This window comes from Embleya sp. NPDC005575 (assembly GCF_040605455.1).
Lineage (GTDB): Bacteria > Actinomycetota > Actinomycetes > Streptomycetales > Streptomycetaceae > Embleya.
Map to the genome: position 1 here is coordinate 56,808 of NZ_JBEXCV010000002.1, position 89,694 is coordinate 146,501.

General features: G+C 70.5%; 77 protein-coding genes, 1 tRNA gene and 2 pseudogenes (1 of these 80 cut by a window edge). 30 read left to right on the forward strand and 50 right to left on the reverse strand.

Annotation, left to right across the window (positions count from 1 at the left end; translation table 11 throughout):
• Positions 1-569, forward strand: the 3' portion of a protein-coding gene (locus tag ABZS54_RS00895) for a tetratricopeptide repeat protein (protein WP_355529126.1). Its footprint begins 1,585 nt before the window's first position; 569 of the gene's 2,154 nt are visible here — the last part of the coding sequence; the start codon falls outside the window, past its left edge; the stop codon is at positions 567-569.
• An 8-nt stretch (positions 570-577) separates the two neighbouring features.
• Here the strand turns inward: ABZS54_RS00895 and ABZS54_RS00900 are convergent, their stop codons facing one another.
• Both ABZS54_RS00900 and ABZS54_RS00905 read right to left on the reverse strand, forming a co-directional pair.
• Positions 578-946 (reverse strand): hypothetical protein, encoded by a 369-nt coding sequence (locus ABZS54_RS00900; protein ID WP_355529129.1) that lies wholly within the window; start codon positions 944-946, stop codon positions 578-580.
• 221 nt (positions 947-1,167) lie between these two features.
• Complete coding sequence (locus ABZS54_RS00905; RefSeq protein WP_355529132.1) at positions 1,168-2,499, reverse strand: hypothetical protein; 1,332 nt, start codon at positions 2,497-2,499, stop codon at positions 1,168-1,170.
• Between the two features lie 239 nt (positions 2,500-2,738).
• Between ABZS54_RS00905 and ABZS54_RS00910 the strand changes: the two genes are divergently transcribed.
• Positions 2,739-5,900, forward strand: a complete 3,162-nt coding sequence (locus ABZS54_RS00910) for a BTAD domain-containing putative transcriptional regulator (RefSeq protein ID WP_355529135.1) — start codon at positions 2,739-2,741, stop codon at positions 5,898-5,900.
• 264 nt (positions 5,901-6,164) lie between these two features.
• Here the strand turns inward: ABZS54_RS00910 and ABZS54_RS00915 are convergent, their stop codons facing one another.
• The 3 genes from ABZS54_RS00915 to ABZS54_RS00925 all read right to left on the reverse strand — a co-directional run bounded on the left by ABZS54_RS00915 (position 6,165) and on the right by ABZS54_RS00925 (position 9,205).
• On the reverse strand, positions 6,165-7,019 hold the full coding sequence (locus ABZS54_RS00915) for an alpha-L-glutamate ligase (RefSeq protein ID WP_355529138.1): 855 nt from the start codon (positions 7,017-7,019) through the stop codon (positions 6,165-6,167).
• Positions 7,020-7,035: 16 nt separating this feature from the next.
• On the reverse strand, positions 7,036-8,007 hold the full coding sequence (locus ABZS54_RS00920; RefSeq protein WP_355529355.1) for a hypothetical protein: 972 nt from the start codon (positions 8,005-8,007) through the stop codon (positions 7,036-7,038).
• Positions 8,008-9,049: 1,042 nt separating this feature from the next.
• Positions 9,050-9,205 carry a hypothetical protein gene (locus ABZS54_RS00925; RefSeq protein WP_355529141.1) on the reverse strand — a complete coding sequence of 52 codons (156 nt, stop codon included), beginning with the start codon at positions 9,203-9,205 and terminating at the stop codon, positions 9,050-9,052.
• 356 nt (positions 9,206-9,561) lie between these two features.
• Between ABZS54_RS00925 and ABZS54_RS00930 the strand changes: the two genes are divergently transcribed.
• A complete protein-coding gene (locus tag ABZS54_RS00930; protein WP_355529144.1) occupies positions 9,562-9,756 on the forward strand; it encodes a hypothetical protein in 195 nt (64 codons plus the stop codon).
• 425 nt (positions 9,757-10,181) lie between these two features.
• Here ABZS54_RS00930 and ABZS54_RS00935 read toward each other — a convergent pair whose 3' ends face one another.
• The gene (locus ABZS54_RS00935; protein ID WP_355529147.1) at positions 10,182-10,796 is read right to left on the reverse strand and encodes a zinc ribbon domain-containing protein; all 615 of its coding nucleotides are present in this window, start codon (positions 10,794-10,796) and stop codon (positions 10,182-10,184) included.
• Positions 10,797-11,021: 225 nt separating this feature from the next.
• Positions 11,022-11,105 (reverse strand) — tRNA-Leu (locus ABZS54_RS00940).
• 189 nt (positions 11,106-11,294) lie between these two features.
• Here ABZS54_RS00940 and ABZS54_RS00945 point away from each other — a divergent pair.
• From ABZS54_RS00945 to ABZS54_RS00965, 5 genes are all read left to right on the forward strand, one after another.
• A complete protein-coding gene (locus ABZS54_RS00945) occupies positions 11,295-11,468 on the forward strand; it encodes a hypothetical protein (RefSeq protein ID WP_355529150.1) in 174 nt (57 codons plus the stop codon).
• Positions 11,465-12,121 carry a hypothetical protein gene (locus ABZS54_RS00950; protein WP_355529153.1) on the forward strand — a complete coding sequence of 219 codons (657 nt, stop codon included), beginning with the start codon at positions 11,465-11,467 and terminating at the stop codon, positions 12,119-12,121. The genes ABZS54_RS00945 and ABZS54_RS00950 overlap by 4 nt, the downstream gene beginning before the upstream one ends.
• A 106-nt stretch (positions 12,122-12,227) precedes the next feature.
• Positions 12,228-12,581 carry a hypothetical protein gene (locus ABZS54_RS00955; RefSeq protein ID WP_355529156.1) on the forward strand — a complete coding sequence of 118 codons (354 nt, stop codon included), beginning with the start codon at positions 12,228-12,230 and terminating at the stop codon, positions 12,579-12,581.
• Between the two features lie 170 nt (positions 12,582-12,751).
• The gene (locus ABZS54_RS00960; RefSeq protein ID WP_355529159.1) at positions 12,752-13,903 is read left to right on the forward strand and encodes an FAD-dependent oxidoreductase; all 1,152 of its coding nucleotides are present in this window, start codon (positions 12,752-12,754) and stop codon (positions 13,901-13,903) included.
• 210 nt (positions 13,904-14,113) lie between these two features.
• The gene (locus ABZS54_RS00965) at positions 14,114-15,247 is read left to right on the forward strand and encodes a terpene cyclase (protein ID WP_355529162.1); all 1,134 of its coding nucleotides are present in this window, start codon (positions 14,114-14,116) and stop codon (positions 15,245-15,247) included.
• Between the two features lie 98 nt (positions 15,248-15,345).
• Here the strand turns inward: ABZS54_RS00965 and ABZS54_RS00970 are convergent, their stop codons facing one another.
• The 5 genes from ABZS54_RS00970 to ABZS54_RS00990 are packed head-to-tail and all read right to left on the reverse strand — an operon-like array spanning position 15,346 to position 22,460.
• Entirely contained in the window at positions 15,346-16,251 is a 906-nt protein-coding gene (locus ABZS54_RS00970) for a DUF4231 domain-containing protein (RefSeq protein ID WP_355529165.1), read from the reverse strand.
• Positions 16,248-17,585, reverse strand: coding sequence for a toll/interleukin-1 receptor domain-containing protein (locus tag ABZS54_RS00975; protein ID WP_355529168.1), 1,338 nt, complete (start codon positions 17,583-17,585; stop codon positions 16,248-16,250). The genes ABZS54_RS00970 and ABZS54_RS00975 overlap by 4 nt, the downstream gene beginning before the upstream one ends.
• On the reverse strand, positions 17,582-20,476 hold the full coding sequence (locus tag ABZS54_RS00980; protein ID WP_355529170.1) for a hypothetical protein: 2,895 nt from the start codon (positions 20,474-20,476) through the stop codon (positions 17,582-17,584). Before ABZS54_RS00980 ends, ABZS54_RS00975 begins: the two co-directional genes overlap by 4 nt.
• Positions 20,473-21,522: a hypothetical protein gene (locus ABZS54_RS00985; RefSeq protein ID WP_355529173.1), complete on the reverse strand. Its 1,050-nt coding sequence runs from the start codon at positions 21,520-21,522 to the stop codon at positions 20,473-20,475. Before ABZS54_RS00985 ends, ABZS54_RS00980 begins: the two co-directional genes overlap by 4 nt.
• Positions 21,519-22,460: a MoxR family ATPase gene (locus tag ABZS54_RS00990; protein WP_355529175.1), complete on the reverse strand. Its 942-nt coding sequence runs from the start codon at positions 22,458-22,460 to the stop codon at positions 21,519-21,521. Before ABZS54_RS00990 ends, ABZS54_RS00985 begins: the two co-directional genes overlap by 4 nt.
• A 279-nt stretch (positions 22,461-22,739) precedes the next feature.
• Between ABZS54_RS00990 and ABZS54_RS00995 the strand changes: the two genes are divergently transcribed.
• The gene (locus tag ABZS54_RS00995; RefSeq protein ID WP_355529178.1) at positions 22,740-23,306 is read left to right on the forward strand and encodes an A24 family peptidase; all 567 of its coding nucleotides are present in this window, start codon (positions 22,740-22,742) and stop codon (positions 23,304-23,306) included.
• 81 nt (positions 23,307-23,387) lie between these two features.
• Here the strand turns inward: ABZS54_RS00995 and ABZS54_RS01000 are convergent, their stop codons facing one another.
• The 12 genes from ABZS54_RS01000 to ABZS54_RS01055 form a co-directional block, all read right to left on the reverse strand.
• Positions 23,388-28,046, reverse strand: a complete 4,659-nt coding sequence (locus tag ABZS54_RS01000; protein WP_355529181.1) for a LysM peptidoglycan-binding domain-containing protein — start codon at positions 28,044-28,046, stop codon at positions 23,388-23,390.
• Positions 28,043-28,624, reverse strand: coding sequence for a pilus assembly protein TadG-related protein (locus ABZS54_RS01005; RefSeq protein WP_355529184.1), 582 nt, complete (start codon positions 28,622-28,624; stop codon positions 28,043-28,045). Before ABZS54_RS01005 ends, ABZS54_RS01000 begins: the two co-directional genes overlap by 4 nt.
• Positions 28,516-28,989 carry a TadE family protein gene (locus tag ABZS54_RS01010; RefSeq protein ID WP_355529187.1) on the reverse strand — a complete coding sequence of 158 codons (474 nt, stop codon included), beginning with the start codon at positions 28,987-28,989 and terminating at the stop codon, positions 28,516-28,518. The genes ABZS54_RS01005 and ABZS54_RS01010 overlap by 109 nt, the downstream gene beginning before the upstream one ends.
• The gene (locus ABZS54_RS01015) at positions 28,968-29,426 is read right to left on the reverse strand and encodes a TadE family protein (RefSeq protein ID WP_355529190.1); all 459 of its coding nucleotides are present in this window, start codon (positions 29,424-29,426) and stop codon (positions 28,968-28,970) included. The genes ABZS54_RS01010 and ABZS54_RS01015 overlap by 22 nt, the downstream gene beginning before the upstream one ends.
• A 32-nt stretch (positions 29,427-29,458) precedes the next feature.
• Positions 29,459-29,758, reverse strand: coding sequence for a FeoB-associated Cys-rich membrane protein (locus ABZS54_RS01020; protein WP_355529193.1), 300 nt, complete (start codon positions 29,756-29,758; stop codon positions 29,459-29,461).
• Positions 29,759-29,802: 44 nt separating this feature from the next.
• Positions 29,803-30,678 carry a hypothetical protein gene (locus ABZS54_RS01025; RefSeq protein ID WP_355529196.1) on the reverse strand — a complete coding sequence of 292 codons (876 nt, stop codon included), beginning with the start codon at positions 30,676-30,678 and terminating at the stop codon, positions 29,803-29,805.
• Positions 30,675-31,646, reverse strand: coding sequence for a type II secretion system F family protein (locus ABZS54_RS01030; protein ID WP_355529199.1), 972 nt, complete (start codon positions 31,644-31,646; stop codon positions 30,675-30,677). The genes ABZS54_RS01025 and ABZS54_RS01030 overlap by 4 nt, the downstream gene beginning before the upstream one ends.
• A 5-nt stretch (positions 31,647-31,651) precedes the next feature.
• A complete protein-coding gene (locus tag ABZS54_RS01035; protein WP_355529202.1) occupies positions 31,652-33,508 on the reverse strand; it encodes an ATPase, T2SS/T4P/T4SS family in 1,857 nt (618 codons plus the stop codon).
• The gene (locus tag ABZS54_RS01040) at positions 33,498-34,451 is read right to left on the reverse strand and encodes a hypothetical protein (RefSeq protein ID WP_355529205.1); all 954 of its coding nucleotides are present in this window, start codon (positions 34,449-34,451) and stop codon (positions 33,498-33,500) included. Before ABZS54_RS01040 ends, ABZS54_RS01035 begins: the two co-directional genes overlap by 11 nt.
• Positions 34,448-35,191: an SAF domain-containing protein gene (locus tag ABZS54_RS01045; protein WP_355529208.1), complete on the reverse strand. Its 744-nt coding sequence runs from the start codon at positions 35,189-35,191 to the stop codon at positions 34,448-34,450. Before ABZS54_RS01045 ends, ABZS54_RS01040 begins: the two co-directional genes overlap by 4 nt.
• Before the next feature lie 603 nt (positions 35,192-35,794).
• A complete protein-coding gene (locus tag ABZS54_RS01050) occupies positions 35,795-37,084 on the reverse strand; it encodes a cytochrome P450 (protein WP_355529211.1) in 1,290 nt (429 codons plus the stop codon).
• A gap of 208 nt (positions 37,085-37,292) precedes the next feature.
• On the reverse strand, positions 37,293-37,661 hold the full coding sequence (locus ABZS54_RS01055) for a hypothetical protein (protein ID WP_355529214.1): 369 nt from the start codon (positions 37,659-37,661) through the stop codon (positions 37,293-37,295).
• Between the two features lie 314 nt (positions 37,662-37,975).
• Here ABZS54_RS01055 and ABZS54_RS01060 point away from each other — a divergent pair, with 314 nt between their 5' ends.
• The 6 genes from ABZS54_RS01060 to ABZS54_RS01085 all read left to right on the forward strand — a co-directional run bounded on the left by ABZS54_RS01060 (position 37,976) and on the right by ABZS54_RS01085 (position 42,874).
• Positions 37,976-38,485, forward strand: a complete 510-nt coding sequence (locus ABZS54_RS01060; RefSeq protein ID WP_355529217.1) for a SigE family RNA polymerase sigma factor — start codon at positions 37,976-37,978, stop codon at positions 38,483-38,485.
• Positions 38,486-38,493: 8 nt separating this feature from the next.
• Positions 38,494-38,958 (forward strand): hypothetical protein, encoded by a 465-nt coding sequence (locus ABZS54_RS01065; protein WP_355529220.1) that lies wholly within the window; start codon positions 38,494-38,496, stop codon positions 38,956-38,958.
• Between the two features lie 120 nt (positions 38,959-39,078).
• On the forward strand, positions 39,079-39,369 hold the full coding sequence (locus tag ABZS54_RS01070) for a hypothetical protein (RefSeq protein ID WP_355529223.1): 291 nt from the start codon (positions 39,079-39,081) through the stop codon (positions 39,367-39,369).
• Entirely contained in the window at positions 39,366-39,611 is a 246-nt protein-coding gene (locus ABZS54_RS01075) for a hypothetical protein (protein ID WP_020555267.1), read from the forward strand. Before ABZS54_RS01070 ends, ABZS54_RS01075 begins: the two co-directional genes overlap by 4 nt.
• A 1,380-nt stretch (positions 39,612-40,991) precedes the next feature.
• Positions 40,992-41,552: a restriction endonuclease gene (locus tag ABZS54_RS01080; RefSeq protein WP_355529227.1), complete on the forward strand. Its 561-nt coding sequence runs from the start codon at positions 40,992-40,994 to the stop codon at positions 41,550-41,552.
• A gap of 227 nt (positions 41,553-41,779) precedes the next feature.
• The gene (locus ABZS54_RS01085; protein ID WP_355529230.1) at positions 41,780-42,874 is read left to right on the forward strand and encodes a hypothetical protein; all 1,095 of its coding nucleotides are present in this window, start codon (positions 41,780-41,782) and stop codon (positions 42,872-42,874) included.
• 969 nt (positions 42,875-43,843) lie between these two features.
• On the opposite strand, the pseudogene ABZS54_RS01090 reads toward ABZS54_RS01085, so the two are convergent.
• Positions 43,844-44,253: pseudogene (locus tag ABZS54_RS01090) on the reverse strand (transposase); the annotation flags it as partial.
• 473 nt (positions 44,254-44,726) lie between these two features.
• Between ABZS54_RS01090 and ABZS54_RS01095 the strand changes: the two are divergent.
• The gene (locus ABZS54_RS01095; RefSeq protein ID WP_355529233.1) at positions 44,727-45,167 is read left to right on the forward strand and encodes a hypothetical protein; all 441 of its coding nucleotides are present in this window, start codon (positions 44,727-44,729) and stop codon (positions 45,165-45,167) included.
• A 101-nt stretch (positions 45,168-45,268) separates the two neighbouring features.
• On the opposite strand, the gene ABZS54_RS01100 is transcribed toward ABZS54_RS01095, so the two are convergent.
• Positions 45,269-45,913 (reverse strand): pentapeptide repeat-containing protein, encoded by a 645-nt coding sequence (locus ABZS54_RS01100; protein ID WP_355529235.1) that lies wholly within the window; start codon positions 45,911-45,913, stop codon positions 45,269-45,271.
• A gap of 181 nt (positions 45,914-46,094) precedes the next feature.
• Positions 46,095-46,577, reverse strand: a complete 483-nt coding sequence (locus ABZS54_RS01105) for a hypothetical protein (RefSeq protein WP_355529238.1) — start codon at positions 46,575-46,577, stop codon at positions 46,095-46,097.
• A 98-nt stretch (positions 46,578-46,675) separates the two neighbouring features.
• Between ABZS54_RS01105 and ABZS54_RS01110 the strand changes: the two genes are divergently transcribed.
• Complete coding sequence (locus ABZS54_RS01110; protein ID WP_355529241.1) at positions 46,676-47,419, forward strand: maleylpyruvate isomerase family mycothiol-dependent enzyme; 744 nt, start codon at positions 46,676-46,678, stop codon at positions 47,417-47,419.
• Between the two features lie 411 nt (positions 47,420-47,830).
• Here the strand turns inward: ABZS54_RS01110 and ABZS54_RS01115 are convergent, their stop codons facing one another.
• The gene (locus ABZS54_RS01115; RefSeq protein WP_355529244.1) at positions 47,831-48,577 is read right to left on the reverse strand and encodes a hypothetical protein; all 747 of its coding nucleotides are present in this window, start codon (positions 48,575-48,577) and stop codon (positions 47,831-47,833) included.
• Between the two features lie 120 nt (positions 48,578-48,697).
• Entirely contained in the window at positions 48,698-49,018 is a 321-nt protein-coding gene (locus ABZS54_RS01120) for a hypothetical protein (protein WP_355529247.1), read from the reverse strand.
• A 476-nt stretch (positions 49,019-49,494) separates the two neighbouring features.
• Here ABZS54_RS01120 and ABZS54_RS01125 point away from each other — a divergent pair, with 476 nt between their 5' ends.
• Positions 49,495-49,857, forward strand: a complete 363-nt coding sequence (locus ABZS54_RS01125; RefSeq protein WP_355529250.1) for a YbjQ family protein — start codon at positions 49,495-49,497, stop codon at positions 49,855-49,857.
• Positions 49,858-50,031: 174 nt separating this feature from the next.
• Here the strand turns inward: ABZS54_RS01125 and ABZS54_RS01130 are convergent, their stop codons facing one another.
• Positions 50,032-50,622 (reverse strand): TetR/AcrR family transcriptional regulator C-terminal domain-containing protein, encoded by a 591-nt coding sequence (locus tag ABZS54_RS01130; RefSeq protein WP_355529253.1) that lies wholly within the window; start codon positions 50,620-50,622, stop codon positions 50,032-50,034.
• 5 nt (positions 50,623-50,627) lie between these two features.
• The gene (locus ABZS54_RS01135; RefSeq protein WP_355529256.1) at positions 50,628-51,326 is read right to left on the reverse strand and encodes a TetR/AcrR family transcriptional regulator; all 699 of its coding nucleotides are present in this window, start codon (positions 51,324-51,326) and stop codon (positions 50,628-50,630) included.
• Between the two features lie 654 nt (positions 51,327-51,980).
• Here ABZS54_RS01135 and ABZS54_RS01140 point away from each other — a divergent pair.
• On the forward strand, positions 51,981-54,116 hold the full coding sequence (locus tag ABZS54_RS01140) for a hypothetical protein (RefSeq protein ID WP_355529259.1): 2,136 nt from the start codon (positions 51,981-51,983) through the stop codon (positions 54,114-54,116).
• Between the two features lie 745 nt (positions 54,117-54,861).
• Positions 54,862-56,613 carry an MFS transporter gene (locus ABZS54_RS01145; protein WP_355529262.1) on the forward strand — a complete coding sequence of 584 codons (1,752 nt, stop codon included), beginning with the start codon at positions 54,862-54,864 and terminating at the stop codon, positions 56,611-56,613.
• Positions 56,614-56,885: 272 nt separating this feature from the next.
• Here the strand turns inward: ABZS54_RS01145 and ABZS54_RS01150 are convergent, their stop codons facing one another.
• The gene (locus tag ABZS54_RS01150) at positions 56,886-57,089 is read right to left on the reverse strand and encodes a cold-shock protein (protein WP_020555278.1); all 204 of its coding nucleotides are present in this window, start codon (positions 57,087-57,089) and stop codon (positions 56,886-56,888) included.
• Positions 57,090-57,855: 766 nt separating this feature from the next.
• On the opposite strand from ABZS54_RS01150, the gene ABZS54_RS01155 reads away from it, so the two are divergent.
• Together ABZS54_RS01155 and ABZS54_RS01160 are read left to right on the forward strand one after the other, a co-directional pair.
• Positions 57,856-58,542, forward strand: a complete 687-nt coding sequence (locus ABZS54_RS01155) for a hypothetical protein (RefSeq protein WP_355529265.1) — start codon at positions 57,856-57,858, stop codon at positions 58,540-58,542.
• A 180-nt stretch (positions 58,543-58,722) separates the two neighbouring features.
• The gene (locus tag ABZS54_RS01160) at positions 58,723-60,105 is read left to right on the forward strand and encodes a VWA domain-containing protein (protein ID WP_355529268.1); all 1,383 of its coding nucleotides are present in this window, start codon (positions 58,723-58,725) and stop codon (positions 60,103-60,105) included.
• A gap of 122 nt (positions 60,106-60,227) precedes the next feature.
• On the opposite strand, the gene ABZS54_RS01165 is transcribed toward ABZS54_RS01160, so the two are convergent.
• Positions 60,228-61,508 carry a DUF418 domain-containing protein gene (locus tag ABZS54_RS01165; RefSeq protein ID WP_355529271.1) on the reverse strand — a complete coding sequence of 427 codons (1,281 nt, stop codon included), beginning with the start codon at positions 61,506-61,508 and terminating at the stop codon, positions 60,228-60,230.
• A gap of 190 nt (positions 61,509-61,698) precedes the next feature.
• Complete coding sequence (locus tag ABZS54_RS01170) at positions 61,699-62,523, reverse strand: TVP38/TMEM64 family protein (RefSeq protein ID WP_355529274.1); 825 nt, start codon at positions 62,521-62,523, stop codon at positions 61,699-61,701.
• Between ABZS54_RS01170 and ABZS54_RS01175 the strand changes: the two genes are divergently transcribed.
• Complete coding sequence (locus ABZS54_RS01175; RefSeq protein ID WP_355529277.1) at positions 62,416-63,615, forward strand: glycoside hydrolase family 3 C-terminal domain-containing protein; 1,200 nt, start codon at positions 62,416-62,418, stop codon at positions 63,613-63,615. The two genes, ABZS54_RS01170 and ABZS54_RS01175, sit on opposite strands and share 108 nt — an antisense overlap.
• A gap of 158 nt (positions 63,616-63,773) precedes the next feature.
• A complete protein-coding gene (locus ABZS54_RS01180) occupies positions 63,774-64,349 on the forward strand; it encodes a hypothetical protein (RefSeq protein ID WP_355529279.1) in 576 nt (191 codons plus the stop codon).
• A gap of 39 nt (positions 64,350-64,388) precedes the next feature.
• On the opposite strand, the gene ABZS54_RS01185 is transcribed toward ABZS54_RS01180, so the two are convergent.
• Complete coding sequence (locus ABZS54_RS01185; protein WP_355529282.1) at positions 64,389-65,033, reverse strand: DUF1707 and DUF4870 domain-containing protein; 645 nt, start codon at positions 65,031-65,033, stop codon at positions 64,389-64,391.
• Between the two features lie 179 nt (positions 65,034-65,212).
• Positions 65,213-67,321 (reverse strand): glycogen debranching protein GlgX, encoded by a 2,109-nt coding sequence (glgX, locus tag ABZS54_RS01190; protein ID WP_355529285.1) that lies wholly within the window; start codon positions 67,319-67,321, stop codon positions 65,213-65,215.
• 89 nt (positions 67,322-67,410) lie between these two features.
• Between glgX and ABZS54_RS01195 the strand changes: the two genes are divergently transcribed.
• Together ABZS54_RS01195 and ABZS54_RS01200 are read left to right on the forward strand one after the other, a co-directional pair.
• The gene (locus ABZS54_RS01195) at positions 67,411-69,642 is read left to right on the forward strand and encodes a beta-propeller domain-containing protein (protein ID WP_355529287.1); all 2,232 of its coding nucleotides are present in this window, start codon (positions 67,411-67,413) and stop codon (positions 69,640-69,642) included.
• A gap of 86 nt (positions 69,643-69,728) precedes the next feature.
• Positions 69,729-70,187 carry a MaoC family dehydratase gene (locus ABZS54_RS01200; RefSeq protein ID WP_355529290.1) on the forward strand — a complete coding sequence of 153 codons (459 nt, stop codon included), beginning with the start codon at positions 69,729-69,731 and terminating at the stop codon, positions 70,185-70,187.
• A gap of 98 nt (positions 70,188-70,285) precedes the next feature.
• Here the strand turns inward: ABZS54_RS01200 and ABZS54_RS01205 are convergent, their stop codons facing one another.
• From ABZS54_RS01205 to ABZS54_RS01220, 4 genes are all read right to left on the reverse strand, one after another.
• Positions 70,286-71,458, reverse strand: coding sequence for an NADH:flavin oxidoreductase (locus ABZS54_RS01205; protein WP_355529292.1), 1,173 nt, complete (start codon positions 71,456-71,458; stop codon positions 70,286-70,288).
• Positions 71,455-72,108 carry a helix-turn-helix domain-containing protein gene (locus ABZS54_RS01210; RefSeq protein ID WP_355529295.1) on the reverse strand — a complete coding sequence of 218 codons (654 nt, stop codon included), beginning with the start codon at positions 72,106-72,108 and terminating at the stop codon, positions 71,455-71,457. Before ABZS54_RS01210 ends, ABZS54_RS01205 begins: the two co-directional genes overlap by 4 nt.
• Before the next feature lie 124 nt (positions 72,109-72,232).
• Positions 72,233-73,117: a universal stress protein gene (locus ABZS54_RS01215; protein WP_355529298.1), complete on the reverse strand. Its 885-nt coding sequence runs from the start codon at positions 73,115-73,117 to the stop codon at positions 72,233-72,235.
• A gap of 83 nt (positions 73,118-73,200) precedes the next feature.
• Positions 73,201-73,395, reverse strand: a complete 195-nt coding sequence (locus ABZS54_RS01220; RefSeq protein WP_355529301.1) for a DUF2304 domain-containing protein — start codon at positions 73,393-73,395, stop codon at positions 73,201-73,203.
• Between the two features lie 374 nt (positions 73,396-73,769).
• Here ABZS54_RS01220 and ABZS54_RS01225 point away from each other — a divergent pair, with 374 nt between their 5' ends.
• Positions 73,770-75,011, forward strand: coding sequence for a cytochrome P450 (locus ABZS54_RS01225; protein WP_355529304.1), 1,242 nt, complete (start codon positions 73,770-73,772; stop codon positions 75,009-75,011).
• A 76-nt stretch (positions 75,012-75,087) separates the two neighbouring features.
• On the opposite strand, the gene fxsT is transcribed toward ABZS54_RS01225, so the two are convergent.
• From fxsT to fxsA, 5 genes are all read right to left on the reverse strand, one after another.
• Complete coding sequence (gene fxsT, locus ABZS54_RS01230) at positions 75,088-78,969, reverse strand: FxSxx-COOH system tetratricopeptide repeat protein (RefSeq protein WP_355529307.1); 3,882 nt, start codon at positions 78,967-78,969, stop codon at positions 75,088-75,090.
• 4 nt (positions 78,970-78,973) lie between these two features.
• Positions 78,974-79,726, reverse strand: coding sequence for a hypothetical protein (locus ABZS54_RS01235; protein WP_355529310.1), 753 nt, complete (start codon positions 79,724-79,726; stop codon positions 78,974-78,976).
• Between the two features lie 114 nt (positions 79,727-79,840).
• A complete protein-coding gene (locus tag ABZS54_RS01240) occupies positions 79,841-81,211 on the reverse strand; it encodes an HEXXH motif domain-containing protein (RefSeq protein WP_355529313.1) in 1,371 nt (456 codons plus the stop codon).
• Positions 81,208-82,362, reverse strand: a complete 1,155-nt coding sequence (locus tag ABZS54_RS01245; RefSeq protein WP_355529316.1) for an FxsB family cyclophane-forming radical SAM/SPASM peptide maturase — start codon at positions 82,360-82,362, stop codon at positions 81,208-81,210. Before ABZS54_RS01245 ends, ABZS54_RS01240 begins: the two co-directional genes overlap by 4 nt.
• Positions 82,363-82,376: 14 nt before the next feature.
• Complete coding sequence (fxsA, locus tag ABZS54_RS01250) at positions 82,377-82,619, reverse strand: FxSxx-COOH cyclophane-containing RiPP peptide (protein WP_355529318.1); 243 nt, start codon at positions 82,617-82,619, stop codon at positions 82,377-82,379.
• A gap of 297 nt (positions 82,620-82,916) precedes the next feature.
• Between fxsA and ABZS54_RS01255 the strand changes: the two genes are divergently transcribed.
• The 3 genes from ABZS54_RS01255 to ABZS54_RS01265 all read left to right on the forward strand — a co-directional run bounded on the left by ABZS54_RS01255 (position 82,917) and on the right by ABZS54_RS01265 (position 86,036).
• Entirely contained in the window at positions 82,917-83,996 is a 1,080-nt protein-coding gene (locus tag ABZS54_RS01255) for a toll/interleukin-1 receptor domain-containing protein (RefSeq protein WP_355529321.1), read from the forward strand.
• 104 nt (positions 83,997-84,100) lie between these two features.
• The gene (locus tag ABZS54_RS01260; protein ID WP_355529324.1) at positions 84,101-85,066 is read left to right on the forward strand and encodes a hypothetical protein; all 966 of its coding nucleotides are present in this window, start codon (positions 84,101-84,103) and stop codon (positions 85,064-85,066) included.
• Positions 85,067-85,136: 70 nt separating this feature from the next.
• Positions 85,137-86,036: a TIR domain-containing protein gene (locus tag ABZS54_RS01265; protein ID WP_355529326.1), complete on the forward strand. Its 900-nt coding sequence runs from the start codon at positions 85,137-85,139 to the stop codon at positions 86,034-86,036.
• Positions 86,037-86,058: 22 nt separating this feature from the next.
• On the opposite strand, the gene ABZS54_RS01270 is transcribed toward ABZS54_RS01265, so the two are convergent.
• The 5 genes and pseudogenes from ABZS54_RS01270 to ABZS54_RS01290 form a co-directional block, all read right to left on the reverse strand.
• Positions 86,059-86,712 carry a hemerythrin domain-containing protein gene (locus ABZS54_RS01270; RefSeq protein WP_355529328.1) on the reverse strand — a complete coding sequence of 218 codons (654 nt, stop codon included), beginning with the start codon at positions 86,710-86,712 and terminating at the stop codon, positions 86,059-86,061.
• A 184-nt stretch (positions 86,713-86,896) separates the two neighbouring features.
• Entirely contained in the window at positions 86,897-87,574 is a 678-nt protein-coding gene (locus ABZS54_RS01275) for a uracil-DNA glycosylase (protein ID WP_355529331.1), read from the reverse strand.
• A gap of 221 nt (positions 87,575-87,795) precedes the next feature.
• Positions 87,796-88,353 carry a DoxX family protein gene (locus ABZS54_RS01280; protein ID WP_355529334.1) on the reverse strand — a complete coding sequence of 186 codons (558 nt, stop codon included), beginning with the start codon at positions 88,351-88,353 and terminating at the stop codon, positions 87,796-87,798.
• Between the two features lie 85 nt (positions 88,354-88,438).
• Positions 88,439-89,329 carry an ABC transporter ATP-binding protein gene (locus ABZS54_RS01285; protein ID WP_355529337.1) on the reverse strand — a complete coding sequence of 297 codons (891 nt, stop codon included), beginning with the start codon at positions 89,327-89,329 and terminating at the stop codon, positions 88,439-88,441.
• A 109-nt stretch (positions 89,330-89,438) separates the two neighbouring features.
• Positions 89,439-89,694, reverse strand: a pseudogene (locus ABZS54_RS01290) (hypothetical protein); the annotation flags it as partial.

Here is an 89,694-nt window from a genome sequence, read left to right on the forward strand (position 1 = left end):
CCGAGGCGAGCCGGGTGTGCGTGGATTCCGGGGACGCGGTCGGGGCCGCTCGCACGCGTAACTACACCGGTCTGGCGCTGCTTCGCCTGGGTCGGCTGGACGAGGCGGCCGAGGCGTTCCGCGAGGCCGAGGCCCGGTGTCTGGCGTTGGGCGACGACCGCCCGGCCGCACTGGCCCGGTTCAATCGGGCGGACGTCGCGCTGCGCTCGGGGCTGCCGGACCGGGCCGTCGAGTACGCGGAGGCGGCCCGGGTCGAACTGGACCGGGTGGGCGACGAGTACAACGCCGCTCGGGCGCAGGCGCTGATCGGCCGCGCGCTGTCGGCTTGGGCCCGGCACGACGAGGCGGACGCACAGCTGACCGCCGCCCTGGAGGTGCTTCGCGGGCACCGGGCGCCGGTGGAGGCGGCCCACGTGTTGTCCGCGCTCGCCGAATCGGCCGAGCGGCGTAAGCGCCCCGACCACGCACGGGAGCTGTACGCCGAGGCCCTGGAGTTGTACGGGGCGGTGCGGACGCCGGCGGCCGAGGTCGTCCGCGCACGGCTGCGCGACCTCGGTCCGCCGGGGTGAGCCGCGACTCAGCGAGGGGCGACCTCCCATACGGTCAACGCGTGCAGGATCGAAGCGTAGACCGGCCATACCGCGGCGGTGTTCGTGCGGCGAGCCGAGCCCGGCGCCGAGGAGCCGAGCCGAACCAGGGCCAAATCCGGTCCACAGGCGATCACCGTGACCAGGGCGCCGGGATGCGCCGAGGCCAACTCGCGGTCTCGATCGACCAATCGCGCCCAGCACGGCGCAGTGTCCTCGGCGACGACCACCACGTCGGCCGACGCCAACCCGCTGCCGGGTAGTTCGGTTCGGGTGTGCTCGTCCACGGTGACCCGGCCGTCGCCCGAGCGGATCAGCACGGTGACCGAGAGCACGTCACGTCGGGCCGATCCGCCCACCGGCCGGAGTCCGGGGTCCCGCGGGCATCCGGCTTCCTGCGGGCATCGGGCGCCCTTCGGGCGTCCCGCTTCTGCCGGGTATCCCGCTCCCCTCAGGCTTCCCGTCCTTCCCAGACCTTCCGCCTTTCCCAGGCCTACCCTCTTTCCCGGGCTTCCCGTTTCTCCCGGGCTTCCCGTTTCTCCCGGGCATTCCGCTTCCCCCGGGCATCCCGAGAGCCCCGTCATCGGAGCGGTCCCGGCAGGTCGGCGACGCGGGCGAAGGGTCGACTCGAAGGCGCCTTCAGCTTGAGGTGGCGGTACATCAGGCCGCGCGTGTTCCGCGCGAAGGCGCCCGGCTGGGAGGTGATCCTGGTGGCCACCCGGTCGTAGTCCGCCCGGCGAAACTCCTCAGGAATCCTGGACAGTTGCGCGAGCATCGACCGGCGATGCCGGATCCGCGGCGCGAATTCGGCCAACTCGCCCAGCGGCGAGGCCGGATCGATGTCCGCCTCCGGGTAGGTCGCCAGCGCCACCGGCGCCCCGGTGGCCGTTGCGTACAGACTCAGCGAGCCGTGGTCACCGACCACGCAGTCCGCCGAGACCAGCACGCCCCGCCAGTCGTCCTCCGGTGGGATCAGCGTCAGGCCCTCGCGCAACGACTCGGCGAGCCAGGAACGCACCTGCCAGGCGCCGTGCCCGCTCCACACGTTCGGATGCATCAGCGCCGTCACCCGGTAGGCGTCGCGCGGCAGTTCCACGGTCATCCGATGCAGCAGTTCGGGGGTGCGGCCGAGCAGCGAGTTGCCGCCCCAGGTCGAGGTGACCACGACGTGTCGCTGCCGGGCGCCGATCCGCAGTGCGTCGCGATAGCGCGCCCGGTCGGGGCGACTCGCCACCAGGCAGTCGTAGTTGGGATCACCGGCGACCACTGCCACGGCCACCGCCTCCGGGCAGGTGGTGCCGAGCCGGGTCAACTCCTCGGTGTGCGCGAGCAGGATGGTGGCCGGCACCAACTGCCCGTCCCGGATCAGCCATTGCGCCGACAGTCCGTACGTTCCACGGGCGGCGACCGCACGCCCACCGTGCGGGGCGGAGACCAGCTTGTTGTGCCCCGCACCGTGCGCCATCACCACCACCGGCGCGTCGAGTTCGTGCAGCCCGCCGTGCCCGGCGGCCAACGCGAGGTCGAACCGCATGTCCACCGCGCGCTGCCACGGCAATGTGGTGGCCCCGAGCCGGTCCAGGAACTCCGCGACGCCCGAGGAGAAGACCGTGGGCGCCATGGTGAAGAACACCTCCACCCGCAAATCCCCTTCCAGGAGCCGGACGGCTTCGATCAGGCGCTGGCCCGACGTGACGTTGTGCACCACGACGAGCACCCCTCGCACCGCCGATCGAGTCGTCCACCGTGCCGCGTCCGGTCGGACGGGTACGGGTCTCCTGTCGCCTGCCATGATCGTCATCCATGCCTCCATGAGCGTCGTCACCACCGGACGGGCCCGTTCCCCCGTGACCGGGCGGTCGGTTCGGTCGATCCCCTCGATCGGGTCGATCCCGTCGATACGGTGAATCACCGTCGACAACATGGACATCCCCGACTCACCGGATGAATTCCTTGCAGGTCGCCTGCAATGGACCTGCAATGGGTTCGCACAAGTACGGCAACCGGAATGAGCCGTCACGCATAGGCGATTTCCGGTCGGATTGCGGGTGTCGCTTCTGGTGGCGCTGTGGCTGAACGTGCCACAGTGGTTGGACGACACCTCGGCACCGGGCGCATCGGCCAGGAGAACTGGGGCGGGGGGATGACGCGGTGCTATCGATCCGTGTGCTGGGCCCGATGGAGCTGTGGGTGGACGGCACGCAGCACTCCTTGGGCTCGGTCAAGGAGCGGTGTGTGCTGGCCGTCCTGTTGGGCGCCGAGGGCACCGCGGTCTCCACTGATTCGATGATCAGTCGGGTATGGGACGACGAGCCGCCGGTCACCTCGGTCGAGACCTTGCGCAGCTACGTCTCCCGATTACGCAACCGACTGCGCGTCGCGGGCGACGGCGTGCGATTGTCCTCGGATTCGCGGACCTATCGGCTGCTGGTGGACGCCGAGGCGGTCGACTTCCGCCGGTTTCGCCGGTTGCACGAACAGGCCGGCGCCACCGAGGATCCGGAGGCGGCCGCCGACCTGCTGCGCGTGGCCGAACGACTCTGGCGCGGGCAGCCGTTCGCGGGACTCCCGGGCCTGTGGGTGCAGTCCATGCGGGAGAAGCTCAAGGAGCAGCGCAGACAGATCCGCGAGCGGCGCATCCACCTCGAACTCGGCCTGGGTCGCCACGCCGAAGTCGTGGGCGAGTTACGGGACCTGGCGGCGCGGCACCCCGTTGCCGAGCCGGTGGTGGCCGATTTGATGCTCGCTTTGTATCGGTGCGGGCGCTACAGCGAGGCGCTGGAGACCTATCGGCGAACCCGGGCCCGGTTGAGCACCGAATTGGGCGCGGATCCGGGGCCGGATCTGGAGCGCCTGCACACCCGATTGCTGCACCGGGACCCGGCCTTGTCGGCGCCCGCCCGGTCGCGCAAGGAACCGCGGATCCGGGCGCCGGCGGCGGCACCGCCCGCGACGGCACCCGACACACTGCTGCGGGACACCCGGCATTTCATCGGCCGTACCGCCGAACTGGCCCGGCTGTTGCGCGAGGACGACATCGGCACCGCGCTGCCGATCACGGTGATCTCGGGTCTGGCCGGAGTGGGCAAGACCTGCCTGGCGATCCACGCCGCGCACCTGATGCGGGCGAGCTATCCCGACGGCCGGTTGTATCTGAACCTGCATGCACACGATCCGCACGAGTCGCCGATCGAACCGACCGAGGCACTCGGGTCACTGCTGATCTCGATGGGCATGCCGGCGCAGCACCTGGCGCTGACCCCGGACCTGCGGGCGGCGCAATGGCGGCGGGAGATGGCCGATCGACGGGCGTTGATCGTGCTCGACGACGTCCGGGACGCCGCGCAGGTGCGACTGCTGCTTCCGGGCAGCCCCAGTTGCCGGGTCCTGGTGACCAGTCGGCGCCGACTCACCGACCTCGAAGGCGCCGGCCCGCTGTCCCTGGAGGTACCCGACACCGCGGACGCGGCGGCGCTGTTCACCCTGATCGCGGAGGAGTCCCGGAGGCTGGACGACGCGGACCGCGCACTGGTCGACGAGATCGTGAACCGGTGCGGAAATCACCCGTTGGCGGTGCAGCTCACCGCGAATCGCTTTCGGCATCGCGCCTGGCGGGTACGCGATCTGGCCACACGCCTGGCCGAGGCGGCCCGACGCCTGGACGTGATCGACGCGCCGCCCGGTATCTCGATGGCGTTCGACCTGTCCTACGCGGAGTTGGGACCGGCCGCGCAATCGGTCTTCCGCCGACTCGCACTGCATCCCGGCCCCAACCCGTCCTGGCTCGCCGCGGTGGCGGTGTGCGGCCTCGAAGCGGACGAGACCCGGCGCGGCATGGACGAGTTGGTGGAGGCGCACCTCGTGGACGAACCCGCCCACGACCGCTACCGCTTCCACGACCTGGTGCACGACTTCGCGATGCACACGGCACACCGCGAGGAGCCGGATGGCGAACGCGCCGACGCGGTACGGCGCGTGCTCGACCTGTATCTGGACCTGGCGGACCGGGCGGACCGGCTCGCCTATCCGCACGGGCGACGCTCGGGCCTGGTACCGGTGCCCGCGCAGCGGGCAAAGGCGCCGTTCGCCACGGCCGAGGAGGCGGAGGAGTGGCTCGGCCGCGAGCGGTCGAACCTGGTGGCCGCCACGCGACTGGCCGGCACCGAGTCACCCGAGCACATTCGGTTCCTGCCCGAGGTGTTGACCCGGTCGCTCTTGAAATGGGGCTCGTGGGAACTCGCCCGCGACCTGTACACCGCCTCGCTCACAGCGTGGCGCCGGGCCGGTACGCGCGAGCCCAGGGCGGAAACGCATCTGCTGATCGAGCGCGCGTCGATCCAGTGGCGTCTGGGCGCGCACGAGGCCGCCTTCGCGGACGCAGCCGAGGCTCTCGCGCTGGCCGAGGACGCGAAGGATCCGCACGGCCAGGCCGAGGCGCTCGCCGAGCTCGGCGCCACGCACGTGCGCGCGGGCCGTTTCACGGCCGCGCTCGATCATCTGGATCGCGCGCTCACCGTGCACCGCGACATCGACAATCCACACGGCCGGGCCGGAATCCTGCTGCATCTCGCGGTGGCCCTCGGGCACCTGCGGAGATACGAACAGGCCACCAGCCGGTTGTTCACCGCACGCGATGTCTACGAATCTCTGGGCGAGCGGCGCGAGCTGGCGAAAATCCTCAACAACATCGGCGAGCTGTATTTTCTCCAAAACGACTTCGACAATGCGGAACGGTACTACCTGGAATCACTCGAAGTGGCCCGCCGCAGCAATGGCCGCGCCGAATTCGCGGTGCTCATGAACAATCTCGGCCAGGTCGCACTCGCACGTGGGAATCCCACCGGCGCGCTGGAGCGCTACGCACAGGCGCTGCATGTCTACCGACAAATCAGCGATCTGCGCTGCGAGGCCGACACGCGGATCAACGTCGGCCTGGCCCATCTGGCGATGGGCGCGCCGGGTGAGGCGCTCACGCACTTCGCCCAGGGGCGGGCGATCGCCGATCGCATCGGCGACGTCCTGCACCGGCAACGGGCCGCCGCCGGTTTCGCCCGGGCCCACTTCGACCTGGACAACCCGGTCGCCGCCCGGGCCGAGTACCACACGAGCGCCGAGCTGGCCCACGAGATGGGCACCGAGCTGGAGGAAGCCCACGCCCTCGCCGGCCTGGCGCGGACGACCGAGACACTCGACGGCGAACTCGCCGCCCGCCCGCTGTGGTCATCCGCGCTGGCCGTCTACGAACGACTGGGCGCCACCGAGGCCGACGAGGCACGCAACGCGCTCGGCGACCTCGACGACTCCGCATCGTGACTCACACGAGGCCGGGGAAGAACCACGGACCGACCGTCGACCAGAAATCGCCGACGCCCATCATGAAGGTTGTGGGCAGGTAAAACAGAGCAGTCATCAGCAGATGCCTTTCCAACCTGTTACGAATTACGCGGCAACAGGGAACGTTTCCGTATCCGAGTTCCGCAGCAGGAACGGTAACAGTGCAGGCGGGGGTCAGGCGACGTTTTGGCACTGCGGAGACAACATATATATCTGAGGGTCCGTCAGTGAATTTGTTTCGCCCTATTGACTCGCTTTGCACCCGGCATCCGGCACCCGAAAGGCGGAAAAGCGTGCTTCGATCCTCTTTTCCGTCCTGTCCGAATTTCCATCCCGTGCGGCCAATGCCGCCAGCGCCTCGGGCGCTCCGCTCATCCCCCGCATGCCGGGGAACGCGTTGACGTCGATGATCGACGGAATGCCATCCACCTCCAGGATGTCCACCCCGTACACATCCAGGCCGAAGGCGATGCCGACCCGGCGCGCGAGGGTGGACCAGCCGGTGGGGAGATCCTCCGGCGCTATCGGCTTGGTCTCCGCTGGGCCGTCGAGCGCGGTGCGGCGCAAGCCCGCGAAGACGTGACCGTCGACCACCCACAGCTTGTGATCCCAGCCGCCGTTGTCGACGAACTCCTGGGCCACGATCGGCTCGTCCGGCCAGTCCCGGGCCATCGTGCGCAGCGCGTCGAGGTCGTCGACCCGGGCAACCAGGTCGTGCCGGCGGCTGTGTCGGCTCTTGACCATCAGCGGGAAAACCGGGGCGGTCGCGAGCAACCGGGCGGGCGAGGCGAAGGCCGTGGTGGCCGGGAACGGCAGCCGGGCCGCCCAGGCGAGTTCGGCCATGCGTACCCGGTCCTGGCACGCCCGGGTGGCGGCCGCGGAGTTGAGCACCCGGGCGCCGTGTCGCTCGGCCCGCTCGGCGAACGCGAGCGCCTTGGCCGTGCGCGCCTTGAGCAGGTAGACGTCGGCGTTGATCGGGTGTCCGTCGGTGACGGTGTCGGGGTCGAGGGCGATCACCTCATGACGGAGCGTCAACAAGGCGTGCGCGTCCGCCAGAAGCGGGTGGTCGGGGCGATCGGTGACGAGGCAGATCCGCACGTGTGCACGCGCCCCGTCAGCCGACGTACGCGGGCGACGCGGCGTCGACGATCGCAGTCGTACCGGCGTGGGCGGGCGTGACCCCGGCCCTGGAGCGCAGCGACGTGCGGGCGACAGCGGTCGGCATCGTGGCCACGTTCTTGGCCACGGCCGTACCGACTCCCCTATCGACTCCGGCGTCGGCGGCCGCGAGGTCGAGCACCGCGCGGGCCACCCGGGCCACCCCGTCGGGCACACAGCGGAAACTCGGGAAGTCGTTGATGTCCACGACCATCGGTCCGTCCGGCCCCTCGATGATGTCCACGCCGAACAGGTCGAGCCCGAAGGCCTCACCGATCCGGTGCATCAGCGCGGCCGTACCGCTCGGCAACGGCACCCGGCTCTCCCGGACCGAATGCCCTGGATGCAGCGGCGATCGCCGCACGGTCGCGTGTAGTTCGCCGGAGACGCTGTACACCTTCAGGTCTCGACCCGCGTTCGGGACGTACACCTGGGCCAACAGCGGACCCTCACCATCGAGTTCCGAGCCCAATCGGGCCAGTTCCTCGGGCGTGGACACCAGATGCACGGCCCGCCCGGAGCTGCCGTCGGCCGGCTTGACCACGAGCGGATAGGCGTCGGCGGGAATCGAGGACAGCAACTCCGGCACCGCGGCGAAGTAGGTGACCGGCATCGGCAGCCCGTGGGCACGCGCGATCACCGCGGCCACCGCCTTGTCACGGACCGATCGGATCGCCCGCGCGTCGTTGATCGTGGTGAGCCCGAGCGCCGCCGCGGCTTCCAGCATGCTCAGTCCCGGACCGCCGGAGACCGTCTTGAGCACCCACGCGTCGTGCGAGCCGGCCCGGATCAGGTCGGACAACTCGATCAACGAGCTGCCGGGACGCACGATGTCGACGTGGTGCCCCCACGCATCGAGCTGGCGGACCACATCGAGCGGCATGCCATCGTGGCGGTAATGCTCCTCTACGAGGAACGCCAAGGCCATTTTCATCCGATATCCCCCCGGGACGGCCGCCGTTCCCCCATCCGGCAGAACATTGACGGCACAGCATGCCACGCGCACCGTGGACGACCGGCACACACCCCACCAAACTCCACGGGTGACCACCATCATGGGCCATTTGGGGGGTGATTCGTCATCAGGTCAAGAGTAGAGAGGAATCGGGTGCTCCGCTCGGGCGCCCGGCATAGAGCAGGTCAAGGCGTACGCCGGCCCAGGAGGGCCGAGGATGGGGCGGGGCGGGGCACGGTGGGGCGCAACGATCGGGCGGCGAGCGGGACCGAGTCGAGGCGTACGAGCAGTGCGGAGTGCGCCCCGGGTGGGTGGGGGCACACCGCGCCTGGTCGCCGGATCGGGCGCCGACGATGGCCGGGCGCACCGCGAAGGGCGGCCGGCGGGGGTCGCCGGCGACGGTGGGGCGCCTCGCTACGGCGGACCGATCACGCCGTGCGCGGGTCCGGGAATCGGCCCGGGATCGGTTCGGCACAGCCGCCGGAGCCACCGGTGATGCCGGCAGTACGAGAGTGGCCTTCGGGGCGTGGACGAGCGGCCACGCGGCGAGGCTCGCGCGGCCGGGCGGCCTGATCTGCAACCCTGCCTGATTGCACCCGATTTTGCCCGGTTCAACTGGGTCGGCCGGCCCACCAGGTGGTGCCCCTCGCACGCAACGCAGCCAGCCGCAACGTCACCGCGGGCGATGGCACCCGCGGACGAGGGCCTGCGCGCTTCCTGTCGTGGGCGGACGCCCGTCACACGAACAGGGGGTCGCCTACGGGCCGTTCGTGATGAACACGACGGCACGGATGCAACAGCCGTTCAGCACGGACGTTCAGCGCCGAGGACGCCCGGATGTTCGGGCCGGTCCCTCGCGCGGCCGAACACCCGGCGTACACCCCGCGCCTGGATCGGCCCGACCACCCGAGCGTGCCGTCCATACGGCACGGGCGCCCCGCCCATCACTGCGGCGACACGCGGACCGCCGACCGCAACCCACGGTCCGGCGGTCCACGCCAAGTCTCCATCGACGTCAGTAGGGCAGCGGACGCCCGGACGGTGTGCGCAAATCCGCCGGCGGCTGCGGCCGCGGGGAAACGGGGCGTTTGACGATCCTGATCCGCGTCATGGCCACGTCCTCCTGGTCGTCCCGGTATCCGGCGCAGTCGCCGTGGTGCGCGACGCGCACTACCTGCTCCTTCGATACCCACCCGGAGCACTCGAACCCTCACCCGAAGACGAACAACCCCTACATTCCTCTTCACCCACCCCCGATTTCCCCCATCAACCACCCGAATCGGCCCCGGACGACCCGAAAATCGAACGCTTCGGCGACCCCCGAAGGCATCGGATTCCTCGTCCCGGCACATTCCGACAGCGCCAACTCAGCCACGAACAACCGCACTTCCGACACCGCACTCGACGCCGGCTTCGGGGCTGCACCGGCGTCACAACCACCCGAACCCCGGCTGCGACCCGGGCGCAGGGGCATCGCCGCCGGCAGACTCGACGCCGGCGCCGGTCAACGCAGCCGTGGAGGCAACCATGAACGAGGTGCAGGCCCGCTGGGCCATCCAACGTTGGCAGGACACCGTCGGCGACCACTTGCACGTACACCTGATCCCGGCCCCGGCCGACCCTTCCGCTCCCGACAGCGAGTGGCGCATCTACCTTCCGGGCGACCCCACGGCCCGTACGGACGTCACGGACGACGTCGTCAAAGCGATCACGCCCGGCTGACGGTCAGGCGCGGCCCCCAAGCCCCCGTCGGCTCTCCGGAGCCGGTTTCGTGCACCTGCCCCCGACGGTCACCCGCGAGCCTCGCTCGGCAGCCGCCCGCAGCCCGATCCAGGCCGCGCCCGCAGCTCCGCCGGCGCCCCGCCACGCGCCGGCCACAACCGATCCGCCTGCGACCTCGACACCAGCACCCACCCACCGCTTGGCGCGCACCCGCCCCGACCCGCCCATTCCCGCATCCTGCCGCCGTACCCGATCCAGGGCGCCCTCACCGCCCCGCTCGACCTCGGCCGCCGCATCCGGGCGCTGTGAAGCGCAGACCCGCGCCCGGCCCCATCCCCGCCCGTTCCGGCCGTCCTTTCCGCCGCGAGGCGGCAACGCAAAGATCCCGCCCACCCTTTCGGGCAGGCGGGATCTCGGCACCCTCGTCAGCCGCGCGGCACGCTGCGCTGAGCCGTCTCGACAACTCCCGTGACATGGGCCGGAGTCATCTGCAGCAGCCCGCCGACCCGATCGAGCAACTCCCGCTCGGCCGAGCCGACCCCGCCCTCCGCCGCGGCGATCAGCGTCGCCCGGGTGAGCAGCCATTCCCGCCCCTGCGGCTGGAGTTGGTCGCCGAGCGGCACCAGCACGGGAGGCAACTCGAAGCCGGCACCCGCGAGATCCGCATCCAACTGCGACACCGTGTAGTTCTGCACCCCGGCCTCGACAACCGCGGCGGCGGCCACCGTTCGCGCCGCCGTGGACGGCGTACCCGAAACCCGCAGCATGCTCACCGCGAGCGCCCGCATTCCCTGTCCCAACAACTCGGACATCTGAGCACTCGTCGCACTCTGCAACACCGTGTCGTGGAAGGTCCCGCCACAGGTCGTGCACTCGACGTGCGTGCCCTGCTGCTTGAACGGAAAGATCGGAATGAAGAACAACGTGAACCAGCGCCGCGCCAACTTCAGGTGATACTGCCGGTCACCCCCACAGCGCGGGCAATGAAAGACGCCCTCGGAAAGCGTCTTGAATATGGTCTTGAAACCCCAAATAAGCATGTCCCCGACTCCCCGTCGTCACAGCAGCGGCCCCGATGCTCCCACACCCCGCATCCCCGCCCCCGCCCGGCACCCACTCCATCCGCGCACGTGGCGCGACCAGCTCATCACCCTCGGTCGTTCCGAATTCCAACCCACCGGGAAACCGAACACGGCCGAAAAGGCAAGCACCACCGAAAAAACAAAAGAACCCCTGTCGGACAGGGGTTCTCGCTTTCTTGCCGGTGTCCGAGGGGGGACTTGAACCCCCAAGCCCTTTCGGGCACTAGCACCTCAAGCTAGCGCGTCTGCCAATTCCGCCACCCGGACGAGTGGGCGCAGGGGTGGAGCCCTGCGTGCATCGCAAGGATAGCAAGGTTCGAGAGGGCTTTGCGACACGGTTACCTGTTGGTTGGTTTGACCGAGTCTCATGGGTGTTTTGTCGGGATCAGATGGTGGGTGTGGGTGGAGGTGTGGCGGGTGAACATCCTGGGAGGAGTCGATTCGGGAGGGGTTCCCATGCAGCTCGGCAGGCCGGTGGCGACGGGTGTGGTCGTGGAGCAGGCGACGCGGGTCGAGGAGGCGCGGGAGCGCGACGTGGCGGCGCCCGAGGTGAAGCAGGGTCAAGGAGACGATGCGCGGGCCTCGGGGGCGACTGCGGTGGAGGTGTCGTCGGGGGTCGCCGGGCGATGATCGGCCGGCGGCGGCTGCCCGAGGAGCGGCCGGGCGTCGCGCCCGTGGGGTTCAAGGTCGCGTCGCTGTTGTTGTCGGTGGACGGTGATCGGGCAAGCTTCGCCGGGGTGTCGATCGGGCGTGGCTCGCCGTACGACGTCGAGGCCGAGGCGCGTTGTGCGTACGGCCGCAGGCATCGGTCGCCCGCCGCCCGCTGCGACTGCGGGTTCTACTGTCTGACGGCCGAGGCGGACGCGCGCGGGCTGATGTGCGTCACCGAGTATCGGCACGCGGCGCTTCTGCGGGTGGACGTACTGGGCAGCTATATCCGCTTCGCACGCGGGTTCCGGTACAGCAGGCAGCGGGTCACCTCGGTGTGGGTCGGGGCCTGCGGGTGTGGCAATCCGGCCGAGTTGCTGGTCGACGCGGGTACGGGGATCGTGGGCCGGCGCGGCCTGGTCGGCGGCTGTACCGGGTGTGCGGCCGGGCGCGTGGGCTTGTCGTTCGGGTCGTACGCCCGCCTGGCCGGGGTGCCGGTCGCCGCCGACGCCAATCCGTATGTACGCGGCGAATACGAGCTCGTACCGCAGCTGGTCGCCGAGATCACCCTGCTCCAGGCCCGGCTCGATCGCTGTCAGGAGCAGCTCGGCCGGCTCCTCGGGTCGGATTCCTGAGGGCGCGGCCGAGCGTGGGCGTCGAGGACGAGTGGGTCCGAAGTGGTCTCGGCGGAGGTGGTCGGGCCGGCGGAAGTGCTCGGACCGGCGGAAAGGGCCGGCGCGGGTGAGCGGGCACGACGAGGCGTCCGGGTCCCGGGTCCGGGCCCTGCTGTGGGGTTTGGGGCTGTTTCTCGGCACGGTCGGGTTGGTCCTGCTGGACTTCACGCTCGTGCTCGCGGGCTACTGGAACGCCACCCGTGACTGTCTGGAGCGGTGGGGTTGTCGGGAACCGGCGGTCGGGCCGGCCGACGGGTCACTGGTGGCGTTCGGGACGAGTCTGCTCGCACTGTTCCTGGTCACGGTGTCCACGGCGCTGTCCGGCGCGGCGGGGCTGCGCGGCGTGCGGCAGTGGCTCGGTCTGGTCACCGTCGCCGGTCAGCTGATCGGGATCACGATCGTGGTCGACGCCACGGGCTGAACGGGAAGCATCTCCCGGGCCCACCTGTTCTCGCTCGTGTGACCGAGATGGTGAGTACGAGAGCGACATCGACCGGGTTCGCGACCGCGGCCGTGGGGGCTTCCCCGCGCACCGACAACGGCGCCGGCCCCGAACCGCGGCACGCCTCGGGCCCACCCACCGACTCCCGAATGCCCGAGGGCGTCCTGGACGTCGTGGTGATCGGTGCCGGCCAGGCCGGCCTGTCCGCGGCCTACCACCTGCGCCGCTCCGGCCTGTCCTTCGTCGTGTTGGACGCCGACGAGGGGCCGGGCGGAGCCTGGCGGCACCGGTGGCCCACACTGCTGATGGAGGCCGTACACGGGATCCACGAGCTGCCGGGTCTGCCGGTTCCGGAAATCGACCCGGCGCGGCCCGCGTTCGAGGCGCTGCCCGAGTATTTCGCCGGCTACGAGCGCGCTTTCGACCTGGACATCGTGCGCCCGGTCACGGTGACGGCGGTGCGCTCGACGCGGGGCGCTTCCACGGGGGCCGGTTCGGCACAGGGCGGTTCGGCACAGGGCGGTTCGGCACGGGCCGCTTCGACACCGGCCTCCCCCGCCGACCTGCTGGTCGTCGAGACCGACCATGGCACCTGGACCGCCCGCGCGCTGATCAACGCGACCGGGACGTGGCGCCACCCGTTCATCCCCTTCTACCCGGGCGCCGCCGAGTTCCGCGGCCGGCAGTTGCACACCGCGGACTATCGCGGGCCGGCCGAGTTCGCGGGGCAGCATGTGGTCGTGGTGGGCGGGGGTACGTCCGCCATCCATGCGCTCGCCGAGATCGCCGAGATCGGCACCACGACGTGGGTGACTCGCCGGCCGCCGGTGTTCCGGAACGGCGAGTTCAGTGCCGAGGTCGGACGGTCCGCGGTCGCCCGGGTGGAGGAGCGGGTCCGGGCGGGCCTGCCGCCGGAGAGCGTGGTGGCGGTGACCGGGCTGCCGCCGACGGCTGCGGTGCGCGCCGCGCGAGAGCGCGGGGTGCTGACGCGACTGCCGATCTTCGATCGGATCACTGCTCTCGGTGTCGCGTGGGCCGACGGCTCCTCGGTACGCGCCGACGCCATCCTGTGGGCGACCGGATTCCGCGCGGCACTCCGCCATTTGGCACCGCTGGACCTGCGCGAGCCCGGGGGCGGCATTCGGATGGAGGGTACACGCACCGCGCGCGACCCGCGCATCCACCTTGTGGGGTACGGTCCTTCGGCAAGCACGATCGGTGCCAATCGGGCCGGCCGCGCTGCCGTGCACGACCTGAAAACACTGCTCTCCACCGGGAGCACCGCTCACATCGCTGCCTGACCCGGGCCCGTTCGCAAACCCCGTACACGCAGCACCACAGGGTTCGTCCACGCAGACGCACCACCGCACACGCCCGCACACGATTCACCGCACGTCCCCGCAAAATCGCATCACCGTACGTGTCGAAGCGCCCGTCGACGTCACTCTCCGCACATGCAAAGGATCTTGCGCCGGCGACGCCGATGCGGCATAACAATGATCACGCAACGGGTGGGAGACCAGGTGCCGCAGGATGTGCTGTTCTCGATTCCGTTCGAGGCCCCGATCAGTCCGTACCTGGACCAGGCCCGGAGCCGTCATCTCGACTGGGTCCGCGCCCGCGGCCTGATCCGCACCGATGCGGGCCTGCGCGAATACACCTCCTGGGACCTGCCGGAAGCGGTCGGCCGCACCTACCCACACGCGTCGGCCGACGACCAGTACATGCTGATGAACTGGTTCTCGCTGGCCTTCCTCTTCGACGACGACTGCGACGCCGACCCGGACGCCGACGCCCGCACCAGAGCCGATGCCGGCACCGACACCACCCCCGACAGCACCGCCGGCGCCCGCCCCCGCACCCCCGAACGCCCGGACCGTGTCGCCGAGATCGCCCGCGAACTGATCACCATCCCGTTCCGCGAACCCGGCACCCCGCCCGATCTGCTCTCCCCCATCACGCTGGCCTGGTCCGAGGTCTGGGCCTCGATGTCCGACGGCACCTCGGTGACCTGGCAGAACCGCTTCGCAGCCAACTGGGCCCGGTTCCTTGCCTCGCACGCCTCGGAACTGCGGATGAGTGCCGCACGCGGCGTCCCCGATCTGGACAGCTACCGGGTGATGCGCCGCAACACCGCCGGTATCCCGCACTCCCTCGACGCGATCGAACGCAGCCGCAGGTTCGAAGTGCCCGCCCAGATCCAGGCGCACCCGCTGATGCGCCGACTGCGCGAGGCCGCCACCGACACCATCGCGTACATCAACGACATCCAGTCGCCGGGCCGCCGGGGCCGCCGGGTCGCCTCGCACAACCTGGTCGCGGTCCTGCGCGACCGCCTCGACTGCTCGTACGACACCGCGCTGCGCGAGGCGACCAGGATGACGTACGAGCAACTCGACACGTTCATGACCCTCCAGGCGTACATGCCGCAGATCTGCGGCGAACTCGGCCTGGGCACAACCGAACGCACGGCCGTGGAGATGAGCGTCGAGGGGATGCGCAACTGGATCCGCGGCTACTACGACTGGGGCCTGCGCTCGGGCCCCTACACCGTGCCGGACGCGATACCGGACGAGCCGGTACACGGCTACGCCCAGGACGCGCAGCACCCGGCGACCGCACACCTGCGCACCCGCTCGGCCTGACCCGGCGTCACCGCCCCTCCCCGTACGGCCGTTTCCACCTGGTCAAGACGCCGACCGGCGGCCATCCGAGCGGTCGCTGTCGCGCCTTGACGCCGAACTCACTGCGGCGGCCCCGGATCCGCGTGTGCGGCCCGGGCCATCCACCCCTGGGTCTCGATCGAGATGACGTTCTCGCATCGCTCCACGAAGCGCGCCTCCTCGGCCGGGTCCAGCGGCATCCGCGCCATCCGGTCGTCGCGCAACCGGCGCAACTGCTCAGCGGTGCGCGCGAACGAGATCAGGTTCTCCTGGTATCGCGCGCCGTATCCGTAGAGCATCACCGACGCCGAGACCGTGGTGACCACCGGCACCCACGCCCCGAGCCGGGCGCCGTCCGCCGTACCCGCCACCACCGCCAGGGCCATGCCCGTGAGCGCCAACACGAACTCGGCGAACCGGATCCGGGTCAGTCCGCGCCGCATCCGCGCCACCCGATCGCGGTAGTACCCGTCCGCCTGCACGTCGATCCGCTCCCGCACGTAGCTGTCCACATCGCTCACCGCCGGCGGCGGCGGATCCGCCGCCGGATCCAACTGCGGGAGCTCGGCCGACAGTTCACTCGCGTCGTCCTCGAAGAAGGCGCGTCGCGCGGACAGGGCCGCCCGCCGCTCGGCCTCGCCGCCCGCGTACGGATCACTCGACGTCAAGTAGAGGTAGACCTCGCTCTTGAGGCCCTCGCTGACCGAGCGCAGCCGCGTCCACGCCTCGATCCGGGCCGGTTGCAACCGCAGCGACGTCACCAGCGGAACCAGTCCCACACACAGCGCGCCGATCAGGGACAACACCTTGCCCGGATCACCGTCCGTCTGCGTGCCCGCCGTTGCCAGTATCGCGCCGGACACCCCGAGAACGAGCCGGACCAACCGCCACCGCTGCACCGAGGCCTTGGCCGCGGAGGCCGCGAGCGACCATCGGCGCTGCGCGCGCCAGGTCTGGGCCAGGACCGGATCCGTACCGACGGTCACGCGGGCCTCCAGGGTGGGTTCGATGGTTCCGAATGCCCGGCCAGTTGCATCGCCCGGCCGTGCGTACGCTTCAACTCCCCTTCACCGGACAGCGTCAACGGCGTCAGCTCGGTCACCTCGGCCGAAGAGCACGCGCCCGTCCGGTCGGTGACGAACAGCAGCAGCAGGAGCGGGAACGCCACCTGCAGTTCGCGCACCAACGCCGCATCCGGCAGGTGCCGGATGACCACCACGATCGGCCCGGCCTCCTGCGTATGCGCCTCGACCACGTCCCGGAACCCGGCCTCGCCCTCCAACTCCGGGTCGTGATAGCCGTCGTAGTCCAGGTAACCGGCCACCCGGTCCCGAATCGCGGCGATCAAAGCCGCCGGCATCCCGGTCCCGGCCGGCATCGTGACCTCCAAGTGCGGCCACGGACGGGGGTGTCCGCTCGCTCGGAGCAGGTAGGCCCGCAGGGTCCCGCCCCGGGTCGCGGCGAGCACCGCGACCCGGCCATCCTCGCGCAGGCGCAACGCGCCCAACTGCGCCGCGGCGACCGTGGGCACCCGCGCGTACACGACGCTGAGGTCGGCCACCGTGCCCGCCGGCCCCGGCCGCAGCACCGGCAGCACCTCGCCCAAGGCCCGTACCAGTGGGTCGGGTTCGCGCCGAGGCGCCGGGGCCCGCTCGGTCAGCAGCGCCTCGCTGAGCCGCTCCCGCAGCACCTCGCGGTCGAGCCGCCCACGCACCCCGAGCAGATCCGCGGCGGCTCGCAGTCGCTCCTCGTACGCCTCGGCCAGCGCATACGTCACGGCGTTGCGGGTGGGCGACGAACGGTCCAGGTGCCACAACCGGACCTGGGCCAGATCCGCACGCAGCTTGACGGGCAGCCGGTTGCCGGCGATCTCGTCGTCGGCCCAGTCACACATGTCCACCTCGCCGAGGTGGATCGCCTTGAGCGCGCTCGCGGCCAAATCCGCGCGCCGTACGTCAGGCAACTTCAGTGCGATGAAGCGGTATCGCGCGTCCGCGCGGCGCCTGCCGTCGGCGATGCTCGCCTCGTAGCCGACGTTCGCCGAATCCAGCGCGTGCTGCGACAACAGCAGCACGGTGGCCTGGCTGCCGTGCAGTTCGACCGCGATCTCCTGCTGCCACCCGTCACCGCTGCGCAGGAAGTCCTTGTCGTACACGGCCTCGAAGCCCTCGGCCGCCAACTGCTCGACCAGCGCGTCGCGTGCGTCCAGGCAACGGCAGCAGACCTGTCCGGGCTTGGCCCGGGTGCTGTGGCTGATGAAGATCCGCGGGCGTGGCACCGGTACGGCGCCACGCGGGTCGGGGAGGTGATGGATCGTCACGGGCGGCTCGCGTAGAGCTCGTCGGTCGTCAGCAGGCGGAACCAGCGGTATTCGTCGGGGGCGAGGGGGATCATCGTCGGCGATCCACCGCCGTGCGTGCGCGGCGGGGACGGCCCGGCGAGGTCCAAAAGATCCACCAGGCTGCCGGGTGGCAGGCTGGGAGTGGTCAGCGCGACGGTGGCTCGGCGTGGCCCGAGGTTGGCCACACACACCACGAACTCGTCCTCGTATCGCCGCAGCAGTGCGATCACGTCCGCATGCGAGGAGCCCAGCCGGGTCACGGTGCCTCGGGTCAGTGCCCGCTCCCGCCTCCGCGCGCGCAGCAGGGCTGCGACGGCTTCGCTCGCGGGCCCCCTCGGCGGCTCGGCGACGGCCCGAAGGCCCGGCAGCGCGAGTGCGATCGAGGCCGACGCGCATACGTGGGCCGGATCCTCTTCGGGGCCGGCCCCGAGCTCCACCGCCCAGTTCGACGCCGCGTGCTCGATGGGTTCACCGGCCGCCAGACGCGCCGATGCCCGTCGCCACGATCGGCTGCCCCGGTCCAAGACGAGATGGCAACACTCGTCGCCGGCTGGTGATATCGAGTCGTCACTCGCTCCACGATCGAGCACGAGTACCCGTCCCGGGTGCTCGTCCACCAACCGCCGGAGCGACCGCAGGAATTCCACCGCCGCGAGGTCCAGGACCGTCGAGTTCGGTATGCCTTCGCTCGCCGGCGGCACCGACACGCACACACCTGCGGCCCCGGCGGCGAGCAGTTCGGCGCAGCGGCGCAACAAGCCCGGTGTCCGCTCGCGCCGGATCTCGTCCGACGCGGGCTCGACCGGCAGTTCGACCAGCACCTTGACCCCGACCGCTCCAGCCGTGCGCAGAAACCCCGACGCCGCGTCCGACCCGATACGCACGGGCTGCGTGCGATCCATCGGGAAGAGCACACGTACGCAGTCGATCCCGGCCCGCCGCAGCGATTCCGGGTGGGCGCCGACCGCGGGCCCGGTGGGCATCGTGCCGACCAGCGTGTCCAGCAGCCATCCCGTATCCGGCTCGGGCCTGCTCGGCGTCAGCAGCATGCTCCGGCCGTCCCGGTCCCGCAGTTCGATCGGGCCGCCCCGGCCGACCACGGTGAACGCCCACAGGCTCGCGGCCGAAACGCTCACCGCCCGGAACAGCAGCGGCACTTCGCGCATGTGCCCCGACATGCCGGGACCGTCCCAGCGCAGCAGCCGGCCCTCCCGATCCACGCCCGCGGTTCTGGATCCACCGCCGCGGCTGATCGCCAGGGACGCGATATCCGAGGTGAGGCCACCGCCCCGGACGACATGGGTCGCGTCGGGAGTCGGCATCAGCACCAACTGCGGCCCGGTTTGCGCGTACAGCAGCGGTCGGCCGCCACGGCCACTGGTGATCGCCGTCACCGGCAACGCGTCGGCGGGTGCCTCATAGCGGATCGGATCGCCGCTCGCCAGGTCGATGACCTGCGGATCCGCCCTGCCGCTTACGATCACCAGCTCCGACAACTCGGCGTTGACCCAGATTCGCAGACCCGGTTCGGCCGAGCGGGACAAGAACGTCGGCGGCTCGGCCGGCGCGTCCGCGCGCAGGACACACACGCCGTGCTCGTTCGCCACGATCACCCACAGGGTGCGCGACGAGGGGCGGGGCGTGGCGACGACCGCGTCCCGGATCTGCCCCATGCCGCCGAAATAAGTGACTTCCTGCCCCTGGGTGCGAACGACCGTCAACGTTTCCCCGGTTGCCAGCAGGACCGTCCCGGAGCGGTCGTCGGCGCGCAGCAGGCGGGGGCTTCCGCGGAGTTGCACAGTGCGGCGCACCGTGTCGTGCCGCAGGTCCAGTTCGGGCCCGTTCCGCGACCGGCGCAGCACCGCCCTGAGATGCCCGTCCGCCAGCACGCCCGAGGCTCCGAACACCACCTCGGTGTTGATGAGTCGGCGGCCCGTCCGCAGGTCCTGATCGGCGGTGGTGGCGGGCAATTCGGCGAACACCGCGACCGGTACCCGCACCGTCTCGGTCGCCCCCACCTCCACCGGGTATCCATGCGCGACGGCCTCACCCGGTCCCGCCAGTTCGACCCGCACCCGTTCCCCGCCGGGCACTTCGAGCACTCGCGAGCCCGACTCGGGTGGCCGGCTGAGGACCAGGCCGTCGTCGTCGAACCGTACGCCCAGTTCCACGTGGCCGCGCACCGCAGCCCGAGCCGCGGCGACGCCCGCCGGCCCGTGTCGGTCGAGCACCCACTGCGGCGGGTCAACGGCCAGCCGGGTCGCTGCCGAGATCAGCAGCGCGCGGGCGAGAGGGCCGGCCGCGAGCACTCGGGGCAACCTGGGCAGGAAGTGCACCAGCCAGCGGGCCAGATCCTCGGCCGAGGTGTCGTCGGGCGCGCCGGCCGCGATCGCGTCGGCGAATCCGGCCAGTTCCGCCCCCGCATCCGCGTCCGGCACACCGGCATCGGCCAACGCCAGCCGCGTATAGCGACGGACCAACTCCGGCGCCTCGCGCTGCAATTCCTCGGTCAACGCGCACACCGCGCGCCATCGCGCGCGATCTCGAACCAGTTCGTGTCGCATCCCGGCGGCGTACAGCGGATCGAGCACCACCGCCCGGGCGTCCGCGGACTCGACCAACGGCGAGAACCACAGGTCCGCCTCCAGCCCGACAGCACTGGCCGGGACGAACTCCAGACGGGCCCGCCGAACGAACGCCGTGGTGGCATACGGAACCAGACACAGGGCTTGGGCGAGCGTATACAGGGCTGGATCGGCGGCGGCCAACTCGCGCAGCTGGGCGAGTTCCGCCGACCCGTCGGGTTCGCCGTACCCGGCCCGCTCGGCGGCAACCGCGCGCCGGGCGATCGCAGGCACCGGTTCCGTCACCGCGGCACTCCCTCCCGCGCTCGCCGACTCTCCCGCCACGCCGCTCGAATCGAGGTGCGCCGATCCAGCGGTATCAGCGCCACCCGCCGCCGGAGTGTCCACGGATGCGCCCACGCCTCGTACGGCGTCAGGCACACCACCGGACATCCGGCCCGGCGTACCGCGTCGAGCCAGTCCCGCCATTCGGCGAGCCCGGCCGCCGAGGCGCCGCTGAACGGCAATCGGCGCAGGCCAAGATCCGACACCACAACCACGGGCGTACCCGCGGTCGGCGCCCGGTAGGCCACCCGCCCGCGCCGCCCCACCGCACGCACACCGCGCCACGGAGTGCCCTGGAACCGCAACACCTCCACCCGACCACGCCCGACCACGGCATCCGCGAGTTCGCGCAGCCATCGCTGGTCGGCCCGGAACGGCAGCATGGACTCGGAGCCGTCCAGCACGAGTTGCATGCCGAGTCGGGTGGTCGGCCGGGGCCGGAAGGGCAACCTGCGCACCGGTGAACGATGGGCCACCGCACGAACCAGCGCGCGATCGTCCAGGACTCGACCGAATACGTCCGTCGATGCCGCCGCAAGCATCACCCCCGGCGCCCAACGCACCGCCCACGGCGGCTCGGGCGGACCGTCGCCCACGCCGGGGTCGAGCAACCGCCGTACGTCCAACGAAGCCGACTCGGCCACGCCGCCCGTGTCGCCGCCGTCGGTCGCGGCGCCCGCGCCGGACGATCCACCCGCACCCTCCATACCCCGCGCCGGCCCACACAGCGTGAGCACCGAGCAGCCGCCGTCCGCCTCGCGCGGTGGCACCATCGCGGATCCCGGGGCCGTCGGGACCGGTTCGGTCCAGGCTGCGGGCTCCGGGCCGTCATCGCCCCACTCCGTCGACGGCTCCGCCGCGGTTCTCGCCCCCGCCTCCGGGTCCCGCGCGCCGGCCAAGCCCAGCATCCGGGCGATCTGCGCCGCCACCTCGACGTCGGTGACCTCCAGCGCGACGATCGCCCGGACCAGATCGCCGAGATGGACCTGCCCCCGTCCCGCGCTCACCCGTGCGGCCTCGCGCTACCTCGGCCCTTGCTCAGGGCGACCTCGACAATCAGGTCCCAGGTGTGGCTGCCGGCGGTGACGCCCAGCTCGTGGCATGCCCGCAGGGTGTCGAGGAATTCGGCCGTGCTCGGTCCGGCGAACGACGCGGACTCATTCGCGATCTCGAGCAGATGGTCCGCCACCTGCTCGGCCATCGATCCGTCGTAGTCGGCCCCGAAGTGGCTTCGCGCGACCTGCAACAGGTGCGTCCGGTCCGGGGCTTCGAGGGACAACAGGATGCAGCGCCGGACGAACGGCGCGGGCAGCTCCCGCTCGTTGTTGCTGGTGATCACGACGAGCGGTTCGGCGCCCGGTCGCGCCCGCACCTCCTCGCCGTCCGGCCCGGTGAACCGCAGCGTGTCGAGCGGCACCAGCAGGCTGTTCGGCAGATCCGGATCGGCCTTGTCGATCTCGTCGATCAGCACCACCGACTGCGGCGCGGGCCCGGTGTGCCTGCCGTACGCGGGTTCGTCGGGCGGTTCCCCCGCGTGCCCGGGCACGGTCCGATACGGGTCGAACGCCTTCCACAGCACGCCCTGCGCGCAGTAGGCGCCGATCGTCGGCGCGACCTCGCGGATCTGCGCGTCGTTGAGCCGACGAAGCGCGTCGAAGCGCCAGAGCAGGTCCTCGGGTTCGGTGCGCGCGGTGATCACCTCGGTGTGGCAGACCCGCCCCAGGTGCCGTGCGACGTTCGGCGCGAGCGTGGATTTGCCCGATCCTGGCGGCCCGAACACCAGTAGCGGTCGGCGGGTCGCCAGCGCGACGTTGACGGCGAGCACGATCCGCTCGTCGTCGAAGACGTACACGCCGTCGTCCACCGCCGCCGCACCGTCCCCCGAAAGCGGTGCGGATGATCCGGGAAGCGGCTGGAACGGGTCGAACGCCATGGCTTTGGGCACGGTTCCAGTGTGCCGTCCGACCGGGTGGCCCGGTACGGATTCCGTGGCAAACGCTCCCGATCCGAGCCCGGATCGGTCCCCGCAGCGCCCGGGTTCGGTCCGAAGAGGGTCGGCACCGCGGCCCGATGCGATGCCGACCCGGTCACCGGTGCGGACCGATTCGCGTCGGCGCTCCGGACCGACCCGGTGTCCAGTCGCCGCCGAACCGGCGTCGAGCCGGTGCCGAGGCGGGGTCGAGCCGCTGCCGAGCCGGCCTCGCGTCTGACAGGATCCGATGCCGTGCGGATATCTCCGATCCATCTCGACGAGGACACCGCGGGCGTGCTGCGTCGCGACTTGCCGGTGATTGCGGGCACGTTCGTGCTCACCGGTGGCGCGATGGTCTGGCGGGTCGGCCTCCAGGCGGTCCTACCCGCCTTCCTCGCCTTCGCGTTGCTCGCGTCGGCGCTCGTGGTGTGCGACGCGCGCTTGATGCGGTTGCCCGACCCGCTGACCTTGCCGGGATATCCGCTGCTCGCTGCGCTGTTGCTGATCCCGCTCGATGGGGACGCCTACGTCCGTGCGCTTCTCGCGATGGCCGCGGCGTACGCCCTGCACCTCGTGCTCGCGCTGTGTGGCGTCGGGATCGGCCTGGGCGACGCCAAGACCGCCGGTCTGGTCGGCCTGGTCCTGGGCTGGTTGTCCTGGGCCGCGCTCGTGCAGGCGCTGGTGCTGGCGTACGTATGTGTGGGTCTGTACGCGATCGGGCTCGCCGTGAGCAGGCGCGCCGGCCGCGGCAGCGTGGTGCCGTTCGGGCCCTTCCTGCTCGGCGGCGCGGTGCTCGTCGTCCTCATGCGCGGTGCGTGATCGGGCCCGGGCGATTGCGCGTGCCGCAGGTTCGAGCGGGTGGGCGGACCGGTGACTCACGTCGATCCGCCCACCGGCCGATCAGTCGTCCAGCAGGTCGCGCAACAACTCGACGGTGAGCGGCTCGGGTTCCGCGCCGAGGCCGGCGAGCAAGCCGTCCAGCCGGTCCACGTAGTAGTCCAACTCCGCGCGATCGCCCGTTATGTGGGTGGCCCGGAACATCGTGCGATAGAGCATCTGCGACTCGGGGCACACGACCAGACCGACCGAGCAGGCACGCTTGGCGGACTGCGGGTCCTGATTGTCCAAGTGATATTCGGCCAGGCGGGCGGCGACGTCGACGATTTCGGCAATCATCTGCTGCCGGAACGGCTCGGCCCAGACATAGCGGCGCGGACCCACCCCGTCGAACGGCGCGTCGCGCACTATGTCCAACGCCCTCGCATAGTCCATCGCCACCTCGTGACTCCCGTACAGGCCGGGCGCCGCCAGTTGGCGGAAGCGGAACCAGTCGCATGCGAAGCCCGGCCCGAACGCGTAGCCCCCGCCGCCGACCGCGGCCGGCAGGTGGCTCGTACCGTCCTGGCCGGTGCCCACCCAGCGGCGCAGTTGACTGATCGCCGAGTTGCGCGCGGTGGCGGTGACGCCCAGTGGCCAGACGGCGGCGTCGAGTTCGGCCGGCGGGCGACCGGGGTGCAGCGCGATCCACGCGGCGAGTTCGGTCAGCCGGGCGCGGCGGCCGTGCTCGACCTCCTCGCCGACGCCGATCAGGTCGACCTGACCCAGTATCCGAATCTCCGGGTAGGTCGGCGCGAAGCCTTCCGAGAGTTGCCCGGGCGCGGCCGGGGCCTCGGCGGGCAGCGCGGCGACCGGCGGCGCGACGTCCCAGGTCGAACCCACCTCCGGGGCTTCCGACGCGGCCGAGTCGGTGTCCGGCGCGACCACCAGGAACATCCCGGAGTCCTCGGTGGTGAGGCCCTCCTGCACCTGCCCCGGCGCACCCCAGTACTCGGCGGACGGCATCTCGACGCCGCCCGCGGCGCCCTGGGCCGGCTTCGGCGGCGCAGGCTCCGGGTCGGTCGACGCCGGTGCGGTGCGCTCGCGCTCCCGGCCCTGCATCAGGTCGACTTCGTCGTCCGGACCCAAGACCTGGACCCCCGGGCCGGTGAGCACGTCGGCGCGGACACCCCCGTGTCCGTTGGCGGCGTGTGCCGGGTAGGCCGCGTAGCCGCCCTCCGGGGCGTCCTCGGCATCCCACGGCGGGGCTTGTTCTGCGATGTTGGTCCGGGCGTCGATCGGCACTGCTGTTCCCTCGTCCGGGGCCTCTGCGGCCGCCGCCGGATCCGCCGGGCGTCCGGCTTCCTCGGCGGATGCGTAGGGGTGGTCCTCGGGATCGTCCACCCCTTCGAGTCCTGTTTCGTCGTGCCCGTCGTCCGACATCGACCGTTCGTCGACCAACGGGTCGCGCACGGCCGCCTGGTCGGGATCGACGGGCGCTCCGAACACCGGTTCGCCGAGGGTCGTATCCGCCGGGTCCGCCGCGTCGGACACCGCTGCCCCGAACACCGCGTCCTCCGACGCCGGTTCCCCGTGATTCGATGCGACTACGACGGCTTCCCGGACGTCCGGCTCGGCGTACACCGAACCGGCACGGACCGACCCGTCGGCGGTCGGCTCCTCGAAGGATGGCGGCACCGGCGCTTCACCGCCATATGGCGGATGCGGGTACGGCGGTTCCGCATACGGCGGTTCGGCATATGACTGCCCCGGGTACGCGGGCTCCGCACCGGCCTCGGCAGCGGGTCGCGCATCGGCCTCCGGCCCCCCGGCTCCGCCCGGCTCGGCATACGTCTGCGGCCCTGCGAGGTCCGTTTCGTCCGGGACCACCGTCGAGGTCTGGAACAGCCGCGGCTCGTCGACACGTTCGGCCGGCGCGGCCTGCTCCTGGTCGTACTCGTGCGGGTCGTCGGGCAACCAGGGCAGCGGCAGCGAGCCGGTGTCCTCCGGTGATCCCACGCGCCGCTCGATCCGCTCCGGCGGCGCCAACGGCCGTCCGGTTACCGGATAGACCGCGGCGCCCCAGGCGCCCGAGCCGCCCCGGCCGTCCGCATTCGACACCGGCGCCGTGAAGGCCCGTTCGTCCGGCTCGGGATCGGTGGGATCAGGCTGGTAGTAGCCGGGGGGCGCCCCGGCGCCGGCGTCCACGTCGGTCGCGGTGCCGCCGCCCATCCTGGCGGGTCGCTCCATCCCGCCGACCGCGGACCATGCGGCCGAGGAGATGCTGCCGCCGGCCGCTCCGGCACCCACTTGCACGGGTTCCGGTTCGTGGTCGGCTCGCTGCCCCGGGATCAGCACCTCGTCGGCGGGCACGCCGTCCAGATCCTTGGAGATGGTGAACATGCTCACCAGCGCCTGGTACTGGGGGTCTTCGAGGCGCTGCACGTGTACGTCGGTGTTGATCCGACTGGGCGTCACCACCCCCGGCACCGTGGGCAGTCGGGTCACGCCGAGCCCGCTGAGCCAGGGCTCGGAGTGGATCGGCGCGATGATCGCGGCGGCTGCCCGCGGGTAGGTGTTGGTCAACCGCTGGATGTGCGGCACGTGCGCCTCGGTCAGCGGCTCCAGGGACAGCACGATCTCCGGAGGCCAGGTGTCCGGCAGGATGCCCTTGGTGCGAGCCTGGCGCGGCGAGGTCAGCTTGGCGTCGTCGAGCAGCCCGACCACCTCGTCGGACCAGGTCGCCAATCGGCCCAGGGCCTCGTCCAGCGAGTAGGCGTACCGCAGTTGTTGTCGGCCCTCGCGTTCGACGTCGCGCAGTTCGCGGCCGAAGCCGACCACCGTCACGCACAGGTCGTCGCTCCACACGTTGGACAGCAGCTCGACCGCCAGCGCGCGCAGCACTGCGAGATTGTCCTCGCCGGAGCCATCGGTGAGTCCGACCACGCCGAGTGATTCGAGATCGATCAACAGCTGCCGGCCGTCGTCGGTTTCACCCAGTACCGCAAGCGCGGGATAGGGCGCAGGCACGTTGGCCGCCGCGCTGGTGTGCAGCAACTCGGCGTCCGCCGGGCAGGTCCAGTGCATGTGGTCGCCGTGCACCGCCTCGAAGGGGTACAGCGGCGGGGACGGCGCGGCCAGATGCAGTTCGAGTCGACGGTCGGTCAGCTGCACCGAGTCGATCAGCGGCAGGGTGCGCCCGGTGTCCGACATCCGGGCGCACAGCGTCCGGAGTGTGCGGTCGAACAGGTCCAGCGCATCCGGGGTTTCGGTCGCGCGCAGTTGTTGTTCGAGGTCGGCGGCCTCCGGCGCGGGCATCGCGATGCGGCGGCCGTCCCGGCGTACCGACTGCTGGAGCCGTCGGCGCACCAGCAGTGCGCCCAGCACCGCCGCGGCGCCCACCGCTCCCAGCGCAATGGCACCGATCGGCACCGAACGCTCGTCGCCGCTCGTGCTCGGCGCCTCGGCCCGGCTGCCGGTGGGATTGGTGTTCTCGGTCTTCTGCTTCGGCGCCTCGTTCGACTTGGCGGGGGCGCTCGGCGTGGTGATCGGGTCCTGCTTGGCGATCTGCGGTGGGGTCTCGACGAACGGCTTCTGTTGCTGGGCGGGTGGTTGTTGCTGGTGCGGCGCCTGTTGCCCAGGATCCTGTTGCTGGGGAGCCTGCTGTTGTTCCGGCGGCTGTGGGCCTTGTTGCTGTTGCGGCGGCTGTTGGGCCTCGGTGCCGCCGGCGCCCGGGATGGACAACGTCCAGCCGGGTTCGATCGCATTCGGGTCGGTAAGGGCCGAGCCGCTCGACTGCGGCTGGTCCTTGTTGGCGGCGAAGATCTCCGGGTAGCGGTCGCCGTCGCCGAGCAGTTCCTCGGCGATGTCCGAAAGGGTGTCGCCGGGCTTGACCGTGACCGTCTGCGGCAACGCCTTCTTGTCGTCGCGCTGGGCTCCGGGCCCGGTCTCGGGAGCGTGTGCCGCCTTGACCTCGGCGGGCGGCGCCGCATTCGCCGGCAGCGCGAGCACCCAGCCCACCTCGACGTAGTCCGCCGAATCGAAGAGCTGACCGTTCGCCATCCTCTTGCCCTCGTTGAGCTTGGCGATCTCCGTCCACCGTTTGCCGTCGCCCAGGCGCTCCTCGGCGATCGTCCACAACGAATCACCGCGTTGCACGGTATGTGTGGGCCCGGCGCTCGGCCCGGGATCCTGTACCCGGACCGGGATTTCCTGCTCCACGACCCGGCTGGGCGCACTCGCGGTACTCTCCGGTAGCTGCGGCGCGGCCTGCGCCTGTCCCGCCGCCAGCGCGGTACCGGTGGGCAACAGCAGCATGATGCCGCCGATCAACGCACCGGCCGCCTTCTGGCTCCAGCCCAGGCCGCGAATCCGCGGCGCGGACAACCCCCGTACCTGGGCCGGAATTTCCACCACGACGGAGATCGCGAAGCACAACCACGCGATCCACGCGATGATCGCGAGCGCCGCGATGAAGCCGCTCCCGTCGTCTGGTGCGGTGAGGATCTTGGTGACCTCGTCCAGTGCGGGTAGTCGCTGCGGCAGCAGTGTCGTGGTTGCCACGACGAGCAGCGCCGGCAGGCCGATCAGCAGGGCGAGCAGCACGGCGAGGCTGACCAGGCCGCGCACGAGGTCGAAGAGGAAGCGGCCGAATCCACGGCGCCTGCCGTGGTCGTCACGGCTGCGAGCGTGCGCCCCGGGACCGGAACCGGCGCCGGGACGAGGGCCTTGGGTAACGGTCACGGTGCGTCCTCCGGGGCTTGGATCCCATGGACGAGCCCGGCACGGGCATGGCCTTTGACGGTGACGGTGGAGACGCCGAAGAAGGCGGCCACCTTGGTGTTGTATTTGAGGGTCACAAAGACTTCGATGCTGCGGCCGTCGAGAGCAACGCTGACTTCGGGTTCGGGTTCCACCGCCGTTTTGGCGAGGTAGTCGAGCGCCGCCTTCTTGGCAAGTTCCTCGGGCACCACGATCGCCGTCCCCGGAATGGCTTTGGTGGGGTCGATCGCCTGCCCGGCGGCGCGGGCGGCCTCCTGTGCGAAGGCGTCGGCCTTGGAGTCCGTACGCAATTTCCCGCCGCCGTCGATCACCAGCCCGACGAGCAGAATGATCACCGCCATCATGATCGCGAGCATGATCGCGAGCGATCCCCGGTCGCCGGGCTCGGGAGTAACGCCTCCGTCGCGCGGACGCGTTCGCCACACGGCCGTCACTTCGACCTCTCCCGGTAGGTGTCGATCACGGAGGTGAAGGTCCCCTTCATCGTCTTCGAGCCGGGAATACCCGGGAAGGCGACATCGGAGAGCGACACCTTGCACGTGACCGAGACGGTGACGGTCGCCGCCGTGCCGACGGCGTTGCCGAAGCCGGCGGTATCGACAGTGGTCCTGGGTTCGCAACCGATCCCGTCCTGGTCCAGGGACCTCCGCACTGCCTCCTCCGCCAAGGTCTTGGCGTTTGTCGCGTCACGCGCGATCGATGCCTCCCGTGCCCCCGCCTTCGCCGCCGCATCGACCCCGTTGCCGGCCAGTGTGGTTCGCCCGAACGCGATGATCAGACACAGGAAAGCGATCAACACGGGCGCGAGTACCGCTGCCTCCAGCGCGAACGACCCCTCGTCCGCCTGAAGCCTCCCCCTGTACACCCTCGCCCCCCAGGTCCTCATCGGCCGGCTGTCGTCCACCGCTCGACGACGCCGTCCGCGTGTTGCGTGATGGTCAGACTCCCGATGCCGGGCACGATCGACAACGACGTGCCCTGGACGGTCACCTTGAGCCGCACGTCCTTGAGCCGCACGTCGTCGGTTCGCTCCGGAATCACTCTCAGGTCTTTGAGCATTCCCCCGCCGAGGTCCTTCGCCACATCCCGGCTGCGCTGTTCCGCGGCCCGGATGTCACCGTCCTTCCGCCGCCCCTCCTCGACGCCCTCCTTGGCCGCCTGCATCGCGACTTCGCGCGCATACCACCACAAGCAGCCCTGGATCACCGTGAGTAGGACGAGGATGAACACCGGGAAGATGATCGCCATGGTGATGGACATGCCACCGCGATCCGGGCCGCCTGCCTTGCGCAGGCGGCGCCGGATCGCGTCGGCAGGAAAGCCGCACGGCACCTTGTTCACGGGACGGGTCCGGATCCTCAAACCTTGAATCTTCAGGAGTTGGGCACTGGCTTCTCGTACTTCGTGTCGGATTCGTCCAGATCCTTTTGGTACTTCTTGTACATGGCGTAGATGACCGCCGCGATGCTGACCGCGGCGACGATGAGAACCGCGACGATGATCGCCGTCTCGATGCTGACCGCGCCGTGGTCGCGCTCCTTGCGCAACCGCCGGTAGCGATCCACCACACCGCCCGTGACGATCAAGACGAAGGCGATCGGGGTCGGGGCCAGTCTGTGTACGGCGGTTTCCACGCGATCGAGCACCGCGGGGGACGAGGAACCGGTTTGCATTGCCTGTACTCCTTCCGGAGAACGGCTCGGGGTCCGAAGGTCGTTCATACCGAGAAAATCCGGGATATTGCCGGGAATCCGAGCAGGATTCCCATGATCACCACGAGCATCGTCCCCGGAACGGTGAGCCGTTCCGAGTCCGCGTTCGCCTGTTCGTGTTCGTTTGCGAGCAGTTCGATACGTAGGGACTGTGATCGGGCCCGCAACGTGCCGTACACCGCGGCGCCTTCGGTGCCCGCCATCTCGATGATGTCCGCCACGTCGGCGAGTTCCGGAAGATCGAGGTCCTTGGCCAAGTCCCGCAGGCCGTCCCAGGGGTCCGCGCCGCTCACTCGGGCGCGCGCCAACGCGTCCTGGATCCGCACGAACGCCCATCCGTCCCCCACCGCCGCAGCCCGCTCCAGTGCCTCCGCCGGGCCCGCGTCGCCGGCGCGGCCGAGCGCGACCAAGTCCAGATAGGCCGCCGCCGCGTGCTGGAACTCGGTGCGGGCGGCCTTGGCCTGGTCGCGCAGCGCGAGGTCAGGGATGAGCCACATCCCGGCAGCCACCGCCAGGGACAGGAACAGCGGTACGTAGAAGGCGACTCCGATGCCGGTGGCCACCAGGACCGCGGAGAGCATCGCCGGCAGCAGCAGACCGAGCAAGGCCAACAGCGCCTTGGTGCGCACGAATTGCGCGATGGTCTCGCCGACCAGGTCGAGTTCGCGGTGCGGCACCCGAAAGCCCGGGATGCGCCGGGCCAGCGTGACGAGTTGGTCGTCGTACTTGCTGCCGGTCTGCTCGGTGCGCCGCTTGGGCGTGCCGGAGAGCCGGTGTAGCGCGTTGCCCAGATCCGGCGGCGCCGGCCACAGCTCGCGCACCAGCAGCGCGACGCCGGTGCCCAGGACACAGCCGCTGACGATCATCTCGGGTGGGATCACGACCACCCACCCCGCAACACGGGTGCGCTGTGCACGCCTTCCGCCTGTTGTGCGTCCACCGCTTTCGCCGCCTTGACGACGCTGCGCGGATCGGCGACCAAGAACCGCGGCTTGACGCGATCCGTGGCCAGCGACCGCATCCACATCAGCGTGCCGACATAGGCCATCGCCAGGAGCAGCAGTACCAGTTGCCCCGCCACGGTCCCGTACGGCTGCGCGTAGGTGCGGTTGATCACCACGACCAGCGCGGTCACACCGAGTGTGATGTAGGTGATCCAGCGCACGGCGATCCGGGCGCCGGCCCGGTCCGCCTCGATCGCACGGCGCTGGCGCACCTCTTCGCGCACCGTGCCGGCCAGGTCCTTGAGCGCCATCGCCAGCCCGGGTCCGCGGTCCGCCGAGCGCAGGATGAGCGCCGCCGCGATCTTGTCCGCCGTGGCGTCGCCCAGGTCGGCGGCGAACGCCCGCAGCGCCTCGTCCGGACGCCATCGCGACTGCAGCCGGCTGACCAGGTCGCCGACTTCCTCGACGATCGGCTCCGGGCAGGTCGCGCGTGAGGTGAGGATCGCGTTCTCCAGACCGGCACCCAGCTCGATCAGGTCGGCGATCCGCCGGGTCCACTCGGCGAGCGCGTCCAGCCGGTTGATGATGGTGCGGTCGCTCTTGGTCGGCGCGAGCAACCAGGGCAGTCCGGTGAAGGCGACGATCACCAGGAGACCGGCCATCAGAAAGCCGGTGAACAACCAGACCAGGGCGGCCACCACGAGCCCGATGCCCAGTCGCACCCGCCGGGCGGCGCGTTGCCGGGCACTCACCGGACCCGATCGCATCCGCCGCACGGCCAACTCCAGCCGTCCGGGCGGCTTTGGCGTGGGATCGTCGTATGTGCCGACGAGTCCGACGACCAAGCCGATCAGGCCGCCCACCAGCAGGCACCCGCACACCGCGACCAACAGCGCGTCACCCATGTCCGTCACCCGGCCTGATGCAGTTTCAGCTGCAACGGCCGCCAGCCGTGCGGCTCGTCGAGCAGATGCGGACTGAAGCCGGCCCGGATCAGGTCCGGCATGTCCGAGGGGTACATTCGGGCCATCCCTCGCGGATCGTCACCGGTCGGCGCGAAAATCGTGTTCACGGCCGGGCGGCGGTGCTCGCCCATCCCGGTCACCTCCAGCACGTGCGACACGAAACGATGCCGCTTCCCGCCGATCGCGGTCTCGTCGATCATCCGCACGAAGACCACGTAGTCGACCGCGTTGGAGGCGAGCCGATAGGCCAGTTCGGGACTCATGTGCGCGCCGTACTCCAGGCAGAGTTCGGCGATCCGGTCGAAGATCATGTCCGGCTCGCGCACGTGCAGCGTGCACATCGAGCCGCCCTCGCCGTTCGTCATCACCCGCAACATCGGCACGATCTCGCTGGAACGCACCTCGCCGACGATCATCCGGGACAGCGACATCCGCAGTGCGGAGGGGATCAACTCGCCGATGGTCAGCTCGCCCGCCGACTTGCCGTCGATGCCCCGCTCACCGTTGCCTTCGCGGGCCTCGATCGCGACCACCTGACGCAGGTGTCCCAACTCGTGCAGGAAGAGTTCGAGTTCGGTCTCGAAGGTGCCGATCCGCTCGTCCCGGGGGATCTCATGGGACAGCGCGCGTAGCAGCGACGTCTTGCCCACGCCCTGGGTGCCGCAGATGATCAGGTTCTTCTTGGCCCGAACCAGCGAACCCAGGAAGGCGGCCAGGGTCCGGTCCAGCGTGCCCAATCCGATCAGATCGGCGAGCCGCACGTCGCGCACCCGGTGCCGACGGATCGTCACGTAGGTGTGCGGGGTGACCTCGGTGATCGCCTGGAGTCGCGAGCCGTCCGGCAACCGCAGGGCCAGCGTGGGTTGCGCGGTGGACAGGGTGCGTTCGCCGCTGCCGTGCCGTCGGGCCAGATCGCGGAGCAACTCGCGTAGTTCCTCGTCGGAGGAGGTCAGCGGCGGCACTTGCACGCGAGGCCGGTCGGCGTAGTCGACCCAGACCGTGTCGTAGCCGTTGACCAGAATGTTCTCCACGGACGGGTCGGTCAGGTACGGCTCCAACGGCCCCGCCCGGAACAGCCAGTCCCACACCGCCCGGGCCATCGCCCGGTCCTCGGCGGGGGTGGTGGAGATGCCGCGCTCGCGCGCGGTGATGTCGGCCCATTCGGCGACGACCTGGGCGACGATCGCCCGGCCGCGCTGCTCGCGGTCCTCGTGGGTGAGACCGGGCGACATCTTGTCGAATTCGTGAAGTTGTTCGGCCGCGCGGTCCTTCAGTATCCGCACCACGGCCGGGTCCACGACCGGTTCGCCCGAGGGGTTTCGGGGCGGCTTGGTGGTGGTCGTGACGGGCGCCTGTCCGGCCGGCGGAGGCCGACGGCTGACCGTGCCGACGCCGTTCGCGCTCACACTCGCGGTCGGCGGCACGGTGAACATGCCGTCCCGGCTGCCCGCGTGCCCGCCCGCCCCGTTCGGCAGCCCGTTCGGATGCGCAGTAGCCGCAGGCGAAACCGGCATACCGTTGGCGGGCGTCGGCGGTGGCGTGTGCCCCACGGCGGGGGTGAGCGAGCCCGCGCCCGCCGACCAGGTCTGCCCGGGAGCCGCATCGGGTCCGGCCGGGGCGCTTCGCTGAAACCCCTCCGGCCACGAGCGCAGCGACGGCGTCGGCGGCGCGTACAGCACGTCCTCCGCCTCCGGGAGGCCCGGCACGACGTGCATGTGCGGGCGGTAGTCGGTCTCGGCGGGTGGTTCGGGTTCCGGTTTGTTGTGCGGATCCGGGTGCAGGGGCCGCGCGTTATCGAACATGACCCGCCTCCTCGCCGGCCGGCCGGTGCGCCGGTTCGACCTCGGGTCGGGACTCCGACGGTCGGCGGATGTAGGCGGCGGCCTGGGCCCAACCGTCGCCTGGCATGGGCGCGTCGGGCCCGGACGGCAACTCGCCGCCGGGTGCCGGGCGCGGCGCCAGCCGCATCCGGCGCTGGTTGGCCAGGGCCAACGCGGCCTCCGCGGTGGTCCGCGCGGCACGCATGAACTTCGAACGCAGGAACCGTTTTCCGGTGTCCCCTTCGCCGTGGGACAACACCCGAGCGCGTTCCGGATCGAACGGCAGCAGGCCCAACACGGGCGCCTCCAGGTGCTTGCCGATCTCCTGCCGCGCGTACCGACCCTCCTCGATCACCACGAGCGCGATCGAGTCCGAACCCGTCCCGTGCGTGTCGAGGTCGTTGCGCAGCGAGGCCAGCCGGGGCTGCGCCTGGGCCAGTGAGGGCAACGTCCCGCGCACGAGCGGCAGTACCAGATCGGCCCGACGTGCGGCGATCGCCGATGCGCCCGTGGTGCCGCGCCGGCCGAGGTCGATGATCACGTCGTGCGGGATCTGCTGGTTGCCCAGACCGGCCGCCAGCTGCGAGATCGGATCCCACGTGTAGGCCAGTCCGGATGCCTGGGTGGGGTCCACCAGGCCGGGCAGCAGCAGCCGTTCGCGCCGGCCGTCGGACAGGTCGACCAGTTGCCGGAAGAACGCGTCCACCAGGTTGCCCTGACGGTGCGCCACACCCAATTGGTGCAGGCCGTACTCGGCCGAAACCCGACCCTGCAGCGCGCCGGCCAGGATCGAACCCCCGTCCGGGTCGGCCTCGATCAGGATCACCCGACGGCCGGCCGGCAGCGGCCACGTGAGCAGGAGCGCCAGCGCGGTCGAGGTGACGCCGGGTGCGCCGGTGCCACCGGTGACCGCGACGACGGTCATGGGGCCCCTCCGGTCTTGGCTGGTGCCGCGTCCGCGTTGCCCGTGTTGAGCACGACGATGGAGAACCTGCCCTCGGCCACCTGAAGCGCCAGTACCGGACCGTCCTTGGCGGGCACCGCGACGTCCAGGACGGACTTGCCGGAACTCGCACTCGAGTCCGCGGTGCCGGAGCGGATCACCGTGGCCGCGGTGGTGATCGGCTGCGCGGGCGCGGCGTTGGCGTTGCCACCGGCCACGGGCACCGCCGTCACGACCAGGATCCGGGTGCCGGGCGTGACCCGCTGTACCGGCATCTTGGTCCCGTCCACGGCGATCGGGACGAGCGTCTCGCCCGGCTGGATCGCGATCCGCTCGGTGACCTGATCCGACGTCAACAAGGTGCCCGCGCGCAGCTCGACGGCCGCGCGTTTGCCCACGATGACGGCCTTGGAGCCGGATCCGATCGGGCGCAGGCCCGGGGCGTCGTTGATCTCCACGACCCGCAGGTCGTCGGCGGCGATCGTCTGGCCGTAGGGCACCGTGCGCGCGACCGCGAGCACGGGCACGCGCTTGTCGCCCATGTGATAGAACGCCGCCGAGCCGAGTCCACCGGCCGCGATCAGCGCGACCGAGAGCGCGATGAGCGCCGGCCGCCGGCGTCTGGCACCGAGGCTGCGCGTAGGCGTGACCGGCATCGCACCGGCGGCCGCGCCCTGCGGCACGACGCCGTTGCCCGATGGCCGTTCCGTCGCTGCCTTCACCACCGGCTCCGCCCCCTTGCTCTGCCGGGTCCACCCAGGTTCCGTGCGGACCGTGATCCACTTCGGAGCTACCGCTCGTATCTTCCACCACACACACTGTCAGGTGAATGGTGAACCGCCCGAAAACAGTCGCCGAAGTTGATCATTCGAAGCTTTTCGTAGCGACTTCCCACCACGTCAACCAGCACGATCGCGGACGCCATATGACGAACCCGACCCCACCAAAGATCACGGGCAAGCATCTCGTTCCGGACATCGAACGGGCCCCACGATGGTCCCGAAACGAGGCGCTCCGCAAGCACTTTCGGGCAATTGTTGGCCGGCCGAGTTCTGCGCGCACCGTGATCGCCCGGACGTGATAACACACTGCCACCCGACGCTGCGAACCGTACTCGACACGCTGCGTGGGCATGCGCGGGGCCTCGGCGGCGAATCCGGCGAAGGGGTGGAAGTATCGTCAAATTGCTTAGGCGCCTGTGGCGGTGGGGAGTTCGGGGGTCGAGGGCATATCGGCTGCTGAGAGCGGCCGGGTCTCAAACGATCTCGTCCAGGGCGGCCTCGTCGCCGACCGACTCGACGAGTACGCTCCCGCCGTCGGCGACCTCAGGTCCTGCGGCGGACGGCCGTCACCGGGAGGTGCCCCGGGCGGGGCAGCGCGCTCGTCCTCGGGCGGGACGGCTTACCGGGCGCGGGTTGGAGCTGCCACCCGGCCGACACGGTCGCGACGGTGGTCACGATCTGGGCCAGGAACAGGTGTTCGCCGATGCATCGGTGCACACCCGCGCCGAACGGCATGTACACGCCGCGCACATGCCCGCGATAGCCCGGCTCGGCCCATCGGTCCGGGTCGAAGCACTCCGGCTCCGGAAACAGCCCGGCATCCCGGTGCAGCGCATGATGGCTGTACAACACGTCGCTGCCACTCGGGATGTGATGTCCCATCACGTCCACGTCGCGATTGGCCCGGCGAACCACCAGCCAGGGCGCGTACAACCGAAGCGTCTCGTCGACAACACACCTTGTATATCCGAGGGCCCCGATGTTCTCGGCGGTCACCGGTCCGCCTGCCAACACCTCGTCCAGCTCGGCGTGCAGGCGTTTGCGCACGTGCTCGTGCCGACCGATCTCGTAAAATACCCACGAAAGAGTGGCATTCGTGTTGTCGTTGCCGGCGATCAGCAACGACACCACCTCGTCGCGCACCAGTTCGGGCGACATGTCCATGCGCGCGAACTCGCCGAGCAGACCCGTACCCGCGCCGGCGTCCACGGCCGAGGCGATCGCCGCACGCAACCGGCGCCCCGTCTCGGCGAACCGCCGGTTGCCGGGTGTGGGCAACTGCCGAGCCCACTCCGGCAACACGGTGCGGGTGAACACCTCCTGGATGAACACCGGCAGCGACCGCCGTACCTCGGCCACGGCCGCGTCGGCCGCCGGGTTCTCACCGAAGATCAACCGGCCGAGCGTGCCGAGCCCGAGTTCGCTCATCTCCCGATCGAGCGCGAGCGTGGACCCGGGCAGCCATTGCGCGCTCGCCTGTTCGGCCTGGCGGCGGATCAGCTCAACGTATCCGCCGATCCGCGACCGCTGGAACGCGGGCTGCAGGGTCCGCCGTTGGCTTCGGTGCAGGGGCCCGTCGGATGCCGCGAGACCGTCCCCGATGTGCAACCTGGCCTGCTTGAAGAACCCGTCCCGCTCGATGGTGTCCGCGTGTTCGACCAGGACACACCGAACGAGGGCGGGGTCGTTGAGGACGTACAACTCCTTCGGCCCGACCCGGATCCGCACGATCGGCCCGTGGGCACGCAGCGACGACACGAAGTCCCAGCGACCGCGCAGCAGCGCCGGGGTGTGGCCGAGCAGCGGAACTGCGCCCGGGGCGATCGGGACCACGTGGCGACTCCTTGGGTCCTTGGGATTGCACGGCGTGCCGAGCGTATTGGACGCGCCTTCGAAGACGCAGCGTCGGTTGGCGCCGGGAGTATCGGGTTTTGGGGGCGTGTGGCGGGTCTGGGGGGTGGGCGTAGGCCGGGGCCGGAAACGTGTCTTCCGGATGTCGGAGTTGGCGAAGGGCGTGCCGGGTTCCCGGGTCGACCGGTGCCTACCGCGTCGAGCGGCTTACCGGTGCGTGCTCTTTCAGGGCGTCGGCTCTGGGTCGGTCCACGTACGGCTTGCCCGGGGTGACCACGCCGGCCCGGCCGGGCCCGGGCGCCCGGACCTTGCGCGGCGCGACCGGCTCGAGGTCGTCCACGGTCGGCCGGTCCGAAATTGCGGTCGGCATCGGAGCGGAGCGTTCGCCGGGTTCGACCGAAGTCAGCGAGGCGGGCGCCGGCTTCGGTTCGTCCGCATCCGAAGCGGGGGCGACGCCCGCCCAGGCGCCCAGCGCGATGCCGACGGTCGCGAGTACAGCCCCGACCGGCCCTGCCCGGCGTATGGTCCGGCCGGGCGCCCGGTCCTGACGGTTCATCACGTATGTACTCCTTCGCTTTCGCCGCCGTCGGGCCACGAACGGACCCGGACTTCACTGAAGAGACACACGGCCGCCCATCGACCCGCGTTGCACCCTGCGCCCACCTCGGACACGTGCGAAACATCTCCGAGGCTCGGTGCAACCCGAAGCCGCCGAACCACGTATCTCCTCGGTGACAGGTCCCTCGAAATACAGGCAAACAGGCGCCCGGCACCGGCCGTGCGTCCCTGCGTGCGTGGCACGGGGTCCGGTGAGGAGGAGATCACGGTGCGCGACCCCCGCGACCACCCCCTGGCAACCCCGCTGCCGAACGCGTGAGGGACGCCGCCCGTGAACGGGAGTTCCGCGAGTACGCCGAGGCCCGGCAGGCCCAACTGCGCCGGTCGGCCTATCTGCTGTGCGGCGACTGGCACGAGGCGCAGGACCTCACCCAGACCACGCTGATGAAGATGTACACGGCCTGGGGCCGGCTGCGTCGGGACGGCAACCTGGACGCATACGCGCGAGTGGTGATGACCCGCACGTACATCGACCAGCAGCGCAAGGGCCGTTGGCGGGAGGAGCCGGTCGACGAACTCCCGCAGCGGCCGAACGGCGAGTCCTCGTCGCCGGACCTGCGACTGACCCTGCGGGCCGCGCTGCTCCGGTTGCCGCCGCGCTACCGGGCCGTGCTCGCCCTGCGATTCTGGGAGGACTGGAGCGTCGAACAGACGGCGGAGGCGCTGCGGATCAGCACGGGAACGGTCAAGAGCCAGAGCGCGCGCGGCCTGAACCGGCTGCGCGAACTCGTCGGCGAGCACATGTGGGAGCTGTCCGAGCGGTGAGGCCGGCCATGAACGATCGCGACATGTTCCAGCTGATCCTGGATCAACCCGAGCCCGACTTGCCGAGCGTGGTGGACGCGGCCGTCGCGGGCGGTCGCCGGGCGCGTCGACGCCGCCGCGTGGTGACGCTGGGCACCGGCGCGGCCGTGTTGGCGATCGCCGGCGCGGGCCTGTTCCTGACCCCATCGAATCCGGAGCGAGTGGGCCCCGCGGCGCCCGTCCCGCCGGCCACGACCGCGGTGACCGGCCGGCCGACGCCGGATTCCGTGGCGCCCAGCGTCGCCGCGACGTCCTCCGCCGAGGCCCAGCCAACGAAGGAGAAGGACGATTCGCGCGCCGACGCGTCCGGCTTGCCCGAAGAGGAGCCGACGATGGCGACCGAGCCGCACGATCCGCCGCAGGTACCGACCCAGGACTCCCGGACAATCGAGTGCCTGGCCACCAGGACGGGCAAATGCCCACCATCAACCTGAAGTTGACGGTTTGTCACACGTGGATCACACCGATCGTCACCCACCGATCACGCCGCAATCGCGCGCCCGGCCCCTAATCTGATCCCGGATCATTTCGTCCGGAGGGAAGAGAGGCCCGGCGTGAACAGCACGGACCCGTGGACCGTGGATCGCATCGCGCATGCGCTCCCACACCCCGAAGCCCGCCACGAATTCCTGCGACTGGTACACCTGACGCCGATCGGCGATTTGCCCGGTCTACTGGCCCGCTACACGCAGGCCGCGGAAGAGCTGATCGCCGGGTTGCCGCACGCGCGCGCGCTCGCGACACAGGTACGGGCCACCGGCAAGGACCCGGACCTCGACGAGGTGGACGAGGAAATCGTCCGCAAGTGGATCGCACGCGGCCGAGCGCAAAGCAGTGCCGCGTGACGTGGCGCCCGAGGATCGGCATCGAGCATCAAGAGGTCATCGACCGCTTCCCCGAGACCACGCTGAACCACTGGGGACTGCTGCTGTACAAGCTGGTCTGCGACCCGTACACGGCCACCGTCCGCTACGGCGAGGACGACCGCATCGTCCGCACCGCAGCAGCGGGGCCCTTGATCGTGGTGGTACTACTCAACGAGGGGACGACGACCGTTACCGTGCTGCAGGTCGTGCACTTGGGTTGACCCGGTGCTTCCCGCCGCCCGGCACGCAGTAGTGGTCGGCCACTTCCCCCATCACGCCTTCGTGCCGCTGGCGGCGCACCGACGGTGCAGCGGTACGACTGTCATGGTTGGCACGCTTGGCCTGCTTGGCCTCCGGGTCGAGTACCCGACAGACCTTGCGGACCTGTGGGTGCTGACCGGGAATCGCGTAGGCGGAAGCCACTCCCGCGAACGCGAGACCGAAACATGCCACAACCATGATCGCTGTCTTACGGATCCTGCTCATTCGGCAGAAGATAGCGGAGCCGGCGCCGGCACACTAACCACCATCGCGAACGAATGACGCCGAGCGGGAAAAGAACACCCCGCCACCGTCGTCCACTCCGTTCACACCGCCCCCACACCCACCTCCCGCCCGGCCACCCGATACGCACCGTCGCGCTACCGCCCGTTCCTCCACCGGCCCCCGGCGACACCACACGCCTCCCGCGCCCGAAGGTCGCTTGGCCGGCGATTGCGACGGCTCGGGTGAGAGGGACGCGCGGCTCACGCATCCGGGGCCGCGCGGCGGCACGTCGCGCACGAGCGGGGCGGCTGCGTGTCCGGTCAGAGCGGCCGCCTCATGACTCACACCGCCCGAGGTCTCAGCGTCCCGCCCCCCGAAACCTGCCACCTGCCACCTGCCACCTGCCACCTGCACAGCGGCTCGCGATCACGAACCGAGCAGGGCGGGTGCGCGTCCCATCGGAGCAGCCCGACGACCTGCAACTCAAACCACCCGAGACCTCCACGGCCCACCGCCCAAAACCTGCCGGCCGCCACCTCCGTACCACCCGCACAACAACTCGCGATCACGCACCACCTGCCGCGCACCACTCCCGAAGCGCGGCCCCGAGCAACGCCTCGACCATTCCCCCGCCGCCGTCCGCCGCCCTGCGGCTCCGCGGACCGAAGAACGCGCGGATCGCCAAGCCGCCGGTCCCGGCCCATGGATCAAAGGTCGTCGTCGTGGATCGGCCGGGCCAGGTCCGCCCTGTCGCCCCCTGCACACCCACCCACACCGCCGGGCCCCCAAGCCCCCAGGCCCCCAAGCGCCGCACCACGCCCACGCCCACAGCCAGACCCACACATCCACATCCACACACCGCAGCCGGCATCCAGCTCGGCCACGGCGCCCCCGACCCCACCCCCCATCACCCACACGGCCCCGCGCCAACCAACCACCCGACAACCACACCACCGGACACCAACACCCCCAAGGACCAGGGAGATCTCCCTCCGGCAGAGCCCATCCGAAACGCCCACCGACCCTCTCGACCATCCAGTCGGGTGGTTGATCAACCGCCCCTCCGCCTAAGCTGCCGCCCGCTCCGCCGTAGGTAGCCACCGGAGGGATCCCCTATGCCCCGAACCCCCGTCCACGCCAAACTCCGCGGCCGGGCCATAGTCCTGCTGGTCGTCGTCCCCGCTGTCGCACTGCGCGACCTGTTCGAATTCCTCGGCATTACCGGCATCGACGCATGGCTGGCCACCGCCGCCTCCCTGGCCCTCCTGTGCGCAGTCGTACACCTCGCCAACTCGACCCTCGACGACCGCGCCGATCACCCGGACGACCGCGACTTCGAACTGCAGATCGCCGATCTCTGCCGCCGCGACGGCCTCCTCGCCGTCCAAGTCGCCCGGGACGCCCACATCAAGGCCTACCTCCCCAATGGCAGCCTCGTCCTCATCCGCAGCGGCCCCACCGACCACAAGGTCCACCCCCTGGACCTCCACGACTTCATCGGCACGGCCCACCACGACCACCAGGCCGACATCCCGGTATTCATCACCCTCCACGGATTCACCCCGGAGGCCCGCGAGTTCGCCCAGTACCACGGCATCGTCCTACTCGACCAACCACGCCTGAACCAATGGCAACAGGGCCACGGCCTGACCACTTTCGTCGGCACCACCCACTGACCCCCACCCCATCCCGGACCCCCAACCCCACGCCCACCGGCCCGGACCTGCATCACCACCCACCACGTCCCACGATCACGCAATAGCCACCGCTTTGCCCCCGCCGAGTGGCTCAATCCCCCTACGTGCAGTGATCTTACGAAGACGCTTACGACTCACCCGATCAAGTGCAATGATGCTTCGGATCACGCGTTGAGCACCGAACTCCGAAGATCGCAACTGCGGGGGTGGCAGTTTTGGCCGGACCAAACAAGACCCAACTCCCGGCAACCCTCCTGGCAGCCCTAACCGCCGCCACCCTCCTGACCGGCACCACAGCCTGCTCCGCCGACAAAAAACCCAAAGATCCAAAAATTAGTCAAGCGTCACCAAAAACGGCAGCTGCGCCACTCCAGCCTCCGTCGGCCTCCAAGAGCGCGATCGCCACGGCACCGCCGATCAGCGATGCCGAAGGCACCAGCACTTCGCAGAGTTACTTTGAAGCAAGCAAGAAGGCGCGATCGGCGCGCGATGTCCGTGCACTTTCTGAAATCGAAACTGGCTCATTGCTTGAGATATCCACCGCCCGCCTGGAGCGAATTCTCAAATACGGCGACAACATTGGCAACGACGAAGACCTGGCCACGAACAGCAACATCCATGTAGCCGCACCACAAGGAGCGCCTCCCGGAGACAACAGGTGGCTTCTTTCAGTGGGCCGTCAGACGATTGGAAAGCAATCCCGAGGCTCCCTTGGAATTCTTCGCCAAGAGCAAGGTACCGGCCCCTGGAAGATGTCTTTTCTCGCATTCACAGATGTCGGCAAGGATTTTCCCATCGTCTCCCAGATCGCCACGGCGGAAGGCAAAGGATCCGGAGCGCCAACGGACATCTACTACGGGGAAGAGATCTGTCGAGATTTCGCAAACTACCTGGACAGCGGTTCAACCACAACAAACTGGGGACCGAAGGCAAAGGCAGTAATTCAGGAGGATCGCACCAACAAACACAACACAGAAGCACTGGCGAAGGGTGGGGCGGCCACTTTCAAGACCGAAATCCGAGACGGCGACAAAGTGCCCGCATGGAAAACTTCCGATGGAGGAAAATTGGTCATGTGCACCACACGGTCCTCTTCCAACCTCACGGCCGGATCTACGCCAATCACGGTTACGAATAGCCAAAGTTTCCAAAATCTGAACGGCAGAACCACCAAGTGGAAGACCCTGAATGTAGTCAACGTCGGCATGACGGTTTTCAAGGTCCCGGCAACATCGGATTCTCCGATTGACATCGTTGCCGACTCCGTTCGTTCGCTTTCAACCGACGGCACCCCGGCCTGACTCTTTTATAATCTGCTGCACCCCGAAGATGCTCGTCAGGGAGGATTCATGAATAGATCGAAAGTTCTACGAAGCGTCGCCTTGGCCTGCACTGTAGGTGCCGCCAGTGCCATGCTATTGCTCCCGAGGGCATCTGCAGGGGTAACGAACTGTGGCGACCTCATCATTTGCATCGAAGTGCCGGGGCCCGGTGGAACGACCGGAGGAGGAGCGGGTGGTACTAGTAATGGCGGCGGCGGTTCAACCGGAGGGGGCGGCAGCGGCGAACCAGGATTCACTCAGGGCAACGGGGAACACACTGCCGTAGGAGATACGACCTCCACCGGCAGCACCGGAGGCAATGCTCCGCAACCGCAAACCCCTACCGACGCTGAAGTAGCGACTCTAGCCATGGCTCAGCTCGAACTTCGAAAGCCCATCGTACATATGACCCCAGAAGCCGGGAACCTCGGACTCGTCGGGCTACCGGTGTGGCTGTGGATTGATTCGACCGACCCACATCGATGGTCTCGGGAGGGGATCTCCAAAACGGTGACCGAGCGAGGTGTAACCGTTACGGCCACCGCCCGCTCATCATATGTCTCATGGTCAATGGGAGACGGCTCCACTGTAACTTGCGATAAGCCCGGCACTAAATACGACCCATCCTCTCCTCGCACCTCGTCCCCCGATTGCGGCTACATATATAGAAGCACTTCCGGGGGTCAATCCAAGAATCGCTTTACGGTCACAGCCACGGTCCACTGGGAAGCCAGCTACGTAGGCGCTGATGGCGTGATCCACGTTCTCCCGAACATGGCGGGTGAGACCAGCACTACTGCTCGCGTGGGTGAGCTCCAAGTCGTCAACTAGCCAACCCGAACAATGCAACAGGAAAGTCGAGGGTGTACGTTTCATTCGGTTTTCACGTAGCACCACTCAAAATGGACCTGCGGTTCGGTAAAGCGCTTGGGCCTGGAGCGCGTCGGATCATGTGCGGAGCCAGACGATGAGAGCTGCAAAGACGACAATGCCGTGGAACACGTAGCCACGATTGTCGTAACGCTTTGCGACGGCACGGAACTGTTTGAGTCGGCTGGACGCCCGCTCGATGGTGTGGCGTTTCGGGTATCGCTCGGGGTCGAACCCGGCCGGTCGTCCTCCGGTGGCATCTCACCAACGACGGTTTGCGACCTGGTCATCGGGCTCGGGAATCGTGTGTCGGAACTTGCGTCGCCACAGGTGGGGACGGTTCTCCCGCGAGCTGCAGGCCTTGTCCATGCTGACGCTGTCCGGTCGGGTGCGGGGGCGGCCCGGCCGACGCGCGGCACACGCACCGCTTCCAGTACGGCCACGAACTGCGGGATGTCGCCGTTTTGACCGGTCGTCAGGACCAGGGAAGGAGAACTTCGTGGTGAACCCTGCCCCGGGAACCGCCGAGTTGCTCGCACCCATGCGCTGCGGCCGCTCGCCGCCGACCTGGACACCATTTCCGCCGCGACCAAGGCAGCACCGGCCCGCCTGCGTCACCGACCATGGGGGCCGAGCTCGTCGCGAGCGGTCCGAGCCCCGCACCTGCCGAAATCCTCCGTCGGCGCCCCGCCCACACAGGTCCGTTCGCTGCCGACTCGGATCGACCTACCGCCCGGCGCGCACCGCCTGACACCCACCCCCGCCACCCCGCACCCGGCACGCGTTGCCGACCTCCCACCGCCCGGCGCGCCCACCACCCCGTATCCGTTCGCCCCCGCCGCTCCCCTCGCTTGAATCAGCCCGTGGACACTTCCCTGTGGGACCTGCTGCCCGAGCGAGTCCGCGACACCGTGGACGAACGCGTCCTGAACGACGAGCAATTCGCCGCCGTCACGACCATGTGGGCAACCGCGCGCGCGGCATCCCGGCGGAGCAATTCCCGGGCCGGCACCCCACGCTGGACGGTTGCCAACTCGCCGTCCTCGGCCGATTTCGGATACTCGCCGACCGCGTCGTCCAGCGCCCGGAACCGCCGCGCGACGTTGTCGGCCTCGCCGCCGAGGTGCGTTCGCATTCGGGTCGGCTCGCCGCGATCGAGGCGGTCTGGGACGGCGACACCAGCGGCCCGTTCGTCTGCCTGGTCGCCGTGCATGACGATCCGCCCGCCGATCAGGAACTGGCGCTGATCCCGCACGGTGGCGACATTCGGCTCCTCAACGGCGCCCTACCGCCCTGGCCGGAGGCAGTCGAGGCGGACCGAACCGGCCGGGCACTCGCCGCAATGTCCGGCGCACCTTTCCATTTCGCCTCGCCCGAGACTCCGGACGACCTGGCTCCGTGATGGCGTGAGGCGTCCTGAACCGCACGGACCACGTCGAGTTCAGGGTCGAGCCAACGAACAGGCGCGGCCGCCGTGGATGGTGCACAAGCCCGAACGTGTTGTCAGCGGACGTTCCACCCCATCGTCGTGGCGAGCGTCGCGGCCTGCTCCAGGCTGATCGTCGCGCCCTTGAGTTCTACCGTCAGCGGGTCGAGCGAGGACAGATCACTGCCGCGCAGGTCGGCGCCGGTCAGCTTGGAACCGTGCAACATCGCGCCGGACAGGTCACAACCGGTCACCGTCGCCTTCTCCAGACGCGCGGCGGTCAGATCCGCCTCGCGCATCCGGACGCCATGGAAGCCGGCCTGGCGCAGGTCGGCGCCGGGCAGCCCGACAAACGACCAATCCCCGCCCGAGATCTCGAACAGGGTGTAGGTGCACTGTTGGAACAGGCTGCCGACCAGCTTGCAGTCGGTGAACCGGGTGTCGAAGAACGTGCAGCGCTTGAACGTGCAGTTCGTGAACGCCGCGCCGGCGTGCCGCGACGCGTTGAACGCGACCCCGGCGAAGGTGCACTCGTCGAAGACCGCCCCCTCGTCCACCACCTCGGTCCAGTCGGTGTCCAGGAACGAGTAGCGCGTGTACTTCGTGGTCTCCGTCAGCGACCTCCCGTACCAGTCCTCGTTCCGGATCACGAGCCCCTCGTCGGGAATCGGCGGATCGGACGAAACGGGATCGATGTCGGTGCGGGTGGGTCGAATGGCCATCCCTCCATTCAACACGCCGGCTCCGACATCCGCCGGATCGCAGCCCCGACCATCCAGCCCCGACCATCCAGCCCCGGGCCGCCCGGCCATTCGGCCCAAGGCATCCCAACCGCCCGGTCCGCCACCACGCGCGCGCCCCGACCCGACTCACCGATCCGCCCCGACCCGGCCGGCCGGCCGGCTACGCTCCGTCCACGACGAAGCGAAAACCCAACGCGTCCAGGAAGGCCCGCAGCAGCTCGTCCGGCGTGCCCTCCGCACGCAGCGTGGTGTCCAGGGCGGCCTCGTCCGGTGTGAGCCCCGCCTCGCGAGCCCAGGCGACGGCACGCGGGACCACCCGTTCCGGTGGCGGGCCGAGTTCCGGGTCGAGCGCGTACGATCTGGCCGCACGCGGCGCCAGCGCGCAATGCCAGACCTCGCCACCGCGCGGGCTCTGCGCGTCGATCATCGCGAAGTGGCCGGACACCACATCGGCGGTCAACACCGGCGCGTCCGTGTCCGCCATCAACGACGGACCCGGATCCAGCCCCGACGAAAGCAGCAGAACCTGCCAGTCGCCGTCGTGAGCCGACCAACGTGGTTCGCCTCCGGCCTGCTGTACGGCCGGCAATTCCAGCAGGGGCCACGCCGATCGGGCGACGACATATACACCGAAGCTACCCATCGCGCCCCAGCATAGGACCCGTCGGGCGAACCTCGTATCCCTTTGCCCCGAGCCCCGACCACCTGTACCGCTTCGATCCCGCGTGAGAGCGTGGACGGATGGACATTGCCGCTCACCTCGACCTCCTGCGCGCCGACGGCGAGTTGCTCGCCCGTACGACCGAGCGCACCGGCTTGGACGCGCCCGTGCCGAGTTGCCCCGATTGGCGGATCCGGGACCTGCTCGCGCACCTGGGCGGCGTGCATCGTTGGGCCGCGTTCGTCGTGCGATCGGGCAGCATCACGCGCCCGAGCCGAGAGGATACGGCTGCCCTCTTTCAGGCCCCGGGCGACGACGAACTGCTCGAGTGGTACCGGACCACACACGCGGACCTGCTGAAGACCCTCACCACGGCCGCCCCGGACACCCGGGCATGGACCTTCTTCGAGGCACCGTCCACGATCGCCTTCTGGGCCCGGCGCCAAGCGCACGAGACCGCCGTACACCGCGTCGATGTCGAACTCGCAGCCGGCCTATCGTCCGCCGTACCTGCGGACTTCGCCGCGGATGGGATCGACGAGTTGCTGACCGGCTTCCTGTCCCGGCCCGGGCGCAACCTCGTTGCCGACCCGCCGTTGAGCATCGCGATCGTCCCGAACGACAACGCCGCCGCGTGGACCATGCGGATCGCCACCGACGGTCGGCAGGTGGAGTCGGGTGCCGGTCCCGCCGACCTCACCGTCTCGGGCCCCGCCGAGAACCTGTACCTGCTCCTGTGGAATCGGGCCGACACCACCGGCTGCCTACTCGAAGGGGACCCGGACGTCCTGTTCCGTTGGCGCGAGTTGGCAACCGTGGATTGATTCGGCTCGATACCCGGAATTGGTAGGCCTCCGCGGGTCTAGCCTGCCCGCGGAGGCCCGCTGTGCCACCCGATCGGGCACGCCGGCACATTTAAGGACCAGGGTCGTCTTGAAAGTCGTCGCGTTCTACCATTGAACTACCAGGCCACGAGCGGCCCGGGCTGGAGTCGAACCAGCAACCGACGACTGGAGCCCCGTCCGGTCGATCCGGCGATGGGTGGCGATGCTGAGTCTGGAGCAAGAGTCTGAGATTGATCGCGGGCTGCCTCTGCCGTATTGGGCCATCCCGGCTCGTGGTGCCGGGAGGAGGATTCGAACCCCCACCGTTACCCGCGTTCGTCACGACAAGCTTCAGTTTCAGCTTGCGCTCCTCGCGCACCCCCGACCCTCCGGTCGGGGGATTCTCGAATGCTACCCGCCGTGGCCGTTGCCGAGCAGGTAGCCGAAGACGGCGTCACCGATCAGACGATCCGTCACGTCCGCGCCGTTGGCCTCCTCGCGGGCGAACTTCACCGCGCGCTGCAACTTCTCGACCCGGTCGATGAGTTCGTTCACCCGGCGGGCCGGTAGCGCGCCGGAGAACTTGACCGTGGTCCAGTAGCCGGCGGCGATGTCCTCGAAGTACATCTCCACCTGGGCCGGGTGGTGTTCGGTCGCCTCGGCCTTGACGTGGTTGCGCGGCACCTTCTTGGTCCGCACGGTACGCACCGGCTCGGTCCGCCAGGAGTCGGTGGAGGGGTCGAGGGTCCAGGTCTCGGCGGCGTCCAGGACCGGCAGCTTGCGCACGAAGGTGTGCACGTCGACCAACTGCTTCTCCAGGAAGAGCAGGTAGGACACCGGCACGTCGCGCAGCAACGGCGTCCCGTCGACGACCACGTCGGCGCGGGCCTCGCAGTTGGCCCAGTCCTTGGTCGCGGTCACGTCGAAGAGGCGGGTGAGCGTGCCTGTGACGGAGCGCAGCACCTCCTCGCCCTTGACCTGAACTCGGGTCGATTCGGGCGGCAGTTGCTCGCCCTCCTCGTCCTTGGGCTGGTAGGTGCGCGAGATGCCGGACAGCAACGCGCCCTTCTGGACCCGCTGGTGGGCGTCCGTCAACTCCTGGAAGGACTTGGTCTTGACGCCCTTCTCCACCGCGATGATCTGGTTCAATTTCGCCACGCTGCGACGCTAGCAGTGGAACGGCGGTTCGAGACAAAGGTTTTCGGCTGAGCACGGGCTGTGCACGGGGCCGCGTGGGGCCGGACCGGGCCGACGCTGACCCGGATCGCGCCATCGCCCTCAGCGCCTGATCGGCAGTGCGAAATCGTCGTCGGCGACGATCCGGTACGCGCTGTTGAGCTGCCACGGGCCCACCAGGCCCTTGATCCGCTCGGCGCGACGCCGCTCGCTCGCCCCGATCCGATCGAGCCACTCGGGGATCTGCTCGGGGCTCGCGTCGATCAAGGCCACCGTCATGAGCTGTTGCGGGTCGGCCAGATCGATCGCGCTGAGCACCCGCCTCGGATCGCCCGCGAACTGCTCGTCCGGGAGCCACGCGTCGCGGAAGGTCGCGTAGTCCACACCGTCGTTGAGCCGCCGTACCATCGCCCCGATCAGCATGTTCCCCGTCCCCTTCAGCTGTTTGACTTACACCGTAAGTGCGGCGTGACGTCAGCTTGTCTTACAGCGTAAGGATCGTCAAGGCATCACCCCGCACGCCGCTCTGCGCCCTCACTTCCCGCACTCCGCCGCGCTGCGCACGACACAAACCTCGTTGCCGTCCGGGTCGGTCGATAGGCCCACCCGGTCCCGTCCGGGATGCGCCGATCGGCGAGGCCGGCACGTACGGTCGGCGCAGTCGACGCCGACATGCAGGATGTGCGAACTCACGTGTATACCCCCGAATCGGAGCCCGCGCGACGGACCGATGGACGCCGCGCGAGCCGTGGGCCGTGGGTCCTGCCCATCCGCCGAACCGGTGACATACGTGTGGAACGGCTCCGCCGCGGCCACCTGTACGAGGCAAGGTTGCCAAGACACGACGGATTCCCGTCCCTCGATGCCCGATTCCCCGTTCCCAGATTTCGGAGGCCGACATGAGCGATCTCGATGCGTACGGCGGGGCGCCCGACAACCCGGACGTACTCGTGGTCACCACCAACGACGTGCCGGGCTATCGGGTACAGCGGGTGATCGGCGAGGTGTTCGGCCTCACCGTGCGCTCCCGCAACATCGGCAGCCAACTCGGCGCGGGCCTCAAGTCGATGGTCGGCGGCGAACTGCGCGGCCTGACCAAGACCCTGGTACAAAGCCGTACGGAGGCCGCCGACCGACTCGTGGAACAGGCGCGCGGCCGGGGAGCCAACGCGATCCTGGCGATGCGGTACGACGTCACCGACGCGGGCAACGGAACGGAGATCTGCGCGTACGGCACGGCCGTGGTGCTGGTGCAGGCGTAGTACCGCACGGCCGTGGTGCTGGTGCAGGCGTAGTACGGCCCGGCCCGGCCAGGCACGGCGCGGCCCGGCAGGAATCTGCCCAGCCCGGCGCGCCGGGAGGATTCTGCCCGGCCCGGCTCGGCGAGGCAGTGGGCCCGAAAGCAATCGGTCGTGGGTCGGCCGACCCTGAGGCGTCTACGCGATACCTGCCAGCAGCGCCGCGACAGCCAGCGCGAAACGTTCGTCGTGGTCGGCTTGCGTACCCAGACCGGCTGCCAATGCCTCCGCCAGACAGGGGAGTTCGGCGGCGTCCTGCGTCGTGGTCCGTGGTGGTGAGTCGGCGGGATCCAGCTCCGCCAACGTGTGCCCGATCACGAACGTGGTGACCGCGTTGAGCAGTTGGAAGGCACGGAGCGGCGCGAAGCCCTCGCCCACCAAGGCCGCGGCGGCACGTTCGACGGCGGCCAGGGCGTTCGGCGTGGCGACCGGACGGGTGGCCACGAGCGGGACGACCGCCGGGTGGCGCAGCAGTTCGGCGCGGAAGGCGTGGGCGAATGCGGCGAGCCACTCCGTACGCGGTCCGACCGGCTCCGGCGACACGCTCGCGACGATCCGCTCGACCAGGCCGTCCAGGACGGCGTCCTTGTTCGGCACGTAGTGGTACAGGGTCATCGCCTCGACGCCGAGCTCGGCGCCGATCCGACGCATCGACAGCTTGCCTGTGCCGTCCCGATCGGCAAGCGCCAGCGCGGCGTCCAGGACCTGCACGCGGGAGAGTCGGCCCATCGGGATCAGGCCAGTCCGAGCAGGTCGGCGTGCCGCTCGACCGCGTACGCGAAGAACTGATCGGCGGGGTCGACGCTGCCTGCGAGTTGGCCGAACAGTTCGAAGCTGACGATGCCGAACGCGCCGGTCCAGGCGAACAGGGCCCGGGCCAGGGCCGGCGGCGGCACGTCCAACCCGCCCGCTTCCACCACCGCTTGGAGCTGCGCGGCGAGTGGGCCGGGGAGGGCGGATGCGCCGGAGGGTCGGGCGAAGTCCTGACCCGAGTCCCGCAGGATGCGCAGGAGCGCGAACGGGACGCGCGCGAACGGAGCCAAGGTGTGCTCCGGCGCCTGGTAGCCCGGGACCGGGGAGCCGTAGATGAGCGCGTACTCGTGCGGATGCTCGCGCGCCCAGCTGCGGACCGCCTCACACAGTCCGCGCCAGGCTGCGCGCGGGTGCTCGGCGGGGGCCGCGGCCTCGACGGCGTGCTCGACCCGCTCGCCCACCGCGTTGTACGCGTCGACGATCAGCGCGGTCAGGAGGTCGTCTCGGCTCGGGAAGTACCGGTACAGCGCGGACGAGGCCATGCCGAGCTCGCGGGCGACGGCGCGCAGCGACAACTGTTGAGCGCCCTGGGCGGCGAGGTGACGGCGCGCGGCCGCCTTGATTTCGTGGGCAAGTTCGGCTCTGGCACGATCGCGCGCCGTACGCGTGGCTCCGGTCATCCGGTTAGTGTGCCAGACCCCAGAGCACTGCACCCAAACGAGAGCACTGATCTCGTCCGACTCCACCCAAACGAGACCACCACTCCCGATTCCCCACCCACCTCTAAACGAGAGCACCGCTCGCACACCACAGTCTCGAAGCGCGACCACCGAACACAAACGAGAGCACCGCTCCCGGAACGCACCTCTCTCTCGTATCCCCGCCCCGCCCCAACGTCCCCGAATCCCCCGCCCGCCATATCAGCCCACGCCCCGCGCCCCACGCCAACCTCGCCACCCCGCCCCCAAGCCGAACCACCCCAACCTCACACCGACCCCACCCTCGGCCCCCCAACCCCGCCCGCCCCCGCCGCACCCCCGCGCACACCCTCACCCGCCCGCGCTACCGCGCGCCCCTCGTGAGCCCCTGTGCCCATCGGGCCAACCGGCAGCCAACCGGCCAACCGGTCCGATATGTCGACCATGGCCGGTCAATACCCCTAACCTTCAGATGCGTGGTGGTCCACCCAAATGGGCTCGGCCGGGGAGGTACACATGACCGAACGTGGTGGGCGGGTCATCCGAGTCCCGTCGGAACGCGGGCAGTTGCTGCTTGTGGAGGGTGGTAGATCCGGGCGAGGGCGACGGTCGGACGGCGGGAGCAATCTGGTCGCGATGTCGGCCCTGACACCTCATCAGCTCTTTCCCGACGCAGCCGCCGACGTGGTCCAGTTGCCGGACGCGGTGCAGCCGCATGCGGTACGGGCCTACCTTCAGGCCGCCGGCGCGGTGGACGGACCGGTGATCGTCTATCTGACCGGGCGCCTCCTGTTCGATCGTCGACGCCGCGAACTGCACCTGGGCCTGCGTGATTCGACGCCCGGCTCGGTGCGCTACGACGGGCTTCCGTGGTCCTGGGTGGTCGAGCTGTTGGGTCCTCGGCCGGCCGAGAACACCCTGGTGATCTGCGATCTGACGGCGGGGCGGGAATCCTGGGAGGTGGCCCGCGAACGGGCGCACGAGTTGTGCCAGGGCATCCCGCTGTGGGGCGTGTTGAATCCGCCGGACGTCAAGGGTCCGCCGCATCCGTTCACCCGGGCGCTGGCGGCCGCGCTCGCTCAGGGCTTTCCCGAACTTCCGGACCCGGTACCGGCCGAGGAGATCCACCCGCTGCTCGCCGAGCGGGCCCGACTGGTCCAGGACACGGTCGAGTTCGCGCCATCTGCCGGCTCGCTGGCGCTGGCCAACTGCTCTCCCGAGGCGCGTCCGCCGACCCTGCGTACGGCCGTTCGCAGGCTCAAGGCGGTCACGCCGCGTGGCAACGGCGCCGCCGGGACCGGGATCTCGGCGCTGTCCGCCGTGCCGCCCAACGGCATGACCCCGGCGCAGCGTTCCGGTCTGCGTGGCTCCGGTGTGGTCGGCGGCGGAGTCGATCGCGAGCCCGCCGAGCGGCGGCCGGCGTCCACCGACCCACGCGCCGAACCCGAAGCGGAGCCGACCACCCGCCCCCGCGACGAATCCGGGGTCGGCCGGCGCGCCCTGGGGCTGGTCCGATCCGTACTCACCTCCGGGCCGGACGACGAGCCCGAGGTACCCGGTACCAGCCTGCGCGACGCCCTCCGAGCCGGCGCCGCCAAGCCGGGCAGCCGCCCGCCGGTCCAACCCGCCGGCAAGGAGGGCACGCCGTCCGCGACCGGTCGTGGCGCCGCCGGCCAGGCCGCTCGCGGCAAGGCGCGCCCGCCCACCAAGTCCGGGCTGCTCGACCGTGAACCGGAGTTCCCCGGCCCGACCGACCGCCGCACGAACGAACCGGGACACAACTCGGCGAGCGGCTCCGCGGCGCGCACCGCCAACAGCGCCGCACCCGACTCCGTGAACAGCCCCGCAGGCGCCGCGACTCGCCCCACGCCCCGCACGACGACCGGCACCAAGCCGAACCGCCGTGCGGCCGCAGGCTCCGCGCCGCGCCCGCATCCCGAGCCGCCGCCCCCGCCGCCGCCTCGGATAACCGTGCGAATCCAGGCGACCGACGCCAGTGCGCTGACCCCGACCCCCGCGCGTCGTCCGCCGAGCACGAGTCCGACCCAACTGCCGCCGGCGCTCGCGCCGAACCGAGGGATCGGACCGGGCCGGCCGATGTCGATGCCGTTACGCGGCCGAGCCGTTGCGCCCACTCCCGCCCGACGGGCGCTGTCGCAGGGTGCGTCGGCGGCGGGCGCGTTGATCCGGCCGGCGGACGTACTGCCCACGTACTGGAACGAATTGGCCGCCATCCGCCACGCGGCGGACACCGGGCGCGGCATGGAGGCGTGGCAGAAGGCCGCCGAACTCAGCATGCACATGGAGCGGTTGGTCGGTCCGGCCCATCCCGGCACGCTGGACGCCCAGGCCATGCTGGCGTTCGTGAGCGCAGGACTGGGTCGGGTCGCGGACGCGGTACTGATCTACTGTCAGGTCGCCGAGCGCGGCGCGGAGGCGGTCGGCCCGCAACACCCGAGTACGATCGCCGCCGCGGACAACGCGCTCAAGGTGTGGCTGCGGGTGCCGGACGCCCAGGAGTCGGTGCGGCTCGGGCCCGCCGTCGTGGCGATGCGCGAACGTGTTCCGGGCCCGGCGAATCGTGGCCTGGAAACCGCCCGGGCGCACCTGACCCGGATGCGGTTCATCCTCGACCCGACTGCGGCGGACCCCCGCCCACGGCCCGAAGCCCGGTCCGACCCACTCGCCCAGGCCCCTTCCGACCCGGATCCCGACCGCCGGCCGACCCAGGTCCGAGGCGCCCCCGTCCGCCGCCGACACGCGAAGGCCTGAGCGAGCGCCCGGCGTTCATGCGGTCCCGTACCGGGCGGCCGCCCGGTACGCGCCGTCGGCCCCGCCCTCGAAGCCGTGCGCGGCTTCCGCGCGCCCGCCCAAAGTGCCCGCGCAAGACCCGACCACCCCTACCTGTCGCGCCCGCCGGCCTCGCCACCCGCCTCACCGAGGTCACCGAGGTCACCGAGGTCGCCAAGACTTCCAAGACCACCCACGTCACCCACATCACCCACGTCATCCACGTCATCCACGTCATCCACGTCACCCTGGCAACAGCATCCGATACCGGCGTCCGGTACCGGCGTCCTGCACCACTTCACCGACATCCCGCAACCGCATCCCGAAGTGCCCATCCGCCAACTCACGTTCGCCAAACCCCCGAGTCCCGGCGGGCTGCCGGGTCCGCCGATCCCCGCGCCCCACCGGCCCCACGCACCCCGCCGGCGCCCACCCCGACTCGCAAGCCGCCCCGCCCCCGCGAACCCCCACCCCTCGGAACTGCCGCCGCCTGCCCGCGCATTCGACCCGCCGCGTCGCCCCAGGTACGGCCGTTGCCCGCGATCAAAATCGCAACCCGTTCCATTTCTTGGCGTTCGCTCTGGTAGCGCGCTACCGGCCGGTACTAAGGTCACTCCACGCGTTGGCCCAGGGGGCCGTCCCTTCCCCCTGGTCCGACGTATTCGCACGGCCGCATTTCCCCCAGCACCCCCGTACCTCGATAGACCCAGCTGGTCGAGGAGGCCGCATGTCTTCCCCCACGTCCCCATCGGGCCCACCGGCCGCGAGCGATCCCGAACCCCCGCCGTCGGCACCTCCCGGCCCGCTGCCCGCACTGCTCCGGGGCCTGTGGCACCGCCAGTTGGACCGTTACCCGGCCAACGGCCCGCGGATCTTCTACCTGTCCATCGTGGTCATCGGCTCGGTGATTCTCTACTACGAGCTGTACATCCAGTACGCGGTCTCCACGCTGCTGATGCACGAATACGGCATGACGTTCATGTACGCGACGATGATCTCGGTCGTCGGCAACGCGGTCGGCGCGTTCGCCTCACTATTGGCCGGCCTCGCCGATCGGTGGGGTCGGGCCAACCTGGTCGTGTACGGCTTGGCGTTGACCGGTGTGCTCGTGCTGTTCGCGTTGCCCAACGCGCAGAGCAAGGGCTGGTTCATGTTCTTCATGGCCCTGGTGAACATCGTCGAGGGCATGGCCCTGGTCGCCACGCCCGCGCTGATCCGCGACTTCTCGCCGCAGGTGAGTCGAGCGGGCGCGATGGGCTTTTGGACACTGGGGCCGATCATCGGCAGCCTGGTGGTCACCTCGGTCAGCAGCAACACGCTGGACACCAGCAGTTGGCAGGACGAGTTCCGGTACGCGGGCATCGCCGGCCTGGTCGTGTTCGTGATCGCGTTGTTCGGGCTGCGCGAGTTGTCCCCGGCGCTGCGCGATCAGCTCATGGTCTCGCTGCGGGACAAGGCACTGATCGAGGCCAGGGCCCGCGGCCTGGACGTGGAGGCCGCGCAGAAGAACCACTGGCGGCAGATGATGCGGCTGGACATCCTCGCGCCCGCGCTCGGGATCAGCCTGCACCTGATGTTCTACTACACGGTCGTCGGCAACCTGGTCGTCTACTACTCGACCGTCTACGGGTACTCCGAGCAGCGGACGAACGCGCTCGCCAACTGGTACTGGGGCGCCAACGCGATCGCGCTCGTCGTGGTCGGCATCGCGTCCGACCTGACCCGGGTCCGCAAGCCGTTCATGATCGTGGGCGGCGTGGGCACGGTGGTCTTCACGTTCCTGTTCGCGCTGACCACGGACAAGCCGGACACGGACTACTACACGTTCGCGTGGCTCCTGGTCGGCATCGGCGTGTGCAGCGGGCTGACCTACGCGCCGTGGATGGCCGGGTACACCGAGACCGTCGAGAAGCACAACCCGGCGGCCACTGCGACGGGTCTGGCGGTGTGGGGCTGGATCATCCGGATCGTGGTGTCGGTGTCGGCGGTGTTCACGCCCCTGATCGTCACGTCGGCGACGCCGCTGGTGAACCACGGCGAAGAGGTGGTCGCGGCGCAGGCGGACGCCGGTCCCGCGCTGGAGTTGGTGCAAAAGGATCCGGAGCTGTTCATCCAGATGTCCAAGTTCCCGGACCGCGCGTCGATCCCGATCGAATTGCAGATCAAGGCATTGCAGCTGGCCGGCGGCGACCTCGCCAAGCTGAATCTGGTCGAGCAGAAGCAGAAGTCGCTGGGAATCCTGATCGACCACGGCGAGGACGTCCAGAAGGCGAAGGACCGCGCGAGCGACGAGTGGATGCGCTGGTGGTGGCTGACCCTGGCGTGTCAGGCGCTGTTCATCCCATGCGTGTTCGTAATGGCCGGCCGCTGGAGTCCGCGCAAGGCACGGGAGGACGAGGAGGCACACGCACGTCGGGTCGAGGAGGAACTGGCGGCACTGGGTGCCGATGGTCCAGTGGGCCTGGCGAAGACCGCCTGACTTGGAGGCGGCCTGCCGGTGCGGTGGGCACCCCGGGGCCGATCCGGCCCCGGGCGGCGCGATCCGCCCTGACGCGGACGCGACCCGTCCGGCCGAGGGGCAGCCCGTCTCGAAGGGTCAACCGCCCCGATGGGCGCCACCCCGAGAGGCACCCGTCCCGGGAGGCCGTCGTCCATCCCGGTGAATACCGAGGAACCGTCGAGGAAAACGCCGAGGGCCGGCGCCGCACACGAAGTGCGGCACCGGCCCTCGGTCGTGCTGATCGGTGAGGATCAGAGGCGGTTGATGTTCTCCGCCTGGAGGCCCTTCTGGCCCTGCACGACGTCGAATTCGACGGCTTCGCCCTCGACGAGCTCACGGTAGCCGTTGCCCTGAATCGCGGAGAAGTGGGCGAAGACGTCGTCGCCGCCACCGTCCTGCGCGATGAAGCCGAAGCCCTTTTCCGAGTTGAACCACTTCACGGTTCCGGTAGCCATATTTTTCTCCCTACATGTGGGCCGATGAACGAATCCACACTTCGTGAATCCGGGCGTCGCCGCGTTTTTCGCCCTCATTTCGGAAGCTACCGAAATGCAAAATGCACCTGTAGTGAACAGCTCTACAGGCGCACTCAGAAGATGATGCGAACCACAACTGCAACAGGCTTCAGACTAACACAGGATCGGCGCGAGATCGAGTCCTGCTGCAAAACGGCCGGGTCCGACCGCTTCGCACCGCACCCTGCGCACCCGATGTCCGGGTCGTGATCGGCGTAACGTCGAGGCGCTTCGACACGGGTGTCCCGCGCGCCTACCCGCCTGTGACAGATTCCAAACCAACAAACCTGGACATCGCGCCGCGCGGGGTGCCACGCTGATCCCGCCGAACCGGCCGCGTCACCGCGTACGGGCTCGCGCACCCGGGCGAGTCGTTCGATGCCGACCTCACCGGGGCCTCGCAGACCCTCCCTCGCCCCACCTTCCTGCCAGGACGCCCGTGTAACGCCCCGCCCCTGTCTCGGCCGCCTCACGCGGCCCTCGCGACCGTGCCCCGCGCCGCCGGTCGCCCCTCGCGCGGCCCGTGCGTCCTCCCTTACGCATGTCCGCGCTCACGTAGAGCGTCCCGCCACGTCGGATCGCCCGCTCGTCCCCACGACGGGCCCTCGGCCGGCCGCGCTCCCCTGCCTCGCCGCGCTCGCCGGTCCGCCCTGTGGCGGCATCTCGGCCTGCCGCCACCGGCCCGTTCGGGAAAAGAGCTCCACCCGTGTCCGTATTCACCCCGCCCGCGCGCGCCCGCGCGGGACGGTCCGGCAGCGCCGTCGCGGCCATCTCGATCCTGGCCTCGGCCGGCTATCTGACGGCCAACCTGTTGCCGGCCTTCCTCGACGCCGTCCGCACCGGTCTGGGGCTGTCCGGCACCGCCGCCGGCGCGATCGGTACCGCCGTACTGCTCGGCTCCGCGCTCGCGGGTGCGGCCATCACCTGCGCGGCAGGCGGCACGGGACGCGAGCGGCAGGCCCGGACCGGGCTGCTCCTGATGGTCGGCGGCTTCACCGTCGCGGCGCTCACCGGCAGTACGTGTCTCGCCGTCGCGGGCGCGATCGTCGGCGGGGTGGGCAGCGGGCCACCGGTGCAGGCACGACCACCCGCACAGCGGCGGTCGCCGGCGCAGACGCGAAAGGGGTCCCGGCCGCAGGCGCAGGCGCGAGGATGGTCCCGGTCCCGGGCGCAGTCGCCGGCGCGGCCCCGGGCGTCGACGCGGGCGCAGGAGCCCTGGCAGGCGCGGGCGCGAGCGCCGACACAAGCGGGGTCGCAGGCGCAAGCAGGGTGGTCCGGCGGCTGTCGGTTCCGGCGCGGCGTTCCGCCCGATCACGGACCCGGATCACGAGTCCCGCCGATTGACCACCCCTCGCGATCCCGGCCTCATCCCGCCCGCACCAGGGAGGGGTAAGAGCGCAGCGCCGCGCCCAAGCAACAACCCCCACCGCGCATCCCGCCCGCCCACGCACGCGCGCTCACCCGCCCCCGCCCCCTACCCGCGCCGAAGCAGTCGTCGGTTCCGTGTGACGTCTCGGGGATTGGGTCGGCTGTGGGCCCTCCTTCGTTGCGTGTGGGGGGCAAGATGGGCGCCATGGCGAAGATAAGCAAGGGCGGGAACACTCCGGTACCGACTGCCGAGCTTCGGGCGGTCCTGACCTGGCGCGCGGCGGGAGCTCCCGACGTGGACGCCTCGGCGCTGCTGCTGAATGCCGCCGGGAAGGTGCGCGCGGAGGCGGATTTCGTCTTCTACAACCAGCCCTCGGACGCCGTGGGCGCGGTCCGACACGAGGGCAAGCGGCCCGCCGCCGACGGCATCGTCACCGACACGATCCGGGTGGACCTGGCCGCGATGCCGGCGGACGTCGAGCGGGTGGTGATCGGCGCGTCCGCCGACGGTGGCACGTTCGGGCAGGTACCGGGCCTGGCGCTGCACGTGGTGTCCGCGCAGGGCGGTCCGATCGCCGAGTTCGACATCGACGAGGCCTCCACCGAGACGGCGTTCCTGTTCGGCGAGTTCTACCTGCGGGGCGGGGTCTGGAAGTTCCGCGCGGTCGGCCAGGGGTACGCGTCCGGGCTGACCGGCCTGGCCACCGACTTCGGCATCGAGGTCGCCACCGACGATGCCCCGAGCGCGGCATCCGCACCGACCGCGCCGAGCCTCTCGCCCACCCCGAGCGCGCCCCCGGCCCCCGCCAGGCCGAGTACGCCGCCGCCCTCGGCCCCCGCGGTCAGCCTGAAGAAGCAGAACCTGGTCAACATGGAGAAGCGGCTCGCCCAGGAGGGCCACCCGCAGCTGCTCAACCTGACCAAGCAGGCCGCCCTGAGCCTGGAGAAGCGTGGCCTCGGCGAGCACACCGCGCGGGTCGCCCTGTGCCTGGACATCTCGTACTCGATGCAGTCGCTGTTCAAGCAGGGCAAGGTGCAGGCGCTCGCGGAGCGGGTGCTCTCGCTCGGCCTGCGCTTCGACGACAACGCGGCCGTGGACGTGTTCCTGTTCGGCTCCCGCAGCCACGCGGTCGGCCAACTCGGGCTGGGCGAGTACCACGGCTGGGCCGAGCGGATCCGCAAGAACCCCGGTCTGGAGGGCTCGACGGACTACGCCGGCGCCATGCGGCTGGTCCGCGAGCACTACTTCGGCAGCAGCGGGCCGCGTCACCAGCCGCTCGCGAACGACCTGCCCGTCTACGTCATGTTCATCACCGACGGCCAGACCACCTCGCGCGATGCGACCCGTGAGCAGATGACCCACTCCAGCTTCGAGCCGATCTTCTGGCAGTTCATGGGCCTCGGCCGACGGGGCGGCTTCTCGTTCCTGGCGGAGTTGGACGACCTGACCGGCCGTTACGTCGACAACGCCGACTTCTTCTCGGTCCAGGATCCGGCGAACGTCCCGGACGGACAGCTCTACGACATGATGACGAACGAGTACCCGGGGTGGCTCGCCCGCGCGAGGACCCAGGGGCTCCTGATCTGATTCGGGCGCTGCCGATCCGACACAGGGCCGCACCGGGGCCACCGATCCGCCCCGGAGACCACCGACCCGCCCCTCGGGGCTCCCGAGGACCACCGATCCGAGGACTGCCGATCCGAGGACCACTATTGCGAGGACTGCCGATCCGACCCGTGGACCACCGATCCGGCCGCGGCCGGCCCACCCCCCTGCGGCCGGGTCGAGCCGTCCGGCCGGTCCACTCCGCGCACCCAGCGTGCGGGGAACGCGGAGAGCACGTGCAGGGCCGCCTCCATCGGCCCCTTGCGCAGCGTGTGCCGCCAGGTCCAGCACAGCAGCAGCGCGACGACTGTGAAGCCGATCAGCCGCTTCCAGGTCTGTCCGGCCGCGAGCGGGAACCAGCGGTCGATCGCGATCAGGTGGGCGGTGTACACGGTGAGCGCCATCGCGCCGACGGAGATCAGCGGGTCGAGCACGATCCGGCCGATCCAGGCGCGGCAGGCCAGCAGGGTCAGGCCGAGCAGGCCCAGGGCGACCCCGATCGCGCCGACGATCTCGAACGACGTGCCGGTGTGGCCCTCGGCGACGGTCAGCCATGCGGGATCGGACACCGGGACCGAGCCGACCCGGCTGTGGATCAGGTCGGACACGCCGTACGGCTCCGCGTCGCGGGCGAGTCGATCGCCGGTGAACAGCTCGACCACGAGCCAGGATCCGCCGTATCCGAGCACGGCCAGCCCGGTGCCGATCCCGACGAACGCGCGCTGTACCCGCAGGTCGGTCAGTCGTAGCCGACCGATCGCCATGCCGGCGAAGACGAACGGCAGCCAGGTGATCGCCGGGTAGCTGCCGGTCAGGGACAGCGTCTCGAACAGGTCGCCCGGGCCGTGCCAGTCGTCGAATCCGGGTGCGGCGTAGCGGATGTCGCCGGTGTCGCCGCTCGTGCGCAGCAGGTACGAGGCGATCGGCCCCAGGAGTGCCCAGCCCGCCGCGAGCAGCACGAGCGCGCGCGTGTCCAGCCACAGCGCGGGCCAGGCGAGCAGGAAGTAGAGGCCGTAGAAGGCGAGGATGACCAGCACGCCGGTGTCCAGGTCGGCCAGCCACAGGCCTAGCGGGATCAGCAGCACGGCCCTGATCAACACCCGGGTGATCGCGGCCGAAGTGTGTCGATTCCAGCCGCGCAGCGGTGCCCGGCCGGACATCAGGACCAGCGAGACGCCGGCCAGGAACGCGAACAACGCGGAGGCGCGGCCGGACGCGCCTTGAACGAGTGTGTCCACGCCGCCGTCGTAGGGGTCGGGGCCGACGTGCGAGGCGAACATGCCCAGGACGGCGAGCGCACGGGCGACGTCCACGCCGACGACCCGTGCCCGCGTGGTCGCCGGCTGCTCCACCCGCTCCCCGCGCTCCCCCGCTTCGGCTCGCATGCGTCCAGATTAGGCGGGTCCTCGAACTCCCGTCGGACTCGCGAGGAGACACCCGCCGCCGCATCGACAGGCGATCGCCCGGCCTGCTCGGCCGACCCGTCCGGCGCCCTCGGAATCGGGCGGGTCCTCCGAACTCCCGCGGACGCGCGAGAAGGCACCCGCGGCCGCGACGACAAGGCGCCGAGCCGGCCTACTCGGCCGCCGCGTCCGGCGCCTTCGCAGTGGCGGCCGCGTTCGGAGCGACCGACGACTGCGACGTCACCGCCGCCTCCGAGGTGGCCGGCGCCGATGCCTCGCCGCGCCGCCGCACCACGACCATGGCCAGCGCCAGCGATACGCAGCCGACGAACACGCCGACCACGACCGGTGTGCTCAGGCCGCTTCGCACCGAGGCTCCCGCCGCGCACTGGACCATCGTCATCGGCAACATGCCCAGCGCGGTTCCGAGCAGGAAGTGGCCGGTACGGATCCCGGTCGCCGCCGCGCCGTAGCTGACCACCGAGGAGGGGATCACCGGGATCATCCGCAGGATTGTGATCGGCACCAGGCCGTTTCGGGAGAGCCGGCGATCGAGCACGGCCAGCGCCTCGCGCTTGTGCAGCCAGCCGCTGATCCGCTCCCGGCCCATCCGGCGGCCGAGGTAGAGGCTGATCATCGCGCCCAGGGTGGCCCCGGCCAGGGTGACCATCGTGCCGCCGATGGCGCCGAACAGCGCGCCCGCAACCGGCGCGAACAGCGATTTGGGCACGAGCGCGACCACGCTCAGTGCGCAGACGACGATGAAGATCGCCACCGAGACCGGAAGTGGCCAGTGGGTCCACGCGCCGTGGTCGAGGAAATCCCGCAGCGAGTCGAGCAAGCCCCGCACGGTGTCCAACCTGCGCCCGCCCCTCGTACCCATGATTGTGTGTGCGCCCAGTGCGCCGGATCCCGGTGTCCGGGCGATCCACTCCGCGTCGTCGGCCACGCCGTCGCGGCGGCAGGCCCCGATCACGCCCATGCCCCCGGCGCGCATTCGGCCCATTGTACGGAGCCTTCGCGCTCCCCGTGCGGGCCCATCACCTGCCGAAACGATCACGATGTGACGGACTACCACCTGGAGCCGTTCGAGAAGGCGCTCGCGGCCGGGACGTCGCAGATGATGCCGTACTACGGCATGCCGATCGAGACCGAGCACGAGGCCGTCGCGTTCGGCTTCAACAAGGGCATCATCACCGGCCTGCTGCGCGAACAACTGGGCTTCGACGGCATCGTGTGCACCGACTGGGGTCTGATCTCCGACGCGAACATCATGGGTCAGACCATGCCCGCCCGGGCGTGGGGCGTCGAGGAGTTGTCCGTCCCGGATCGGGTGTTGCGGGTGATCGAGGCGGGCTGCGACCAGTTCGGCGGGGAGCACATCCCCGAGCAGGTCGTCGCGCTGGTGGCGGCGGGCCGGCTCGCCGAGGAGCGGTTGGACCGGTCGGTCCGGCGGCTGCTGCGGGAGAAGTTCGTCCTCGGCCTGTTCGACCACCCGTTCGTGGACCCGGCCGCCACCGCCGCGCTGGTGGGCACCGACGCCGGCATCGCGGCCGGGCTGCGCGCGCAGAGCAGGTCGATCACGGTGCTCAAGAACGAGTCGGTGCTGCCGGCGGCCGAGGGCACGCGCGTGTACGTCCAGGGTGTCGACGCCGAGGTGGCCGCCGGCTACGGCACGGTCGTGGCCACTCCCGAGGAGGCGGAGATCGCGATCGTGCGGATCAAGACCCCGTTCGAGCCGCGCGAGGGCGGCTTCGAACAGTTCTTCCACGCGGGTTCGCTGGAGTTCACCGAGGCCGAGCTGACGCCGATCCTGGACCTGTGCGCGAGCGTGCCCACCGTGGTGGACATCTACCTGGAGCGCCCGGCGGTGATCCCGGAGATCGCCGAGCAGTCGGCCGCGCTGGTGGCCGACTACGGCTGCGCCGACGCGCCGTTGCTGGACGCGCTGTTCGGTCGGGTGCGGCCCGAGGGCAGGCTGCCGTTCGAACTGCCGCGCTCGATGGCCGACGTGCGCGCCCAGCGCTCGGACGTGCCCCAAGACGGCGTGAACCCGGTCTTCCCGTTCGGGCACGGCCTGCCGTACTGAACTCGCGTGGCTGAAACCGAACACCCCCGAGCACACCGAAGCCACTACCCCGACGGGGTATCGGCTTCGGTTCGCCGGCACCACGGTGCACGAACATGGTGGGCGCGCCGACACGCACCGGTTCACCATTGCCGCCCGCGCCTGCTTAGGGTGCTGCCATGGGTAGCGAGCAGTGGGAGGACGTGGCTCTCTCCTTGCACGCGACGGCTCGGGCACTGCGGGTGTACCGGCTGCGAGCCGTCGTGACGACGGTGATCGGTCTGGCCTGCACGGGGGCCTGGTTCGCGGTTTTGTCCACGGCCGAGGACGCGGGCAACGAGGCATGGGGCGGCTGGGGCCCCGTCCCGCTCGTGGTCGGCCTCGTGGCTCTGGTGATCGGGATCGGCGCGCTGGTACTGGGCCGCCGGATGCGCCGCACGCTGGCCCGCCATCCGTGGGTGACCTGCTCGTGCCGCTTCCGCGATCCGGCCGACGGCGACGGTGCGTGGGGGCCGCCGCTGGTGATCGCCGACCGCGCCGGCGACGGCACGCGGTACGCACTGACGGTGGTGTCCATGTCGCACCGCTGGTGGCACCTGCACAAGTGCGACGGCGGCGACGTGTGGTTCGCGGGCGACCCGGTGCACGGCGGCGTGGTCTCCCCGCCCGGCGGCGAACTCCTGCTGTGGACCCGTCCGAGCCGACTCAGCCGCAGCAGTCGCCCCACCCGCCGCGCCAACCCCGCCGGAGCGTGAGGGTGCCCGCCGGGCACTCGGCCCGTCCCGGGGATCGGCTCATTTGATCGGACGCAGGCTGATCGGGTAGCGCATCACATCGCCGCCCGCCGCCCGAGCCCCGCCGAGGATGGCGAAGACCGCGATGGACGAGTACATGACGGCGATCATCAAGCCGCCGACGTCGCCGAGCAGCGCCAGGATCGGTGCCGCCACGAACGAGATCAGGCAGGTCAGCTGGAAGTTCAGCGCCGCCTTGGCGTTGTCCCGGACGAACTCCGATCGGGCGCCCACGGTCCTGCGGATCAGGTACGGGCCGACCACGGGCGCGCCGAAGCCGCTCCAGTGCGCGACCGCGCTCCATCCCCGCTCCCGGCCCGGAGGCAGGCGCTCGTACGGCTTGGCGGGCTGGTTGAGCCACCACGGCGGCGGCATCGGCGGCCCGGGCATCACTCGGTGCATCGGCATCGCCGGCGGCCCCGACATCGGCATCAGCAAATCGTCGAGCAGCGCCTCCAGGTCCGCCCGGGTGCGCCCGGCCAGCGCCGCGGCCACCCGCTCCTCGAACTCGTCGTCGTTCAGCCTGCCTTCGCCGTAGGCGTGCTTGAGGTGTTCGATCGTGCGTTCACGATCCGCGTCGCCGACCCGCATATGCGCGGGCATGCCGTACCAATGAGGTGGATGAGGACCGGAGTTCGGGTGCATGCGCGGCTCCTCTCGCTGTGCACACGGCTCCGTACAGCATGCGCCGTCGACGGAGCGTGGTCCATCAGGGATAACCCTTGGCTCAACCCCTGGACAACCGCCGCAGGGATGAGTGCGATCCGCCCCGGGACGGAAAACGCATGCGGATTCCGCCCGGTGCGGCGCCGGGCCGGAGCCGGTCAGAACAACCGGCGCAGCAGCCGCAACGAATGCGCCTCCAGGTGTACGGAGGTGGCCGCCTTGGCCGCGGGCCGGTCCCGGTCGAGCACCACCGTCGCGCTGTCCAGCACCGTCCCCCACGCCGCGCCGTACTCGGTGGGTGGCAGCGTGAAGTGCAGATCCCCCTCGTGCGCGTTGATCAACAGGAAGAACGAGTCGTCTCGGATCGGTTCGCCGCGCGGGCCCGGTTCGCCGATCGCGTCGCCGTTGAAGAAGACCGAGATCGCCTTGTTGAATCCGGCCTGCCAGTCCGCCTCGGTCATCGGCCGCCCGCCGGGAGCGAACCACTCGATGTCGGCCAGGCTCGCATCGTCCGCCGGCACACCGCGTAGGAAGCGCCGGCGGCGAAACACCGGATGCTCGCGGCGCAGCCGGATCAGCATCTGCACCCATTCGAGGAACACCCAGTGCTCCCGGCCGCGTTCCCAGTCGACCCAGGAGACCTCGTTGTCCTGGCAGTACGCGTTGTTGTTGCCGCCCTGGGTGCGGGCGATCTCGTCCCCGTGCAGCAGCATCGGCACACCCTGGGACAGCAGCAGCGTCGCGGCCAGGTTGCGCTTGGTCTTCTCCCGCAGTGCGAGGATCTCGATGTCGGAGCTCTCGCCCTCCACTCCGCAGTTCCAGGACCGGTTGTGGTTCTCCCCGTCCCGGCCGTCCTCGCCGTTGGCCTCGTTGCGCTTGTGCTCGTAGGAGACCAGGTCGTGCAGCGTGAAGCCGTCGTGCGCGGTGACGAAGTTGACCGACGCGGTCGGCCGCCGGCCGTCGTGGCGATACATGTCGCCGGATCCGGTGAACCGGGCGGCGAAGTCCGGGAGCGTGCCCGGTTCGCCGCGCCACAGGTCGCGCACGGTGTCCCGATACCGGCCGTTCCACTCGGTCCACAGCGGCGGGAAGTTGCCCACCTGGTAGCCCTCGTCGCCGACGTCCCACGGCTCGGCGATCAGCTTGACCCGGCTGACCACCGGGTCCTGCTGGACCAGGTCGAAGAACGCGGAGAGCTTGTCCACCTCGTAGAACTGCCGGGCCAGTGCCGCCGCGAGGTCGAAGCGGAAGCCGTCGACGTGCATCTCGGTGACCCAGTAGCGCAGCGAGTCCATGATCATCTGGAGCACGTGCGGATGCGACATGCGCAGCGAGTTGCCGGTGCCGGTGGTGTCCCAGTAGTAGCGCGGGTCCTGTTCGGACAGCCGGTAGTAGGCGCCGTTGTCGATCCCGCGCAGGGACAGCGTCGGGCCCAGGTGGTTGCCCTCCGCGGTGTGGTTGTAGACCACGTCGAGGATCACCTCGATACCGGCCTGGTGCAGGCATTTCACCAGGTAGCGGAACTCCTGCACCTGCTGCCCCAGCGAGCCGGTCGAGGAGTAGGCGGCGTGCGGCGCGAAGAAGCCGATCGTGTTGTAGCCCCAGTGATTGGCCAACCCCCGGGCGACCAGGTGCCCGTCGTCGACGAACTGGTGCACCGGCATCAACTCGACTGCGGTGACCCCCAGCGACCGGAAGTACTCGATCATCGTCGGGTGTGCCATGCCCGCGTAGGTGCCGCGGATCTCCGGCGGGATGTCCGGATGACGCATCGTCAGGCCGCGCACGTGCGCCTCGTAGATCACCGTGTCGTGGTATTCGTGCCCGGGCCTGTGGTCGTCACCCCAGTCGAAGTACGGGTTGACCACGACGGAGGTCATCATGTGCGGCGCCGAGTCGCTCTCGTCGATCCGTTCCGGCTCGCCGAACCGGTACCCGAACACCGGTTGGCCCCAGCGGATGTCGCCGTCGAAGGCCTTGCCGTACGGGTCCAGGAGCAGCTTGGCCGGATTGCAGCGGATCCCCCGGTGGGGCTCCCACGGCCCGTGCACGCGGTAGCCGTAGCGCCGACCGGGTTGCAGGCCGGGCAGGTAGCCGTGCCAGATGCCACCGTCCACCTCGCGCAGCGGCACCCGTTCCTCGTTGCGGGCGTCGTCGATCAGGCACAGGTCGACGGCGTCGGCGACGTCGCTGTACAGGGCGAAGTTGACGCCCGTTCCGTCGTAGGAGGCACCCAGCGGAAACGGGTGTCCGGGCCACAGCGTCATCGAGGTTCCCCCTTCGCGGCCGGGATCGGCCTGACCGCACACCTGCCCGGGTCCGGGCCCGGGAACCGTTCCGCTGCCCGATGCGTCGGATGGCCATGCGAATCCACGACCGTTCCACGCGCCGGGCCGCGGCCCTGCCGATATTCGTGCTGGCGGCGGGACTCGTCGTCACCGGTTGCACCTCCTCTTCCGGCGGCTCGAAGCCGGATCCGGTGCGCACCGCCGCCCTGTCCGGGGAGACGATGCGGCTCACCGCGTTCGACTCGTGCGGCGCGCTGGTCGACGACTTCCGAGCGGCGGCGCTGCGCACGATGACCGAGAAGAAATCCGTCGACAACGCGAAGCCCGGGACGATGTCGGACGGCGAGGCGCCGGCCGCCGCACCCAGGGCGGCGGCCCCGCAGGGCCTGGCCGCGGATCAGGCGGCGCCCACCACGCCGGAGCACTCGACCACCAACACCCAGGAGCAGGGCGTCGACGAGCCCGACCTGGTCAAGACCGACGGGCGTCGGGTGCTGACCGTGGCCGACGGCCGGCTCAGCGTGGTGGACGCCGCGACCCACCGGGTCACCGGCACGCTGGACGTGCCGGGCGCGCGGGCGAGCGATCTGCTGCTGTCCGGCGATCGGGCCCTGCTGATCCTGGGCGGTTCGCCGAACCTGCCCAAGAGCAAGGGGGGTTCGGGCAAGATGGCGCCGATCCCGGGCGCCCCGGGCGGTTCGTCGAGCGTGGTCGCGGGCGCTCGGGCCCGCTTCGTGCTGGTGGATCTGACCGCCGCGCCGCGGGTGCTCGGCGACCTGTCGGTGGACGGAAGCTACACGGACGGGCGGCAGATCGGCAGCACCGCGCGGATCGTGGTGCGCTCGCGGCCTCGACTGTCCACGTCCGTGGACAGGTCGCCCGGCAAGGCCAAGGATCTGATCCAGCGCTCGACCGCCTCGGACTGGCTGCCGCAGTTCACCCTCGCCGCGAACGGGCGGACCGATTCCGGCAATCTGGTCGGCTGCGACCGGGTCAGCCGACCGCAGGCCAAGCCCGGCGATCCCGGGCACACCGGCACCGCGACGCTGAGCGTGTTGTCCTTCGACCTGACCCGCGACCTGGACAAGGGCGATCCGGTGACGGTGGCCGCCGACGTGGACAACGTGTACGCGTCGGAGTCCAACCTCTACCTGGCGACCACATCCACGCAGCGCGCCGTGTCCGGTGACGCGAAGGTGATCGGCGGCGGACCGCCGAGCACGACGACCACGATCAACCAGCTCGACATCTCCGGCAAGGGCACGCCGAGGCTGGTCGGCACCGGCGTGGTCTCGGGCGCGATGGTCAACGAGTACGCGATGTCCGAGCACGCGGGCAACCTGCGGGTGGCCACCACGCTCTCGCCCGGCGACTCGACCGTCCCCAGGACGGTGCCGAGCGATCTCCCGCAGAGCAACACCACCCGCGGCGACTCGGCCCCAAGCGGCGCGGTGCCGGGCCAAGCCGCTCCCGACAGCGCGGCGTCGGGCCAGGCCGTCCCCGGCAGCGCACCGCGCGGCGGCATCGCCCCGAGCGGCCCCACCGACACCGATCCGAGCACACCGCGGGACTTGCCGCCGCCGATCGCGCCCCGCTCCAGCACCGAGTCGGTGGTCACCGTGCTGGCCCGCAGCGGCGACAAGCTGACCCCGATCGGTCGGGTGGGCGGCCTGGGCCGGACCGAACGCATCATGGGCGTGCGCTTCGCGGGCCCGCTCGCCTACGTGGTGACCTTCCGCCAGACCGACCCGCTGTACACGCTCGACCTGAGCGACCCGCGCAATCCCAAGGCGGTCGGCGAGCTCAAGATCAACGGCTACTCGGCCTACCTGCACCCGATCGCCGACGGCCGGCTGATCGGCGTCGGCCAGGACGCCACCGACGGCGGCCGCCGCCTGGGCACCCAGGTGTCGTTGTTCGACGTGAGCTCCCTGGCGAACCCGACCCGGGTCGCGCAGTACGCGCTCCCGGGCGCGAACTCGCAGGCCGAGCAGAACGCGCACGCGTTCTTGTACTGGGCCAAGGACGGCACCGTGGTGGTGCCCGTGAACGATTCCTACAGCATCTCGGCGCAGCCGCAGTTCGCCCCGGGCGAGAAGTCCCCGAGCGGCGGTTCGTACGCGCTGGTGTTGCGGGTCGAGGGGAGTCGGATCGTCGAGGTGGGTCGGGTGACGCACCCGGGCGCGAGCATCCAGCGCTCGCTGGTGATCGGTTCCGACCTGTGGACCGTCTCGACGGCCGGGATCTCGGTGGACCGGCTCGCCGACGTGCGTCAGGTGGCCTGGATCCCGACCGCCTGACCGTCCCGGGCGGCACTCGGGCGGGCCGGTCTGGTATACCCGGGAGAGCTGATCTGACAGACCATCAGAAACGACCGGGAGCGCACATGGCGGCCACCGTCTTCACCGACCTCCAGCAGATCAAGGACTCGGTGGGCAAGCACCTCGGCCACAGCGAGTGGCTGGAGATCACCCAGGACCGGATCAACCTGTTCGCCGACGCGACCGGCGACCACCAGTGGATCCACGTGGACGTGGAGAGGGCGAAGAAGGGCCCGTTCGGCGCGCCGATCGCACACGGCTACCTGACCCTGGCGTTGTCCAACCTGTTCCTGCCGCAGATCGTCGAGGTGCGGAACATCTCGATGGGCGTGAACTACGGCGTGGACAAGGTGCGCTTCCCGGCCCCGGTCCCGGTCGGCTCCCGGGTGCGCGGCGGCGCGGAGATCGTGGCGGTCGCCGACATCGCCGGCGGCATCCAGGTGACCATCCGGATCACCGTCGAGATCGCCGACTCGGCCAAGCCGGCCTGCGTGATCGACTCGATCAGCCGCTACCTGGCCTGAGCGGGCCCGGCCGGCCGAGGACCGGTCGTCCTTCTCCTCGACGCCGGACGGGCCGCGATGGGCCCGTCCGGCGTTGCGCGAACCGGACCGGACCGGCCCTACGCGTCCGGCTCGATCACGACGCAGCGGGTGCGGCTGTAGATGGTCGGCATGCACTTGTTGCAGTGGACGCACAGCGACTTGGTGTCGCGTTCGGCCGCGATCCGGTTGATCAGCTCCGGCTCGCGCAGCACCGCGCGGCCCATCGCGACGAATTCGAAGCCCTCGGTCATCGCGAGGTCCATCGTGTCCCGGTTGGTAATCCCCCCGAGCAGGATCAGCGGCAGCTTCAGCTCGGCCCGGAACTGCCGAGCGGAGGCGAGCAGATATGCCTCCTCGTACGGGTACGAGCGCAGGATGCGGTTGCCGATCAGCTTGACGCCCAGCCGCTGCGGCTGCGGGAAGGTCGCGGCGAACTCCGGCACCGGCGCATCGCCGCGGAAGAGGTACATCGGGTTGAGCAGCGAGCTGCCCGCGGTCAGTTCCAGCGCGTCCAGCGAGCCGTCCTCCTCCAGCCAGCGCGCGGTCCGGATGCTCTCCTCCAGCCGGATGCCGCCCGGGACGCCGTCCTCCATGTTGAGCTTGGCGGTCACCGCGATCCGGTCGCCCACCGCGTCCCGCACCGCCCGACACACGCCGCGCGCGACCTTGGCCCGGTTGGCGAGCGAGCCGCCGTACGCATCCTTGCGGTGGTTGAGCTTGGGGCTGAGGAAGGCGCTGGCGAAGTAGTTGTGGCCGAGGTGGATCTCCACCGCGTCGAAGCCGGACTCGATCGCGAGCAGCGCGGCGTCGGCGTGCGCGCGGGTGATCCGGGCGATGTCCGCCTCGGTCGCGGCGTGCGTGATGCGCATGCCGAGCGGATTGAACATGCGCCCGGCGGACAGCGCGGGCCGGCCGTTGGACTTGGCGTTGGCCACCGGACCGGCGTGGCCCAGTTGTGCCGAGACCGCCGCGCCCTCGGCGTGCACCGCGTCGGTGAGGCGACGAAGCCCGGGCACCGCCTCGGGGCGCATCCAGATCTGGTGGCGGTCGGTACGGCCCTCGGGGGCGACCGCGCAGTAGGCCACGGTGGTCATCCCGATGCCGCCCGCCGCGGGACGCCGGTGGTACTCGATCAGATCGTCGGTGACCAGCGCGTCCGGGGTGGCTCCCTCGAACGTCGCGGCCTTGATGATCCGGTTGCGCAGCGTCAGCGGGCCGAGCGTGGCGGGGGCGAAGACGTCGGGTATCACGAGGCACCTCGTTCTGTGCGTGCTGTTCGGGACGGACCGGGCGTGGACGGGTCGGCCGGCGACGCGTCGGCGGGGCGTGGGGCGTCGAGGCCCGCGGTGACGAAGCCGACGACGGTCGCCGCGGCGGGCGGCGGTACGAACGCGTCCGCCACGGGCCGGCCGTAGAGCTGGAGCAACAGATCGAAGGCGAGTCGCCAGCGATCCGTGATCTCCCGGGCGCTCAGGTCCGGGCGCGCCGCAGCCAGCAGTCCACGCCACGGTTCGTGCCGAAACCATGGGTCGTCCCACGGCAGTTCGTGCCCGGAGAGCACGGTACGGGCGAGCAATTGCAGCAACATCGGCCCGTTGGGTTCGCGGGCCAACCGGTCGAACGGCTCGACGATGATCGTGACCACCTCGCCGACCGTGGGCGTGCGACCGGCCGCGCGGGCCCGCTCCAGGTCGGCCAGTGGCTCGGCCCACAACGGCCCCAAGCGCTGTTGCAGCAGCGCCACGACCAGGTCCCGCTTGGACCCGAAGTGATAGTGCACGGCAGCCGGATTCATCCCGGCGGCCGCGTTCACCGCCCGGATGGAGACCTTGTCGTAGCCGTGGGCGAGGAAGAGCCGTTCGGCCTCGTCGAGCAGCCGGGCCCGCGATTGCGCTGTCACGGCAGGCACCAAACCACGAAGCGCCGGCATTTTCAATCACTGATTGAAGCAATGATGCAATCCCGGCGGGGCCGACGGATCCGGCGCCGCGATCGGGCCCGGACGCGGGCTGCGACCCGGGGGCTCATTCCAGGGGCACCACGAGCACCGGGCAGTGGGCGTGTTCGATCGCGGCGGCCGCGACGTGGCCGACCCAGTGCCGCAGCGGGCCTCGGCGGTGTCGAACGCCGACCACCGCCAGTGCGCTGCCCGCCGATGCCTCCACGAGCGTCCCGGCCGCGTCGGCCATGACCGAGTCCGCGCGTACCTCGACATCGGGAAACTGCTTCCGCGCCCAGGTCAGGGCGCCTTCCAGGGCGGTCGCATGCACCTCGGCGACCGCGCGCATGTCCGCCTCGCTGGGCCCGGCGAGCCCCGCGTAGCCCGGCCAACTCCACGCGTGCACCGCATGCACCGGCATGCCCCACCCACGGGCCGCCTCGAACGCGGCCCGCATCGCCTGACCGTCGCCGTCGCCCTGAATGCCGAGCAGCACGTCCGCGCCGGCCTGCCCGGCCGGCGCCCCGTGCTCGCCGCGCACGATCAGCAGCGGGCACGTCGTCCGCGCGGCCAAGGAACGCGAGACCGAACCCAGGAGCAGGCCGACGAACCCGCCACGCCCACGCGATCCGGCGACCAGCAACTGCGCGCCCTCGGCCGCCGCGAGCAGCGCGTCCCCGGGCAGGCCGTAGCCGACCCGGGCCTGCACGGTCAGGTTCGGATGGCGCCGCACCGCCGCCGCCGCGGCGTCCTGGACCAGCGCCTCGGCCGCCCGAGCGGTTTCCTCGTCCGGTTCCACCGTCTCGAAGCCGGGAGTGGCCATCGGCACCCGGATCGCGTGCACGATGCGCAGCAGTGCGCCGCGCCGGACCGCCGCCTCGGCGGCATGGGCCACCGCCCGGTCGCCGTGCTCCGAGCCGTCCGTGCCCACGACCACCAGGGGTGTGTCGACCTCACCTGTGTTCGCCATGCCTGCTCTCCACTACCGGTGTCGAAACGGCGAAGACCGGCCCGGCGGACCTGCCGCCGAGCCGGTTCGGATGACCGCCGCGATCAGAAGCTCAGGTTGCTCAGCAGGTTCGCGACGCTCTTGCCGCTGCTGTGGATGCTCGGCGCGATCGAGGTGCCGGCGAGATAGAACCCGAGCAGTGAGCACACGATCGCGTGCGGGATTCGCATGCCGCCCTTGCGGATCAGGATGAACACGATGATGGCCAGCAGGACGACGGCGGAAATGGACAAGGCCATGGGGGTGACTCCTCGGGAGGCGCGCTGGGGAGCGCAGGGGACGGATCGTCCGCGCCGATGTCGGGACAGCGCGAAGAGTGCCGGTGGGACGGCGGAACTTCTGTGCTTTTGTCACCATCACAAAAACTAACAGAAAGTGTCTATAAAGTAGCAAAAGGTCACGATTTCGCTCGCTGGGGTCGCTCGCCGTGACAGCGTGTCGCGGCGTGTCGCGGCGTGTCCGGGCGTGTCCAACCCCGCGCCCGGCGTGTCGGGCCGCGGACCGGCGCCGAAATCGCCCGCCGTCACACCTCGATCGCTCTTCCCGACCCACCCGAGCCGTGGAATTCTGGCCGCGCCCGCGCCCAGCCAGCACCACTGCCGGAAGGTCCGCCGTGCCCGAAACCATCGACAGCGCCACCCCCGACGCCACCACGTTCGACGTCTACAGCCCCGACAGCTACGCGGCGGGCCTCCCGCACGCGACGTTCGCCGAGATGCGCCGAAGCGCTCCCGTCTACCGGCACGCCGACCCGGAGCGGCCGGACGGCTTCTGGGCCGTCACCCGGCATGCCGACGTGATCCGGGTGTCCCGAAACCCGGAGATCTTCTCCTCGCGCGAGCGGCTGTCGCTGCTCGTCGAGCCCGAGGAGGACGTGCTCGCCACCCAGCGGCTGATGATGCTCAACATGGACCCGCCGGAGCACTCGCGGCTGCGCAACATCGTCAACAAGGGCTTCACCCCACGCACCACGCTGACCCTGGAGGACAAGGTCCGCGAGGCCTGCGAGCGGATCGTGGCGAGTGCCCTCGACCGGGGCGAGGGCGATTTCGTGGCGATGTGCGCGGCCGAGTTGCCGCTGGTGGTGATCGCCGACCTGATGGGTGTACCGCAGATCGACCGGCATCGGCTGTTCGAGTGGTCGAACAAGCTGGTCGGCGAGGCGGACCCGGACCTGCGCCAGGACGCGGGCGAGGCCCAGCAGGTGCAGATGGAGATGTTCGGCTACGCGGACGCGCTGGGCGCGGCCCGGCGCGAGTGTCCCGTGGACGACATCGTGTCCAAACTGGTGTGCCCCGACCGCGACGGGCAGGAGCTGACCGCGATCGAGTTCGACCTGTTCTTCATGCTGCTGGCGGTGGCCGGCAACGAGACCACCCGCAACGCGATCTCCGGCGGCATGCTCGCGCTGATCGAGCACCCCGAACAGTGGGAGCGGCTGCGCGCCGACCCGGCCGAACTGGCCGGCACCGCGGCCGACGAGATCGTGCGCTGGGTCAGCCCGGTCAACGCCTTCAAGCGCACCGCGGTCCGGAACACCGAGCTGAGCGGGCAGCCGATCGCCGCCGGCGACAAGGTGGTCGTCTACTACGCGTCCGCCAACCACGACGAGGACGTGTTCGTGGACCCCTACCGCCTCGACATCGGGCGCGACCCGAACCCGATGCTCGGCTTCGGCGGCGGTGGGCCGCACTTCTGCCTCGGCCGGCACCTGGCCAAGCTCGAACTGGAGATCATGTTCCGCACCCTGGCGGAGCGGGTGGAGCGGGTCGAACTGCTCGGCCCGGCACGGCGAATGCGGTCCAACTTCCTGAACGGCATCAAGGACATGCCGGTCCGGATCCACCGGGCCTGACCCGACCGCGGACCGAACCGACCGCGGTCGGCCCGACGGGCGTCGGGCCGACCGCGGCACACCGGGGAACCGGTCGTCAGGCGGCGGGCACCTCGATGTCGGTCTCCAACCGGCGGCGTGCCCGCAGCCCCTGGGTGATCGGGTGCTCGTCGCCCAGCTTGCGCCGACACGCCCGCTCGGTGCGGGTGAACCATTCGCGGGACTCGTCCCGCAGGCCGATCTCGCCCAGGCTCTGCACCCGGTTGCAGGCCGCGACCAGGGTGTGCGGGTGATCCGCGCCCAGCAGCGCCTCGTACCGGTCGTAGGTCGCCCGGTCCAGGTCGGCGCACTCGTTGGCCTGGCCCGCCTGGTAGAGGTTGTTCGCGTGGTTGAGCGCCGCGGCCAGGGTGTACGGGTGGTCCTCGCCCAGCAGTTCGCGCAGACCCTCCAGGCTGCGCAGCCCGAGGGCCATCGCCTCCTCGTCCCGGCCGACCGCCCGCAGGTAGATCGACAGGTTGCTGGCGCACCCGAAGGTGAACGGGTGCTGCGCGCCGAACTGCTCGCGGTAGCCCTGGTACGCCTCCTGAGCCAGGTCGAGCGCCGCCTCGTCGTGGCCCATCGCGTGGTTGTCGGCGGCGAGGTTGACCGTGCAGGAGAGCAGCACCGGATGGGTGGGACCGAGGTAGGCCCGGTACTTCTCCAGGGTGTCGCTGTCCAGCGAGCGGGCGTAGCGGGCGTCGCCCGTCTGCCGGATCGTCACCGCGAGGTTCTTGGCGGTGCGCAGCGCGTCCCGGGTGCGACCCATCGTCTCCTCGCGCGCCAGCGTCTGCTGGAGCACCGCCCGCGAGCCCGGGTAGTCGCCCAGCTCGCGCAGGTCGTGGCCGACCTCGTTGGCCAGGAAGCAGGTCCTGGAGTGGTCGTCGCCCTGAATCCGCCGACGCCGGTCGAACGCCTCCTGGTGCACCTCGCGCGCCTCCTCCAGCAGGCCCATCAGGCGCAGTGAGACACCGAGGTTGTTCGCCGCGAGCAGGGTGTCGTTCGCGTCCTCGCCGAAGACCTCGCTGAAGCGCGTGTAGTTGTCCCGATCGGATTCGAGCGCGGTGTGGAAGCGGCCGAGCGAACGCAGGTCGCCGCCGTAGCCGCGGCCGGTGATCAGCGTGTGCGGGTGGTCCGGGCCCAGCGATTCGCGCTGCGCCTCCAAGGTCGCCCGGTCCAGGTCGTACGCCTTGCGGTACTTGCCCTGAGAGCGGTAGACGTTCGCCAACTGGGTGCACATCCGCAACGTCAGCGCGTCGTGCCGGCTGAACCGCGAGCGCCACCGGTCCAGCGCGATCTCGGCGATGTACTGGCCGAATTCCCAGTCGTTGAATCGCCAGGCGAAGCGGACCTGTTCGACGATCCAGCGGCGCACCGACTCCGAGTCGCTCTCCAGCGCGCGCGAGGGCACCAGATGCTTGTAGAGCTCCTCGTACGTCTCCTGGTTGGCCGGGTCGTCCACATCGCCGGGCGCGTTGGCGGCCAGGATCTCCAGCACCCGGGCGCGCCGGGCGGCGTTCTCCTCGGGCGGCATCTGGTCGCGCAACACCGCCTGGACCAGCCGGTGCACCTGGATGGTGTCCTCGCCGCGATCCACCCGGGCCAGCGCGTACCGGCCGAGCTGCTGGAAGATCCGGGACAGCAGGAGCGTGTCGCCGAGCGAGCTGTCCACCCGCACCAGTTCCTGGAGCACCTCGCGCGAGCGCAGCAGCCGCATCGAGATCGAGTCGGGCGACAGGTACGCACACAGTTCGAGCAGCCGCACCGCGGCCGGCTGCCGCTCCTTGAGCTCGTCGAGCGAGACGGTCCAGGTCGCGGCGGCGGTGGTCGGGTAGTCCGGCGGCTGGCCCTCGTCCAGGATCGCGCTGACGCGCGTGTTGACCCGCTCCAGATACTCCTCGACCTGCATCGCCGACTCGGCGAGCCAGGCACCGGCCTGCTCGACCGCCAGCGGCAGGTCGCCCAGCGCGGTGGCCACCTTTTGCGCGTCCGCCTCGGTCAGCGACGGCACCCGGCGCTGGAGCAGTGCCACACTCTCGTCGCGGCGGAACACCGGGACCTCCAGCGGGCGGGCGCTGCGCGCCCAGAGGTCGTTGCGCGAGGTGACCAGGACGTGGCCGTTGACGCTGCCCTGGGGCATCAGGTGGGCCACCGACGCCGGTTCGTCCGCGTTGTCGTAGATCACCAGCCAGCGGTCGTAAGGATCACCCTGTTGCAGGGTCTGCAACACGGTGGCCGCCGCGTCCGTGACGTTCTCCCCGGAGGGCAGGTCGAGCCGATCGCCGAGTCGGGCGAGCTGGGCGGCGACGCCCTGCGCCTGCTCCGCCGACACCCACCAGATGACGTCGTAGTCGGCGGCGAAGCGGTGTGCGTACTCGAGCGCGACCTGGGTCTTGCCGACACCGCCGAGGCCGTGCAGCGCCTGGGGCAGCACAGCGGTGGCGCCCTTGGCGAGTTGGTCGCGCAGCCGCTCCAGGATGTCGTCGCGTCCGGTGAACGCGGGGTGGCGTGGCAACAGTTGGGAGACCCTGGGCTTGGTACCGGGGAACCTGGGGCCGTCTGCGGGCACGGCGTCGGTGGGCGTGCGCCCGAACGCGGTCAGGAGCACGGTGCGGCACTGTTCCTCGGACAGCGAGGTCAAGGTGACCGTCTCGCCGACACCCGGGTCGCTGTCGATCAGGTCGTCCACCCGCAGGGTCACCACGCTCGCCTGGTCGACCGCGGCCAGTCGGCGCAGCGCCGTGCGCATCGCGGTCCAGGATCGGCTGGGCAGCGAGTGGGAGGACGAGACGACCACGACACTGTCGACGTTCTGCAGGTCCTCGACGGAGGTGTCACAGCCACCGGTGCCGACCACCTGGGCGCCCGAGGCGGCCAGTTGGGCGCGCACCCAGTCCACCCACATCCGGTCGCGGGCGCTGTAGAGGATGCGCACCGTGACCGGGGCGGTGTAGCGGATGCGCTCGAAGCGGCGCAGTTCGCGCCGGCGGTCCACCTCTTCGATCGGGTCGAGCCGGGTGATCGCGCCGTCGGTGAGCACGCCGGTCAGCCGCTCGTAGGCGCTGAGCAGGCTGCCTTCCTGGAGCGGCCGGTCGCCGAGCGTGGCCAGGGTCTCCTCGTAGGCGTAGAACGCCTTGTAGGGGATCTCCACCTCGCCCCAGTACTTGGTCCGCTCGGCCTCGGAGCGTTCCGCGAGGAACTCGGCGAAGCGCTCGCGGGCGTGGTCGCGGCCGGCTTCGAGCTTGTCCTTCTCGTCGTCCTCCACGCGCATCGGCACGGGCAGGATGCGCAGCGGGCGGTCGGCCTGGCGGGCGATCGAGCGGGCCACGTTGACGCCGCCGTCGATGGCCTGTTCGTTGAGCGTGAAGCCGTCCACCACGATGTCCGGCAACAGGGTGGTGCAGATGCCGGCGATGTCGTTGAGCCCGGTGCGGCTGTCGATCAGCGCGTAGTCGTAGGACGCGCGCATGTCCTCGCGCAGCGCGTCCAGGAAGCCGATGCCGTGCGGGCTCTCGCAGAAGTCGGCCCAGTTGAAGCCGGCCAGCGTGGCCGCGTACTCGTGGTTCTGCCGGCCCGGGCCGAGGAAGCGGATCAGGCCGCCGTCGGCGAAGTCCCGGTCGACCTTGACCGCGCAGCCGTCCACTCGGCTCTCCGCGTCGCGGCTCGCCTCGATCATCGCGTCCGTACTCGTCGGGGAGCCGACCACCTTGGCGAACGCGCGGATCATGTCGAGCACGCCGCGCGTGTCCTCCAGCCGCTTGTCGATCAGGTACGGGTGGAAGTAGCGGTGCAGGCCCGGTGATTCGAGGTCCCAGTCCACGACGAGCACGCGCTTGCCTCGGGAGGCCAGGATCCAGGCGACGTTGGCCAGGGCCATCGTGCGCCCGGTGCCACCCTTGTACGAGTAGAACGTGACGACGGTTCCCGGCGGGTTGTCGCTCATCGTTTCAGTGCTCCTCAACATCGCCACCGGGTCCCCACAGCAACGGGCGGCGGGGATTGTGTCGGGCCGTGATCCAGCGGGGTCGGGTGGGCAGGTCCGGCCCGGTGCGCGCGTGCATGGGCAGGACCCGGGCAGCGGTCGCAACCGGCGCGGAGCCCGCGTACGGCATTCGGGCGGGGGTGGGGCTCGCGGTGGTGCGCGCGCCGAGGAGTTCGCGTGCCTCGGCCGGCGGCAGCGGGCGCAGCGGGACGCGGTTGACCTCGACCACCACACGCGCCAACTCGGCGATCAGCCGCCGGTAGTCGGCGGAGTGGCCCTCCAGGCGCATCAGGTCGAACAGGCCCTGGCGGGCGTAGATCGGACCGTAGTCGCCGTCGGCGCCCACGTCCGGGGTCGGCTGCTCGCCGGGGCGGGCTTCGGTGGCGCGCCAGCGTACGGTGGCCATCGCGTCGAGTTGTTCGCCGGTGCGCACGCGATGTCCGCGCACTCGTTCGGCCATCACCGCCCATTCGCGCATGGCGTCGGGATCGGCGAGGTAGTCGGGCGAGGCCAGCACCACCGCGGCGGGAACCGAGCAGGCGGCGAACATTTCCGGCGGGTCGCCCGGATCGCGGTCCGCGCACGCCGACAGCAGGCCCCGCGCACCGTCCAGGCCCGGCATTCGGGCGGAGACGGCTTGTTCGAGGTCGGCGTGGAAGCGCTCGACGTAGACACGCTCATCGCCGCACGACCGACTCGTGAAGAAGACCGGTGTCATCTCGACCTCTGCTGTCGGTGCTTCGTTTCGACGCGCGTGGGATTGCCCTCCCCGTCCGTCACTCGTTGTTCCCAGGCTACCCGAGTCCATCACTCGAAGTTACTCCTCGTGACATCAGGTAATCTCATGTTCTCTCTCGTTTCGTATCGTTGCGCCCATGCCCGGGACCGGCCCATCCGAGTCCGCCCCGGCTCCGGCACCGTTTCGCTCCGCCCAGGTCCGCCGGCCCGATCGCACCCGTTCGGCCGCGCGCCGCGCCGCGTCGGCGGGCACGTCCTCGCGCCACCAGGATTCGACGGTGTCCGCCATGCCGGCCACGATCCGCTCGCCGTCCGGCGTCAGTTCGCCGCACGCGCGCAGCGTCCCGATCGCCTCCGCGACGTGCGCACGATGCACGGCGAACTCGGCCTGTGCCCGATCCTGCTCCTCCCCCGCCGCCGTCTGCCGCCGAATCCGCCAGAAGTCCGCGATCCCCAGGTGCGCGTAGGCACCTTGCAGGAGCGCACCCACCGGTCGGGGGTCCAACCGCCAGGGCGCCCGATACCGGAGCGTCGAGCGTTCCGAGAGATTCGTGATGTCCTGTACCGCGCCGAGCTTGTTGTGCTGGAACTCGTGGATCAGTGTCACGGCCAGCGTGATCGGCCCCATCGCCGGCGCCAACGCGATGCTTCCGAACGCGTATCGGGACGACGAACTGAGGCTGACCCCCGGTTCCGCGACCACCGGGACCAGCGTGGACAGCGCCTGGCCCAGACCGGCCGCGTAGGCCCGGTGAGCAACTGCCAGCCGATCCCACGCTTTCCCGAAGTTCCTTTGCAGCAAGGATACTTGGTGCGCGGACAACCGGGCCGTCGGCTCCCAGCGGTGCACGTCGCGATAGGGGTCCACATCCTCGATCGCCAAGGTGGCGGACAACCCGGCGGCCGTGGCGGAACATACCCGATTGGCCTCGCGTCGCGCGAGGAGGTCGACTCGCCACTGCCGTGCGATCGGCGCGGTCCCACCCGTGCCCTCGGCCACGCGCACCCGGCCGAGCGTGGGCAGGTACACCCACCCGTCGACCGCGCGCACCCGGATCCGCTCCCCCGGGGCGTGCTCGGGATCGGCGCGCAGCGCGGCGGCGGCCGCGATCGAGCCGAGGTGGTCGAGCAGCCGATCCGCGTCGGGTGCCGCCGGGCCCGCCTCGGGTCGACGCAGCCTCAACAGGCAGCGCATCGCCCACGCGCCGGTGTACGGATGCATCAGCACCGTCCGGGCCGCCTGCGGCGCCGTGCGCTGGATCTGGGCGAGCAGGTCCAGCGCGTCGACCAGGTGTGCCGTGCGGGTGCCCGGCAGCCGCTCGCGGGCGGTGGCGACCACCGCGTACACCTGGAGCAGTCGGCGGCTCTCCTGGGCCCGCACAAGAGCGGCCACGGCCTCGGATCCGCCGTAGCCCGCGGCGAGTTCGGCGAACACCGCGGCGTCGAGGCGATGCGTGCCGATCATCGCCGACGCTCCGGGCCCACCAGCGCACGCACGTCGGCACGCACCCGAACCGCCACGTGCTCGATCAGTGCCCGCAGGTCGGCGCAGTACACCGAGGGATTGTCGAATCCGTTGGCCGGGTGGTAGCGATGCGCCCGCAGGCCGCCTCCGCAGGTGCGCAACACCGGACAGCGCCGGCAGGTCGGGCTCGGCTCGGCGATGCCTGCGCCGGAGCCGGCGAAGGCGGTCGCGGCGAGCACGGCCGCCGGGTCGTGCCGGAAGACGTCCAGCCCGGTGGCCGCCGCCCCGTCGTAGGCGGCCTTGAGGGCGTCCTGCCGCTCGAAGGTGCCATCCGTCTCGATCACCACCGAGCCCGCCGGGCTCAGTCCGAGCGTCTCGCTGCGCACGGCCCGACCCAGGGTCAGGTCGACCAGGTCCTCCAGGATGCGCACGCGGGTCTCCCGCACCGGTGCGCCGTACCAGCGGTCGAAGACGGCGATCAGCCAGTTCGCATGTGCGGTTTCGCCGGCGCGCGCGTCGGGCGGCGGATACTCCCACGTGGCGTGCGGGAGCAGCAGGTCGATCATCGGCGGTGCGTGCGCGAGCAGTTCCTCGTAGGTGGCGACCGGATCGTTCGCCAGGTCGATCGTGGCGAGCAGTCCGCCGTACAGGGGCCGGTAGCGCGGCCGGCGCAGCAGTTCGATACCGCGCACCGTCTCGGCGTGGCTGCCTCTTCCGTCCGGCCCGCGCCGGTGCCGGTCGTGGGCGAACTCGTCGCCGTCGAGCGAGACACCGACCCGGATCCGGTGCGCGAGCAGCACCTCGGCGCAACGCTCGTCCAGGAGCACCCCGTTGGTCTGCAGCGTGAAGCGCGGCTCGGCCACGCCCGCCAGCGCGGCCCGTAATTCGCTCGCGATGGCGTCGAGTCGATCGGGTCCGACGAGCAATGGCTCACCACCGTGCAGCACGATGTCCAGCGTCCGCAGGCCGGCCCGCTCGGCATGGGCGCGCAGCCATCGACCCAGCGCGACCACCGTCTCGTCGGCGATCAGGCGGGGCCGGTTCCGCCAGCCCTGGTCCCGGAGTTCGTACACATAGCAGTAATCGCACGCCAGGTTGCAGCGCGCGGCGATCTTGACGATGAATTGCCGAAACGGTATCGCCTCGTTCATCGGCCCTCCCACGGTCAGTTCCGAATGCCGGAACTCCCGTCCGACCGGGGTTCGTCGGCACCGTCGTCCGCGTCGGCCGGCACCCATATCTCGGCGAAGGCGGGCTCGACGGCGCTGTCGAAGGTGGCGACCACCGCCTCCGAGGGCTCCTCGGACTCGCGAATCAACCGGCGCAGCGCGGAGCCGAGCACGGAGGCCGGCAGGTCGTCCAGATCGTCGAGACAGAGCCCGTCGAGGTCCGGCAGAGCCGACTCCACGCCACCGCGCTCCCCTTGCATCCGCAGGTCCCCCGTTCTCCCGCGTCGCCCGGACGTTCGAGTCCGTGTCGGACGACCGGCGTGTGCCGTTCGCGCGTGCCGTCCGAGTGAAACCCGTACATTCGAGTGCGGAACGTATCGCCACGATTACACAAGCCTTCCTATACTAGCCGGGCCGGGTCGGCCTGCGCGATGCTCTGTGTGGGCAGAGTCGTACACACGAACGGCCACGGGGGACGGCAGTTGCTGGAACCCGCCGCCTCCGGCGCGTGGGTATCGCTCGGCCGTCCTTGTACGGTGCTCGATCCCGGGGGTCGCTTGGTGGACTACGACTTCTTCACGAGTCACGTCGCCGACCGTGATCCCAAGTGGGCTGCCCGCTTTCACGACGACATCGAGGCGGAACTGCGGCGCGCGGGCGACGGGGTGCGGGCGGCGATCCGGTTGCAGCCCACCTTCGGGCCGATCCAGGTTCCGGACGGGGATCCGCCCGCGCAGGCGCGGGCGATGGTCGCGCTGTGCTCGGACGACTACTTCGAGGATCTGGACTGCGGGCGCGACTGGGCGGTGTTCACCGACCGGTTGCGTCGACACGAGTCGATCGTGGGCGTCTCGCCGCCGAATCTGATCGCGGTGCCCTGGACCACGATGGAGCAACCGCTCCCGGCCGCCCTCGGCGCGATCGAGTGGCCCGCCGGGATCGCCGGGCCCGGCGGCGGCCCGAGCGTGTTCGACATGCTGCGGCTGGGCGGCATCCGCGACCTCGGGTACGTGCGCGCCGTGCGCACGGTCGCCGATCGGGTGGCCGCGGCGCTGCACCATCGGCTCGCGCCGCTGAGCCCCGGCGAAGCGGCCGAGGTCGAGCCGCTGTTCGGCAGCCACGAGGCCGGCACCCGCACACTGCCCGAGACACCGCGCCGGCTGCCCATCCTGGAACCGGTCCCACCGGCCCGCACCGACCTGGTGATCAGCTACGTGGGCAACGACCTCGCCTGGGCCGACTGGGTCAGCGAGGTGCTCACCTTCGAGGACTACCGGGTCTCGCTGAGCCGCTGGGACTGGAGCGCGGGGGTGAGCTTCGGCAAGGCGATGGCCCAGGCGCGCGGGTTGGGCGAGCACGTGATCGCGCTCTTCTCCGAGCACTACTTCGAGGCCAGACGACTGGCCATGGACGAATGGGAGGAGGCCCTGGGCGATGCGGACTCCGGGGGCAGGCTGTTGCCGATCGTGGTCGGTCGCACCCAGGTGCCGTCGATGTTCCGCGGCGTCCGGCCGGTCGACCTGACGGAGGCGGACGCGGTCGGCCAGCGCGATCTCCTCGTGGAGGCGGTGCACCGGTTCGCGCCGTTGCCCGCGCGGAATCCGGGGTTCGCCTGACCGTGTCGGACCCGATACCCTCGCCGCCGCGCCCACCGAGACCGGCCGGACCGCCCAGGATCCCGCCTCCGCCCCCGCCGCGCTCACCCACGGACAATCCGCCGGTGTGGCGCGTCCCGGGCACCAGAGGGCGCTTCTACGGGCGTGACGGCACGCTCGCCGACCTGCGCACGCTGCTCCAGGTCGAGCACCGTGTCGTGCTGCGTCCGCAGGACGACCTGCCCGGCCTGGGCACCACCCATCTGGCCCGCGAGTACGCCTACCGGCACCGGCATCTGTACGACGTGGTGTGGTGGTTCGACTGCGCCGCCCGCCCCACCGAGAGCGGCGTCGCATTCGTGCACCGCGTGCTCGAACAGCTGGCCGACCTCGGGCACCGGGTCGACCAGCAGGTCGGCCCGAAGCACGAACTGGTCTCGCGCGAGGGTTGGTTGCTGGTCTTCGACGAGGTCGACCGGCCGGGTCTGATCGGCGAGATGATTCCGGCCGGCCCCGGCCACGTGCTGATCACCAGCACCGACCCGCTCGCCCGCCATCTGGGCAGCACGGTCGATCTGCCGCCGCTGGACCGGGGTTCGTCGGTGCTGATGCTCTTCGACGCGCACCGCGAATTCGAGCTGGAGATGGTCACGGCCGAGGCGATCGCCGCGTTCGTCGGCGACCGGCCCGCGGCGATCGCCCGGATCGCCGAACTCTTCGCGTCCGGCCTGGTGACCCCGGACGTGACACTCGAACTGCTGCGCTTCGGGAACATGGCCAAGCTGTCCCGGACCATCCCGCAGAACCAGGTCGTCTACCTCGCCGACCTGTTCCTGGCCGTGCGCGGGCTGCGGGCACCGGACACCTGGTCGATCTGGCTGGATCTGTCCGAGGACTATCTCGAACACCAGTTGTTGCACCGGCACATGACCGACGCACGGTCGATGCTGTTGCACATGATCCGGACCCTGGTCAACGGCCCGGAACCGATCCACTCGCTGCAGTGCCTGTGCCGCGCACTGCACGACGTTCTGCCCAACACCCAGGGCGTCGAGGAGGTCTGTCGGGCGATCGACAACCTGCCCGGCTGAACGGGTGGCTCCGCTTCCGTATCGGACGAAGGAGCCGAATCCGGCCGGCCGGTGCGCGATGCTGGTACGCATGGCGAACGACGGGGAGCACGGGGGCGACACGGTGCGCTACTTCATCAGCCACGCCGGTTCGGACACCGCCTGGGCGGAGTGGGTCGCCGGCCAACTCGTCCAGGCCGGCCTGGATGTCGAACTCGACGCGTGGGACTGGGCGACAGGCGAGAACCTGACCACCAAGGTCAGCCGCGCGCTGGACGGCGCGGGGCACATGATCGCGCTGTTCTCGCCCGCGTACTTCGTGCCGGAGCGCTGGACCACGGTCGAGTGGACCGCGATGTCGGACGCGCTGCGCGGCAGCGGCCGCCGGCTGATCCCGCTCGTGGTCCACGAGTTGGACCGCGAGCAGATCCCGTCCGTGCTGCGGCCGTTGTTGCGCAAGACGCTGTATGGCAAGTCCGAGGAGGACGCGCACGAGGCACTGATGACGGCGATCCACGGACCGACCCGGCCCAGCGACCCACCGGCGTTCCCCGGCCCGCGCACGGGCGCGGGCAGCCCCCCGGCTCCGCCCGCGGTCGCGCCCGCGCCCACTTCGCCGTCCGCACCCGTGCTGCCGGCCGCGCCGGTGCTGCGCCGCACCATCACGCCCGGGCATACCCGCGAGTTGACCGACGCGATCCTGGCCGTGCCCCGGGTCGCCCGGACCGACCTGTGGAACCTGTGGCTGGATCTGGCCGAGGGCTACTTCGAACGACCGCTGCCCCGCGAGCAGATCGCCGCGCCGCGGATCATGCTGCTGCGGCTGATCCACGACCTGTCCACGCTCGCCGAGCCGGACCCGGCGCGCGCCCTGGACGCGCTGGTGCGCGCGCTCGGCGACGTGCAGCCGACCGGGCCGGAGATCGAACACGTGCGAGCGCTGCTGGCCGAGTTGACCCGCCCGACCGACGCGGCCGACCGGGCCTCCTGAGCCGGGCCGCGCCGCGCCGGCGTCAACTCCCGTACGCGGCCCGCCGACGCCGCTCGTAGGCCCGCCGCCAGCCGGCCCGCCACAACAGGGCGGTGCCGGGCGGGATCCAGCGCAGCACCCGCCGTCGTTCGGCGTCGGTGGCGTGGTGCAGGTGGAAGGCGACGAACGCGGGCAGGTCGCGGCCCCAGACCCGCACGGTGCGGGTCGGCATGCGCCCGTCGGGCGTGCCGCGCACGTGTCGGCGCATCAGCGGGAACAACTGGTGCTCCTCGGCCAGACTGTGCCGGGCCACCAGTTCGTACAGCCGCCCGATCGCGGGGGAACGGTCGCGCAGCGGCACGCTCGGGTCGGCCACACGAAGCATCGCGGCCTCCAGGGCCGAGTGGTCCACCTGGAACGCGGTCACGGTGCGGGCGGCGCGCGGTGAACCGGCGCGCACCCACGGATACAGGACGGTGTGTTCCTCGCGGTGATGCGCGCGCAGGAAGCGCAGCACGAGCGCGAGGTGCTCCTCGATCGCGCGCACGCGCAGGATGTCGACCGGGTCGAGGTGTCGGGTCACCTCGGTCAGTCGGGCCAATTCCTCGCGCAGACCTCGGTGGGCGACATAGCCGGGGGTGAGGTCGAGGGCGGGGGTGGGAGTGGGGGTTACGGGTGAAACGGTGGTCGTCGACACGGGGGCCGCCTCGGAGGCATGGAAAGGGGGAGCCTCACACCGTAAAGGCATGCCGTAGGTCTTCCGCACCGATGCAAGGAGATTTCCGGCCATTCCCGATCGACGCCCGTTTCCGGTCCGATACCGGCCGAGCCGATACCGAACCGGAACGCCGGTTGTCGTTTTTCTTTGCGCCTGGCGCGCGCTACTTCTTGAGGTTGGGGATCGTCCAGTCGATCGCCTTGTGCCCCATGGTCGCGAGCGCGGCATCTATCTGCGAGAACGGCTTGCTGCCGTGGAAGAGCTTCGCGGACAGCGGCGAGGGGTGCGCGCCCTGCACGATGGTGTGCTTGGCGGTGTCGATCAGCGCCGCCTTCTTCTTCGCGTGCCCGCCCCACAACACGAACACCACCGGCTCGTCCCGGTCGCTCACCGCCTTGATCACCGCGTCGGTGAACTTCTCCCAGCCGCGGCCCTTGTGCGACGCGGCCTCGTGCGCACGCACGGTGAGCACGGTGTTCATCAGCAGCACACCCTGCTGTGCCCACGGCATCAGGTAACCGTTGTCGGGGATGGGCAGACCGATGTCCGCGTGCATCTCCTTGTAGATGTTGCGCAGCGACGGCGGGATCTTGACCTCGGGCCGCACCGAGAAGCACATGCCGTGCGCCTGGTTGTCGTCGTGGTACGGGTCCTGCCCGACGATGAACACCCGGACGTCGTCGTACGGCGTCGCCTCCAGGGCCGCGAACACCTCGTCGTCCGGCGGGAAGATCTGGTGTTCCTTGCGTTCCGCGTCCACATACGCGGTCAGCTCGGCGTAGTAGGGCTTCGCCAACTCCTCCGCGAGCACGGGCTGCCAGGACTCGGGCAACGTCTGCACAGCAAGAACCTCCACACGAGGGCGCAACGCCCATGGATCAACGTGGGATCCAACGTAGTCGCTCGCCCGGACACCTCGGTCCGCACCGAGTGGATCGGTGCGGACCGAGGCGGTCGAAGTATTCCGCGGCGACCGTCTCGCCCGGCTTGCCCGTCGACCGTCTCGTCCGGCCTGCGTCCGGGGGTCTCGCCCGACTCGCGCTCCGAAGGTCTCGTCCGGCTCTACGCCTCGAGCGTCTCGTCCGGCTTCGGGTCCGGCTTGTAGCAGAGCTTCATCAGCAGCGCGGCGTTCGCGACGCCGACGCCGGCCGCGAACAGCGCCGGGCGCAGGCCCGACTTCCTGCGACCGATCAGCGCGTCCACCGAATACCTGCCGTTGCCGAGCGCGGCGAGCGCGACGGCGGCACCGCCGACCATGGCGGTGTACTCCCAGCCGCCCTTGAAGACGAAGAAGCCCTTGCCCTTGTGGTCGGTTGCCGCCGCGACGCTCATCAGCCCCACCGTCGCCGCCGCGGGCAGCGGGTTGGCCACGCCGAGCGCGATACCGACACCGGCCGCCATCTCGGTGCCCGCCGCCAGGCGCGCGTGCACCTCGGCGGGCTTGAGGCCGAGCGACTCGAACCAGCCGGTGGTGCCGGCGAGGCCGCCGGGGCCGGCGACCTTGTTGTAACCGTGCGCAAAGAGCATCGGACCGAGCGTCGCGCGCAGCACGAGCGCCGCCACATCGCGGCCTTCGGTCGCCACCGCGGCCTTCTTCTTGCCGAACATTGCCCACCTCATCAACTGACGCATCGTCACATTTCTGTGGGCAACCTACCCGAACACCCGGCGCGGGCGAGGACCGGGCGGCCTGCGGCCGAGGCCCTCACGCCCCGGACGGGCCGATCCCGGCGTGGTCGGCACGGTCGGCGCTCACCCGCGCGGCGACATCGGCACCCGTCTCCGCCTCTGCGCCCGCGCCTGCCCCCGCCTCTGCGCCTGCCCCGACCATTCTGGGAACCACGACAGGGGTGTCGTCCCCCGGCGCCCGGAGGATGTCCGCGTCCACGTCGTACAGCGCCCGCACCAGGGTCGCGTCCACGACCTCCTTCGGCGGCCCGGACGCGATCACCTCGCCCGCCCGCATCGCGACCAGCACATCCGCGTACCGAGCCGCCGACGCCAGGTCGTGCAGCACCATCAGCACCGTGCGCCCGCCCGCGGCGACCTGCCGGACCAGGCCCAGCACCTCGACCGCGTGTCCGAGGTCCAGCGCCGAGGTCGGCTCGTCGAGCAGCATCACCGGCGCCTCCTGCGCGATCACCATCGCGACCCAGCAGCGCTGTCGCTGCCCGCCGGAGAGCCGATCCAGGCGCCGATCAGCCAGGTCCAGCACGCCGGTCGCGGTCAACGCGTCCCGGCAGACCCGCTCGTCCGCGCGCGACCACTGGCGGAACAGCCCCTGGTGCGGATGCCGGCCATAGCGCACGAGTCCGGCCACGGTGACCGCCTCCGGTGCGGTCGGGTTCTGCGGCAACAGCCCTACCCGGTGCGCGGCCTGACGCGGCTTCAGTTGCCAGATGTCGTCGCCGCCGACACTGACCCGACCCGAATCCGGCTTGTGCAGGCGCGCGATCGAACGGAGCAACGTGGACTTGCCGCAACCGTTGGGCCCGACGATCGCGACCACACTGCCCGCGGCCACGGACAGGTCCACGCCCGACACGGCACGATGCCCCGGATATCCGGCGTGCAGATCTTCCACGAGCAATTCCATGGGCGGACCCTCCCGGCCGTACACAGCAAATGTAAGGCGAGGCTAACCTAAATGGTCACGCGGCCGACACCGTCGGCCCCGATCGAAGTGCGGTACATCGTCGGCCCGGTCAGCGAGTGCCGATCTCGCGGAACCACTGGGCCCCGACCCGACCGGTGCGGTCCGCGAACAGCAGCGCCTCCCGGCCGTGCCAGGCGAGCGCGGTCACCGGCGCCGAGACGTGCCGTCGGGCCAGCGGGGTCGGCGCCCGACGGGCCGAGCCGGCGCGCACGTCCCACACCACGAGCATGCCGTCGCCACCCGACGTGGCCATCAGGCCGCCGCCCCCCGGCCGCCAACTCGGCGCGCACGCCTGCGGTTGGGCG

What these genes read in the sequence shown, in the direction of transcription:
- ABZS54_RS01170 (WP_355529274.1), bottom strand. Translation starts at nt 62,523, where the DNA reads ATGCGCGCCGGGGGCATGGGCGTGATCGGGGCCTGCCGCCGCGACGGC.
- ABZS54_RS01030 (WP_355529199.1), bottom strand. Translation starts at nt 31,646, where the DNA reads ATGGGTGACGCGCTGTTGGTCGCGGTGTGCGGGTGCCTGCTGGTGGGC.
- ABZS54_RS01215 (WP_355529298.1), bottom strand. Translation starts at nt 73,117, where the DNA reads ATGGCGAACACAGGTGAGGTCGACACACCCCTGGTGGTCGTGGGCACG.
- ABZS54_RS01240 (WP_355529313.1), bottom strand. Translation starts at nt 81,211, where the DNA reads ATGATCGGCACGCATCGCCTCGACGCCGCGGTGTTCGCCGAACTCGCC.
- ABZS54_RS00945 (WP_355529150.1), top strand. Translation starts at nt 11,295, where the DNA reads ATGCAGCTCGGCAGGCCGGTGGCGACGGGTGTGGTCGTGGAGCAGGCG.
- ABZS54_RS01200 (WP_355529290.1), top strand. Translation starts at nt 69,729, where the DNA reads ATGGCGGCCACCGTCTTCACCGACCTCCAGCAGATCAAGGACTCGGTG.
- ABZS54_RS01195 (WP_355529287.1), top strand. Translation starts at nt 67,411, where the DNA reads ATGGCCATGCGAATCCACGACCGTTCCACGCGCCGGGCCGCGGCCCTG.
- ABZS54_RS01105 (WP_355529238.1), bottom strand. Translation starts at nt 46,577, where the DNA reads ATGGGTAGCTTCGGTGTATATGTCGTCGCCCGATCGGCGTGGCCCCTG.
- fxsT (WP_355529307.1), bottom strand. Translation starts at nt 78,969, where the DNA reads ATGAGCGACAACCCGCCGGGAACCGTCGTCACGTTCTACTCGTACAAG.
- ABZS54_RS00950 (WP_355529153.1), top strand. Translation starts at nt 11,465, where the DNA reads ATGATCGGCCGGCGGCGGCTGCCCGAGGAGCGGCCGGGCGTCGCGCCC.
- ABZS54_RS01080 (WP_355529227.1), top strand. Translation starts at nt 40,992, where the DNA reads ATGCCCCGAACCCCCGTCCACGCCAAACTCCGCGGCCGGGCCATAGTC.
- ABZS54_RS01145 (WP_355529262.1), top strand. Translation starts at nt 54,862, where the DNA reads ATGTCTTCCCCCACGTCCCCATCGGGCCCACCGGCCGCGAGCGATCCC.
- ABZS54_RS01035 (WP_355529202.1), bottom strand. Translation starts at nt 33,508, where the DNA reads ATGTTCGATAACGCGCGGCCCCTGCACCCGGATCCGCACAACAAACCG.
- ABZS54_RS01235 (WP_355529310.1), bottom strand. Translation starts at nt 79,726, where the DNA reads ATGACACCGGTCTTCTTCACGAGTCGGTCGTGCGGCGATGAGCGTGTC.
- ABZS54_RS01160 (WP_355529268.1), top strand. Translation starts at nt 58,723, where the DNA reads ATGGCGAAGATAAGCAAGGGCGGGAACACTCCGGTACCGACTGCCGAG.
- ABZS54_RS01110 (WP_355529241.1), top strand. Translation starts at nt 46,676, where the DNA reads ATGGACATTGCCGCTCACCTCGACCTCCTGCGCGCCGACGGCGAGTTG.
- glgX (WP_355529285.1), bottom strand. Translation starts at nt 67,321, where the DNA reads ATGACGCTGTGGCCCGGACACCCGTTTCCGCTGGGTGCCTCCTACGAC.
- ABZS54_RS00920 (WP_355529355.1), bottom strand. Translation starts at nt 8,007, where the DNA reads ATGGCCTTGGCGTTCCTCGTAGAGGAGCATTACCGCCACGATGGCATG.
- ABZS54_RS01245 (WP_355529316.1), bottom strand. Translation starts at nt 82,362, where the DNA reads ATGAACGAGGCGATACCGTTTCGGCAATTCATCGTCAAGATCGCCGCG.
- ABZS54_RS01220 (WP_355529301.1), bottom strand. Translation starts at nt 73,395, where the DNA reads ATGGCCTTGTCCATTTCCGCCGTCGTCCTGCTGGCCATCATCGTGTTC.
- ABZS54_RS00930 (WP_355529144.1), top strand. Translation starts at nt 9,562, where the DNA reads ATGAACGAGGTGCAGGCCCGCTGGGCCATCCAACGTTGGCAGGACACC.
- ABZS54_RS01185 (WP_355529282.1), bottom strand. Translation starts at nt 65,033, where the DNA reads ATGCACCCGAACTCCGGTCCTCATCCACCTCATTGGTACGGCATGCCC.
- ABZS54_RS01180 (WP_355529279.1), top strand. Translation starts at nt 63,774, where the DNA reads ATGGGTAGCGAGCAGTGGGAGGACGTGGCTCTCTCCTTGCACGCGACG.
- ABZS54_RS01285 (WP_355529337.1), bottom strand. Translation starts at nt 89,329, where the DNA reads ATGGAATTGCTCGTGGAAGATCTGCACGCCGGATATCCGGGGCATCGT.
- ABZS54_RS01165 (WP_355529271.1), bottom strand. Translation starts at nt 61,508, where the DNA reads ATGCGAGCCGAAGCGGGGGAGCGCGGGGAGCGGGTGGAGCAGCCGGCG.
- ABZS54_RS00935 (WP_355529147.1), bottom strand. Translation starts at nt 10,796, where the DNA reads ATGCTTATTTGGGGTTTCAAGACCATATTCAAGACGCTTTCCGAGGGC.
- ABZS54_RS01020 (WP_355529193.1), bottom strand. Translation starts at nt 29,758, where the DNA reads ATGCAAACCGGTTCCTCGTCCCCCGCGGTGCTCGATCGCGTGGAAACC.
- ABZS54_RS01135 (WP_355529256.1), bottom strand. Translation starts at nt 51,326, where the DNA reads ATGACCGGAGCCACGCGTACGGCGCGCGATCGTGCCAGAGCCGAACTT.
- ABZS54_RS00960 (WP_355529159.1), top strand. Translation starts at nt 12,752, where the DNA reads ATGCCCGAGGGCGTCCTGGACGTCGTGGTGATCGGTGCCGGCCAGGCC.
- ABZS54_RS01150 (WP_020555278.1), bottom strand. Translation starts at nt 57,089, where the DNA reads ATGGCTACCGGAACCGTGAAGTGGTTCAACTCGGAAAAGGGCTTCGGC.
- ABZS54_RS01120 (WP_355529247.1), bottom strand. Translation starts at nt 49,018, where the DNA reads ATGCTGATCGGGGCGATGGTACGGCGGCTCAACGACGGTGTGGACTAC.
- ABZS54_RS01130 (WP_355529253.1), bottom strand. Translation starts at nt 50,622, where the DNA reads ATGGGCCGACTCTCCCGCGTGCAGGTCCTGGACGCCGCGCTGGCGCTT.
- ABZS54_RS01280 (WP_355529334.1), bottom strand. Translation starts at nt 88,353, where the DNA reads ATGAGGTGGGCAATGTTCGGCAAGAAGAAGGCCGCGGTGGCGACCGAA.
- ABZS54_RS01125 (WP_355529250.1), top strand. Translation starts at nt 49,495, where the DNA reads ATGAGCGATCTCGATGCGTACGGCGGGGCGCCCGACAACCCGGACGTA.
- ABZS54_RS01065 (WP_355529220.1), top strand. Translation starts at nt 38,494, where the DNA reads ATGAACGATCGCGACATGTTCCAGCTGATCCTGGATCAACCCGAGCCC.
- ABZS54_RS01140 (WP_355529259.1), top strand. Translation starts at nt 51,981, where the DNA reads ATGTCGGCCCTGACACCTCATCAGCTCTTTCCCGACGCAGCCGCCGAC.
- ABZS54_RS01100 (WP_355529235.1), bottom strand. Translation starts at nt 45,913, where the DNA reads ATGGCCATTCGACCCACCCGCACCGACATCGATCCCGTTTCGTCCGAT.
- ABZS54_RS01265 (WP_355529326.1), top strand. Translation starts at nt 85,137, where the DNA reads ATGGCGAACGACGGGGAGCACGGGGGCGACACGGTGCGCTACTTCATC.
- ABZS54_RS01040 (WP_355529205.1), bottom strand. Translation starts at nt 34,451, where the DNA reads ATGACCGTCGTCGCGGTCACCGGTGGCACCGGCGCACCCGGCGTCACC.